General features: G+C 56.4%; 99 protein-coding genes (2 of these 99 cut by a window edge). 68 read left to right on the top strand and 31 right to left on the bottom strand.

Going from position 1 to position 115,343, the window contains the following annotated elements; all coding sequences use genetic code 11:
• The 3 genes from JW885_09610 to JW885_09600 all read right to left on the bottom strand — a co-directional run.
• Positions 1–81, bottom strand: the 5' portion of a protein-coding gene (locus tag JW885_09610) for a 4Fe-4S binding protein (protein MBN1882418.1). Its footprint begins 975 nt before the window's first position; only the first 81 of its 1,056 coding nucleotides appear in the window; the start codon lies at positions 79–81; its stop codon lies beyond the left edge, outside the window.
• Positions 82–121: 40 nt separating this feature from the next.
• Positions 122–781 carry a TetR/AcrR family transcriptional regulator gene (locus tag JW885_09605; GenBank protein MBN1882417.1) on the bottom strand — a complete coding sequence of 220 codons (660 nt, stop codon included), beginning with the start codon at positions 779–781 and terminating at the stop codon, positions 122–124.
• Between the two features lie 96 nt (positions 782–877).
• Positions 878–1,621 (bottom strand): DUF169 domain-containing protein, encoded by a 744-nt coding sequence (locus JW885_09600; GenBank protein MBN1882416.1) that lies wholly within the window; start codon positions 1,619–1,621, stop codon positions 878–880.
• Positions 1,622–2,080: 459 nt separating this feature from the next.
• Between JW885_09600 and JW885_09595 the strand changes: the two genes are divergently transcribed.
• Entirely contained in the window at positions 2,081–3,487 is a 1,407-nt protein-coding gene (locus tag JW885_09595) for a hypothetical protein (protein MBN1882415.1), read from the top strand.
• Between the two features lie 118 nt (positions 3,488–3,605).
• Here JW885_09595 and JW885_09590 read toward each other — a convergent pair whose 3' ends face one another.
• Positions 3,606–5,405, bottom strand: coding sequence for a FecR domain-containing protein (locus tag JW885_09590; GenBank protein MBN1882414.1), 1,800 nt, complete (start codon positions 5,403–5,405; stop codon positions 3,606–3,608).
• A 576-nt stretch (positions 5,406–5,981) separates the two neighbouring features.
• On the opposite strand from JW885_09590, the gene JW885_09585 reads away from it, so the two are divergent.
• The 4 genes from JW885_09585 to JW885_09570 all read left to right on the top strand — a co-directional run bounded on the left by JW885_09585 (position 5,982) and on the right by JW885_09570 (position 9,603).
• Positions 5,982–7,166 carry an ornithine--oxo-acid transaminase gene (locus JW885_09585; GenBank protein MBN1882413.1) on the top strand — a complete coding sequence of 395 codons (1,185 nt, stop codon included), beginning with the start codon at positions 5,982–5,984 and terminating at the stop codon, positions 7,164–7,166.
• A 209-nt stretch (positions 7,167–7,375) separates the two neighbouring features.
• On the top strand, positions 7,376–8,074 hold the full coding sequence (locus tag JW885_09580; protein ID MBN1882412.1) for a DUF2202 domain-containing protein: 699 nt from the start codon (positions 7,376–7,378) through the stop codon (positions 8,072–8,074).
• A gap of 85 nt (positions 8,075–8,159) precedes the next feature.
• Positions 8,160–9,356 (top strand): 4Fe-4S binding protein, encoded by a 1,197-nt coding sequence (locus JW885_09575; GenBank protein MBN1882411.1) that lies wholly within the window; start codon positions 8,160–8,162, stop codon positions 9,354–9,356.
• A 61-nt stretch (positions 9,357–9,417) separates the two neighbouring features.
• Positions 9,418–9,603 (top strand): hypothetical protein, encoded by a 186-nt coding sequence (locus tag JW885_09570; GenBank protein ID MBN1882410.1) that lies wholly within the window; start codon positions 9,418–9,420, stop codon positions 9,601–9,603.
• 108 nt (positions 9,604–9,711) lie between these two features.
• On the opposite strand, the gene JW885_09565 is transcribed toward JW885_09570, so the two are convergent.
• Complete coding sequence (locus JW885_09565) at positions 9,712–10,887, bottom strand: iron-containing alcohol dehydrogenase (protein ID MBN1882409.1); 1,176 nt, start codon at positions 10,885–10,887, stop codon at positions 9,712–9,714.
• A 20-nt stretch (positions 10,888–10,907) separates the two neighbouring features.
• Entirely contained in the window at positions 10,908–11,453 is a 546-nt protein-coding gene (locus JW885_09560; protein ID MBN1882408.1) for a hypothetical protein, read from the bottom strand.
• A gap of 400 nt (positions 11,454–11,853) precedes the next feature.
• Here JW885_09560 and JW885_09555 point away from each other — a divergent pair, with 400 nt between their 5' ends.
• The 19 genes from JW885_09555 to JW885_09465 all read left to right on the top strand — a co-directional run bounded on the left by JW885_09555 (position 11,854) and on the right by JW885_09465 (position 37,239).
• On the top strand, positions 11,854–13,620 hold the full coding sequence (locus JW885_09555) for an amidohydrolase family protein (protein MBN1882407.1): 1,767 nt from the start codon (positions 11,854–11,856) through the stop codon (positions 13,618–13,620).
• Positions 13,621–13,780: 160 nt separating this feature from the next.
• Positions 13,781–14,266, top strand: coding sequence for a hypothetical protein (locus JW885_09550; GenBank protein ID MBN1882406.1), 486 nt, complete (start codon positions 13,781–13,783; stop codon positions 14,264–14,266).
• A 1,516-nt stretch (positions 14,267–15,782) separates the two neighbouring features.
• Positions 15,783–16,454, top strand: a complete 672-nt coding sequence (locus tag JW885_09545) for a corrinoid protein (GenBank protein ID MBN1882405.1) — start codon at positions 15,783–15,785, stop codon at positions 16,452–16,454.
• 327 nt (positions 16,455–16,781) lie between these two features.
• The gene (locus JW885_09540) at positions 16,782–16,958 is read left to right on the top strand and encodes a hypothetical protein (GenBank protein ID MBN1882404.1); all 177 of its coding nucleotides are present in this window, start codon (positions 16,782–16,784) and stop codon (positions 16,956–16,958) included.
• A 515-nt stretch (positions 16,959–17,473) separates the two neighbouring features.
• Positions 17,474–18,283 (top strand): FHA domain-containing protein, encoded by an 810-nt coding sequence (locus JW885_09535; GenBank protein MBN1882403.1) that lies wholly within the window; start codon positions 17,474–17,476, stop codon positions 18,281–18,283.
• 163 nt (positions 18,284–18,446) lie between these two features.
• The gene (locus JW885_09530; protein MBN1882402.1) at positions 18,447–19,016 is read left to right on the top strand and encodes a nuclear transport factor 2 family protein; all 570 of its coding nucleotides are present in this window, start codon (positions 18,447–18,449) and stop codon (positions 19,014–19,016) included.
• A complete protein-coding gene (locus tag JW885_09525; protein ID MBN1882401.1) occupies positions 19,016–19,669 on the top strand; it encodes a L,D-transpeptidase in 654 nt (217 codons plus the stop codon). Before JW885_09530 ends, JW885_09525 begins: the two co-directional genes overlap by 1 nt.
• A 63-nt stretch (positions 19,670–19,732) precedes the next feature.
• Positions 19,733–20,866: a hypothetical protein gene (locus JW885_09520; GenBank protein ID MBN1882400.1), complete on the top strand. Its 1,134-nt coding sequence runs from the start codon at positions 19,733–19,735 to the stop codon at positions 20,864–20,866.
• Positions 20,867–21,036: 170 nt separating this feature from the next.
• A complete protein-coding gene (locus tag JW885_09515) occupies positions 21,037–21,735 on the top strand; it encodes an FHA domain-containing protein (GenBank protein MBN1882399.1) in 699 nt (232 codons plus the stop codon).
• A 13-nt stretch (positions 21,736–21,748) separates the two neighbouring features.
• Positions 21,749–24,430 (top strand): PQQ-binding-like beta-propeller repeat protein, encoded by a 2,682-nt coding sequence (locus tag JW885_09510; GenBank protein MBN1882398.1) that lies wholly within the window; start codon positions 21,749–21,751, stop codon positions 24,428–24,430.
• A 92-nt stretch (positions 24,431–24,522) separates the two neighbouring features.
• Positions 24,523–25,689, top strand: a complete 1,167-nt coding sequence (locus JW885_09505) for a VWA domain-containing protein (protein MBN1882397.1) — start codon at positions 24,523–24,525, stop codon at positions 25,687–25,689.
• Between the two features lie 98 nt (positions 25,690–25,787).
• A complete protein-coding gene (locus JW885_09500) occupies positions 25,788–27,341 on the top strand; it encodes a protein kinase (protein MBN1882396.1) in 1,554 nt (517 codons plus the stop codon).
• Between the two features lie 59 nt (positions 27,342–27,400).
• Entirely contained in the window at positions 27,401–28,594 is a 1,194-nt protein-coding gene (locus JW885_09495) for a L,D-transpeptidase family protein (GenBank protein ID MBN1882395.1), read from the top strand.
• A gap of 89 nt (positions 28,595–28,683) precedes the next feature.
• Positions 28,684–30,750: a serine/threonine protein kinase gene (locus tag JW885_09490; GenBank protein MBN1882394.1), complete on the top strand. Its 2,067-nt coding sequence runs from the start codon at positions 28,684–28,686 to the stop codon at positions 30,748–30,750.
• Positions 30,751–30,832: 82 nt separating this feature from the next.
• Entirely contained in the window at positions 30,833–32,122 is a 1,290-nt protein-coding gene (locus JW885_09485) for a serine/threonine-protein phosphatase (GenBank protein ID MBN1882393.1), read from the top strand.
• Between the two features lie 233 nt (positions 32,123–32,355).
• Positions 32,356–33,948 carry an amidohydrolase gene (locus JW885_09480; GenBank protein MBN1882392.1) on the top strand — a complete coding sequence of 531 codons (1,593 nt, stop codon included), beginning with the start codon at positions 32,356–32,358 and terminating at the stop codon, positions 33,946–33,948.
• Between the two features lie 63 nt (positions 33,949–34,011).
• Positions 34,012–34,638: a 4-vinyl reductase gene (locus JW885_09475; protein MBN1882391.1), complete on the top strand. Its 627-nt coding sequence runs from the start codon at positions 34,012–34,014 to the stop codon at positions 34,636–34,638.
• A gap of 35 nt (positions 34,639–34,673) precedes the next feature.
• On the top strand, positions 34,674–36,359 hold the full coding sequence (locus JW885_09470) for an amidohydrolase family protein (protein ID MBN1882390.1): 1,686 nt from the start codon (positions 34,674–34,676) through the stop codon (positions 36,357–36,359).
• Positions 36,360–36,819: 460 nt separating this feature from the next.
• Positions 36,820–37,239: a hypothetical protein gene (locus JW885_09465; protein ID MBN1882389.1), complete on the top strand. Its 420-nt coding sequence runs from the start codon at positions 36,820–36,822 to the stop codon at positions 37,237–37,239.
• 203 nt (positions 37,240–37,442) lie between these two features.
• Here JW885_09465 and JW885_09460 read toward each other — a convergent pair whose 3' ends face one another.
• A complete protein-coding gene (locus JW885_09460) occupies positions 37,443–38,096 on the bottom strand; it encodes an epoxyqueuosine reductase (GenBank protein MBN1882388.1) in 654 nt (217 codons plus the stop codon).
• Between the two features lie 266 nt (positions 38,097–38,362).
• Here JW885_09460 and JW885_09455 point away from each other — a divergent pair, with 266 nt between their 5' ends.
• Positions 38,363–39,286 carry a M23 family metallopeptidase gene (locus JW885_09455; GenBank protein ID MBN1882387.1) on the top strand — a complete coding sequence of 308 codons (924 nt, stop codon included), beginning with the start codon at positions 38,363–38,365 and terminating at the stop codon, positions 39,284–39,286.
• A gap of 152 nt (positions 39,287–39,438) precedes the next feature.
• Positions 39,439–40,344, top strand: coding sequence for a M23 family metallopeptidase (locus JW885_09450; GenBank protein MBN1882386.1), 906 nt, complete (start codon positions 39,439–39,441; stop codon positions 40,342–40,344).
• A gap of 155 nt (positions 40,345–40,499) precedes the next feature.
• On the opposite strand, the gene JW885_09445 is transcribed toward JW885_09450, so the two are convergent.
• The gene (locus JW885_09445; protein MBN1882385.1) at positions 40,500–40,847 is read right to left on the bottom strand and encodes a hypothetical protein; all 348 of its coding nucleotides are present in this window, start codon (positions 40,845–40,847) and stop codon (positions 40,500–40,502) included.
• A gap of 267 nt (positions 40,848–41,114) precedes the next feature.
• Between JW885_09445 and JW885_09440 the strand changes: the two genes are divergently transcribed.
• The 13 genes from JW885_09440 to JW885_09380 all read left to right on the top strand — a co-directional run bounded on the left by JW885_09440 (position 41,115) and on the right by JW885_09380 (position 58,115).
• Entirely contained in the window at positions 41,115–41,693 is a 579-nt protein-coding gene (locus tag JW885_09440) for a tetratricopeptide repeat protein (protein ID MBN1882384.1), read from the top strand.
• 173 nt (positions 41,694–41,866) lie between these two features.
• Complete coding sequence (locus tag JW885_09435) at positions 41,867–42,631, top strand: hemolysin III family protein (GenBank protein MBN1882383.1); 765 nt, start codon at positions 41,867–41,869, stop codon at positions 42,629–42,631.
• 102 nt (positions 42,632–42,733) lie between these two features.
• Positions 42,734–43,693, top strand: a complete 960-nt coding sequence (locus tag JW885_09430) for a 2-hydroxyacid dehydrogenase (GenBank protein ID MBN1882382.1) — start codon at positions 42,734–42,736, stop codon at positions 43,691–43,693.
• A 606-nt stretch (positions 43,694–44,299) separates the two neighbouring features.
• A complete protein-coding gene (locus JW885_09425; protein ID MBN1882381.1) occupies positions 44,300–45,661 on the top strand; it encodes an MFS transporter in 1,362 nt (453 codons plus the stop codon).
• An 81-nt stretch (positions 45,662–45,742) separates the two neighbouring features.
• Positions 45,743–47,275 carry an NAD(P)/FAD-dependent oxidoreductase gene (locus JW885_09420; protein ID MBN1882380.1) on the top strand — a complete coding sequence of 511 codons (1,533 nt, stop codon included), beginning with the start codon at positions 45,743–45,745 and terminating at the stop codon, positions 47,273–47,275.
• A gap of 43 nt (positions 47,276–47,318) precedes the next feature.
• Positions 47,319–47,990, top strand: a complete 672-nt coding sequence (locus tag JW885_09415; GenBank protein ID MBN1882379.1) for a hypothetical protein — start codon at positions 47,319–47,321, stop codon at positions 47,988–47,990.
• Between the two features lie 120 nt (positions 47,991–48,110).
• The gene (locus JW885_09410; protein ID MBN1882378.1) at positions 48,111–48,803 is read left to right on the top strand and encodes a hypothetical protein; all 693 of its coding nucleotides are present in this window, start codon (positions 48,111–48,113) and stop codon (positions 48,801–48,803) included.
• Positions 48,804–49,003: 200 nt separating this feature from the next.
• Complete coding sequence (locus JW885_09405) at positions 49,004–49,861, top strand: nitroreductase family protein (protein MBN1882377.1); 858 nt, start codon at positions 49,004–49,006, stop codon at positions 49,859–49,861.
• A 215-nt stretch (positions 49,862–50,076) separates the two neighbouring features.
• Entirely contained in the window at positions 50,077–51,111 is a 1,035-nt protein-coding gene (gene gap / locus JW885_09400) for a type I glyceraldehyde-3-phosphate dehydrogenase (protein MBN1882376.1), read from the top strand.
• A 137-nt stretch (positions 51,112–51,248) separates the two neighbouring features.
• On the top strand, positions 51,249–53,975 hold the full coding sequence (locus JW885_09395) for a cation-transporting P-type ATPase (protein MBN1882375.1): 2,727 nt from the start codon (positions 51,249–51,251) through the stop codon (positions 53,973–53,975).
• Between the two features lie 68 nt (positions 53,976–54,043).
• Positions 54,044–54,511: a tRNA (N6-threonylcarbamoyladenosine(37)-N6)-methyltransferase TrmO gene (tsaA, locus tag JW885_09390; protein ID MBN1882374.1), complete on the top strand. Its 468-nt coding sequence runs from the start codon at positions 54,044–54,046 to the stop codon at positions 54,509–54,511.
• Positions 54,512–54,861: 350 nt separating this feature from the next.
• On the top strand, positions 54,862–56,904 hold the full coding sequence (locus tag JW885_09385) for a response regulator (protein ID MBN1882373.1): 2,043 nt from the start codon (positions 54,862–54,864) through the stop codon (positions 56,902–56,904).
• A gap of 191 nt (positions 56,905–57,095) precedes the next feature.
• Positions 57,096–58,115 (top strand): WG repeat-containing protein, encoded by a 1,020-nt coding sequence (locus tag JW885_09380; GenBank protein MBN1882372.1) that lies wholly within the window; start codon positions 57,096–57,098, stop codon positions 58,113–58,115.
• Between the two features lie 114 nt (positions 58,116–58,229).
• Here JW885_09380 and JW885_09375 read toward each other — a convergent pair whose 3' ends face one another.
• Both JW885_09375 and JW885_09370 read right to left on the bottom strand, forming a co-directional pair.
• Positions 58,230–58,565, bottom strand: coding sequence for a hypothetical protein (locus JW885_09375; GenBank protein ID MBN1882371.1), 336 nt, complete (start codon positions 58,563–58,565; stop codon positions 58,230–58,232).
• A 507-nt stretch (positions 58,566–59,072) separates the two neighbouring features.
• Positions 59,073–59,522 carry a helix-turn-helix domain-containing protein gene (locus tag JW885_09370; protein ID MBN1882370.1) on the bottom strand — a complete coding sequence of 150 codons (450 nt, stop codon included), beginning with the start codon at positions 59,520–59,522 and terminating at the stop codon, positions 59,073–59,075.
• Positions 59,523–59,724: 202 nt separating this feature from the next.
• Between JW885_09370 and JW885_09365 the strand changes: the two genes are divergently transcribed.
• From JW885_09365 to JW885_09350, 4 genes are all read left to right on the top strand, one after another.
• Complete coding sequence (locus JW885_09365) at positions 59,725–59,979, top strand: hypothetical protein (protein MBN1882369.1); 255 nt, start codon at positions 59,725–59,727, stop codon at positions 59,977–59,979.
• A gap of 65 nt (positions 59,980–60,044) precedes the next feature.
• Positions 60,045–61,277 (top strand): LCP family protein, encoded by a 1,233-nt coding sequence (locus JW885_09360; protein MBN1882368.1) that lies wholly within the window; start codon positions 60,045–60,047, stop codon positions 61,275–61,277.
• Positions 61,255–62,373, top strand: coding sequence for a hypothetical protein (locus JW885_09355; protein ID MBN1882367.1), 1,119 nt, complete (start codon positions 61,255–61,257; stop codon positions 62,371–62,373). The genes JW885_09360 and JW885_09355 overlap by 23 nt, the downstream gene beginning before the upstream one ends.
• 12 nt (positions 62,374–62,385) lie before the next feature.
• Positions 62,386–62,913 (top strand): hypothetical protein, encoded by a 528-nt coding sequence (locus JW885_09350; protein MBN1882366.1) that lies wholly within the window; start codon positions 62,386–62,388, stop codon positions 62,911–62,913.
• A gap of 54 nt (positions 62,914–62,967) precedes the next feature.
• Here the strand turns inward: JW885_09350 and JW885_09345 are convergent, their stop codons facing one another.
• Both JW885_09345 and JW885_09340 read right to left on the bottom strand, forming a co-directional pair.
• Positions 62,968–63,513 (bottom strand): GNAT family N-acetyltransferase, encoded by a 546-nt coding sequence (locus tag JW885_09345; protein MBN1882365.1) that lies wholly within the window; start codon positions 63,511–63,513, stop codon positions 62,968–62,970.
• Positions 63,514–63,541: 28 nt separating this feature from the next.
• Complete coding sequence (locus JW885_09340; GenBank protein MBN1882364.1) at positions 63,542–64,762, bottom strand: SpoIID/LytB domain-containing protein; 1,221 nt, start codon at positions 64,760–64,762, stop codon at positions 63,542–63,544.
• 154 nt (positions 64,763–64,916) lie between these two features.
• Here JW885_09340 and JW885_09335 point away from each other — a divergent pair, with 154 nt between their 5' ends.
• From JW885_09335 to JW885_09315, 5 genes are all read left to right on the top strand, one after another.
• A complete protein-coding gene (locus tag JW885_09335) occupies positions 64,917–65,363 on the top strand; it encodes a universal stress protein (protein ID MBN1882363.1) in 447 nt (148 codons plus the stop codon).
• Positions 65,364–65,367: 4 nt separating this feature from the next.
• The gene (locus tag JW885_09330) at positions 65,368–67,869 is read left to right on the top strand and encodes a hypothetical protein (protein MBN1882362.1); all 2,502 of its coding nucleotides are present in this window, start codon (positions 65,368–65,370) and stop codon (positions 67,867–67,869) included.
• Positions 67,870–68,180: 311 nt separating this feature from the next.
• The gene (locus JW885_09325) at positions 68,181–69,557 is read left to right on the top strand and encodes a CoA-binding protein (protein MBN1882361.1); all 1,377 of its coding nucleotides are present in this window, start codon (positions 68,181–68,183) and stop codon (positions 69,555–69,557) included.
• A gap of 1 nt (position 69,558) precedes the next feature.
• Positions 69,559–70,800, top strand: a complete 1,242-nt coding sequence (locus tag JW885_09320; protein MBN1882360.1) for a DUF401 family protein — start codon at positions 69,559–69,561, stop codon at positions 70,798–70,800.
• Positions 70,801–70,974: 174 nt separating this feature from the next.
• Entirely contained in the window at positions 70,975–71,256 is a 282-nt protein-coding gene (locus JW885_09315) for a DUF427 domain-containing protein (GenBank protein MBN1882359.1), read from the top strand.
• Between the two features lie 58 nt (positions 71,257–71,314).
• Here the strand turns inward: JW885_09315 and gltX are convergent, their stop codons facing one another.
• A complete protein-coding gene (gene gltX, locus JW885_09310; GenBank protein MBN1882358.1) occupies positions 71,315–72,727 on the bottom strand; it encodes a glutamate--tRNA ligase in 1,413 nt (470 codons plus the stop codon).
• Positions 72,728–72,936: 209 nt separating this feature from the next.
• Between gltX and JW885_09305 the strand changes: the two genes are divergently transcribed.
• From JW885_09305 to JW885_09285, 5 genes are read left to right on the top strand one after another with little or no spacing between them, the layout of a single operon-like run.
• Positions 72,937–73,167: a hypothetical protein gene (locus tag JW885_09305; GenBank protein ID MBN1882357.1), complete on the top strand. Its 231-nt coding sequence runs from the start codon at positions 72,937–72,939 to the stop codon at positions 73,165–73,167.
• Positions 73,148–73,450 carry a hypothetical protein gene (locus tag JW885_09300; GenBank protein ID MBN1882356.1) on the top strand — a complete coding sequence of 101 codons (303 nt, stop codon included), beginning with the start codon at positions 73,148–73,150 and terminating at the stop codon, positions 73,448–73,450. Before JW885_09305 ends, JW885_09300 begins: the two co-directional genes overlap by 20 nt.
• Positions 73,419–74,639: a terminase family protein gene (locus tag JW885_09295; GenBank protein ID MBN1882355.1), complete on the top strand. Its 1,221-nt coding sequence runs from the start codon at positions 73,419–73,421 to the stop codon at positions 74,637–74,639. The genes JW885_09300 and JW885_09295 overlap by 32 nt, the downstream gene beginning before the upstream one ends.
• 28 nt (positions 74,640–74,667) lie before the next feature.
• Entirely contained in the window at positions 74,668–74,871 is a 204-nt protein-coding gene (locus tag JW885_09290; protein MBN1882354.1) for a hypothetical protein, read from the top strand.
• Positions 74,872–74,903: 32 nt separating this feature from the next.
• Positions 74,904–76,196, top strand: coding sequence for a phage portal protein (locus JW885_09285; protein ID MBN1882353.1), 1,293 nt, complete (start codon positions 74,904–74,906; stop codon positions 76,194–76,196).
• Positions 76,197–76,416: 220 nt separating this feature from the next.
• Here JW885_09285 and JW885_09280 read toward each other — a convergent pair whose 3' ends face one another.
• The 6 genes from JW885_09280 to JW885_09255 form a co-directional block, all read right to left on the bottom strand.
• Entirely contained in the window at positions 76,417–77,181 is a 765-nt protein-coding gene (locus tag JW885_09280; GenBank protein ID MBN1882352.1) for a pirin family protein, read from the bottom strand.
• Positions 77,182–77,319: 138 nt separating this feature from the next.
• Positions 77,320–78,741: an MFS transporter gene (locus tag JW885_09275; GenBank protein MBN1882351.1), complete on the bottom strand. Its 1,422-nt coding sequence runs from the start codon at positions 78,739–78,741 to the stop codon at positions 77,320–77,322.
• A gap of 40 nt (positions 78,742–78,781) precedes the next feature.
• The gene (locus JW885_09270; GenBank protein MBN1882350.1) at positions 78,782–80,335 is read right to left on the bottom strand and encodes an FGGY-family carbohydrate kinase; all 1,554 of its coding nucleotides are present in this window, start codon (positions 80,333–80,335) and stop codon (positions 78,782–78,784) included.
• 21 nt (positions 80,336–80,356) lie between these two features.
• Positions 80,357–81,997 carry a glycerol-3-phosphate dehydrogenase/oxidase gene (locus JW885_09265; protein ID MBN1882349.1) on the bottom strand — a complete coding sequence of 547 codons (1,641 nt, stop codon included), beginning with the start codon at positions 81,995–81,997 and terminating at the stop codon, positions 80,357–80,359.
• On the bottom strand, positions 81,994–83,103 hold the full coding sequence (locus JW885_09260) for a (Fe-S)-binding protein (protein ID MBN1882348.1): 1,110 nt from the start codon (positions 83,101–83,103) through the stop codon (positions 81,994–81,996). The genes JW885_09265 and JW885_09260 overlap by 4 nt, the downstream gene beginning before the upstream one ends.
• A gap of 55 nt (positions 83,104–83,158) precedes the next feature.
• Entirely contained in the window at positions 83,159–84,616 is a 1,458-nt protein-coding gene (locus JW885_09255) for an FAD-binding oxidoreductase (GenBank protein MBN1882347.1), read from the bottom strand.
• Positions 84,617–84,927: 311 nt separating this feature from the next.
• On the opposite strand from JW885_09255, the gene JW885_09250 reads away from it, so the two are divergent.
• On the top strand, positions 84,928–85,422 hold the full coding sequence (locus JW885_09250; protein MBN1882346.1) for a hypothetical protein: 495 nt from the start codon (positions 84,928–84,930) through the stop codon (positions 85,420–85,422).
• Between the two features lie 69 nt (positions 85,423–85,491).
• Here JW885_09250 and JW885_09245 read toward each other — a convergent pair whose 3' ends face one another.
• The 3 genes from JW885_09245 to JW885_09235 all read right to left on the bottom strand — a co-directional run bounded on the left by JW885_09245 (position 85,492) and on the right by JW885_09235 (position 89,038).
• Positions 85,492–86,433, bottom strand: a complete 942-nt coding sequence (locus tag JW885_09245) for a 3-hydroxyacyl-CoA dehydrogenase family protein (protein ID MBN1882345.1) — start codon at positions 86,431–86,433, stop codon at positions 85,492–85,494.
• 245 nt (positions 86,434–86,678) lie between these two features.
• The gene (locus JW885_09240) at positions 86,679–87,554 is read right to left on the bottom strand and encodes an SGNH/GDSL hydrolase family protein (GenBank protein ID MBN1882344.1); all 876 of its coding nucleotides are present in this window, start codon (positions 87,552–87,554) and stop codon (positions 86,679–86,681) included.
• Between the two features lie 188 nt (positions 87,555–87,742).
• Positions 87,743–89,038 carry an MFS transporter gene (locus JW885_09235; protein ID MBN1882343.1) on the bottom strand — a complete coding sequence of 432 codons (1,296 nt, stop codon included), beginning with the start codon at positions 89,036–89,038 and terminating at the stop codon, positions 87,743–87,745.
• A gap of 358 nt (positions 89,039–89,396) precedes the next feature.
• On the opposite strand from JW885_09235, the gene JW885_09230 reads away from it, so the two are divergent.
• The 3 genes from JW885_09230 (at position 89,397) to JW885_09220 (ending at position 91,973) form a co-directional block, all read left to right on the top strand.
• Entirely contained in the window at positions 89,397–90,575 is a 1,179-nt protein-coding gene (locus JW885_09230; GenBank protein ID MBN1882342.1) for a thiolase family protein, read from the top strand.
• Positions 90,576–90,715: 140 nt separating this feature from the next.
• On the top strand, positions 90,716–91,510 hold the full coding sequence (locus JW885_09225) for a methyltransferase domain-containing protein (protein ID MBN1882341.1): 795 nt from the start codon (positions 90,716–90,718) through the stop codon (positions 91,508–91,510).
• Complete coding sequence (locus JW885_09220) at positions 91,497–91,973, top strand: tetratricopeptide repeat protein (protein MBN1882340.1); 477 nt, start codon at positions 91,497–91,499, stop codon at positions 91,971–91,973. Before JW885_09225 ends, JW885_09220 begins: the two co-directional genes overlap by 14 nt.
• Positions 91,974–91,992: 19 nt before the next feature.
• On the opposite strand, the gene JW885_09215 is transcribed toward JW885_09220, so the two are convergent.
• Together JW885_09215 and JW885_09210 are read right to left on the bottom strand one after the other, a co-directional pair.
• On the bottom strand, positions 91,993–92,889 hold the full coding sequence (locus JW885_09215; GenBank protein ID MBN1882339.1) for a CPBP family intramembrane metalloprotease: 897 nt from the start codon (positions 92,887–92,889) through the stop codon (positions 91,993–91,995).
• A 32-nt stretch (positions 92,890–92,921) separates the two neighbouring features.
• Positions 92,922–95,645, bottom strand: a complete 2,724-nt coding sequence (locus tag JW885_09210; protein ID MBN1882338.1) for a bifunctional acetate--CoA ligase family protein/GNAT family N-acetyltransferase — start codon at positions 95,643–95,645, stop codon at positions 92,922–92,924.
• Between the two features lie 240 nt (positions 95,646–95,885).
• Here JW885_09210 and JW885_09205 point away from each other — a divergent pair, with 240 nt between their 5' ends.
• The 7 genes from JW885_09205 to JW885_09175 all read left to right on the top strand — a co-directional run bounded on the left by JW885_09205 (position 95,886) and on the right by JW885_09175 (position 101,139).
• Positions 95,886–96,071, top strand: a complete 186-nt coding sequence (locus JW885_09205) for a hypothetical protein (protein ID MBN1882337.1) — start codon at positions 95,886–95,888, stop codon at positions 96,069–96,071.
• A gap of 89 nt (positions 96,072–96,160) precedes the next feature.
• Positions 96,161–97,396 carry a hypothetical protein gene (locus tag JW885_09200; GenBank protein MBN1882336.1) on the top strand — a complete coding sequence of 412 codons (1,236 nt, stop codon included), beginning with the start codon at positions 96,161–96,163 and terminating at the stop codon, positions 97,394–97,396.
• Positions 97,397–97,539: 143 nt separating this feature from the next.
• On the top strand, positions 97,540–98,043 hold the full coding sequence (locus tag JW885_09195) for a GNAT family N-acetyltransferase (protein MBN1882335.1): 504 nt from the start codon (positions 97,540–97,542) through the stop codon (positions 98,041–98,043).
• 435 nt (positions 98,044–98,478) lie between these two features.
• Positions 98,479–99,291 carry a hypothetical protein gene (locus JW885_09190; protein ID MBN1882334.1) on the top strand — a complete coding sequence of 271 codons (813 nt, stop codon included), beginning with the start codon at positions 98,479–98,481 and terminating at the stop codon, positions 99,289–99,291.
• Between the two features lie 282 nt (positions 99,292–99,573).
• Positions 99,574–100,035 carry a hypothetical protein gene (locus tag JW885_09185; protein MBN1882333.1) on the top strand — a complete coding sequence of 154 codons (462 nt, stop codon included), beginning with the start codon at positions 99,574–99,576 and terminating at the stop codon, positions 100,033–100,035.
• A 164-nt stretch (positions 100,036–100,199) separates the two neighbouring features.
• Entirely contained in the window at positions 100,200–100,334 is a 135-nt protein-coding gene (locus tag JW885_09180; protein ID MBN1882332.1) for a GNAT family N-acetyltransferase, read from the top strand.
• 196 nt (positions 100,335–100,530) lie between these two features.
• The gene (locus tag JW885_09175; protein MBN1882331.1) at positions 100,531–101,139 is read left to right on the top strand and encodes a hypothetical protein; all 609 of its coding nucleotides are present in this window, start codon (positions 100,531–100,533) and stop codon (positions 101,137–101,139) included.
• A gap of 153 nt (positions 101,140–101,292) precedes the next feature.
• Here the strand turns inward: JW885_09175 and JW885_09170 are convergent, their stop codons facing one another.
• The gene (locus tag JW885_09170) at positions 101,293–103,293 is read right to left on the bottom strand and encodes an FAD-dependent oxidoreductase (GenBank protein MBN1882330.1); all 2,001 of its coding nucleotides are present in this window, start codon (positions 103,291–103,293) and stop codon (positions 101,293–101,295) included.
• 450 nt (positions 103,294–103,743) lie between these two features.
• On the opposite strand from JW885_09170, the gene JW885_09165 reads away from it, so the two are divergent.
• Together JW885_09165 and JW885_09160 are read left to right on the top strand one after the other, a co-directional pair.
• On the top strand, positions 103,744–104,781 hold the full coding sequence (locus tag JW885_09165) for a nitronate monooxygenase (protein ID MBN1882329.1): 1,038 nt from the start codon (positions 103,744–103,746) through the stop codon (positions 104,779–104,781).
• A gap of 176 nt (positions 104,782–104,957) precedes the next feature.
• Complete coding sequence (locus JW885_09160) at positions 104,958–105,995, top strand: nitronate monooxygenase (GenBank protein MBN1882328.1); 1,038 nt, start codon at positions 104,958–104,960, stop codon at positions 105,993–105,995.
• Between the two features lie 116 nt (positions 105,996–106,111).
• On the opposite strand, the gene JW885_09155 is transcribed toward JW885_09160, so the two are convergent.
• The 5 genes from JW885_09155 to JW885_09135 all read right to left on the bottom strand — a co-directional run bounded on the left by JW885_09155 (position 106,112) and on the right by JW885_09135 (position 111,506).
• Positions 106,112–106,834, bottom strand: a complete 723-nt coding sequence (locus tag JW885_09155; GenBank protein MBN1882327.1) for an enoyl-CoA hydratase/isomerase family protein — start codon at positions 106,832–106,834, stop codon at positions 106,112–106,114.
• 79 nt (positions 106,835–106,913) lie between these two features.
• Positions 106,914–109,439 carry a DUF4968 domain-containing protein gene (locus tag JW885_09150; GenBank protein MBN1882326.1) on the bottom strand — a complete coding sequence of 842 codons (2,526 nt, stop codon included), beginning with the start codon at positions 109,437–109,439 and terminating at the stop codon, positions 106,914–106,916.
• A 126-nt stretch (positions 109,440–109,565) separates the two neighbouring features.
• Positions 109,566–110,060, bottom strand: coding sequence for a GNAT family N-acetyltransferase (locus tag JW885_09145; protein ID MBN1882325.1), 495 nt, complete (start codon positions 110,058–110,060; stop codon positions 109,566–109,568).
• 74 nt (positions 110,061–110,134) lie between these two features.
• Entirely contained in the window at positions 110,135–110,629 is a 495-nt protein-coding gene (locus JW885_09140) for a GNAT family N-acetyltransferase (GenBank protein MBN1882324.1), read from the bottom strand.
• A 142-nt stretch (positions 110,630–110,771) separates the two neighbouring features.
• Positions 110,772–111,506, bottom strand: coding sequence for a hypothetical protein (locus tag JW885_09135; protein ID MBN1882323.1), 735 nt, complete (start codon positions 111,504–111,506; stop codon positions 110,772–110,774).
• A 102-nt stretch (positions 111,507–111,608) separates the two neighbouring features.
• Between JW885_09135 and JW885_09130 the strand changes: the two genes are divergently transcribed.
• Entirely contained in the window at positions 111,609–113,315 is a 1,707-nt protein-coding gene (locus tag JW885_09130; protein ID MBN1882322.1) for an ABC-ATPase domain-containing protein, read from the top strand.
• Between the two features lie 18 nt (positions 113,316–113,333).
• The gene (locus JW885_09125) at positions 113,334–114,206 is read left to right on the top strand and encodes a diguanylate cyclase (protein ID MBN1882321.1); all 873 of its coding nucleotides are present in this window, start codon (positions 113,334–113,336) and stop codon (positions 114,204–114,206) included.
• 238 nt (positions 114,207–114,444) lie between these two features.
• Here the strand turns inward: JW885_09125 and JW885_09120 are convergent, their stop codons facing one another.
• On the bottom strand, positions 114,445–115,343 hold the 3' portion of the coding sequence (locus tag JW885_09120) for a hypothetical protein (protein MBN1882320.1). It continues 118 nt past the right edge of the window; only the last 899 of its 1,017 coding nucleotides appear in the window; its start codon lies off the right edge, out of view; the stop codon is at positions 114,445–114,447.

The raw sequence follows: 115,343 nt of genomic DNA, 5'->3' as shown, positions 1-115,343 counted from the left end.
AATGAGCTTGTTGGACATGGGGGCGCCGACGGGGGCCGTGTTGATGTACTCGGCCAGCTTCACGTACACATTGGTGGACATATCAATTCCTCCAGGAAAAAATCGTATGAGATCGGACGTCTCATGTGGTGTCCTTCGGTTTCAGGACAAAGAGGGCGGATCGAATGCTGTCCGTCATGGGAGTGATATTCTTGTTGACACGGGCAAGCATCAATCCCCCCTCGATGACGCTGACGATGAAGTGAGCGAACTCCCTTGGCGTGGCTTCGGTGGAAATCTCTCCCCGGGATTGGCCCGCGGCGATCGCCTCTTCCAGACGGGACGCCATGTCTGTGAAGATATCGGACAGGTGCCGCCTCAGATCGTCGTTGTAGTCCGAAATCTCCAGGGCCATGTTCCCCAACAGGCAGCCGCCCCGGCAGTCGGAGTCGTCCATGAAGGCGGTCAGGTTATCGAGCATCCGCAGGATGCTCTCATAGGCGTTCGCCTCCCCCCGGACCGCCGGGCTCAGCATGGTATCCATCATCTTTCGAGTGCCGGAGTGGAATCGATCGATAACGGCGTGTCCCAACACCTCCTTGTTGTCGAAATGGAAGTAGAAACTCCCCTTCTTGATCTCCGCCGCGGTCAGGATGTCCTCCAATGAGGTGTTCTTGTACCCGTTGGCGTGTATCAGCCGTGTGGCGGTGTCGATGATCTTCTTCTTCGTGGCCTGGCCTCGGGAGGTGCTCGGCTCATCAGTCCGGGACGGTCCGGTTTTCGTGCTGTCGGGCGTGCTCATTGTTCGATCCCTGTTCGTGTACGTGACAATGATATTTTTACATACAAGATATCATATGTCATATCGTACTGCAAAGGGCGTTCGGTCCCGCATCGATCAGGTCGGAAAGGGCAGGGTGTAGTTGAGCAGACCCGGAATCGGATACCGCACACCCCGTTTATGCTGGACGTTCATCCCCTCGATGATATCCAAAAGGAGCTGTGCGGGAATCGCGCAGACCAACTCGGAATCCTGGACACCGGCGAACACCCTGTCCCCGTTTCCGGGAAGGGCGATTCGGAGTTTGCCGGTTGTGTATGCTCCCAGAAGTCCCTCGGCACAGGAGCCGGCCCGACCGCTGAAGGTGCCCGGAATGGATTCCCCCGCGGAATATCCAAAGCCGTGGGCCAGGCGCATGAGCTGGGCCGGCATGCCGAAAACCAGTATGACATCCGGCTCTATTTTCGCCCGAGACAGGGGAAAGAACACAAGTCCTGCCGCCTCCTCCGGGAGTGTGGGGAAATTAGACATAATGGCGTCGGCCGCAGACTCATCCTTTGCATACCCAATACCGGTCAGAAAGGCCCGTATCATATCATTCTTGGGTTGTTCCCCCATTCGGTAGGCTATTTTGGCGATGGGGCAGGAGAAATCATCCGCCCCGAGGCCGATGGTCCAGCCGTATCGCCGGGCGAGTGTCATCCCCTGGCAGGGGGCGATGGCCTGGCCCAGGTGTTCTTTTGGACGCCTGGTTTTGGCGGGGAAGTCTTGGTTCTTCTTTAAAAACGTCACCCCGAGTGGAAACGTCTGAAGCCTGAGCAGTGTTTCCAGTTCCTGTGCCGCCGTTTTCCATTGTTCCATCAGTTCACCTCCTGTAGTGAGTGTGGAAATAATTCATCAGGATCTTTCCTGTGACTGTGTGTGCCTCGTCCGGCACGATAATAAACCAACCGGTTGGTTCATTTAATACCCCGATTCCGCTCCTGTGTCAAGTCTTTTTTGTATGTTTATATATTATAGTATGTCACTTTATTCACTGTGACTGTACGTGTTCGACCGCATGTGTGTGCGATCGACGTTTAACGCCCCTGACCGCACGTGTTTCCCCGCGTAGGTGTGTGAAGATTTACGCACAGCATCCGTGGTAGCATCGACTCACCCGTGTCGGTGTTACGATTGACATTTCACGCGCGACCATGTATGAATGGGATAAAGAGGTGGAGGGGAAGACGGGGGGCGGGTGTTGAACCGGGCGTTTGATGCCTTTGGAGGAGATGGTGAAAATCGAGATGTGGAATTGACTGTACGGAGGGAATACGTATGAAGAAATTTTTTCTTACTGTGGCGGTGATAATTATAGTCCTCGGCGTGGCGCTGGCGGTGTGGGTGGTCGGCATCGGCGATCTCTCCGACGTGGCGTTTCGGGACGTGCCGGACGTCGTCAGGGACGACGCCACGGGGATGGTATACGTGGGTTCCGAGGAGTCCCCGGAGATGTTCTGCGTCGTGGAGGACATCGACGGCAAGGCGCGTATTTTGCGGGTCCAGGCGGATGACCGGTACCTGCTCGGATATCTGAAGGCGAGGGCGATCGGCGATGAGATGATCGCCTACATGGAGACGGTGGATGGTGAGGTGACCGATTATGCCGGGGGCCTTATGATGATGCGGGTGAAAAAGAAGAGCCGCTACTACTGGGAGGCGATAGAGGGGCCGTACCGGGACGAGATCCTCGGCATCACCCACGGCCTCAGGGACGAGGGATACGACGTAAAGGCGGCGGATGTCCTGTTTGCCTTTACCTGGAGGGAGCTGGTCTACGTCACCCTGGCGGTGAAAATCGGCCCGATCTATTACAAGCTGTTTTATAGCAAGAAACACCCGGTGGAGGAGAATCCCGGCGGCTGTTCCGCCTTCGGGATGCTCAATCCCGACGGGTCGGTGATCATCGCACAGACGATTGACAGCCCACCCCAGTCCAAGGGATTCGGCAACTACTATTTCGAGGAACAGACGATCACCGGCGAGGAAAACACCACCACCATGACCTCGTACGCCGGGCTCTTCGGCTGGGCCATGGGATGGAACGACAACGGCGTCTGCGTCGTCATCAACAACATGTTCACCTCGGAGTATGGAAAAGAGCCGAGGCTGCCGTACACGTTTCGGGGGAGGGAGGCCCTCAGGGTGTCCTCCGATGCGTATGAATATATTGACTTCTGGGTGGCCGAGGGGAGCCCGAACGCCCAGAATTTCATCGTCACCGATCTTGACGGGAACCTTCTGCGCCTGGAGCGTTCCCGGGAAGAGTTCCACATCACCGATGTGGCGGCGGACGGGCTTTCGGGCACCTACTGGGAGGATATCGGTATGCTCACCTCTACCAATACGTTCGTGACGGATACGATGAAGCACCTGATTCTCTTCCCGGACGTGTGTACCGGGCGGCAGCCCACCGCGGACAGGGTGGCAGGGGAGCACGCCGCCGACGGCTTCGTGACGCTAGATGACATGATGGACATCCTCGCCTATCAGCCCGAAGGACTCGTCACCGACGAGAACGCGATCTGCTACCGGACCGAGGAGTTGATAGCCAAGAAAAACACGTCGGTGACCGTCTATCAGCTCATCTTTGAGATCAAGAACGGGAAGCGGTCGATCTATATGAAGGAAAATTTCGATTGCGGCGACAGAGAGTACGTGTCTCCCCCGGACCCGAGATCGTGAGAGAGGTGTTTTTTATTTGAGTCACAGGGAACCGTCGGGAGAGAATACGGTGTCGATAAAAGGGCCAGATGCGATTATTCGCATCCGGCCCCGTACGTATAAGATGTGATACCCGTGATCAGGGAAAGGTGACGATATTCAGCTCCTCCAGATCGTACCCGTAATCGTGAAACTGCAGGGAGAAGCCGCCGCCGCCCACCATATAGTATATCAGGTACGGATCGGGACAGGAACTGCCGGTGCAGGTTGGGCTCTCGTCGACGGAGAACTCCCCGCCGAACCCCCCGGAGCGACCGTATTTTGCCTCGTACCAGGCGCGGGTGACCGGCAGGCTTCGGAATCCGCAGTCGGTATCGAAGATGACGGTGACCTCATCCACGTCCATCGGGACACGGGGCGCCACCAGGATAATCCTCAGAAGATGCTCGCAAAAGAGGGGCGAGCCGACGTAATACACCGTCTCCGCGGTGAGCTTCGTCTCCGTCTCCATGGGGAGGTTGCTTCCGAACAACCAGCCGCCTTCGGAATGTATCATGCGGTATTCGTCGTTTTTGGAAAGCCATATTTTTGCGGTGCCGCTCTCCGTGTTCCCGCCGAAGGAGTTGACGACCGACGCGGTGATGATAATGGCATCATTGGCGGCGTTTACCCGAATGATGCTCCAGTCGATGGAGACGACCTCCCGGTATTCCACCAGGTGCAGATACGCCTGATCGATCAACTCGTCCTTGGAAAAGTTCCCCGCCATATTGCCGTCGAACTCGTCGGATATCAGCTCATCCAGGGTGGTGATATCGGCGTTCTCGATGGCGCCGAAGAGGCTTTGCAGATACTCCCCGGCGATGTCGTAGTAACCGGCGTCCCGGTACGACAGGCGCCAGGTGCCGACATCTGTGGGATCGGAAACGACCCCGGCGGCGTTGGTAGCCCGTACCATCACCTCATATTCACAGCCATCCTGAGGGACGAACCGGAATCGCCACAGCTCATCACCCTCGGCCCGATTCCATTCAAATCCCCCGTCGATGCTCCATTCAACACCGGTGACCGGGAACGTGTCGTCCGACGCCGAGCCGCTGATGAGGATGCCGCCCTCGGCATCCAGGTCGTCTCGGGAAAGCCGAAGGGTGTCGTCTATATCCTCAAGATTGATGACGGTGTTGAGAAACGCGGTAACGATATACGGCGGCGCTGCGCTCCCGGCGTCGGGAAGGATTATTCTTCCTTCGACGATCCCGGTATGAAACGCCATCTCGGTGAGAATCTCATTGAGTTTCTCGACATCGACGGCGGTGACGGCGGTCGGTCCCGTTGCGGTAAACACGGTCACTTCCGTTCCGGAACAGACCGACAGGGGATCGATATCCGGAAAGAAGGCGGCGACAACCTCGACGCACTCGTCGATGCTGATGACATTGGTGGCACCCAGATCCGGATCGAAGAGGGTTACGAAGTCCGTGCCCCGCACTCCGATCGTCGCGTTTTCGGTCTTAATGAAGAAATTCGCCTCACCTCCATGAGCGGGAGTTACCAGGGCCCTCACCTTTCCCATGATCAGCTCGATTGTGGTCAGGCGTATCCCGGTCGTTTCAATCGTGCCCATCTCTTTGATATTCACGAGGCTGTCGGGACCGATTTTTATCGCGGACCCGTCGGGGAGGACAAGCTCCACCGTTCCCTCGGGCCCGGTCTGGATCGTATCGCCGACGATCAGCTGATCCCCCGCGGAAAGGGCGAGCAACATGTCGGTGTCTGCATGTTTTATGTCCACAAATCCGTCGAGATAGGATACCAGCGCCGCCGGCGCGTCTTCTCCCCGGGCGGCTTTCATGCCGCCGGCGATGAAAAGCGCGGCGAGAAGGATCGGCGCCGCAATACACATCGTTTTCAGGACAATCGTCCGCAGTGTTCCATGCATTTTCCGCTCCGGGGAGGGAAGAAAAATAATATAATATATTATACAATTTGTTGCATTATAACGTATCATCATATAAAGCAAAGGAAAAAAAGGGAACGGAGCGCTTCAAAACCGGGGGCCGGGATGTTTGAGAATTCATCTGTTTTTACCGCACGTTTTCATGGGAAGATAGTGTGCGCCTCACCTGTTGATTGACGGGATTGCGACGGAATAGTGTGCTTTCTTTTCAGCGTGGAGAATACCTCCTTTAGTCTGATTTTCCAAAAGATGACCGCAATGGTATCGTGAGCCGCCGCCGTTTTTCAATCACACCCAATTATCGTACCGTGTCCCGTCAGTATGCACCCACACTCCTTCGGGGGCGGCACCTCAGAAAAAACCTTGACATTTCTCCAAGAAACGATTACAAGGAGCAATTAACCGGATATACGCGACGAAATTTCGTACATCTCATGTAACATTTTCAGCGAGACCCTTCATCTCGTCTGATCGGTCTCTTTGCAACTGCATCACCGGGAGGAACTCGTGAGCGACGTGTTATCTTATTCACAACCCGTCGTCGACGGGCGATACTATATCGACCTTGAAGACACCTACGGCGCGCGGAACTACAAGCCCCTGGACGTCGTCCTGACCCGGGGCGAGGGCGTCTGGGTGTGGGATACAGAGGGAAATAAATACATGGACTGCCTCTCCGCCTATTCGGCGGTCAACCAGGGGCACTGTCATCCGAAGATCATGGCGTCTCTCGTAGAGCAGGCGCAAAGGCTGACCCTCACCTCGCGGGCGTTTCGAAACGACCAGATGGGGCCGTTTTACGAGGAGCTGTGTACGCTCACCAACTCTACGAAGGTGCTGTTGATGAACAGCGGCGCCGAGGCGGTGGAGACGGTCATCAAGGCCGTACGCAAGTGGGGCTACAAAGTCAGGGGTATACCGGAAGACAAAGCCGAGGTGATCGTGTGTGAAAACAACTTCCACGGCAGGACCATTACCATCGTCGGTTTTTCCACCGAGCCCCAGTACCGTGACGGCTTCGGCCCCTTCACCCCCGGCTTTAAAGTCATCCCCTTCAATGACGCCGAAGCCCTCAGGAACGCCGTTACGCCCAATACCGTAGCGTTTCTGGTGGAGCCGATCCAGGGCGAGGCAGGGGTGATCATCCCCGAGCGGGGGTACCTGGCCGAAGTCAGGAAGATCTGCCGGGAGAAAAACATCGTGATGATTACCGATGAAATCCAGACCGGGCTTGGGCGCACCGGGAAAATTCTGGCCGAGGAGCACGATAATGTGGAGGCCGATGTCACCCTCATCGGCAAGGCCCTCTCCGGCGGATTCTACCCGGTTAGCGCCGTTCTCTCCAACGCCGAGGTCATGGGCGTGTTTATGCCGGGGGATCACGGCAGCACTTTCGGTGGAAATCCCCTGGCGTGCGCCGTGGCGCGGACCGCCCTGAAGGTGCTCGTGGAGGAGGGAATGATCGAAAACGCACAGGCGATGGGTGAATATTTCCTCAAGCGTCTGACGGAGATACAAAGCCGACACATCAAGGAGATCCGGGGGCTGGGGCTCTTTATCGGCATAGAGCTTTTCGGTGAGGCGGGCGGCGCCCGGCGTTTTTGTGAGGCGCTGATGAAGGAGGGTTTGTTGTGTAAAGAGACGCACGAAAATGTGATCCGCTTCGCCCCGCCCCTTGTCATTACCAAAAGCGAGATCGATTGGGCCGTAGAACACATCGAGCCGGTGCTGGCGGGACCGTGAACAGGCGTATATCGACAAAAAACGGGCCGGATGTTTCACATCTCGGCCCGTTTTTTTGGTATAATGAACAGCAAACGCAAATTGATCGTACAATAGAGACACATCACAACCGGTCATCCGGTGCGAACGCCGCGTATGAAGGATTTCGGTGTGACGGTGATTTATAGCTGTATCATACACACGCACAACAGCTATTGGAGGGTGATTCGATGAAACAGATATATCTCGTGGTGCTTTTGTTCTTTGTCGCTTTCGGTCTTGTGACCATCGTTGTTTCGGGTGCGCATCCGGCCCTGGCCGCCGATGACCCGGAGCTCGGTCCCTGTCTGGAGGCGATTTTCTCCGAGATCGCGCCGGGGGAGCTTTCCGCCGAGGAGGAAGCGGGGATTCTTTACATGCGGGAGGAGGAGAAGCTGGCCCGGGATGTGTACAACCGGCTGGGAGAGCTGTGGGGCATACCGATCTTCTCCAACATCGCCCGAAGCGAAGAGACCCACATGGACGCGATGCTGGTTTTGATCGACCGCTACGGTCTTTCCGATCCCGTGGATGACGATACCCCGGGGGTGTTTGAGGACCCCGCCCTCCAGTCGCTGTATGACGAGCTGACGGCGTCCGGCTCTGTCTCCCTGACGTACGCCTTTCGGGTGGGGGCGCTCATCGAGGAGCTTGATATCGCCGACCTCAAGGATCACCTGGAGATGACCGACAACGACGATGTCCGCATCGTCTATCAGAACCTGATGAGGGGATCGCGGAATCACCTGCGCTCGTTTTATCGCCAGCTGAATCGATCCGGCGTCGATTACAAGCCGACATACCTGTCCATGGATGAGTTCTCCCGCATCATCACCTCACCCCGGGAGACCGGCGGGGCGATCGATGATCCGAACTACCGGTTTGAATGAGTTCCGACGGGTCGTACGGCGGACGGGGGGTGGTGTGGTGATGGGGTTGGTTTTTCTTATATAACGGGCATCGAAGGGAGGATGAATGGTGGGAGTATATTTTCAGAAGCTCTCCGGCAGGCAGCGAATGATCGGCATCGTGGGGCTTCTTATTATACTGGCCGTCGTGGTGATCGGAATCGTCCTCCAGCACGACGCCGAGGAGGCCGCCCCCCCGGCGGTCGTCCTTGAGATGACCCTCTCTGAGGCCGCCCACGCCCTGGGTATCAAGGGGGGCGATATGGCGGTGGAGCTGGGACTGCCCCGGGAGACGGCGAAGGACGTTCCCATGAGCGACCTGGGGGTTGATGATGAGTCGTTGTCACACGCCGTCACCCATCTCCTCGGGCATACCGAGGAAACCCTCAAGTATTTCCTCTTCGCTGCCCTGTCTCTGTGGGGGTTTATCTTCCTGGTGATGATCGGCCGCCCGGACAAAGCCTCGATGAAGGAGAAGAAGACCTGGTATCCCCGACTGGGGTATATCATCCCTCTGGCCCTGGCGGTGATCTTCTGCGGCTTTCTGCTGGGGAAATCCCCCAATCCGATGGAGGGGGTGGTCAAGCTCCTCAAGAGCATCTTCGGGGTTCGGGACACACTCCTAATGGATACGGCGGCCTTTCTTTTTTTCGTGGGTCTCGCGGTGATCGGAAACAAGCTGGTGTGCGGTTGGGCGTGTCCCTTCGGAGCGCTCCAGGAGCTGATCTACAGCATCCCGGTGCTGAAAAAGATCAAGAAGAAAAAGCCGCCGTTCTGGGTCACCAATACCGTTCGCGGCGTCCTGTTCGTCGTCGCCGTGCTGGTGATGGCGGGCCTTGTGGGGGGGGCGCCGGGGCTGTCGATCTATCACCTGGTAAACCCCTTCAACCTGTTCGGCCTCTCATTTGAGACCTGGACGATCCTCGCCGTCGTGATCGGTGCCCTGGTGGTGGGCCTGTTCTTCTATCGCCCATTCTGCCAGTTCATCTGTCCCTTCGGGTTCGTCTCGTGGCTGGCAGAACGGGTGAGCCTGTTTCGGGTTCGGGTGGATCATGACGCCTGCACCGAATGCGGCGCCTGCATCAGGGCTTGTCCCCTTACCGCGGCGAAAGCCCGGGTGGAGAAGACCCCCTTCGGCGCCGATTGTTTCAGCTGCGGGCGCTGCTTGAATGTGTGCCCCACCGATGCAATTCGGTACGGGTGGGTGTTCTCAAAAAAGGGGGAGGAGTCGGGAAAGGTCACAGGTAAGAAACAAGCGGTGTGATTATCTTGAAAGAATATGGTACAATGTCGACGTTTTATCCATTCTTTTCGAGGAGGTTTGTATGAAACTCAGCGCGCCGAAAAAGGTAACCTGGTGGGTGGCGGTGATCCTGCTTGTGGTGGGCGCCGTTTCCTTCATCCTTCCCTACATCGGCAGCAGCGGCTTTCTTCCCAACGCCCTTGAGTGTTGGTTTATGCTGGCGGCTGGTGTGATTCTTATGCTGGCGACGCTTCTGAAGGGTTTGTAGCGGGCACTATTTTTGGTTGTGAGGGAAAAAACGGGGCGCCCGATATGTCGGGAGCCCCGTTTTTGTGTACGGCTCTGAGAAAAGAGGACGATACGCCGCTTTTCGGTCCTATTCGAAGGCCTTTTTCGCGATGTCCAGGGCAACCTCGTAGGTAATGTCCTCGGGATTGATGGTGCACGATCCGTCGTTGATGCACGCCTTGGCGATGTCTTCCAACTGGTCCTTGGTGACACCCGCCTCCTTGAGGGTGGTGGGAAGCCCCGATGCCTCCTTGAGCTGTTGGGCAAGCTTCCGTACGGCGGCCACCACCACTTCCGCGTCTTTTTTCACATCACCGGTCGATGTCTCTCCCACGAAAGGCACCAGCTCGGCGATGATGTGTCCGGCTTTTTTGAAATTGTTTTCCAAGCCGAAGGGGAGATAAATAGAGTTGGCGACGCCGTGGGGCACCCGGGCCACGCCGCCGGTGGCATGGGCGATGCCGTGCACTACCCCCACCAGGGAGTTGGAGAAGGCGATTCCCGCCAGCATCGAGGCGTTGAGCATCGCCAGCCTCGCTTCCAGATCATTCCCCTTTTTCGTCGATGTGAGCAGGTACTTGAAGATAAGCCTGATGGCCGCTATGGCGTAGGCGTCCGATACAGGATTTTTCGCCAGGCAGTAATAGGCCTCCATGGCGTGGGTCAGGGCGTCCATGCCGGTGGCGGCGGTGATCTTCGGCGGCAGGGACTCGGTCATCTTCGGATCGAGAATAGCCACATCGGGGAAGAGGTGGTTGGAGGTAAAGGCCAGCTTGGTGTGAGTGGCTTCGTCGTAGATGACCGCCGCCGAGGTAACCTCGGAACCGGTTCCGGCGGTGGTGGGGATGACGATAAAGGGCTTCAGGGATTGGGTAAGGCGGTCGACGCCCTGGAACTGCATCAGGTCGGGGGTCCCGGTCACGATAACCATATTGGCGCATTTTGCGGTATCGATGGAGCTCCCCCCGCCCACGGCGATGAAACAGTCGCACTTATTGTCGAGAAAGAGCTTGGCGACCTCATTGACGACCGTGCTGCCGGAATCCGGCGGTGTTTTGTCGAAGATCACGCCGGCCTCGCAATCGGATTCCCCGAAGGCCTCGACGACCTTCTTGATAAGTCCCGCACCGGCGACTCCCGGATCGGAGACGATCAAGGCGCGTTTCACTCCCAGGTTTTCCATCTCGAAGGGAAGATTGGCCAGGGCCTTTTTCCCGCTCAGCACTTTTACCGGACAGATAAATTCATAGTATTCGGGTATCATATATATTCTCCTTTATTTTTCTATTTTGCGGCGTTCAGGGCTATGTCCAGCCCCATGGTCAGGTACACGTTGAGTTTCAGCATAAGCTGGCGAAACGTGTATTTGGGGGGGCGTTTGAAGGTTTTGTTGAGAACAATCTTGGGCAGCAGGAACTTCTGCACGATACCCATGGCGCGGTTCGCCTTGATGCCGTCGACCACGTTTCCGTGAAGCAACGCCCGATGCTGTACGAATGCGGTGTGGGATCCCATCTGGCCGGTGAACGGCAGAAAGGCGCTGTCGACGTTCTTGAAGAGAATCTTCAGCTCCGGGTCTTCTTTGTAACCCTTGCCGAGGTACTTGATACGGCCGTTGACATGTTTTAGGGTAATGGCCGGGCCCTTCGGCAGAACTCCAAGGGAAAAGACGAGGTTGTCCCTCCAGTCTTCCAACTCTTCCTGAAGCTCTCTGTCCTTTTTGGAGACCTTTACGAAGGTGACACCGAGGGCCAGCAGGGCGATACTTACCACCGTCTTTTTTAGTTTATATGAAAACGGCAGTTTTTTTGGTACGGTCTGTGTCCCCATTTTTGAATACCTCCTTGTAACATACTCCTGATGATATTTTTGCTTCGACACTATACCGTTTTTCCATTCTAATATCAACAATGAAAATGATATACTTTTATTCCGGTAGTAAGCACGGATATAATGGGATAGTGTGCGTTCGGCCGGTGCAAAGACAAAGACGGGCGGGGAAATGTCTTTACAGCACCCGAATACCGGGGTAATATATGAGCAATATTCTTAACAATAACCGCCGGTCGGGAGAGAGGAGCACTGTTTCGTCGGTCTGATTCTTTCGAGGGTGTGTTGTGTGAGGGTTTCCGTCGGCGACCATCTTATCCCGGATATCACAGATACATATAATATTGTGTTACATTGAGACATAACCCAGCGGCAGTAACCAGGAAAAAGGAGTGATGATATGGGAAGAGATCGCGAAACTCTGTTTGGAACGCATGTACATCGGAGGGGCTTTCTGGGATGGTGCGCCCGGGGACTGGCGACCCTGGCCTCCATACCGCTCTTTTCGGCCGTTTCCGATAAAGCCCGGGCCGCGGGTACGGTCACACCGTCCGGACCCGGCCCCTATACGCTCTTGAAAAACGGGCTTGTCGTGGACGGAACCGGCGCCCCCGGGTTTACCGGGAGCGTACTTCTGGCCGGAGACCGCATCGAGGCGGTCACGACCGAGGAGATGGATGCGCCGGGGGATGTGATCGATTGCACCGACCGGGTCATCGCCCCCGGTTTTATCGACATGCATTCTCACATGGATTGGTTCCTGCCGGTGGAGGGCCGCCCGGAGCTGAAGGCGCCTTTCATCAACCAGGGCATCACCACCTTTGTGGCCGGCAACTGCGGCTACGGCGTCGCCGGATTTATGAAGGACAGCCCCCACATGGACCTGATCACCGACCGGACCCGGGGTCTCTACGAGCTGAACTGGCGGACGATGGATGAGTACTTCGATCGCATCGAGGCGATCGGCCTGAGTCACAACCTCGCCAACCTTGCGGGACACGGGACCACCAGGGCGTCCATCCGCGGATTCGACGCCTCGCCCCTCTCCACAGGCGAGATGGACCTGATGCTGGGACTCTTGGAGGAGGCGATGGACATGGGCGCCTGCGGCGTTTCCCTAGGGCTCCAGTACGAACCGGGCGTATTCGCCACCCTGGACGAACTGCGGGAGGTGGCGCGTCTGATCAAGAACAAAGATAAAATTTTAACCGTACACATGAAGGCCTACTCCACCCTGTCGGGCACCTACCCCCTCAAGCTCTTCGGCACGCCCCACAATCTTCTGGCCATCGAGGACATGCTTCAGGTGGCGAGGGATACCGGTGTGAGGCTCCAGTTATCACACCTGATTTTCGTGGGGAGCCTGACCTGGAAGAACTACGAGGAGGCGCTCGCGATGATCGATCAGGCCATCACCGAGGGCCTCGATGTGAAATTCGATACCTACGCCTACCACTGCGGCACATCTCACATCAACGTGTTCATGCCCGAGTGGTTCCTGGCCGATGCCCCCGAGGTGTACGAGGATAGAAAGGCCCTGGGGAAGCTCAAGCGGCAGATTACCCTGATGGAGTCGCTGTTGGGTTTCGGGTATGAACAGATTCAGATCACCGATGCCAAACATGAGGAGCTCAACCAGTACAACGGTATGTTTCTTGCGGATATCGCCCGAGAGCGGGGCATGAAGGACTTTGAAAACTACATAGACTTCGCCCGGAAGAGCAACGGCCTGGCCCGGGTGCTCAACCACCGCTACAGCAATCCGGAGATCGTCGACGCTCTTATGGCCCACCCAGCGTCGCTCTTCATGACCGATGCCTCGCCGGTCATCGAGGGGGTACAGAACCCGGGAACCTTCGGGTGCTTCCCGAAATTTCTCATGGACGCACGCAACCGAAACATCATCCCACTGGAAGAGGTGATCTACAAGATGACCGGAGGCACCGCCGAACGGTTCGGCGTCGCACACCGGGGGCTGATCAAGGAGGGGATGGCGGCGGACATCGTGGTGTTCGATCCTTACCGAATCGCCGACAACAATACCCTCACCGAGACCGACCGCACCCCCACCGGCATCGATGCCGTATTCATCAACGGCGTGCGTGTTGCGACGGACGGAGTCGCCGACGGTGATTCAGGCGCCGGCATGGTGGATCGCTTGATCTGAGAAAAAGAACAACCTATTAATTATTACAGGGCGGGAAACCGCCCTGTTTTTATATGGAGTATTATCAAAAAGTGTTGAGTCGCCAAAACTTTTTTTAATGAAGTGGCAGGACTGATATGTTACTATAAAATATATAAACTATTTCTCAGTGGACGGTGCCATGAGCGACCAAGACAATACCACGGGCGGGGGAGGGCCGCATTTCGATGACGAGGTTCGCACCCGGATCGTTCGCAACGCTCTGACGCTGATAGAGGCATGGTGTAGCGATTTCGAAGACTACGAGGAGCTGGCCCCCCTGGTCAGGACGATCCGCTACTTCATCGATAACCAGGTGGATGAAGAGACAGGACTCCCGATCCTTTCGGGAGAAGCCATCGGTTCCCCCGCGTCTGAAATCAGCGACGAGGACATTACCAGCGCCTTGTCTGAAATCGAAAAGGAGGAAGACATGGAGGGCGACAACGCCCCGGATGCTCATGAGATGGAATTCCCCGAGCGACAAAAGCCGAGGACCGAGGTATATGAAGAGGATGAAGACGGCATCATCCAGCTGTTCAGAAAGTCGAAACCCAAAACCAGCAAGGGAAACGATGAAGACATTGAGGTGTACGTGGAGGTGGAACAGGACACGGAAGAGGAGTAAGAGGATGCCTTCGCGTTTTGATGCGCCTCCTTTTTCTTCGGGCGTTACTTCGGCCGTCCGATGGAGAATCCGTCGGAATCAAGCGCATCCGTCTCCGTCGTCGTTGCCATGAGAGTATCATGATCGTCGAAACCGCACCGCGAACCGCCCCGTTCCCCGCAATATCCCCAAAAACGGGAGGCATATATACCCATACCAGCACAGTTCTCCTACCGATTCTCCCCATATGGATGCCAGTGCTTCACCATATACAGGAGATAGTATCATGACCTCCCCCACCCACAGACAGCGAATTCTTGACGCTATGCGTGGAAAAATGGTCGATGTCATTCCCTTCGTCCCCCGGCTGGACCTCTGGTGGATCGCCAATTCTATGGCGGGCACCCTGCCCCCCGGATACGAGAACAAGAAGCCGGACGATATCGCCCGGGCGGAAGGATGGGCCTGTTATCACATGGTCCCCGATTTCACCAATATGATCAAGGGACCGGAAGACATGCTGCACCAGTCCATTGGTCTGTTCAACTTCATCCAGTCGGTATACGGCTGGCGGTTTTCACCGGATATGGAGGTGTCCGTCTCGGAGAAGGACGGCCAGCAGATCATTGAATATAAAACACCGGTGGGAATGGTGCGCACCGTGGGCGGGTTGACCGAGGAGATGAAGAGAAGGGGGGCATCCCTCGGATGGACCCAGGAGCGTATCATCAAAACAGACGCCGATTATGACGTGGTGGGGTGGATATTCGAGCACATCGAGGTGTTCCCCCAGTACGACAGCGCGACGGAATACCGGGACGAGGTGGGAGACGACGGTGTGGTGGCGGCGGGTGGGGCGTCCCTGGCGGCGTCGCCCATGCATCATATCCAGAAGGAGTTTATCGACTCCACGCGGTTCTATTATGAATATAAGGACAATTATCCCCTGATGCAGAAGCTGGCGGAGCGGGTGGGGGTCTATTACGACAAGGTGATGAAGATCGTCGGCGACTCCCCCTATGAAGTGGTGCTCTGGGGGGCGAATTACGACGAGATGCTGACTTATCCGCCGTACTTCGAAAAGGAGATCTCCCCGTGGATCAGGAAGGTCGCCGACTATCTGGGGGCCCGGGGGAAGATCGTCTCGACCCATACCGATGGCGAAAACCAGGGCCTCATGGATCAGATCCGTGATTGCGGCGCCCACGTGGCCGAATCGGTGACCCCGTACCCGATGACCAAGGTGACCATCGAGGAATACTACCGACGCTGGCGCGACTCCCTGACCATCATGGGGGGGATACCGGAATCGGTCCTCTCCCCCGCCACCGCCACCGACGAGGAGTTCGAGGGATTCATGGACAACCTCTTCAGTTCGGTGGCGCCGGGAGATCGGTTGATCCTGGGGACGGCGGACTCGACCCCTCCGGGGGCGTCCTTCGATCGCCTCCGGAGGATAGGTGAGCGGACGCTCGTAGAGGGGCGTCTCCCCCTCACCGCCGGGGGCGCCCGGTCGGTTTCCGAATCGGAGCTATCGATGGCCGCCGCCCGGGTATCCCCGGAGAAAAAGATCGATCAACGCCTGTTGCCGGTGAAAGAGGCGATCATGGACGGCGACGAGGAGGCCCTTAAGGAGGTAATCACCGGGCTCCTGGATGAGGGATATGCCGCCCGGGATATCCTCAACGACGGGATGATAGGGGCCATGGAGGTGATCGGGGAGTGTTTTCGGACCGGGGAGCTGTTCATCCCGGACGTGCTGCTGGCGGCCCGGGCCATGAACGAGGGGCTTTTTATCCTGGAGCCGTACCTGGCCGAGGGGAAGAGCGCTGCGGAGGAGATCAGGGTGCTCATCGGGACGGTGCAGGGGGATATGCACGATATCGGCAAGAACATGGTGGCGATCATGCTCAAGGGGGTTGGGTGCGAGGTGAAGGACATCGGCATCAACGTCACCATCGATGAATTCATCCGCCAGGTGGAACAATACAATCCCCATATCCTGGGGATGTCGGCCCTGTTGACCACCACCATGGACCAGATGAAGCTGGTGATCGACTCATTGTCCGAGCGGGGGATTCGGGATAGAGTGAAGGTGATCGTGGGTGGGGCGCCGGTCAATAAAAAATTCGCCGATGATATCGGCGCAGACGGGTACGCCGCCGACGCCGGCGAAGCGGTGTCCCTGGTGCAGAGACTTGCCGGCTGAACCTGAATACGTACTCATTACGGGCGCGCCCATGACACGACGGATCATGGAGACATATCTCGCGGCATCTTCATCGTACGTTCTCCATGATCACTGATTCACTGATTGTATATACTCTTACTGTGCTCTCTTATGGGTTCCGGATACGGAAAAAACGGTATATGTGTGAAGCCTCCTCTGTTGGGATCATCGCCTCATCTCCGAGGAAAAGGATCGGTTTCGTCTGAACCCGACCGCGATATACATAACAAGGAGCGTTACATTACCGGGTATCGGCAAAGATGCACGGACGAACGCGAAGGAATATTTTTTGAAAGGAAAGTATCCATGATGTGGCACATTCTCACGGTTGTCAGCGGCATCCTCTGTGTACTTGCCGCGATATTTCCGGACTCCTACAGCCACCTCTTCGCCGGTGACTGGAGAAGTCTGATTTTGTTCTTCGCTGCGGCGGTCGTTCTCTTTTCTTCCCTGGCGCTGGGAACATTTCGTGAATGGTTTTAAGGACGTGCCGGGACCGGAGTATATTTTTTCGCGATACAATTGGACCGAATGCCGCTCGTCATCGGTGACGGGAACCGTCATCGTGCATACACGCGCATGGAGAACATCTGAGTGGTGTGAGGTGCGCGCCGAACTTGACTTATTTATATAACTAAAAAAACGATGAGCCTCCTCGATACTCTTCTGATGTAAGGAGAGGGAGGTGTATCGTCGAATACACAAGGACAGTGAGATATACACCGGTTGTGAATGAATACGGGGAAAACCCGTGCAGAAAAGGTTTGGACAAAACCAAGGTTATTTATTATAGTAATACATGCTGTCGGCGATATATACCGGTGGTTTTCGAACTAACCCGATTGCCGATGATCGAGGTTTATTGACATACATGAGAATTCAATAAAACCAAGGAGGACAAAGCGATGATGCGCTTGTCAACGACAAAAATTTTATTTTGTGCTGCGGCCCTCGTACTTATTCTTTCTCTGGGAGCTATCGCCGCGGAAAAGGCATTTGTGAGTGATATTCTGATCAATCCTTCACGATACATCAACAAGACCGTCAGACTCGAGGGAAGGGTGGAAAGCTCCAACCCGGCGGGTCCCACCACACCGGGCTCCTACGTGTTGGTGGATGACAGCTTCGAACGTATCGTTATCTACACCTTCGATCCCCCCGCACCCGGAGACAAGATCGTTGTTGAGGGGCTGGTTCAAGTGGACCCGAATACCCAGATGCCCTACGTCAGGGAGATGGATACCGGATCCGCCGGGGGTAATTTCGTGATGTACGCCATTATCGCGGGTGTGATAGTGCTGCTTCTCATCATCGTCCTGGTCATCATCCTGACCCGTCCCCAGAAGGCTCCGGCGGCGAAGCCGGTGACCGCGGGGCCGATTCCCTCCACCGTCGCCACCGACGCCACCCGAGCCGCCACCGCCAGGACCCGTCCCCGCACCGAAAAGATCAGCGACACAGAGGCCTCCGCCATCGCCGGAAAGGGGCGTGCGAAAACCGAAAAGGTTCCGTCGAAACCGGCCCAGTTGGAGGTCCTCACCGGCACGAAAAAGGGAGAGCAGATCCTCCTGGCGGCCGAAAACACCATCGGTCGGGACAAGGGGAACATCCTCTTTTCCGATGACCGGGGTGTTTCCGGGGAACATGGCCGTATTACCTACGATCGGGGCACCTACTTTCTCTCAAACGTCAGTCTCACAAATCCGGTCAAGGTCAACGGTAACGCCATCGAAGAAGAGCATGAGCTGGCCGAAGGGGACGAAATCCTCCTGGGCACCGTCAAAGTGAAATTCAGTTTCATGGGATAGGTGATGCAGCCGTTCCCGATACCATAAAAAAATACGAAGGGGGCGCCCGACCGAAGATCGGAGCGTCCCTTTTTTTCCTACGGTGGACATCGATGCGCCGGAGGTGGGAGTGTGTTCCCGAGAGCGTGGAAGAGAAAAAACGTCATTTTCAGGAGCGATTGATATGAACAGAGAACATACAATGATGTGTGTCCGAATCGTCGGAACGGTGATACTGGGATCGGTTCTGCTGCTTTCCGGCGTGGGATTTGCCGCAGATACAACTCCGGCTGCGGAGAGTGATTCCCTCTTCATCGACAATGGATGGGATGTGGCGATCACATTCGGCGGCAGAGCGCCCTCGCCGTCCGAGAGGAGTGAGATCGAGCGGACCCTCCTGGCGGTATACGACGGATGGCGCACGCTCGATTTCGACCTGTATATGAGCGCCTGGTCGGTCGACGCCCTTCAGATCTTCATGGACGGGACGAGGAGAAACTATACCGCCATTTCCAACAAGCGCAAGAAGGATTTCGCCACGTACAGGCGGGTCGATGTCTATTGGGAAATGCTCAGTAATGAGATCAAGTACGAAAACCGGGCGTACGTCGCCACCCGATACACCATGACGTTTTATAAAAAGGACGGCACGAGCTTTTCCGAGGCCGCCGAGGAGCTGTACATTATGGAGCTCCAGAGCAACGGGCGCTGGCTGATCATTGAAAATTACGACTATATCGACATCCTGGAGTGATGGAACATATCAAGAGAGCGGCTCTCAGCCTGGCGGCGCTGTGTATCTGTTTTATGGCGGGTGTATCCTTCGGGGGCGATGATGTTCGGGCTTTCGATGACCGTGTCGTGTTCGTCATCGACGCGGAAAAGGCGTTCCTGGTGTACGAAGGCGCCGAATTAATCGCCTCGTTCCCCTGCGAGACCGGTTACGGCGGCATGGGAAAGACCCGGGAGGGGGACGGAAAAACCCCGGTGGGGGAATATCACATCGCGTGGATGGCGTCGGTGGAGGTGAACCGGGGACACACCGACAAGGGAAGCCCCGTCATCGAGGGGATGACCTGGTGCGACGAGACGGGACTCGTCTACGGCCCCGAGGGACGGAATGAGGAACGGCTCTGGACAGATGCCTACGGCGGGGAGGACGCCACGATCATGGGGCTTGATTATCCGAATGAAGAGGATGTCGCCCGGGGATACACCGGCGACTGCATCGAGATCCACGGGACCACCAGGCTCGTCGACGGAAAGCCGACCAGGTCTGCGGGGTGTATCAAGCTCACGGCAAAAGACGCAATCCTGCTCTACCACATGGTGGATGTGGGGACGCCGGTTATTATCTCGGTTAGCAGGGATACGCTCTCAGGGGCGTATCCCTTTTTTGATGAATGAACTTACTGACGATGGGTGCAGAAAGAGAGATGATATGATGAAACGTGACGGCGGAGGGTCTGTATGTCATCCATGAAGTATATCAGTCGGCGGCGTTTCCTGACAGGGTCCGGGGCGGCGCTTCTCGCCCTGGGGTCGGGATCGGTGGGGCTGTTTCACGGTGCGGTTGCCCGGGGGGCGGAGGGCCGCGGTTTTGAGACCGGGGTGAGTTATTTCGGAAGCCGGGACCCCGAACACGTAAAAAGGGATATGGAGGATATCATCCGGCATCACTGCACGTATGTTGTGCACACCTTCTCCGAGGCGGATTATCACTTCTATTCCGAGGCCATGCGGGAGGTGGTGCGCATCTCCAAAGACGCAGGGCTCACCGTCTATATCGATCCCTGGGGTGTGGGGGGCGTGTTCGGGGGCGAGGCGTTTTCACGATTTGTCATGGAGCACCCGGGGGAAACCCAGCGGCTGGCCGACGGCACGCCGCTTCCCGCTGCATGTATCAATCGGCCGACCTTTCGGGAATTCATGGACGGCTGGATCGACACAGCTGTGGAGACCGGCGCCGACGTGCTTTTCTGGGACGAGCCGCATTTTTACATCCCCAGGGCCGTGTGGCGGGGAGAACAGGGAGAAAATGAATGGGCCTGCAGATGCGACCGGTGCCGGGAGCTGTTTCGAATTCAATACGGGGAGGAGATGCCTGAGCTGATGACGGATGAGGTTGTCGCCTTTCGGGATCGATCCATCGTGGACTTTTTTACCAATGCATCGGCCCGGGGGGGCGCGGCGGGTTTGAAGAACGCCGTGGTGATGCTTCCCCAGGAAAGCCACCTCACCGGCGTATCGTCATGGGATCTCATCGCCGCCATCGACACGGTGGATATCTTCGGCAGCGATCCCTACTGGTACGCCTTCAGACAACCCGTGAGAGAGTTCGTCGCCTCCACCACCGAGAAGGTGATCGGTGTGTCCGCCGAGTACGGAAAGACACCCCAGATATGGGTGCAGGCCTACCGGGTGCCGGCGGGTAGGGAACAGGAGATTTCCGACGCGATATCGATCGTTGCGGACCTGGGGATAAAAAACATCGCCGCGTGGAGTTTTCGGGGAGGCGCGCCCATGAACCTGCAAAGCGACAATCCCGATCTGGTCTGGGAGGTGCTGGGAACGGCGTACGGGAGACTCCATGAAGATCTATAGGGGGCACCGTACTCGTTTCTCGCCGTCCGGACGACTTGTCGGTTGCCTGCGGCCTGATCGTATGCTATCATCAGGGGCATCATAGATTCTCCACCGGTTTCTCGATACGTTGCATCTCTTTTTTGTCCGGCGTTCATCGCTTCTATACATACTGGATATGGAATGGAATCATGAAACAGGTATTTCTTATTATCGGTCTTGACGGCGGCACGAAACGATTTGAAACTTCACGTCCCCTCATCACCGTCGGAAGGCGGAAAAGAAGCGATATCGTCCTGAAGGGGGCGAGGATATCTCGGGATCACGGATTTTTCAAGGTCAACGGCGCGCATCTTGATTATCATGACACCAGCTCCAATGGAACATTCATTAACGGGGAGCTGGTAAAAAACGACTCCCGGAACATTGTCGGCGGAGATATTGTGGAGTTCTGGGGGGAGAGCATCACGGTGCTCAGCAAGGTGATCGCCGATATCAGGACGCCGCCGGGAGGGATCCCGTCTCGAGCCGAGAGATCGAGGGCACAGGGCAAAGGGGCCGGCGGGTCCCGACCGGTCATGCCTGAGCCCGCGACATCCATCTACCGAAACATCTACAGGAGTTACAAGCTCCGGGGTCTTGCCATCTTCGTTCTCTACGCCGTTCTGCCTCTGTGGATCATCGGCCTGATCGTTCATATTATAAGCTCCATTCAGGCGTCGCTGCTTTCGCGTAAAAGGCGGGCGGTCGTGGTCGGCCGCAGGCTTCTTTCCGTCCTGTGGATCTGGGCGCCGATATCGCTTGTTCTGGGGCTGTTTCTTCTCACCCGGAACTTCCCGGAATGTGTCGTGTCCCGATACATTATGGGGTGTGTAGCGGATTTTTTCTGAACGGGGAAAATTCATGGCACTCTGCTCCCGCTGTGGGTATGATAATCCTGAATCGGCACGCTTTTGCCTCGAATGCGGCGAGCGCCTTGGTCACGGGGGTGACCTTTTTATCGGAACCCTGATCGTCGATCGTTTTCGGGTCGATGAGCGTCTGGGGGAAGGGGGGATGGGTTCGGTCTATCTGGGCGTAGACCTCGCAACAGATGAGGCGGTGGCTATCAAGATACTTCACCCCACCCTGGCCCGGGATGAAAAATTCCTGACCCGCTTTGAAAACGAGGCGAGGCTGGCCGGCTCGCTTGACCACCCGAATATCGTCCAGGTGCGGGATACCGGCATGGTCCGGGATACCTGCTACATCGTCATGGACTATCTCCCCGGCGGGGATCTGTCCGACCTCATCAGGAAGCGACGAACGCTGTCGGTGGTTGAATCCTTCCGCATTGCGGCCCAGGTGGCCGACGCCCTTGACTACGCCCATGGACAGGGCATCATTCATCGAGACATCAAGCCGGGCAACATCATGTTCACCGATACCGACATGAACGGCTCGGTCGTCATCACCGATTTCGGAATCGCCAAGGCGATGGGCGTCAAGGGGCAGACCACCCCCGGCACCACCATGGGCACTCCCGAATACATGAGCCTTGAACAGGTGAGGGGCAGGGAACTGGACGGGCGCACCGATATCTACTCTCTGGGGGTGGTGATGTATCAAATGCTCACCGGCATCTCACCCTTTCGGAGGGAGGAGGGTGGAGAATCCCAGGGGGCGGTCTCCACCATTGCGGCCATACTGGACGGTGAGGCGGAGCCGATAGAAAGGCTGCGCCCCGATATAGACAGGCGGGCGGAGTTGGTGGTCAAAAAGGGCATGGCGAAAAACCGCACCGACCGGTACCAGAGCGCCGAAGAGCTCCACAAGGCGATGTATAAGGCGGTGGGGAGGCGGGCGCTGTCGAGTGATCAGGTGGGAGACGGGGGTTTTTTCAGGCGTCTCTTTTCACGGACGCCCCGGGTTCCCTCCGTGGATGTCCTCCCGGCCCGGGTCGAGACGATACCGTCCCCGCCCGCTGTAACCATGTACGGCGGCATGGGGCTGGGGCGGGCGCTCATGGTGGCGGTTCTGCTCGTCCTTATCATTACGGGGATAGTGGCGACGGTGCTCCTTGCCACTCAGACCCTGGTGCTCCCGGGATACTTCGATATCGAGCGTATCGCCCGGCATATCGACCTGGGAGGGTTCTCCCGCACCGGTGGTGGGGGGGGCGGAGGGAGCGGCGGCGGTGGTGTCGTATCTCCGCCGGAAGACGGGGGGGTGACCGAAGATGTGGCGGATCCGGGTGCGGAGACACCGGTCTCTCCGAAGGTGGAGGATGTGCCGTTGAAGGCCGATATCGGGCCGGTGAGTGTTTTTTCCTTCGATGGGGAGGAGAGGGGGGACCACGGGGTACTGTGGGCAAGAAACATGGCGGCCCCCCTGAGGACCTCCCCGGCGGTTGGTGACGGGGGTGCGTCGCCCGTGGTGTTCATCGGCTCCGGCGACGGCCGGCTCTATGCCCTGGACGTCCTGACGGGCGAAGTTCTGTGGCGTGCCGATTCCGGAGGGGAGATCCTCTCCTCTCCCCTGTATTATAAAGACATGGTCCTCGCCGGTGAATACAACGGCCTCCTTTTTTCCTGGAGCGCGATCGGCGGAGATAGAATATGGAGATACAGGACCCCGGGCGGGATTTTCTCGGCGCCTGCGGCCGCGGACGACACCGTGATTATCGGCGGAGACGAGGGGGTGATCTCTGCTGTGGACGCCCTGACCGGAGAGGAGTTGTGGATTTCCGATGTGGGTGGGGATATCTATGCACAGGCGGCGATTTGGGGGGACACATTGTTTGTCGTGAGCCTGGATCATTTCCTCTATGCGGTGGACGCCACCTACGGCACGAATATCTGGCGGTTCGAGGCGGGAAGCGCCCTGTACGCCGCCCCCAGCACGTACGGGGGATGGGTGTTTCTGGGCGATGCCGGCGGTATGCTCTACGCCCTGGACGCCGAAACCGGCGCCCTGGTCTGGCGCAGGAAGACAAATGGATCGATTTTCTCCCCGCCCGCTATCAGCGGCGAAACACTCTACGTCGGCAGCGCCGATGGATATATATACTCCCTCGATGCGCGAACCGGGGCGGCCTACTGGAGGGTGAAGACCGGCGCAGCGGTGGGGTCGACCCCGTTTGTGCTGACCGACGGGGTGGAAATAGGCGAAGAATCCGACTCCCCGAATTCGCCGGCGGGGGAGGCGATGTTGTTTTCCGCGGGCGAGGTCGCCCCCCTGGGGCACATCGAGTGGACCGGCATGGATGATACCTACGACGGAAAGGCGCCGGTTGAGGGGGTCGTCTACGTGGGAAGCCGGGATCATTCCCTCTACGCCCTCGACGCCGCCACGGGCGGGCTGTTGTTTCGCTTCGATACCGGGGGGGAGGTGGATTCATCCCCCGTCGTCGTCAGACTGGATATCACGGTGGAATCGGGGAATGCCCCGGATGAGGACATCGATGAGGCCGAAGCACCCGCCGATACCGTATCCCCGGAGGAGGGGGGGGAAGACGGCGTGTCCGCCGGGGGAGAGGTCGTGACGGTATCGAAGCCGGTGATCTTTTTCGGCAGTGACGACGGGTATCTTTACGCGATCTGGTAGGATAAAAAAACGCCGCGCCCAGATCCGAACGATCGGATGAGGGGCGCGGGCGTGGAATTATATCGTATAGTATCAATGAGTGTGAGGAATCCATGATTTTAAAAAAAATACATCGTATCGGCATAGGTATCGTCTGTGTGGTGGTTTTTACGGTCGGTGCCTGGGTTCAGGCCCAGGATACCCCGGAAGAGACGCCACCGACGGGTGATGAGACAACCACCACGACCGACGATATGTCCTGGCTGTTCGGAAAAGATGCCGGCGTCATCACCTTTTCCGACTTCGATCTTTCCGAATATCCCACCATCTCGCTCTACCTTTCCATCACCGATCAGGAGGGGCGTCCCGTCGACATTTTGAACATTGAAGACCTTACGGTTCTCGAAGAGGACACTCCCGCGGAAAACCTGGAGCTTGTGCCCACCGATCCGGTGCGGGACCCGCTGACGGTTGTGCTTGCCATCGATATCTCCGGCAGCATGGCGGGCACCCCGCTGGCCAGGGCGAAGGAGGCGGCGGAAGTCTTTGTAGAGCTTCTTGAGCCGCAGGATACGGTGGGATTGGTGACCTTCGATCACAACGTCTATGTGAATGTGCCGCTGACCGATGATCACGACGAAGTCATCGATGTCATCCGGAGTCTGGAATACAAGGGGGATACGGCCCTCTACCAGGCCGTTATCGACTCCTCGAAGCTTCTTTTAGACGTTACGGAAGGGCGCCGGGTCGTGGTGGTCCTGACCGACGGCAGAAACGATAAGGCGAACAGCACCGCCACGGAGATGGACGCCGTGACGGCCGCCAACGAAGCCCGAGCGATGGTCATTACCGTGGGGCTGGGCAACCAGATCAACACGACGGTCCTGGACGGCATCGCCTCGGAGACCGGCGGACGGTTCTTTTACGCCCCCACGCCGGGAGATCTGAATGACGTATACGAGCTGATATCCGAACAACTCCATTCGCTCTTCCGCCTCTCTTTTACCTCTCCATTCCCGGAGCGGCCGGATCGGGTGGTCCTTATCCATACACTGGCGGTTTCCCTAACGTATCGGGGGGAGGAGATCAGCGGATCCAGAGATTTCCTCGCATCCACCAATCCCCCGCCGGCCACGGGCCTGATTATGGAGTACCAGGAGAAAAAACGGATCGAGGAGGGATGGAAAAATGCGTTCATCGCGCTCCTGGCGGTGGGGGCTGTGCTGATTGTGGTGATTCTCCTCGTGCTCATCACCAGGACTGTGAGAAAGAGAAGGTAAAAACACGGACGGAGACGATCCCGTGTTTTAAAACCGGAGTATGGTGAAAGCATCGGCGATGCGGCTGTACGGAAGGTTTCATCGGGAGGAGGTGTGTTGTGGGAAAGACAGTAATCGGCAATTATCATCTCGTCGAGGAAATCGGCGAGGGGGGAATGGGGATCGTCTATCGGGCTAAACAGGCGGGTCTGGACAGGATCGTCGCCCTCAAGGTGCTTCTTCCCCATCTGTCCGCCCGCGAACGCTTTGTGGAGCGGTTTTTGAGGGAGGCAAAAAACGCCGCGACCCTGGATCACCCGAATATCGTGACGATCTACGAGGTAGGGGAGGATGAGGGGACCTACTTTTTTTCCATGAAATACATGGAGGGGGGAGACCTGGAGGATGAGCTCTCCCGGGGACCGATACCGATAGAACAGGCCGTAGACATCATCCGGCAGGTGGCACAGGGGCTGGCCCACGCCCATGAAAAAGGCGTCATCCACCGGGATATCAAGCCCGCGAATATCATAGTGGACGAGACCGGACGGGCGGTGATCACCGATTTCGGCATCGCCAGGGCCGCGTGGGAGGAGCGCCTGACGGACGCCGGCATATCAATGGGGACGGTGGAGTATATGAGCCCGGAGCAGTTTCGCGGAGAGGAGCCGGGACCGGAGAGCGATGTATACGCCCTGGGAGCAACCCTGTATCATGTGCTCACCGGCAGTTCCCCGTTTCCGGGAAAGACCACCCAGGAGGTGATGTATCAGAAATTTGAGGGTGCGCTCGTACCGCCGACACAAGTGAACACTGCACTCCCCGAATGGACGGACCATGTCGTGGGCGCCGCAATGCGGGAGGATCGGACGGAGAGGATACAATCGGCCCGGGAGTTTATCGAAGCCCTCGAGCATCGGGAGGTGACGTCCCCGCAGGCTGTGGGTGCGCTCGTGGCGGAAGCGGTGCCGCATGCGGATGACGGGGCGGGCGAACTCCCTCCGGCCGCACCCGCTCAGGATGTGAATAAATCTCTGAGGGTTTTCAAAAAAGTGATCGTCGGTGTCCTGGCGGCGTGCATCGCTCTGGGTCTGGCCGTCACGGCTCTGTTCGCCGTCAAGGCGCTTACGGGGAGAACGCAACCCACCCCCGGGATGATCCCGGAAGGGGGGACGACGGCGCCGGCGATGGCACCACCGACGATGGAGTCTCCGTCACCGGCGCACACCCCATCGGCACCGGCTCCCGCCCCCGCCCCGGCGCCGACTCCCGAGCCGTCGGTGCGCTACGGCGTTATCACCGGGGATAACGTGAACATCAGGTCCGGCCCGGGGGTTGGCTACGATAAAATCACCCAGCTTGATTCGGGGGATTCCGTGACCGTTCTGGATGAGAGTCTCGCCGGGAATACATCGGAGGGAAAACTCTGGTCGGACACCACGATATCCCTGGAGCACGGCGGCGGCATGACGTTGAGCGGGGGGTATGCCGTGACGGTCGTCGGGGAGGACGGCCGGAACTATCGAATTCGGTTCGACGTGGACGGCACGGGGTATTATGGGTATGTCCCCAAGGCCGACGTGAAACTGTTTATCGACGATTACTGGTACCAGGTGGAGACACCGTCGGGTCTGATCGGATGGGTGATCGATGATTACGTCGGAATCTACTGATGGTGTCGGGGAAACGCGGCACCGCGGCGGCGATTAACACTATTCAGGGAGAACAACACATGAGGGATATATCGGTACGGAACGTATCGTTACTTATTAAGAGAGCGACTCTCTTTTTCGTTTGTCTTGCGGTGCTGTGTATCGTGTCGGGAACGGTGATGGCCCAGGGCCAGCAGCCGCCCCGGGCGGGGAGCGGGAGCGATTCAACCCTCCTTGAGCCGGCGGTCGGACCGGGGGGCGATGTGGTCATTAAGAACGCCTGCGGCGCGTATACGGAAAAGCTGGGGATAGACCTATTGGCCGCGGGAAGACGGGCCGTGACCGACGCGGGATTCGCCGTCAAGAGCGAGCTTTTTCTACCGATCTATCGATTCGAGACGTTTATCCACTATTACCCCGGCGACGAGGCCGCTGCGGAAAGCCTTCGCCGGGCCGTGGGAACGGGCACGCTTATAGAGGACGATACCCTGACCCCCGGGCTTTTGAAGGTTATTCTGGGGGCAGACGCCGTGGCCCGCCTGATCTCGACGACGCCCCGGGAGCCCGTGGTCTATATCCTGGACGCCACCGGCGCGGAAAACGAGGTATCACCTGCGGTGGTGCTTTCATCGGTCCTGGCCGCTGCGGATGACGGGGAGGGCGTCTATACGCCGGTTTCCGTCAATAAGGGGATGGAAGAGACGACGATCGTCTATTATCCGATGGGCGGCGGCGGGCGGGCCGGTGAGCTTGTGACGATCGTGGGGATGGGTTCCGTGCGGATGGTGGCGGGGCTTTCGGATTATTTCGTGGTGCTGGCCCCGGATTACGCGGGGGAGGACTGGAAGAAGTTGCCGTCGTGGGAGCCGACCGAGGGGGAGGAGTATTCGATCGTTATTGATAAGAGTAAATACATCCTGGAGGTCAGAAACAGCGCAAATGAGACGGTCTGTGAGTTTCCAGTCTCCATCGGGTCGAATCCGGACCTCCAGGATAAGGAACGGGTGGGGGACTGCCGCACACCGGAGGGGGAATTCACCGTCGAGAATATTCATGATGCGTCGGGCTGGCGGTATGAAGACGAACTGGCCTACGGTCCCTGGTTCATCCGGCTTGTGACCCCCCCCTGGACCGGCATCGGCATCCACGGCACCAACGAGGAATACCTGATCGGCGCTCCCGCCACCCACGGCTGTATTCGGCTCAATCCCATAAATATCGACAAGGTCAGGCGGGCGGTGGATATCGGAACAAAGGTGACCATTGTTCCATAATCGGGGAACGTCGAGGGGAAAAGAGGTGAGGACGAGAGTTTTTACCAAGTGATGCATACAGATACTTCATCGTGAAGTGTGGAGAGAGTATGATGTCGATAATGATTCTTGTTTTTTTTCTACTATTGATCATCCTTCTGGGCGCCGCCATCGTGTTTGTTCTCGTCACACAAAGACGGTCCGGGGATGGTTCCCCGTCTCCCTCGGGAGAGCGACCGGTTTTCAGAGCGGAATTGTCGGAAGCCTCACACACGGCCGTCAGCCTGAAGCCCAAAAGCGGCGGCACATCCCGGGATGAAACGGTTGCATCCGGATCCATCGGTAATTATGAGTTGATCAGCGAGCTGGGCGAGGGGGGCATGGGGATCGTCTACAAGGCCAGGCAGGCCACCCTGGATCGGATTGTGGCGCTGAAGGTGTTGCTCCCCAACCTTTCCCGGAAGGATCGATTCGTTCAGCGCTTCATGCGGGAGGCGAAGAACGCCGCCACCCTGGATCACCCAAACATCGTTACCATTTACGAGGTGGGTGAGGATAACGGCTCCTACTATTTTTCCATGAAATATGTGGAGGGCGAGGACCTGGACCAGCTCGTGGAGCGGGGGCCGCTCTCCGTTGATGACGCTTCGGCCATCGTCCTCCAGATCGCCGGGGGGCTTGCCCATGCCCATGAGCGGGGCGTGATTCATCGGGATATCAAGCCCGCGAACATTATTCTGGATACCACCGGCAGGGCGGTCATTACGGACTTTGGCATCGCTCGGGCGGTATGGGAGGAGCGAATGACCTCCACCGGTATGTCGATGGGGACCGTGGAGTACATGAGCCCGGAGCAGTTCAAGGGGGGCGATGTGGACGAAAAAAGCGATATCTACGCCCTGGCCGCCACGTTTTATACCCTCATCACGGGCAGCTCCCCGTTTCCCGGCGCTACCACCCAGGAGGTGATGTACAAGAAGTTCAAGGAGGTGCCCATCCCGCCCACGGAGATCAATCGATCCCTCCCGCCCTGGGTGGACCTCGTCATCGCCCGGGCAATGGCCGAGGATCCGGCCGGGCGCTACCCGACGGCGAGCGATCTCGCCCGGGATATCCGGGCGGGGCTGGAGGGAACGCTGGGGGCGGCTTCCGTGGAACCGGAGGGTGAGAGGGAGAAAAAAGGGAGAGAGGCCGGGGCGGCGCCCACACAAGAGGAACCGGAGGCTCCTCTGGAGGCAACCGTTCCCGATGAGGCCGGCGTCCCGTCTGGGGCGGACGGGAAGGAGGCCTTTACCCCCGCCGAAGAAGGGGATATCGCACCGGATGCGGCGCTTTCAGGTCATGTGCCCTTCCCCGTCGAACAAACGGATCAAAGAAGAAAAATACTCTTCATTTTCGTGGGCGTGCTTGCGGCTGTGTTTGTGTTTCTCCTCGGTTCCATCGGTTTCTGGGTGATGAAGCATACAATCATCCCGAAGGTCACCGGCGGCGGTGCTCCCGGGGGAGGTTCCCCGATGTCCGGCGGAAGATTGTTCGGCTCCGGCTGTGATGATTATCTCGACGAATCGATCATCAGATCGGTGTTCGCCTCCACAGCGAATGAAGAGGGGGCGAGTTACGACCTGATGAATGTCTATTACTTTGAGGGCTCGTTCACCGCCCCGAACAGGCGAGAGGCGATCGTGTCCTTTGAGGATTACAACCAATCCAACGTCAGTGAGGTCTCCGAGGTGTGGCTCATCACCTGTGACGGTGGATGGCACAAAGAACTCCTTGTCATTGAAGGCGACTACTGCGAGATAAATACAGTCGACGTCAACAATGATGGAGTGGATGAGCTGGAGGCATATGTCAGCAATTACTCCTCGGGCTTCGGCGGTGTTGCCTACTACCTGTTCGCCCTGAAAGGGGGGTATGTCAATACCGTGTATACCGTCTTTGGGGAGGACCAACTGGGCGCCCCCAGCGACTGGGCGTATAATGCGGATCACTATATATATTTCGAAGATCGAGACGGAAACGGAATTCTGGAACTGATCGATGAGCTGACCTACACTTATTATTCCTATGATTACCACTACAACGAGTGGGAATATCAGAGCGACGAGTATTATATCTATGTCTACACGTTTGGACTGGATGGATCCGGGGATCTATATTTGGGCTCCTATGAATAGATAATACCATCGCTCTCCACCTCCGGCAAAGAGATGAGAAGGTGCAAACTGGACCATATCAGAAACGTAACAGGGATCAATTATGGGACCTGGAGATGAATTGAAAATCACCCTGGGCGGCAAGACCGATGTCGGTCGGGTGCGTGAGAAGAATGAAGACAGCTTCGTGGCCATGACCATCAATGAAGAAGATCGCGGTAGCCTCGGAGTCCGGGCGGTCCTGGTGGTTGCCGACGGTATGGGGGGGCATGTGGGGGGAGATGTGGCCAGCAGGACGGCTGTCAGGACCGTCATGGACGCAATGCGTCCGTCCGGGTACTCCCGCCTGGAGACGCTGGGAGAGACCGTACCGGAAGCCGTGGCCGGGGTCGTCCGGGCGGCGGACGAGCGGGTCCGAGAGGCGGGGGGCGGTGGCGATAAGCCTCCGGGAACCACGTTCACCGGGGTGTTTGTCGTCGGGAATCGGGCGTACATCGGGCATGTGGGAGACAGCCGGGCCTATCACCTCAGAAACGACGAGATCGTACCGGTTACCGAGGACCATTCCTTTGTGGGAAAACTCGTCCGGGAGGGGAAGCTCACGCCCGAGGAGGCGAAGGACTTCCCCCAGAAAAATATCATTTTGCGCTCTCTCGGTGCGGGGGAGCCGGTGACGGTGGATGAGCCGGTCGAGCTGTTTCTCCAGGACGGTGACGTGCTGTTTCTCTGCTCCGACGGGCTATGGGACCTGGTCGGCGAGGAGGAGATCCTGGGGGCGTTTCACGGAGAGCGAAGCGTCCAGAAGGCGTGCGAACGGCTGGTGGATCTGGCGAATTTCCGGGAGGGGCACGATAATATCACCGCCGTCGCCGTCCAGTTCGGCAGGTTTAAAAGAAACAGGACCCTCGCCCTTGCCCTGCCCCGGACCGGTCCGATTACGGAAAAAATCATCACCACCGAAGAAAAGGATGGGGAACATGTGCGGCGGGGGCCTGAAAATATCAATATTCGCACCATCCTTATGACGGCGGTGGGTGTATTGAGCCTTGTATTTATCTTTCTGGTATCATATGTGGTGGCGCACCTCGCCGGGGGAAGCGGAAACGAAGACCGATCGAAGAACGACGGGCCGATCGCCCCGTCGGAGTTGATGATCGAAACGTCTCCGGGCACGCTGCCGGCGCCGGCAGTCGGGCCGGGTTTCCCCAATATACCCAGCGGGGCCCCCGATTCCGAGACGCCGCCCGGGGGGGAAGACTCGGATACGGATGCCGGCGGTGCGGTCTCATCGACCACGGACGATCCCCCACGAATGGAAAGCGGCGATACACCTTCCGCCGATTCGGTCATCCCGGAACCGACAAAAACAATCCCGGGAGAAGGGCAATATTAATCCGATAATCTGATGAAGCCCAAAGAAGCTATCTCATTCTGGTATCACGCATTGAAACATGTCGTCATCACCGGGGATCATAATATATAGAAAATCGGGAAAGCGAAAAGGGCGAAGCAACGGTATATGATATTTTACCCGTCTCGGCGATCCGGACACGGCCGGACCTGTGATACGACGGGCGGGGCGCCGTTTTAACACCATCGGGACGCATCACGGAAAAGGAAAAGATAATGGCACGATATCTCTTCACAAACGGAACCATTATTACTATGGAACATGAAGATGATCAACATACTGCCTGTGCGGTCATCGACGACGTTATCGCGGGAACGGGCACGATTTCTGAGATGAAAAAGCTTCTGGTCTCGGACTTCGTTGAGGTAGACATGCACGGTGGTGTGCTGCTGCCCGGTTTTACCGACTGTCACCTTCATATGGTGCTGTCCTCCTTTTTTACCATGAACCTGGATCTGGCGAAGGTTGCGTCGGTCAAAGAATTGCTGACGATCGTTCGTGATCGGACAGGAGAAGTTGAGCCGGGGAAGTGGCTTTTGGGCATGCGGTTTCGGGAGGATGATTACAAAGAAGGCAGGATGCCGACGCTTTTGGAACTGGACGAGGCGGCTCCTAAAAACCCACTGGTGCTGCTCAGGTACGATGGGCACAGCGCCCTGGTCAACACCCTGGCCCTGAACGCCGCCGGAATCACGATTGACACCCCCGATCCCGAGGGCGGGGTCATCGGGAAGAAGGACGGGAAGCTCATTGGTGTATTGAAGGAGCTGGCCATCCAGCCGGTCATATCAGCCATGCCGATACCCGAGATGGAGGAGTTCCGGCGGGGAAGTATGGAATTCGTTCAGCGACTCCTTTCCTACGGCATCGTGTGTGTGCATAATATCCTGCAGACAGGAGAGGACGGACCCTCAGGCGGACTGGGGCCTTTTGAGGTGCCGATCTTCAAACTGTTCGAGTCGGAGATCCCGATCAGCTCATATCCGCTGATCGCGGCCCCGGACGCCGCCGAGGCGGTGAAGGTGATCATCGAGCAGTTCGGGGGGGAGAAGAAGGACGGCCGCGTATGCGGCGGGGCGTTGAAGATGTTTGCCGACGGCACCTTCGGCAGCCGAACCGCCTATTTCACCGAGGATTATCACGACCAACCCGGCGAGCGGGGGATGCTGGTCAAGAACCTGGAGTTTCTGAAACAGCTCATCTTTTCCGCTCATGACGAGGGGGTCCAGGTGGCGGTGCACGCCATCGGGGATCGGGGAGTGGCGGAGATGGTGGATATATTCTTAGAAGCGCAGAAATCTCTCGGAAAGAAGGGGCTCAGGCATCGCATCGAACATGCGGGCATGATCGCCCCGGAGCTGTTTTCGAAGATCAGGGAGGCGGAGCTGATCCTTTCCTTTCAGCCTTCCTTTATCGTATCGGAGGGCTCCTGGATGAAGACCCGGGTGGGGGAGCGCCTCTCTCGGGTCTATCCGATACGGTCTGCCATCGACGGGGGAATTCCGGTGTGCGGCGGGTCCGATTCCCCCATTGAGGACCCGAACGTGATGGCGGGGGTCTGGGGGACGGTGATTCGGGACGGATTTACCGCGGATCAGGCACTGAGCGTGTTCGAGGCCCTCTCCCTGTATACCCGCTGGGCGGCGTTTGCCTCCTTTCAAGAGGGGCTCCGGGGGACCATTACGCCGGGATTGCCGGCGGACCTTGTGGTGCTGGATAAAAATCCTCTGACGGTTCCGCCCGAGTCCCTCAGGGATATTCTGGTTATGAGGACCGTCATCGGCGGCGAGACGGTGTGGGAACGCTGATCTTTTTAGACTTCATGTAAAAACATGGGAACTTACGTGATCAATGAAACGAGGTAATTCGACATGGGACACATGAAGGAAAAATTTCCAAACCAGCTGTATTACATGATTCTGGCAACAGCCGAGGAGATCCTGGGCAAATCGGGCCTGAACGCGATTCTCAATTACAGCGGTATGACCAAGTTCAGGGACAACTTTCCTCCGAATAATATGGAGGAAGAGCATCCCTCCGGAGATTTTTCGGCTCTGATGCGGGGATTTATTGATGTGATGGGAGAGCAGGGGGTGCGCCCGATCATGTTTCGGGGCGGCATTAAAGGATTCGAGATAATGAACGAGCAGTTCCCCGAGCTCTTCAACATCGACGGCATCACCCCAAAAGAGCGGAATGTCGAAGAGGCGTTCCAGGAGTTTCGAAGAATTTACGGTATCATGGTGGAGGCGTCACGGGTGATCCAAGGTGACATCTTTACCTATTATGACGTGGATGAGGGTGTGGTGCTGGAAATAGCGCCGTGTCACTGGTGTATTGGTGTGAAGGCCGAAAAGCCGATTTGTCATGCCCAGCTTGGATTCCAGTTCGGCATCGCCCGGTGGGTGACCGGTCGGGGAATCAAGGTGGAGGAAACCCACTGCATTGCCACCGGCGATGCGATGTGTCGGTTTGTGATGCATCGGCCCGAAGAATAGTCGATTGCTGTCGGTGAAGTTTGAGGAGTTGCCAGATGAGCGTGGAGCGTGACACAAAAGCGAGGTTGAGCAGACGACAATTTCTAAAGGGGAGCGGTGCGGCCGCAGGCCTTTTTGTTGGGGGGGGGTACGGTTTTTTAACCTCCTGTGCACAGGGACCCTGGAACGCCGATTTTGATATGGTAATCCGGGGCGGTACGGTGTGTGACGGCGTATCGGCGTTGATGTATCCGGCGGATGTGGGGATTGTGGGGGAACGCATCATCGCCGTCGGAGAGCTTTCCGGTATGGCCGGGAAGGTCATTAATGCCGAGGGGCTGATCGTCGCTCCGGGATTCATCGACGTGCACAATCACAGCGATTTGACGTTCGAGCGGGCCGGATGGAAGAAAAACCTGGCATACATTATTCCCTCCTTCAAGGGTAACTATAACTACGTGAGTCAGGGTGTGACGACGGTGGTGACCGGCAACTGCGGATACGGGTATGTTGATCTTGAATACTGGTTAGACATGGTGAACCGGATCGGTTTCGGGACCAATGTACTGCACCTGATTCCCCATGGGATCGTCCGAGAGGAGCTCTTTGGGGAAGACCAGCCGACGACACTCACAAAAAAACAGAAAGACAGACTTATCGGCAGGATCAGGGAAATAATGGATATGGGTGCGGTGGGGATATCAACGGGGCTGGAGTACTATCCCGGTTTTCTGACCGATACCGACGAGCTGGTGGAGGTTTCCCGGGAGGTGGCGAAGCGGGGGGGGCTGTACGCCACACACATGCGGGATGAATCCGGCGCTCTGGATGAAAACGGTGTGTTTGGTGTGGTTGCCTCCATCAGGGAGGCGGCCCACATCTGCCGCGAGGCGGAGATCCCGGTTCAAATTTCGCACCTGAAGGCCTCGGCTCCCCACAACAATGTAGCCGCCCGGGACATTCTGGAGGCGATCGAATCGGCTCGGAGCGAAGGACTGGACATAACCGCCGACCAGTATCCCTATGACGCCGGGAGCACCCAGCTGACGATACTGCTGCCTGTCGAGATGGTGTATCAGCAGGGCATCCGGGATGAATACCGAACGAAGGAGAAAAGGGGGGAGGTGACGCGGGCCATCGGTGATGTCTTCGAGTATCTCCCACCGGAGAAGATCCTCATTAGCGTGATGTATGAGGGAGAGAAATCCTGGGAGGGTAAAACGCTTCAAGAGATCGCCGTTGATGTGGGGAGGGACCCGGCACAAATTTACACGGAGATGGTGTGCGACATGCCCGCGCCGCTTGGGATTTTTTTCATAATGGAGATGGAAACCGTCCGGGAATTGATGACGGCGGATTACGTCATGACATCATCGGACGGTATGGTCATCCCGAAGGGATTTTTCAAGCCCCATCCCCGGTTGTATGGCGCGTTTCCGAAAAAGATCCGCCGGTTTGCCCTGGATGAAAAAATCATAGGTCTCACCGAGTGCATCCGATCCATGACGTCGCTGCCGGCCGAAAAATTCAATATCTCGAACCGGGGCGTCATACGGCAAGGCGCCTATGCGGACGTAACGATTTTCAATCCCGACACCATCATGGATACGGCGACGTACCAGGATCCCCACCAGTACGCGGACGGCATCGAGTACGTATTGGTAAACGGGGTGGTGGCCGTCGACGGGGGGGAGTTGACCGGAGATCGGGGGGGACGGGGGGTGAGGCGGGGCGACACATAAACCGCCGTGATACATGTATAAACTATGGGCACGAACAGAAAGGCGACGGATAACGGGACGATCTGCTCGTGTGCGACATACCTGATACGATGAGACCGATCCCGGCGGATTCCTTCCCGCGTTCGAGTCACCAGAAACCCTGGGTGCCTTAAAAATATGATCATGGAGAAACGTGTTTTTTTCTTTGTGTCGCATCTTTTTTTTGCTACAATGTTCATGTGTGCCGCAGGAGGGAGTCTTCTCCGTTATACCGTTGGTATATGTGGTGATCGTTCACATCATTTTCGTCATGAATGGATCTTGACACATCGTATCTCGCTTTCCCTGTTGATATTTTTCTCATCGCTCTCACCCGGCAGCCTCGCACATCAAACGTGTTATACATCTCAGATGTTTCTCTTGTAGCGCATCAGGGCGATTGTATTGATTGCTCCGTGTCGAAAAACCTGAGGAGGAGTGTATGGGTGCAAACAGAAAGGGATCTCTGGAGCCGATTCCTTTGATTGCTGTCTGTGTCTTCTTGACACTGGTCTTCGGCGGCGTTGTGGAGGCGTCCGAATCCTCCGCCCTCTCTTCGGACTGGTCTGTAATTATAGAGATAACAAAACTTTTGCTCTGGTCGTTTTTGATATCTGTGGTTCTCCTGATGGTCGTACTGATCGGTTCCGCCCAGGCATTTATCCCCCTGGATGCGGGAGAGACGGCGGATACGGTCCTGTTCGATGTGATCGAGGATATCGGATCGATGTTCGATACCCTTGATCGGAAACTCCTTGCCGGACATATGAGTCGGGACGCTCACATCAAGGCGCGGACATTCCTGGAGGGAAGGGCGCGTTTCGACCGCGGGGGACAGATCATCCGGCGAAAGGCTGCGTAGACGGTTTCGTGAAACTGTCTGGGGTGTACACGATGTTCATCCGGTGCCGATGGATGAACCGTTGCGATACCTATGGCAGGGCGTTTTGTGCCGGGTAATTGATACCTCAATAGAGATAAGTAATGTACACGGGGTGCGGAAACAGACCGCGCCCCGTGTGTGTCTTTATGCGGGCCGCCGTGTGCGGCCCCTTTCGTGTATCATCATCGTCCTTGAGGGCAGACCAGGAGACACCGACCGCATTCGCTCTTTCGACCCAGGAGGGGCCAAAAACCCTCCCTGAAGTTGTTGCACCTATGGGCGTCAAGCAGGTTTTCCCGGGGTGTCCCCGGTCTCCATGGGAGGCCTGTGATGAATCTTCCGGGACAGGCTTCGACGCATGCGGCGCACGTGCCGCAGAGGCTCTTTGTTATGGGCGTGCCGGGGGGAAGCCTGCGGCCGATGAGGATGGTGGCGAGGCTGACCCTAGGGCCGAATTCCGGAGTGACAAAAAGGCAGTTTTTCCCGATCCATCCCAGGCCGGCGAGGACCGCCGCCGATTTGTGGGAGAAACAGGCCTTAAGGGTTTTTTGATCCTGGCCGCCCTGGGGGACGACGGCGTGGGAAATATCCCGCCGGTCGAGAAACCGTGATACATAGGCCGTGATTTGCGACATCCTCGATCGGACATCCTCAAGAATATGAAAAAACGTCTCCTCGTCGTCCGGGCGGGAGGGGGGCTCATAGGCCAGCATGATCGACAGGGCCGAGGGATATTCCCCGCAGAGGGGGGAGAGCCTTCGAGTATCGGCGATGCCCCATGCGGATACAGAGAGCGCAGACAAGGTTCGTACAAGGGTGGCGTACGCCTCGTTCATGAGAAAAAGTCCTTTTTATTGTTACGACACACAATGCCTGATATTTTTATGTTTATATCGACACCATCTCTCCGCCGGTGTTCCCAACATATTGTGTCCTCATCATTTACATATCCCGTATGTGTACATCCTCGGATGCACACGGCCCCATTATGTGCGTGCTTTCGTTAAAATTAAATATTTCTAATTTGTTTGACGCGCCCCCAATTATCCGATATTATTGGAAAAAATATTACAATTAATCAAAATAAACTATCATACTCATTATGTTTAAGAAAAACTATTATACCATTATTATCGCCCGGTCTCCCCAGGATCCCACATCCACCGTCAGACGAATCAGGATATCGAGCGTAACCCTTGGGATTACGTGTATCATGTTTGTGGGGATATCCTGTTTGATAGGGGTTATGCTCGCCCAATTTGTTCAGATGCGCCAAACGATTCAGGACCTCATACGCCTGACCGAAGAAAACCATCGGCATGAAGAGTGCCTTGCGGAATTCGAGGAGCTGTACTCGGATATAACCGGGCGCCTCGAGGGGCTGGCCGCCGCCAATTCCCGATTCTTCGAGATCGCCGGTATTGAGGACGGAATCAAGGGAGAGGAAATATTCGGTATCGGCGGTGGAGGCGATGGTGGAGGTCCGATCGATCTGAGCAATGAAGAGCAGTACCGGATAACGGTTGCCAGGCTGAACAGCGAGATAGAAGAGCTTACAGAGCGAACGGAACTCCAGGAAAGAAGTTTTACAGAGCTTATCAGTTTTCTCGAAGGTCAGGAAAACTTCCTTTCATCTACACCATCCGTCAAGCCGACAAAGGGATTCATCTGTTCAGGTTTCGGCTATCGTCGGGATCCCTACACCAAGAAGCTGCGAATGCATGAAGGAATCGATATCGCAAACAAGCACGGTACGCCGATTTACACAGGCGCCGACGGCATAGTATCCTTTACGGGCGTCAGGTCCGGATACGGGTTTTGTGTCGTCGTTGATCATGGATACGGCATGGAGAGCCTTTACGCCCACATGAGTTCCATCCTGGTCGACGAGGGGGACACGGTAAAGCGGGGGGTTGACAAACTCGGTTTAATGGGATGCACCGGAAAGTGTGTCGGCTCTCATCTCCACTATGAGGTGCATATCAACGGTGTTCCGGTGGATCCAATGAATTATATCCTCAATTAAGAGATAATTAAATTTTACTAATTTTCTTGACAGCTTGTGCGTATTTTGCTAAAGATATATATTGAGTGATTGTTTGTTCTCATTTTTTTCCTATACTATATGGGCTGTTTGGGTGTGGCGGTTGTATTTATGTTTGATGTGAATGCTCATATATGATGTTTGAAAAGATGTTTCGCAAGCAGTACTATACGATCGTCATTTCCCCCGACCAAGGATTCCGGTTGAAAAAAGTGCGGATTTCCAATCATGCACTTTTTTGCGTCGGACTTGCCACCCTATTTCTCCTGACCGTCGCCGTCAGCATGATCGCAACCTATTTTGATGTTCAAATAAAGGCCCTCGAGGTCTACGCCCTGATGGATGAAAACCTCCAATATACAGAGGAACTGGAGGGTTTTCAGGAGGAATATGCGGCGCTCAGTGCGAACGTATTGTCGCTGACCGAGATTGAAACGGAGCTTATGAGTATCGCATGCAGCGACGACGATTTCACCGGAGAGGACCTCTTCGGCATCGGCGGTCCCATGGGTGATGATTCAATGATCGGAAGGGAAAAACCGGATCAGGATGAGATTATCAGCGAACTGAAATCGGAAATTGAACTCCTGGAAGAAAAGGCCAGGATACGGGAAGAAAGTCTCCAGGAGTTGTTCAGCTTCTTGGAGGAACAGGAAAATCTCCTGGCCTGCACCCCCTCCGTGTGGCCCACACGGGGATTCGTCACCTCGGGTTTTGGATATCGCTGGGGCCGCATGCATGAAGGGATTGATATCGCCAACAGGCCCGGTACGCCGATTTACGCCCCGGCCGACGGGATTGTCACATTTTCCGGCATCAAGGGCGGGTATGGAAAATTCGTGGTAGTTTCCCACGGATTTGGATACCATACCGCGTACGGACATCTCTACAGTATCGATGTCAAGGAAGGGGACTTTCTCAAGCGGGGAGATTATATCGGTACCCTCGGCAATACCGGCCGTACGACCGGCCCTCACCTCCACTACGAGGTGCATGTCAACGGGGTTCCCGTCAATCCTGTATTGTTTATTCTCAACTGAAAACGGACGAGATAGGGCCGGTCATTACGGGCTTATCCGTATTATTTTGTAACCGTTTACTTTGTTAACAAAAAAGACGTATGGAAGGGAAACGGACGGAAGCATCTGATCTTACCGCCCGTTTTTATGCGTGGTTATGTAAGAGTGTATGCAGTCTATTCAGGGGGTTTTTCTTCAGCGGTTGATTTCGGCTTTTCTTCCGTGGCAGAAGAGTCGGTGTTTATTTTCGCTGATGCGTTTTTGAATGCATCCTTGAGGGCGCCGAATGCCTTTTCGAATCCAATCTTCAGCTCTGCCCAGGCTTCACCGCTGGTTCCCTTGAGTTCGGTGAATTTGACGTTTGCCGAAGACATGTTCTTTTTGAGTTCTTCAACCTGTTCGTTGTATTTCACGCGCAATTCGCCACCGGTTTTCCCAACCTTTTCAGCGAGCTTGTCTATATTGGTAGCCAGTTGTTTCAGTTGCTCTTCCAGTCTTACTTCATAACTCTTTTTCTCTTCCATATTGACTCCTTTACATGCGATAAAAGTAACTATATAATATCGGTATGATAGATGTATAATAATAAGATCATGCCATTTCAATTTGTATGATATTGTATCATATATGTTTGAATGATTCAAATTACTGTATATGTGAGCGACCGTCTCTCTATGTGTCTGTTTGACAATTGTCTTGTGGGCGACACGTTCCTGTGATGATGGTTCGTGTCGTGGCCGCTTTATCGTATACTTACCATCACATATCTCGGCAGGTGACACATGGCATCCATGAAAGAGAAGAATCGGACCTATTCGATCATTGTCGTATCTTTTTGCCTTATTGTTATGCTGACAATGGTGTATGTGAATCTTCCCCTGTTGTGGATCAAGAAGGCAAATAAATCGATAGAAAACGGCGATCTGAATACCGCATTGACGATGTTCAGCCGGGTGATCAAATACAGTACTGTGAATATATTTGGGCATGAGGACGATCAGGCTAAAGGATACTATGGTCGGGGAAGGGTCTATGAAAGGATGAAGGAATACGGCAAGGCCATTGATGATTATGATCAATACCTGGCGCTTCGCTCATCACCCGCAGAGGTATTCTATCATCGCGGGTACTGCTACCTGATGATTGAAGACTATTCGACGGCGGTGTCTGATTTTTCCCGTTGTATAGAGGAGGATGGTACCAATTCCGCCGCCTACTATTACCAAGGGTTTGCCCACGAGAAGATGGAAAGCGTCGAGATGGCGCTTGAAAGCTATTTGAAAGCCTGCGAGAGGGGCTCGCCGGAGGGGTGTAACGATTATAATAGGTTGTTGAAAGAGGTGAAGAGGGGCGGGGGATCCTCGGGATAGGCACCAGAGATATGTGTATAACGCCGATATGAAAAACGACCGACTTGGGTGTCGGTCGTTTTTCATGTTTTCCGTCCGGTATTATACGCTTGAATATTGTTCCTATTACTGCTATGTAGTATAGTCTCCGTATATGAGATGCTGTGTTTTTGAGGAAGGAAGGGAATATATTTATGAGGCGGTCGAAACATGGGAGGGATACCAGAGGCGCATCGCAGGGTATCGTGAGTGTATCCGAAAAAAGCGATAGCACATGCACCGCGGCGAAAAACCCCGCCCACGAGGCGGTTACGGCCCGTCTGAAGGAGCAAACCACAGGAGAGGAAATCGCAAATGCCGTCACCCACGGGATCGGTGTCGCGCTGAGCATTGCCGGGCTGGTGCTGTTGGTGGTGTTTGCGACGATGCGGGGCGACGCCTGGCGGGTGGTGAGTTTTTCCATATACGGCGCAACCCTCATCATCCTGTACATTGCCTCAACCCTGTATCACTCCCTCACCAATATCAGACTGAAGCGCTTTTTCAGGAAGATGGATCATATTTCCATCTTCCTGTTGATTGCCGGGACATACACCCCGATAACCCTCGTCTGCATGCGGGGTCCATGGGGATGGACCATCTTCGGGCTGATTTGGGGGCTGGCCGTCGCCGGAGTGGTGTTGAAGGCCTTTTTCATGGGCCGCTTCGAAAAGACGGCCATCGTTCTATATGTGGCCATGGGGTGGCTGATCATTATCGCGGTAAAACCGATGATCCAAATGGTTCCCCCGGGTACCGTGATGTGGCTGGTGATCGGAGGAGTCAGCTACACCGCGGGAGTGATATTCTACGCCCTGAAAAAAATGCCGTATCACCATGCCGTGTGGCACCTGTTCGTGCTGGGGGGGAGTGTGTGTCAGTATATGGGGATTGTCCTTCACCTGACCCACGTTGCCTGATGTTCCGGAGCCGCTTTCGTCCATTCGATCCGCACGCCGATCGGGATACGGGAGGGGACGCCCTGTTTTTGAGGGAAGACCTGCATCGAGCGGAGAAATGTAATGAATATACTTTTTACCGCCCCGGAAACCGCCTGGGCAGGCTTTTTGGATAGGATCAAAAAAGAAGTTCCCGAGCACCGGTTTGATCACACCGGCTTCTTCGGTGCCGAGACCCTTGCCGGATATGACGTCCTGATCCCCACGATGACACAGATTCCCCGGGAACTGGTCGAAACCGCCGATCGTATGAGGCTCATCCAACAGTGCGGGGTGGGCCTGGAGAATATTGACATTGAGGCCGCCACCGAGGGTGGGATTTATGTGGCGAACGTGCCCGGAGATGTCTCCGGAAACGCCGATTCCGTCGCGGAGCTGGGAATATTCTTAATGGTGGGCCTCGCCCGCAATTTTTCGGAATGGCCGGAAAGCTTCCAGAACGGAAGTATGGGAAGGCCCCAGGGTCGATCCCTTGTCGGCGCCACCGTAGGGCTGGTGGGGCTGGGGGCCATCGCAAAAAGCCTCGCCCTGCGGCTGGCACCCTTTGGCGTCGAGCTCATCGGCATCAAGAGGACAGGGCAGGAGCGGGCGAAGAAGGAACTGGGTCTCTCCTGGGTGGGCGGGCCGGATGACCTGCCGGAGCTTCTCGAGCGCTCCGATTACGTGGTATTGTGTCTCCCGGCGACGGACGATACCCGACGAATGATCAACGAAAACACCCTGGCGATGATGAAGCCATCCGCCTTTCTCATCAACCTCTCCCGGGGCGCCCTTGTGGATCGGGATGCTCTGGAGGAGGCCCTGGAAGAGGGAGTCATCGCCGGAGCAGGGTTGGACGTGTTCTGGAAGGAGCCGCCGGATTTCGACGACCCGATTTTCACCCTCAACGTGCTCGCCACTCCGCACATCGCCGGATCGACAGACAGTACCATGCGGGGGATCGTCTCAGAAGTGGCGGAGAATATCCGCCGCATTGATCGGGGCGAACGACCCCTCTATGTGAAAAATCCCAACCTGCCGTAACGATATCTGGATATCGAGATGTCAGATGAACGGGGAAGCGTAACGCGCTTCCCTTTTTCTGTGCCGGTATTGTGGAGGATTGTATAGACACGGGATTGATTTAAAGGTTTGATTTTCAATTCCGGTTGGATTACAATTTTACTCTGTATCGTCCGGTTTTAGGGCAGGATTTCCATAACAGAGCACCGATCATACGACGGATATGGGAAAGGCGTCTTGATGTGCAACAGACGGGCTGTCGGAACATGGTTTGTTCGACGTACGGCTTGATGCGTGCGGGAACGACTCCGTTCGGATGCTGGGGGATTGTTCTGTGACTGCGACACCGTCGATTCACCCCCCGAGCCTGCCGCATGTGATACTGTTGGGGTGGATGTTTACCCGAACGGGTCTTTCGGGGCCCTCCCGCCATCGGTGGAGGTCGACATATATGCGGCGGCCTTTATAAATTGTTCCGATTCATATAACCGCAAGCGTCCACACCCATCAGATATTCGCCGGGATGAGAATAGAGGGCGGATCGCCGAAATTTGCCGAAACACCGCTTCTCCGGCGGGCGACGGCCCCGATGGCGATGACACACCGATTGAATAAGGAGGTTTGAGCATGGCGACCCAGCGATCGATTCCTGAAAAACTCTCCGTCGGCACGAAAATCGGATACGGCGCCGGTGAGCTGGGGAGCACCCTGTTCTGGTCCACCCTGGCGGCGCTGCTGTTGGCGTTTCTCACCGATGACCTGAAACTCGTCCCGTACCTGGCGGGGATCGTCCTTATGTCGGGAAAGATCTGGGACGCGGTGACCGATCCCACCGTGGGATACCTCTCTGACCGGACAAGAACCCGGTGGGGAAAACGGCGGCCCTGGTTCCTGTTCGGCGCCGTGCCGCTGGGACTCGCCTTCTTCTGGATGTTCAGAAATCCAAACATCACCGGAGAGACCCCCCTCTTCATCTGGGCGCTTTTCTCCTACATGGTGCTCTTCACCGCGTACACGGTGGTCAATATCCCCTACATCGCGATGATCCCGGACCTCTCCAAGGATTTCGACGAGCGCACCAACATCAACGCCTATCGATCCATTTTCAGCGTTACAGGGGTGCTGGTTGGGGCGGGGGCGTCCCTTCCCATCGTCCTCGCTTTCGAAAACCGTTCCCTGGGATTCATGATAATGGCGGCGATTTTCGGCGGGATCATGGCGCTTTCGGCGGTGATACCCTTTTTCGCGGTAAAGGAACCGCCCCTGGATGACGGACCCAAGCCTCGGGAAAATATCTTTTCTCTCTACCTGACCGCCGTGAAGAACCGTCCCTACATGCTGGTCGCCATCCCCTGGTCACTGAATACCGCCGGGGTGACTGTGGTGATGTCGAGCCTCTTTTTCTACTTTAAATACATTTTCGGTAACGAGGCCCTCATGCCCGTGGCCATGATAGTCCTCCTGGTAACGGCGATGGTCTTTCTGCCGCTGACGGTGAAGCTCGCGAAGGTCCTGGACAAGCGAAACACCTATCTCTTCGGGATGCTCCTGGTGGCTGCGGTGCTTATCGTGATGTTCTTTCTGGGTCACCGGCTGGGGGTCTACTTCGTGTATGGATGTATGTTTGTCGCCGGCATCGGGGTGTCGACCCATTTCGTCATGCCCTGGTCGATGGTGCCGGACACGGTTGAGCATGACTATGTGGAGAGCGGCCAGCGGCGGGAAGGGATATACTTCGGATTCTGGACGTTTCTCTCGAAGATCGGCGCCGCAGTTGCGGGCCTGGTGAGCGGCCTCCTTCTCGACGCCACAGGATTCATCCCGGACGTCGTACAGACAGAAACGGCAGAGCTGGGCATCCGGTTGCTTGCCGGTCCCACCGGGGCGATCTTCTTCATCATAGCGGGGATCATTCTGGTCCGATACCCGATCGACAAGAAGAGATACGATGAGATCATGGAGAAGGTACGGATCATGGAGGCGGATTAATCGGGTGATCCTGCTTTCTGACATCGAACGGAACAGAACATGACGGAACATGCACACACAGACTGAGATGGAGGGGATGACATGAAAGCGGTTGTTATCGGATCGGGAATATCCGGTCTCGTGGTCGGATTGAGTCTGGTCCGAGACGGATATGAGGTAGAGCTCTTCGAACAGTACAAGACCTTGGGCGGCGTGACCGATACCCTTGAGGAAGGGGGATACAAGTGGGACATCGGGCCGATGCTGGTGGAGGCGATGGAGCCGGACGAGCGTGCGGGCCGGGTTCTGGCGGACCTGGGCGTTCTGGATAAAATCGAGATCATCCGGGATCAGCGGGGATATATCTTCCCCGACTACGATATCGTCAAGCCCGAAAAATATTCAGGCGCCTTCTGGAGAAAAGAGCATATGATGAAGCTCTTCCCCGAGGAGAAGAAAGGGCTTGAGCGCTACTACCGGGATTACATCAGGTTCTGCGAAATCGTGACCCTCTTCTTCGACTCTGAGCGAAGGCGGGGGCTTTCGGCCCTGATCGCCAAGGCCCGGATGCTCCTGAAGCTGCTTCCCATCTGGGGATACCAGAAGATGAGCGCCCAGGATCTGATGGATCGGCACTTCACCTCGGAAAAGCTCAAGGCGATATTCATGACGATCCTCGCGGATTTCGTGGTTCGCCCCAGCGAGTTTCCGGCCCTGGGGGTCTTCGCCGTCAACCCGGAGCCGGCCTGGGACCGTGAGCTGTCACTCGAGGTATCCCGCGTGGGACGTCAGGCCAGCTATACCTACATCAAGGGAGGCATCGGCACGCTCGTGGACGCCATGGTGGACGCCATCCGGGAAGCCGGCGGAAAGATCCATGCGGGGGTCGCCGTGGAGGAGATTCTGGTGGAAGAGGGACGCGCCAAGGGGGTGCTGACCGAGGACGGCCGGAATGTGCCGGCGGACGTCGTGGTGGCCAGCGGCGGCGCCCACGAGACCTTCAAGAAGCTTGTGGGGGAGGAGAACCTCCCGGAGAAGTTCAAGGAGGATCTCGACGGTCTTGAGTTGATGGAATCGGTCTTTATGGTGCACCTGGGCGTTGAACTCGACCCGAGGGAGTACCAGCAAGAGGCCACCGTCTATTACTATCAGACCTATGACATCGAGGGCGCCATCAAGGAGGCTCAGGAGGGTCACTACCACGAGGGAAAGGACGGCTTTGTGGTCTATATCCCTTCCATGCACTCGCCGGAGATGGCCCCGCCGGGACACCACGCCATGACCATCTACACCATCGCTCCGGACGTCATCACCAATGGGGATTGGACGAAGGATCGGGAACGGTTCTACAACAGCCTGTTGGAAGAGGCGGAGCGGGTTTTCCCGGACTTAAGAAAAAAGGTGAAGGTAAAGGTCATCATGACGCCGGAGGATTTCAGAAAGATCACCCACCTCGATCATCACGCCTTCGGCGGTCTGAAGCCGGTGCTGGGGAAAACGGGGCAGTCCTTCAAGACTCCCGTGAAGGGTCTCTGGTTCGTGGGGCAGCAGAGCGAGAGCGGCGGGGGTATCTCGAACGTCGTGTACGGAGCGAAAAAGACGGCGGATGCCATCGCAAAAGGGGGGAAAAGGTAACCTAACCGGGAGGGCGGTTACGCCCCAAAAGGAGGTTTTCGACATGTACTATCATTTAATACTGGTTCCGTTCATCCTGATCGGTACGATCATCACCTGGCGGGCGAGAAATCGGGAGGATTACAAAAAGGTCGCTCTCTTCCAGCCGATAACCACCGTGCTGACCATCGCCGTAGCGGCGCTGAGCTTTCTGACGCCAAACGTCGTTCCCGGTTTTACCGTGTGGATGCTGGTGGGGTTGGGGCTTTCCCTTGCGGGGGATATCTTCAACATTAACATGACCAATGATAAAATCCTCTTTGCCGCCATAATCGTCTTTCTTTTTGCCTATCTGGTCTACCCGATTGGAATGACCATCTATAACGGATTCCACTGGCAGGATATTATTGTCGGAGCGGTTTTGCTGGTGAGTCTGGTGTGTCTCCTTTCCTATGTGTGGAAGCACCTGGAGAACCAGTGGAAGATCCCGGGGACACTGTATAAGCTCGTGATGATATTCATGGTCAGCCGGGGCGTTTCCACCTTTTTTGGGGATACCTTCAGCCTCACCCAGGCGATCATGCTCTCTGTGGGAACGGCGATCCTGTATATCGCCGATTCGGAGTATGCCGTGCACCGGTTCGTCAAGCCCCTCAAGACCATCTACGGACCCCTGATGTATCCGACGGGACAGCTCCTTATCGCCCTTTCCTGTTCCTACTTCCCCGCGGGATAGGTCAGGGCGGGTGATGTGTGAACGATACGGACGGATGTCGGGTGAGGCCCCCGTCCTTTTCATGGTGACGTGGAATACTGTGTGTGTCGTAGTCCGAAGTGACGAGGAGAATCAGGTCGTATGTATTATCATCTTATTCCCGTTCCTCTGGCGTTAATTGGAATCGCCGTCTACTTCTGGGCGCGAAAGAAAAACAACCTGAATGTGGTGGCGGTCGTCCAGCCCCTCAATACCGCGGTGGTGATGGTCATTGCCGCTCTGGGGCTGTTGACTCCCGCCGGGAATATTGGGTTCACCGTGCTCATATTGGCGGGCCTCCTGTTCGCCCTTGTCGGGGATATCAATAACGTGGACATGACCGACGAAAAAACGGTTATGGTCGGTCTTTTATTGTTCGTCGTCGCCTATGCCATCTATCCGGTGGCATTCACCGTCTACGGCGGTTTTTTCATTCCCCAGGATTTCATCGTCATCGGGATATCCGTTGTGCTCTACGTGGTGGTTATCGCCTATTGCTGGAGGGGACTTACGGGGACGCGCATCGCCGGGATGGTGTATGGATTTGTGCTCTTTTTCCTGTTGAGTCGGGCAATTTCCACCTGTTTCAGCGATGCGTTTTCTCACGCTCAGGCGATCCTTTTGACAGCGGGCGCCGCCATGATTTTTCTGGGAGACATTCAGTTCGCCCTGGAGACGTTCAGGAAGCCGCCGCCGCCGAGGTTCGTCATACACCTGAAAGTAATCGGCCCGATTCTCTACGCCGGCGGTCAGCTGCTTATCGGCCTCTCCACCGCCTATTTCCCGAACACCTAAGCTGTATTCATCGTGTTCTTCGACAAAGAAGACTTCAAAAGGCGTCAACCGGCGAGAGCGTTTCTCCCGAATCATGTCATATAGGTCGTTTTCGATGAAAATCGTCCGCCGGGATGCAGAACGGTGTTGTATTTCGGGATATGTTCTGATAACATAAAAATTTATGTCGACATAATTATTTCGTTTTTTCGAGGCATACTATGGGAGAAACGAGGGGAACCGTCACCATTGGAGTCGATCCCGCCACCTGTACCCGGTGCGGCGCGTGTCAGGATGTCTGCCCGTCTCATATCTTTTCGGTTACTGATATGGGGGTGACGACGCAATACGAGGAACACTGCATTTCATGCGGTCACTGCATAGCGGTGTGTCCCACCGATTCGGTGCAACACAATGGGTTGGATGTCGATGGATTCATCCCCATCGATGAAGACAAGGCGATCTCTGCAGATTCGGTTTATCAATTTCTCCGGGGCCGTAGGAGCTGTCGGACCTACTCGAAAAAAGTTCCGCCCCGGGAGGTGCTGGAGAAGCTGGTGGACGCCGCCCGCTTCGCCCCCACGGGTCACAATTATCAGAATGTCTCCCTGACGGTCATTACCGACGCCGGGACGATACGGAGCCTTTCCGGGCTGGTGGCGGAGTTCTTTGGAGGGCTGGCCGCAATGATGGAGGAAAATCCGGGGGCGTTTGACGAGAAACTCCTCGGTTTTCAGCACGGGTTCAAGATGGCCCATAAATTTTACACGGAGGGGAAGGACCGTATTTTTCGCGGCGCCCCGGTGGTCATCCTGACTTCCGCTGAGAAGAGCGAAAATACGGGAGCCCACAACTGCCACAATGCACTCTTTCACATCGTACTGATGGCGGCGGCGTTGGGATTGGGAACCTGCATCAACGGGTATTTCCCCGGGGCCGCACCCCACGTGCCGGAAATCGGTGAGATACTCGCCCTGCCCGAGGGACATGAGCTGTTCGGATGTGTGATGGTGGGTTACCCGGCCCGGAAGTACAGAAAACTCCCCGCTCGAAACGAGGCGGACGTTACCTGGAGATAGGGTGCTTCTATCGTACAACGGTTTTAATATGTGAATTATCGCTACGGAGTGAATAACATCAAGGGCCGACGCAATCGGATTTCTTTTACATAAGAAAATGTATTCGTGGTATTTTAAGACGATAGCATCCGTCAATGACGCATAAAACATCTTTTATACCTGTTACCCGCTGTTTCGCCCAGTGACAGCATTGTACTAACAAGGAGGGAAAGGAAATGATGAATGTAGCCATCAATGGGCTGGGGCGTATCGGCAGGCTGGTGCTGCGCCACAGCATGAGCAGGACCGGCAGCAGCATCCCGGAAAATCCAGCGGGCCGAGTGAACGTAATCGCTGCGAACGATCTGACCACCACCGAGGAACTGGCGTATCTGACCAAGTATGACTCGGTGCACGGACGGGCCGATTTTGATGTATCATACGGAGACGACTACCTGCAGTTGAATTCCAAAAAGATACAGAAATTCAGCGAACAGAATCCCGCCGCGCTCCCCTGGGGTGAGATGGGTGTTGATATTGTTCTTGAATGTACGGGTCGTTTTTCCGACCGAAACGCCGCCGCGGCACACCTTGAGGCGGGAGCGAAAAAGGTTATCATTTCCGCCCCCTCGCCCAATGCGGATTTGACGGTGGTGATGGGTGTCAACGAAGACGAGTATGACGGCGGCAAGCACCATGTCATCTCGAACGCCTCCTGCACCACCAACTCTCTGGCGCCTCCGGCAAAGGTCCTCAACGATGCTTTCGGTATCGAATATCTTTTTGCCACCACCATCCACGCCTACACCACCAGCCAGGGGATTCTGGACATCGCCAAGGGACCGGGAAAGAAGCGTCGTGGAAGGGCGGCGGCGCTGTCTTTAATACCCTCCACCACCGGCGCCGCGAAGGCCACAGCAAAGGTTTTACCGGAGTTGAAGGGAAAGATGGACGCCATTGCGGTCCGGGTGCCGGTGCCGGACGGCGCCATTACCGATGTGGTCGCGCATCTCAAGAAAAAAGTGACCGTCGAAGAAGTGAACGAGGCGTTCAAGAAAGCGTCAGAGGGCGCGATGCGGGGTATCCTGGCCTTCACGGAGGACGAGCTGGTTTCCGCAGACATCCTCAGCGATCCACACTCCTGTACCATAGACGCTTCCTCCACTATGGTCCTGATGGATAATGTGGTGAAGGTGCTGATCTGGTATGACAACGAGTACGGATATGCCGGGAGGCTCCTTGATTTGGCCGGTTTCATCACGGACAGATAAGCGATAGTGATGCACCATGCATCAACACACCTGTGAATAGAGCGGGGGGGTGGGAGTCGTCTGTGGACGATATGACCGACTCCCCGTTTTTTTTATGTTTTATCTTTTACCGGAAAGACGAGAAATCCGAAAAGTCTATGGAAACAAGAGAGAGACCGAACGTCGTCAAACCGTGGATGCGCACCTGTGAAGAGATTGCGCGCCTGCTGGATGTGGATATTGAAAAAGGACTGACCGAAGATGAAGTCGAGCGACGGCTGGAGCGATTTGGGCACAATCGGCTGACGGAGATGAAAAAGCGGGGCGTCCTCTCGATATTCTTCGCCCAGTTTAAAAGCCTCATCGTCCTGCTCCTTTTGGGCGCCCTGGTTTTGTCCGTGGTGTTGGGGGACACAATTGAGGCGGTGGCCATACTGGTGGTGATTCTCATCAACGCCGCCATCGGTTTTTTTACGGAGCTCCAGGCGGTTCGCTCCATGGAGGCCCTCAAGGAGATGGGGAGTGTCAGCGCCCGGGTGCTCCGCGGCGGTGGGATATACGAGGTGCCGGCGGAACACCTGGTCCCCGGGGATATCGTGGTGATGGAAGGCGGAGATGTGGTGAACGCCGATATCAGGCTCACAAAGGCCTCCAAGCTCATGGTTCAAGAGGCCGCCCTGACCGGGGAATCCGTGCCGGTGGACAAGGGTGTCGGACAGATTTCTGATCCGGACGGCGGCGGTGATATGCCGCTGGCGGAGCGTTCGAGCATGCTCTTCAAGGGGACGTCGATCACCCGGGGATCGGCCCGGGGCATTGTGGTGTTTACCGGCATGGATACCGAGCTGGGGAGGATATCATCCCTGGTGGAGGAGGCCGAGGATGAGATCACACCCCTGGAGGATCGCTTGGATAGATTGGGCCATAAGCTCATCTGGGTGACCCTGGGCGTTGCGGCGACAGTCATCATCAGCGGTATTGTGACCGGCAAGGAGCTGTTTCTCATGGTGGAGACCGGCATTGCCCTGGCCGTGGCCGCCATCCCCGAGGGCCTTCCCATCGTGGCCACCATCGCCCTGGCCCGGGGGATGTTTCGCATGGCAAAAAGAAACGCCATAATCAACCGGCTCTCCGCTGTGGAAACCCTGGGGGCCACGGGTGTCATCTGTACCGACAAAACCGGCACCCTGACCGAAAACCTGATGACGGTGACCCACTATTCCCTGCCCACGGGAGATATCACGGTGACCGGCGGAGAGGTGATTCAGGACGGGAGATTTATGCGAAACGGTGAAACGATTTCCCCATCGAGCGACGCAGTGCTGCGCCAGGCCCTGGAAACCGGGGTGCTGTGCAACAATGCATCATTGGTTTTTGATGACAAGGAATCGGACGAGGAGATGACGTCGGTGGGAGATCCCCTGGAGGCGGCGCTCCTGGTGGCCGCGGCAAAGGGGAATATTCACAGAGAGGATCTCCTGAAGCTGGGACCGGAGGTCCGGGAGGAGGCGTTTGATTCCGACGTGAAAATGATGGCCGTCTACCACCGGCGAAACGGCGGGTGCTTGGTGTCCGTCAAGGGGGCGCCGGAGCCGGTGCTCTCGGTCAGCAGCCGGATCATCTTGGAAAACGGAATCGTCCCGTTTGGGGAGGACTCCCGGGACGAATGGGAGGAGCGCTGCCGGAAAATGGCGGAAGACGGATTTCGGGTCCTGGCCCTGGCGCTCAAGGAAATCCCCGACGAAAGAGAGGAGCCGTACAGTGACCTGATGTTCGTGGGGCTGGTGGGGTTGTTAGATCCTCCCCGGGACGACGTGGCGCATGCCATCTCCCGCTGCCGCGATGCCGGCATCAAGGTGGTGATGGTCACCGGGGACCAGCCGGTGACGGCCCGGAACATCGGCCTGGAAGTGGGACTGGTGGACGATGACGACGCCGAGGTCATCCACGGCGGCGACCTGAAGCATGTCTCCGAGATGAGCGACGCGGAGCGCCGGCGGCTTTTGGACGTGTCCATCTTTGCTCGGGTGACGCCCAAACAGAAGCTGGACCTTATCGATCTTCATCAGAAGAACGACCGGATCGTTGCGATGACCGGGGACGGCGTCAACGACGCCCCGGCCCTGAAAGAGGCGGACATCGGTATCGCTATGGGACAGCGGGGCACGCAGGTCGCCCGGGAGGCAGCGGACATGGTGCTCAAGGACGACGCCTTCTCGACCATCGTATCCGCCGTGGAACAGGGCAGGGTGATTTTCAACAACATCAGAAAGTTCGTCGTGTATATCCTGACCTGTAATATCAGCGAGATCATGGTGATCTTCTTCGCATCGCTGGTCAAGGCGCCGTTGCCGCTCTTGCCGCTGCAGATTCTCTTTATCAACCTGGTGACCGATGTCTTTCCCGCCCTGGCGCTGGGGGTGGGGGAGGGGGATCCGTCTGTGATGAAGTATCCCCCCCGGGATTCGAAGGAACAGATAATTGCAGGAAGACATTGGCGGTCCGTATTCGGTTACGGCTTTATTATGACGATCTCGGTGCTCGGTGCCTTCGCCCTGGCCCTGACCCGGCTTGATATGAGCGAATCACAGGCGGTCACGGTGTCGTTTCTAACCTTGGGCATTTCCCAGCTCTGGTATATATTCAACATGAGTTCCCACGGGACGATTTTCTCCAAAAACGATATCACGATGAATCCGTATGTCTGGGGCGCCCTGGTGCTGTCGGCGGGACTGATGTTCATTGCGGTATACCTGCCGGTGTTGTCGCTTGTGCTCCAAACGACACCGCCGGGCACGATTGGGTGGCTGGTTATCATCGGCGCAAGCCTCATTCCCATGCTGGTGGGGCAGCTCATCAAGATATTTTCCGGCATCAGGAAATAGTACATGTACTTCGGGGTGGAGTGAACGATTCGCCCCGTTTCTTTTTGCACACAAAAGGGCGTATCGACATGACCTCATCCATTTCCTACCGGCCCATCGGCGTTATCCATTCTCCCCTGACCGCCCCGGGAGGGGGGCCGCCTCAGGGAGTCTTCGCCCCGGATATTGAGGGCAATGTTGAGGTGTTTCCGGAGTTTTCGAAGGGATTGACCGACATCGGGGGATTTTCACACCTCTATCTCCTGTACCATTTTCATCTCGCCGGAAAGGCCGAGCTTTTGAAGAAGCCCTTTCTGGACGATACGCCTCGAGGTATTTTCGCCATTCGATATTTCAACCGCCCCAATCCGATCGGGCTCTCCGTGGTGCGGCTTATGGAAATATCCGGTCCATCGGAGAATATCCTGCGGGTGAGTGAGCTTGACATCCTGGACGGTACCCCGCTCCTCGATATCAAGCCGGTGGTCCCGGCATTTGATTATCGGAAGGACGTCCGAATCGGCTGGTTGGAGGGGAAACTTTTCGAAGACCGGTGAGTTGACTCCATTATAGTGTCGAAAGCATTGCTTCCCCCCATTTTTTTCTTTGCAGCTTCGGGCGATATCAACACTCCCATCGAGTTTCTCCTGAAACAGTTTTAATACCGATACAACCGTAAATAAATAGTCTATAAAGATTTTTTTATTTTCTTTGAGATGTATACAAACTATGATATATGAATTAAAATACCGGATAGAATATCTCATACTGTGTATACGAAATTCATCTGTTTCCGGCGGCGAGGCGCAACTATGGAATGGGAGGTGTGTCGTCTCAACCTTCACTCTACTGGAGGGGGGTATTATACCTGTTACCTGTCGGCGTAATGCATTAAGAACTTTGTCGTATGGATTCCACTCATGTCCTCATTATCGAAGATGACTCTTGGCATGTTCGATATCTCACGGACCTTCTTATAAATTCCGGTTTCAATACATATTCGGTGAACAGCTCCAGGAAGCTGTCGTCCGGTCTGTCGCGATTGGATCGCGGCGGTGTTGACGTGGTGCTCCTGGATCTGAACCTGCCGGACAGCGAGGGGCTGGACACACTCTACAAGGTTCTGGCATCCAATGATGAGGTCCCGGTGGTCATTTACACGGCGGTGGATGACAACCGCGTGGCTCTGGAGGCGATCAAGGAGGGTGCCGAGGACTATCTTACCAAGGGTCACGTGGATGGGGCGCTCCTTTCCCGGTCGATCCAAAGCGCCATCGAAAGAAAAAAATCCCAGCGGCGGCTTGTGGAAATACAGGATGATTTAAAGCTCCAGATGGAAGAGCAGACGATGAGACTGCAACAGGTTAACGAGGAGCTGAGAATTGAAATTGCGGAGCGAAAACTCGCCGAGGATAAAATGCGGTTTCAGAGCGAGCGCGCCCGAATGTTTCTCGATATTACCCATGTAATCATCGTACAAGTCAATGAACGTGCGGAAATCGTACTCGTCAACAAGAAGGGATGCGACGTTTTGGGATACTCCGAAGAGGAGCTGCTGGGGAAAAAAATCGTCGATCTGTTGTTTCCGGCCGAGGAGAGAGAATTGGCCCTGAACTGGTTTGATCGGATTATGTCCGGGGAAATTGAGGGCGTTCAATCACTGGAATCAATTTTCACCACACCTTCCGGACAGCAGTGCATCATCAGATGGACGTATTCTCCCATAAAAAACGATCGGGGTTTTATTTCTGGGGTTTTGGGTTCGGGGGAGGATGTCACCGAACAAAAGAGGCTGGAACGATGGCTAATTGCGTCATCCCAAATAGAAGCCGTCAATAGGCTGACCAGCGGCATCGCAAATGATTTCAACAACATCATCGCCACCATAATCGGTTACGCGTCCCATCTAAAGTCTCGGGTTAGAGGAGATCATTATACTTGTGAGGAGATGCAATCCATCGAGGACGCAGCCATTAGGGCATCGGAGCTGACCGCTCAGCTTATCTCATTTTCAACCCCTGAGGGGATAACGAACAGGCCGGTTGATATCAATTGGATTATCAGGGCGGTGCATGAAAGCATCAACGGCGCCGTTGAAAAAAGCCATACCGTGACCCTGGATCTCCAACAGGACATGAAGAGCGTCGAGGGTGACGCCCGGCAACTTCGCCGGATGATCCTGCATCTGCTTTTCAATGCCCGGGACGCCATGCCCGATGGAGGAACCATTACCATCAAAACCGCTCAGAGAATAGTGGAAACGGAAATTGACGGTTCACACATGACAATCCCCCCCGGAGAATACTGCTCCATTATTATCACCGACGAGGGAGAGGGGATGGACTCTGAATCGATTAAGAAGCTCTTTGAGAGATCTGATACCGCATTCCCGGGCAGGGACGGCACCAGGTTGGAGATGAGCACCGTATATGATATCGTCATGGAACATAACGGTTTTATACATGTTTCAAGTAAGCCCGGTATGGGAACAACTATCTCAATCTACCTTCACGCCATCCACCGGGATGAAGAAGATTCTTCCGTGGAGGAGGAGAAAGAGATCGGCGGTACCGAAACGATCCTTGTCATCGATAACGAACCGGAGTTTTCATGGATGCTCAAGGGTATCTTGGGGGATTACGGATATACCATGTTGATTGCCAGATCGGCCGGGGAGGGTCTCGAAATATATCGAGAAAAACGGGATCGTATTGATGTGGTGATGTTGGATATCATCATGCCCGATATCGGAGGGGAGGCCGTTTTGCAGGATATTCTGAAAGATAATCCCGATGCCAGTATTCTTACAATGAGTGGGCATACGGACGAATTGTGGCACCGAGAGTTGATCAAAATGGGAGCGGCGGATTTTATCAAAAAACCCTTCGACGTGACAACGCTTTTGAGGAAGATCAGGATACTGGCATCCAGAGAAAGAGCCGATAAATGAATCGATCATGTTCAGTGAATCGGTTTTTTTATATTAACGTTCCCGGAGATAAAAAGGAATACTCCACGTAATAGTATTAAAATACGCACATGGCATGAAAAAAAGCTTTTCGTTTTTTTAATTTCGAGTGATAATAGCGCGGTGAAAGTGTGTGCCGTTTCCTATGACATTGATTCAAGGAGAGTAATTATATGAAGTGGACGCATATACTGTCCGTTTTCCTGGCGCTTTTCCTGGTCCTGTCTATTATCGGGTGCGCCCGGAACGAGCAACCCGCCGCCGGTGGTGGGGATGAGTCCGGAGGCTCGGTTGACGGGACGTCCCTGGATAAGGTCGTAGCGGTTATATACGCCATCGAGCCTCAGTTCGAGGATGCCGGCCCATTTTCCGAGGGTCTCGCCCCGATATTCAGCACGGAGGCGGGGGAATTATGGGGTTATATTGACACCACGGGAACCGTAGTAATCGAGCCGAAATTCGACGCTGAGGGTCTGTTTGGCGAGGGTCTGGCGCCTGTGAGGGTTGATCGTCAATGGGGATATATCAACGCAGCCGGTGAAATGGTTATCGAACCGATGTACGCCACCGCATGGACCTTTGCCGACGGATTGGCGCCGGTGGGGGGCGGTGTGATGTGGGGGTATATCGATACCGAGGGCGATGTCGCCATCTCTCCGACATACACCGACGCGTTTCGATTTTCGGAAGGTATGGCGGCGGTGAGAATGGCCGAGGGGATTACCAAGAAATGGGTGTTTATCAACACCGACGGAAGCGTGGCGATCGACGGCGATTTTACCTTTATCGATAGCTTTTCAGATGGGTTGGCGGCCGTGTACGTTGAAGATCGATGGGGATACATCAATCAAACCGGCGATTTCGTTATCAAGCCGACGTTTGAGGACGCATACAGTTTTACCGAGGGACTGGCCCAGGTCTATCAAGACGGCGGGTATGTTTTTATCGACAATAAAGCCAACGTGGTTATCAAGTCCGAGGATGTCCCATTCGATAACGCGGGCCTTTTTCGCGAGGGACTCTCACCCATCCAGGTGGGAGAACTCTGGGGATACATGAACACTTCGGGTGATGTCATCATCGAGCCGCAGTTTGAGGAGGCATATTCCTTCAGCGACGGCCTGGGTCTGATAAAACTTGAAGGACGCTACGGATACATCCAGAATCCCCTGAAGTCTTCCGGTGGTGATTAAAAGAGATCCCTCTTATTGTGAAGAGTGAAACCCGCTGAATCGGCGGGTTTTTTTGTGGGAGGGACAGAGCCTCCGGAACGAGGAAGGGTCTGGAATGTACGTGATATCACGGGATCAGGCGGAGATGGTGCTCTTTTTCCGGTGCCGCCTCACAAACAGGTAGATTCCGCACGCGCCGCCGCCCAGAAGCCCCACCCACCGGGAAAGAAGATTCATCGCCGAAAAAGCTGTCTCGGTCAGTTTAAAAACGAATTGCCCGTTTTCAAAAAAAGTAATAATATGCCAGGGCACTGATCCCGTGAGAAGGCCGATGAATTTTCCCAGGAGCTGAAGGAGGGCCGAGATCACGACGAACGCCATGGCCACCGCCACCATCCCGATGATTGCCGATATAATCGCTCCCACGACGATCACGGGAAAGAAAGAGAGCGTTTCCAGCGGTTTCTTCATGCCGATTGTCCTCCTCCTGACTCATGAATACCGGGGGTCTGTTTGTCACCCAGGCCGTACTATCTCACGAGGCGTCCTCAACCGGCGACACATCCAATACGCTCACGGTTTGGAATCCACCGAGTGCTGGGGCTTCCTATCGACTCGTTCTGCGAAGGCTGTGTGTGGGCCTTTGGTTGGAATGATTGCAGTGACAGCCGTCGAAAAATCCGTAACTCAAGCAGATGTGTGATTTCGTGGAACGGTGACCGTCGGAAAGATCGTGGCGGTGAACATGCTTGTGAAAAACGAAAAACGCTCCGAGCCTTTTTGGTGGGCCGCCTTTGCTGGTGATGAAATATCGGTGGTCCGAGATAAAACACCATTTTTTAGACGGCATTCTCTATTCGAACGAGACGGTTCCCTCGTGTACGCCCGGGGACTCGAAATTGAAGGGTTTCATGGAACGTCCGCTGTCATGGGGCTTTTGCCTCAAAATTATCAACTGGGACATGTTTTTCGGCGATTTCATGTTTTATGAGAACGCTTTTCGATGATTCGTTGTGCGAGCTTGAGGATATCCTTGATATCTTCCAGGTCGTCCTTCGTAAGTTTGTTTAGATCCTTGAAACCCTCAAACACCTGGACCAGCTCGGGATCATCAATATCCGGTAAAATGATTCGTATGCCGTCGGAAGAGAAATCTCCGGTCTCCTCTTGTATCACATCATATACATCCTCCTCGTCGGATGGTATGTGTGAATCAACGGGCCGATAGTTTTCATTTTGCTCCAGAAAAACACCCAAGGGGAAATTCAGTATCTGCGAGATATTTCGAATATTTTCCAAAGTAATCCTGCGTTCGCCGCTTTCCCACCGACTGATGGCAGATTTTTTCACCCCCAAAAGCTCGCCCAGTTCTTCCTGGGTGAGGCCCTTTTTCTGGCGCATCAGGCGGATGAATTCCCCGTCATTCATAGGGATATCGTACAGGGAAGTTGCCCCATTGTCAACTGTTTAAAAAAACGTGAAATAAACGGAAGAAACGCAGAAAATATTACCGTTTTCGGGAACTATTAAAAGCCGAGTGTTCCCATTTGGACAACATTGTGGGAAATTGGTGTTGACATTATGGAAACTTTAGTGTAGCGTTGATAAAAAACTAAAAAGGAGACTCATCATGTTCAATCCTGAATGCTATCTGCCCACGAACAGATATTTCCACATGTACGAGAAAGCCCTTGAAGAGTTGCCTGATGTTGATTTATGGATATGGCTGATGTATCGCCGCGGCATGAACCAGACGTGGATTGCCGACAGATTGGGCTTGACACAGTCGGCAATCAGTCACCGCATAAAAAAAATTGATGTGTACTTCAAAAAACGAATCAGTGGCGTACCTACAGGTAGGACTATGCGTATTAAAAGTGTTTAATAATTTTGTTTGACAACATTTCAGAGTTTAAGATACAATAACATACTACAGTAAAACAGTGTGAAATGAAAAAAATCACGCCACATATCCACAGGGCGATGTTACTTATCATCGCCCTGTCCATCATTCTGGTCACACCACTCGAGGCCCGGGCGGGGAGTTGGTTCGAGGACTGGAAGGATACGATTATCTACTATCACGACCTGTTGGAAAAACTTATCTTTCTCCCCGAGCTTCCCCCGGTCCGGGAAAAAGTTGATATCCTTGTGCTGGGCCTTGACGGCCGCAGGGGCCAAACCCACAGGCGGGCCGACGCCATCCATTGCTTTACGCTGTATCCCTATGAAGGGCGTATCGTCATCACCTCGATACCCCGGGGTACCATGAGCGAAAAGATCGCCGAGGGAAAGGAGATAATCGCCGAAACCTATTCCGTGGGCGGAAGGGAATTGACCATAGAATCCGTTGAGGAATATCTGGATCTCGTGGTCGATTATTACGTCATCGTCGGTTTTTCCGAGGCGGAGGCCCTGTTTGAAAAGCTCGGATATGACGGCGAAAAGACACTGCAGGTGCTTCGTTCCCGGAAGGCATACGGCATCGGCGATCCCCAACGGTCACACAACCAGGCATTGTTCATGGCCAACGAGATTATGCGCAACTATCCCCACTTCAAGGAATATCCCACCTTGGGTCGGGCGCTCTTGTTCGTCGCCAGTGAAATCGTCGAGACGGACATGCCGTTCGAGGTGATGGTACAGATATCGGATCTCTATCTGGAAAACGGCATTACCGAAATGAAGTTGAAGATGAAGCCCGCCGACTACGAGAGCCTTGTCACGGACGTCGTCATTACACCGGACACGATCGATACTGTGCTCAAGGAACAGAAAAAGCGGCTTGAGGAGTGCGAGGAGGCCATGAAGGATATCGAGGAGAGTGAGGAGAGCGATGAGCCGCCCATGTCCCAGTATCTGGCGGGTATTATCGGGTATTACACGCGATATCTGGGGAAAGACGATCGGACGATTATCTCAAAAAACCTCACAAAATATGAGCAACACCTGTGGTATCAGGTGAATAGCGATCAGCTCTCGGAACGACTCCACTTCGAGTTCATGGAGCTGTTATATCAGGCATATTTTAACCTGGGAGAATATGACAACGCCCGGGCCATTGCCCAGTCTTTTATGAACGAACGGTCGCTGGACCTCATAAACACCGAATACAAGGAACGTGTGGGCGAGATGATCACCGCCTGTGAGGAGAAACTGTATGCTGGTTCGACGACACCATAGTATCACATCATCTATCGCCGCTCATCCGCCGACGTGCTTTCGTCGTATCGTGGATTCGGTTCTCATTCTGATCGCGCTCCTGTTTTTGCTTTCCGGGTGTGTTTCGCTGGATGGTATCGGGAGGGTGGACAATTCACTGGTGGAGGATGAACTCCTTCGCTACGGCCTGAATGTGGGAGAGGCGGCGAATCCCTACGTCGGGGCCGATATCATAAATCATGCAAGCCTTCCCTTCGATACGATGGGGATCGATTTTCCCTTCTACCGCACGTCATTCTGGGATGAGTTTGAGCCCCGGGATTTTGAGATACTGGACACCGACGACGAGAAGCCGAATTGCCTGGGGGGGCTTCAACTCAACTATTATAAGTGGATCTATCACCTGTCGGGGGAATTCGGGTATGCAAATCCGATGGAAATGCTCTATTATGGGAAGGTCTTCACCGCGGTGAAAAGGGGTGATGTGACCATGAAGCGGGCGGGGAGCCTCTCCGTTGCCATGAAGCAGACCCTCAAACGGGATTTCTACTCCTTCTTCGACTACATGAGCCTCAACTACGCGGAGTTTTCATGGATCGCCTTCGAGCGCATGTATGATAAGCGCTGGGTGGTGGCCATGAAGTACGACGAGGAGACGGGGCTTGACGGCTTCAATTTCTGGGTCGAGAACAAGGATGAGCTTCCCATTCGCGTTCGGCTGCCGATGGTGGGGAGCTTCGGCTACATCCCTCGGGAGGGGGACATCGTGGTCGGGTTGTATAACCAGACCAATTATCCCCGGCACTACATCAGCCATATCCTCTTCTGTGTTCAAGGAGGGGACGATCCGCTTTTCGCCGAGCAGTTCGAGCGCCACGCCTATTTTAAACCCTTTTCCCTTTTGATGGACGAGGAGTTCGATTACGGGTTCGAGGCGATCCTACGCCCATTCTATCCGGTGGACCCTGAGAAATTTGATGAATTCGTCTCCACGGATCTATCGGCCTATAACGAGCCGATACCCGACGGCTCCATCTTTCTCGCTCCCAAGAAGTTGGTGCAGTCATATCTGAGTGATGCCATGAAACAGACCGATGTGTACGAAGCGGAGGAGTAAGCGGAAATCGGCGTGAATGAATGTTTCACATCCCGCAACGCAGTGAAAATAACAAAAAAGACATTTCTGCCGTTCATAATACTGTTGTTCGCTCTTTTTTGTCCTGTGTCGAATCTCTTCGGCGGCGATTGCATCATCGAAACCGCCGACGGTGTTCTTATCATCGGCGGGGATTGTTACTGGGAGGGGAACTGGCTCTATTTCAAGATAAAAGGCGACGATACCTTTACCCTCTATTCCTACCCCGGCGAATTCATATCAGAGGTGCAATTTTCCGATCCCGGCTCCCACTACCGGGGTCTCGATGTTCCCCTGGATGATGAATTCGATTACGAACATATCGGCCTGAGAGGCGACGAAGTTGACCAGATCTGGGAAATATCCCGGGCTATGGCGGAGTTCTATTACGATCAAGGCATCGATCCGACGGTCACCGAGCTTGCTGGATACGTCCAGGAATATTTTCTTGCCTACCACGGTATCTACTACTCCCATACCCAGATTCGCTGGGTGATCGAGATCGAATCGAAGCGGGAATGAAAGACAACTGAGCCCGTCCCGACACCTCACGATGATGCGGATTTGAAAGAGTAATCAGAATTCTAAGGAGTCGTTTTCGATGATCGAGGAGTCCAGGTTTCGTGTCAGAAACGTGACACGGAAGGGGAGGTGCATGAATCGGGCGTGTGATGAGACGACGAATCCCCGCCGCCGATACCAGGCCTCCAGACGTGTGTCGTCGGCGATGATGCCGACCTGAGCCGTTTTCGCCCCTCGCTGTTTCGCCTCATCCAGGGCTTGTTGGATGAGTGCGCTCCCCCCGCCGCGATGCTGCGCGTTCGGCATGACCGCAAGCCGGGTCAGGTAGCAGATGCCCGCCTCCTTTCCCCGTTTTACACCCACGCAGCCTGTGGGGATTTCGTCCCGAACAAGCATTAAATAGCTGTCCCCGTCGGCCATGTCTTCTTCTATCCAGCGGTCTGTGCAGAAGGACGGGTGTGTGGGGCAGGTTCGGCGGGTGATCTCGAATCGTATCGCCACCGGGGCGAATGACCGGCGGATGATATTCGTGAGCACCCCAACATCCCGTTCATCCGCAGGGCGTATGGAAAATTTGGATCCATCCGTGATGTCGTTCATTACGATTCCTTCTCTGGAACGATTCGGTTCATCGGTTTGACCCCGGCGCCGGATCGGGGAAGTCGGAGAGCGGGATGATCTCCGTGTTCGGAAAGTAGAAGAGCACGATCTCCTCTGCGGTAAAGCCGGATCGTGCAAGCTCCATCGCCCCCCACTGGCTCAATCCCACACCGTGCCCTAATCCCTTGCCGGAAAAGACATACTCGCCACCGTTGATCGTAAGGTCGAAAAGGGTGCTTTTAAGGCAACCCCATCCATATTCCCTTCCCACTGCGATGCGAAGCTCCTCTCCGGATACGGTGCGGTTCTCATCCCCCGATAGAAGTATCCTCATCGCCCGGTTTGATGGATCCCGCTCGGAAATGGAGACGGAGCGATATGCACCCCCGAATGATGCAGACAGCATGTCGAGCAGCTCATCTTGGTCCACTCGCCATTCCCATGATCGATGGGGGCTTCCCGCCGAAAGATCGCGACCCCGGTAGACTTCCGAAACGGGTACAAGATACGGAATATCCGGGCCGCCCCAGACGTATTTCGGGGAGGTGGTCATACCACCGGCACAGGCGTGGTAGAATACCGTCGCCGGCTCCCCTCCGTATGTTACGATCAGCCCTTCGGTCTTCTTTATCGCGCGGACCGCGGCGGGGGTTTCCTCATCCGCCCCGCTGTAGCTCTGGCAGTGGGTCAGGTCGCACAGGTCGGCGGTTTCGTGACTCTTCATGTGGGTCAAAACCCAGGTTCGGGAGATAATGGCTTGGGCCATCAACGCCTCCTCGTCAATTCCCCCCATCTCGCCTGCGACAACCGAAGCCAGATAGTCGGAAAGAGATACCCTGTTGATGATGATCGGTCCCGCTTCGTTACAGGTAACGGTGATATCCCCCCGGTAGGAGCGGGTGAGGGAAGACTCCTTGATGAATACGGTGATGGGCATTTCGGGGGCGAGGGGAGTGAATATAGCCCGCCCGCTCGGAATGATGGTCGTTCTATCATCCATTGTCAAGATAAGTCCCTCCGAGGTTGAAGAGATGGTGACGGAACCGGATGATGGTGTGACGGTTGAGCCGGTGGTTATGTTCAGACCTTCAGCGGAAGAGAGGGTGAATCGATCACACACATGTTTTTCGAGGATGTGGACGGTGAGTAGTATCTCATCGGCCCGGACGCGGGGAACCGGAAGGAAAAGGAGGACACAAACGACGGTCGCGAGCATCCGAAAACGACGGCAGTGAGCTCTGCTGATCATATAACAATTCTCATAGTCATGCCTCTATTTGTACCCGAAAAGGTTTCTTTTCGCAAGATATACCTGATATATCCCGTGACGTCTTGATATTTGACTTGACGTTTTGCTCATCTTGTATATCATGAGCATGAAAACCACTCATCGGGGAGGTGTCATGATCGATTACAAGAAGATTCTGGTAGCGGTGGATGGATCGAGCTGTTCCAGTCGGGCGGCGACTACCGCGGTGGGAATCGCCAAGCGATTCGACGCAGAGCTGCATACGCTGTTCGTGGTGTCCGAGCTGGTGGTGGACGCTCTGCGTAGCACCGGAAAGGGCGATGTGAAGGAATTCCAGGAGAGCATCAAGCGGGACGGCAGAAAGTATTTCTATGACATCAAAGACCAGGCGAAAGAGGCCGGCGTCAGCATGGTTGAGGTTATTAAGGATGGATTCCCCTCGGATGAAATCGTCACGTATGCGAAGAAGAAAAAGATCGATCTAATCGTCATGGGGACCCACGGCAGGCCAAAGGACGGCGGCAGGACCAGGGGCCTGATCGGCAGTGTGGCAAACAGGGTCATTCACCTGGCCGAGTGCCCCGTGTTGGTGGTCCAGTGATCGTATGAGCCCTTCCCGGGTCGTCAATCTTTTTCTGAAGCGGTTTGTGGCCTCATCCCTGGAGCCGTTTTTCCGGCGTATCGAGGCGACGCCAGGTTATTCGGCCCATAGCGCCGTGCTTTCCCCCTTTGACGAAGCCGCAGCCAAGCGTACTCGTTGTATGCTGGACGCGGCGTATCGCGAGGCGCTGGAAGACCTGCCGGACACGGTATTCCCTCGTCCGACGAGCCACAGATCAGGTACGGGTGGGTTCTCCGCCCGGGATATCCTGGCCGATACCGCCTGTCGGTACGACAAGGGGTTTCACCGTCGCTGTCGCATCGCCGGTGCGTTCATTTCCCGCCATATCTTCACCCACCGTGACATCAAAATCCCCTTCTCCGAACGCACCGAGCGGGAGGCGTCCCGCATCGATAGAATCGCCGGTTTCGACGGCCCGGTCCTCTATCTCCCCAACTATCATTCCCACCTGGACAGTCTCGCCATCGCCGTCTACCTTGACGTCATGGGTCTTTCGCTTCCCTGTTCGGCGATCGGCAACCTGTTGATGCCCACGCCGGGGGTTGAGGACGCCCTCAAGCGGCTGATGTGTATAAAAATTACAAAAGATCTGTTGTGGAGCGCACACAGGGAGGAATATGAGGAGATACTGGCCCGATACGCCGCTGCGATCATGAACCAGGGGGCGTCCCTGGTAGTCCATGCCGAGGCGTCCCGGTATACCACCAGGAGCATAGACGGCACCCTCCGGGCGACCATACCGGAGTGGATTCTCACAGCCCTCATGTCATGCGGGCGGGATGTTCTGGTGGTGCCCCTTTCGGCGTCCTATTTTCGGGTACCCGAAGATCGATCGCTGGTATACCGCTCACCGCTGATGGGGATTTTGACTCCCCGGGACCGCGGGGTGGCTGTTCCCGTGCGTGAGTATCTCCGGTTCGGCCGAGACTATGGCGATCGACTTTTTCAGGCCCTCCTGGAATCGGTGACCGGCGTTTTCGGCAGGGCATATGTGGTCCCGGGGGAGCCGTTTTTGGCCGGGGAGCTCCAAACGCCTGCGGGCGATCGCCCGGCGTTCGAGCGGAAAATCGTCCGCCGGGTAATGGAGGATATCGCCGTCAACAAACGGATATTCCCGGTTCACGTGGCGGTGGGGGAGCTGCTTCGAGGCGGACCCCGGACGATGAAGGAGCTTGCCTCCGAGGTCGGGCGGAAACAGGTCCGCATCGATGAGTTCTGTCAAAGGTACTATCATCAATCTCCCAGCTTCGACAACGCCTTTCAGGGGGACATGGCCCGGAACCTCACGATGGAGTTGGAACCTCTCGTGAAGAGGAAAATCGTCGGGAAAAGCCCCTGGCCACCCAGAAGATATTGGGTGCGGGATATTCGGCTTGGCCGTTTTTACGCCAACCAGGCGGACGTCCGTGTGTATGCGGCGAAGGCCCGCTACAATATTACGATGGTCAACGCCGGGGCCTTCGGCTACACCCTCACGGCACACCTGGGAAGAAAATTTGAAGAACATCCTCAATTTGTTGATTACGGGCTGATCCTCTATGATGCCAGGGAAAGGTTGATGGAGGCCATCAGCGAGACCAGGAGTCACCCGGACTTTTTCGAGGGAAGCATTCTCCCCCGAGTTGTGCACGTGGAGACGGACCTGGCGGCGGCTGTGCGGGACGCCGACGTGGTGATCATCGCCACGCCCAGTCATCATTTTCGAGCGGCGGTTCGCGGCGTACTCCGGGAGCACGAGGGGGCCCTTATCCTGTTGATCGCCACCAAAGGCTTCGAGGCTGAAACGGCGCTTTTGCCTGTGGAGATGGCGTGGGAGGAGACGGAGCGGCTGGGCAGACGAAACGTCCGGCTGGCGGTGCTCTCCGGGGCGAACCTCGCCAGCGAGATAATGGAGGGAAAGCTCACCGTCACCCAGATCGCCGCGGAGGATATCGATGTCCTCGATACCCTGGTGGGGCTTTTTGAGACGCCGCTGTTTTTGGTGGATACCAGCAACGACGTGACCGGCGTGCAGCTCGCCGCGGCCATGAAAAACGTATACGCCATCGCCTACGGCATATGCGACGGAGCCAAGGACTCATCGGTGAATTTCACCGCCGCCCTGGTGACACGGATATCCAGGGAGGTGGGGCGATTGGGCCGGGCGATGGGGGCGAGGGATGAGACCTTCGGATCCACCGGACAGGCGTGGATGGCGGATTTTTTGGCCACCGCCCGGGGGGGCCGAAACAGTCAGTTCGGCAGATCCCTCACGAAGACCGGCGTTGCCGGGGCGCTGGCCCAGTTTCGCCGGGCGAAGAAGAACGTGGAAGGGTACCAGGCGGTGCGGGCCGCATTGGTCCTATCCGAGCGCTACAAGGTGGATCTTCCCATCGTGAGGATTCTGGCCGATATACTCTTCGATGGGGGAATGGTCGATCCCCTGCGATTTCTCGAAAGAGAACCGGGGAGCGCTCAATCGTATACGGGCGACGATAAAACCTAACAGGTCGTCGAATACCCGCTTTTTGTTCGGCGGGTTGACGGAGATATCCTCTGTCGGTCGGCCCCAGAGATGGATTTTTTCGGGTGCGTTTTCGGCGTATGTGCCTCTTAAGTCACGGCTTCGGCCTGACTCACCCGACCGTTCATTCCCCCATTCGGGAACGGCTTCTTTCGATTTTAGAAAGCGTCTGAGTGACCCGGAAGGCGGCGTAGCAAAAAAATAGGAGTCATATATAGGACAGTACTTTAATTTTCTCTCAGCATGTAGTATAATAAAGTCTTTTTTGGTCTCATGCGGCAGGTTATCTTCTCATGCAGAGTTTCTTTCGACCCGAGAGCGTGGCGGTGGTTGGTGCGACGGCGAATTCGGTTAAGGGCGGCTATCACATTTTCAATAACCTGAAAACCTACTACGGCGGCCGGGTCTATCCGGTCAATCCGAACTATGATGAAATAGGCGGGCATACCTGCTACCGGTCGGTATCGGACCTTCCGGAGGCGGTGGAGCTGGTGATACTCTTCATCCCGGCGGGTCTCGTTCCGTCGACGGTGACGGAATGCGCTGAACTGGGCATACGGAGAATACAGATTCAGGCCGCCGGCTTCGCGGAAGTAGGGGCGGACGGCGAAGCGCTGGCCCAAAAAGTCCTCGCAATCGCGAAGAAACACGACATCCGGGTGTGGGGCCCCAATTGCACCGGTTCCGTCAGCGCCCGGGATTTCTTTTTCGCCCCCTTCATGCCGGCACCGGATCTCAACGAAAAGCTCATCCCCGGCCCTGTGAGCGTCATCGCTCAGAGCGGCATGCTGGCAGGCGGATTCCTCGTCCAGATGCTTGACGGAGAGTACTTCGGCATCGACAAGGTGGCGGCCATCGGGAACAAGATGGATATCGACGAGGTCGATATCCTGAAGTTCCTGGCCGAAGAGGACGACACGAGGGTGATTCTCATGTACCTGGAATCAATCTCCCGGGGAAGGGAGTTCATGGAGATCGCCAGAAAGCTCTCCGGGAAGAAGCATCTGGTGCTCCTCAAGGCGGGCCGCACCGAACAATCTCGGGCGGCGGCGCTTTCCCATACCGGGTCACTGGCGGGGAATGAGCCGCTGGTAGCCGGCGCCCTCGCCCAATCGGGGGTGATTCGTGTGTGTGATTTCATGGAGATGATACACGTGGGTCAGGCCCTGGCCACCCTTCCGGTTCCCGCCGGCGGGCGGCGGGTGGCGGTGATCACCGTGACCGGCGGCGGCGGAATCGTATCGACCGACCTTTTGAGCGACTGGGACCTTGAAGTGCCGGATCTGGCTCCGGAAACTATATCGGCCCTCCAGGAGATATTTCCCCCCTGGATGCCTCCGAAGAACCCGGTGGATCTGTGGCCCACAATGGAGATTCGGGGCATCAATGAGGCCTTCGAGCTGGTGGTCCCGGTGGTGATGCGGGACCCGAACATCGATGCGGTACTCCTGCTTCCCTTCGCATCTCCCTTCGTTCAAACCCAGAAAGTGGATATCTTCACCCGGGCCATGAAGGAGACAAAAAAGCCGATCGTCTCCTGGGTGTTCGGCTTCCCGTCCCTGTTTGAAACATTCGAGGGGACCATGCGGGCCGCGGGTATCCCGGTCTTTCGGCAGCTTTCCCAGGCGGCGAAGGTGTTGGCGTCCCTTCGCACACCGGGTGTTACGTGATATGGGCATCCTGAAATTTTCACTCATCGCCCTGGTGTTGATTCTTCTCATCAGGCGAAAATTCGACCTGGGTCTGTCGCTTGCCTTTTCGGCGCTTTTACTTTCCGTGCTCTACTGGACGAATCCGGTAGATATCGCCCTCATCTTCGGAAGGACCGTGATCAGTCCCATGGCGGTTCTGATCCTGATCGCCGTGATGATGATCATCAATCTGAGCGAGTTGATGAAGCGGGCGGGCAGAATCAAGACGATGGTGTCGTCACTTCGCACCATGCTGGGGGATCCCAGGGGCGTGGTAACGCTGGTGCCGGCCATGATCGGCCTGTTGCCGATTATCGGCGGTGCGATGATCTCCGCGCCGATGGTAGAGGAGGCATCGGACGAGCTTAAATTAAACGCGTCCAGGAAGACATTTCTCAATTACTGGTTCCGACACCTCTGGGAGTATATTTTCCCCACGTATCCCGGCGTCATCTTTTCCGCCGCCATCCTTGGCATCACTTTCACCGATGTGGCGGTGGCGAACATGCCGCTCTCATTCGCGGCCATCGCCGGAGGACTCTATTTCGGTCTGAAAGGGATAAAATATAAAAAAACCGACGGCGACGGAAAAGTCACCCGGAAGCTTGCGACAGACTTCATTGCGAGCGCCATGCCGCTGATTGTCGTCATATCGGCGGTATTGATCTTCAAAACGGAGTCGATCATCCCGTCCCTCCTGATACTGGTGACGAGCCTTTTGATCGTCTTCTTCTTTTCGGCCCTGCTCTATCGAATCGGCATCGCCGAAGTCTGGGAGATCATTAAGACCAATTTCTCGTGGAAATTTGTAACCCTCGTGATGGGGATATTGATTTTCAAGGAGGTCCTGGAGGTCACCGACGCCGTTACGGAAATCGCGATGGACATGAATCGGCTGGGGATTCCGACATTGCTGGTGTTGATGGTTCTCCCCTTCGTCATCGGCATTTCCACGGGCATGACCATGGCGTATGTCGGCATTACCTTTCCCATCCTCATGCCGTTTTTCGATGCGGCAGAGTTCCCGATGGTGGCATTCATGTTGGCGTATGCGGGAGGATATGCGGGTGTGCTGCTGTCCCCGGTGCACCTCTGCCTGGTGCTGACGACGGAATACTTCCATGCCGATCTCGGCGCCGTCTACCGCGAGATCATCAAGCCGGTGGCGGCGATGCTGCTTGTGGCGGTGGCTGCATATCTTGTGCTCAACGTTTTTTTCTAAGACATGCCCGCGGTTTTCTTCCGCAAACCTGGGGGGACCGCTCTTTCTTCGGTCTGTGCGGGCTTGCATTCCCGCACAGTCGTGATTATCCTATTTCATATGGTACGCAAGAAAACCATCGAGTGAGAGCGTACGGGGGACGATGTTTCCCGTGCGCCGGGAAGGACGCATGCCGTGAAAGCGATATGGAACGATACACTGCTCGCAGAGAGCGATAAAACGATAGTGGTAGAGGGCATTCACTATTTCCCTCCCGATTCCATCAACCGGCAATACCTTAAAGAGAGCGACAGGCGCACGACCTGTCTCTGGAAGGGAGAAGCGTACTATTACACCATAGAGGCGGGCGGCGGAATGCATGAGGACGGGGCCTGGTACTATCCCGATCCGAAACAGGAGGCGAGGCCTATTAAAGATTACGTTGCCTTCTCTGGGGATGTGGGGATTGTCAAGTAGAATACCCCTGAATGAGGGGCGGTAAAAACGGGCGGCGGATGCCGCCCGTTTTTACGTGTTACGCTTCGCCCTTCGATGAGATATATTCAAGCGCCCGATCGATCCGTTCGGTCACCCGTTTCCTTCCCAGGACATCGATGATCTCGTATATCCCGGGGCTGACGGTGGTGCCGGTGAGGGCCACCCTGAGCGGTTGGGCGATCTTTCCCAGCTTCAGATCAAAGCGCTCCAGCACACGATTGAACGCCGATTCAATATTCGCGGCGCTCCAGTCTGAAAGGGCCGAAAGCTCGCCCTTGATCTCCTGCAGAGGTGCGGTGACAGACGCCTTCAGGAATTTGTCCGCGCCCTTTTCGTCGTAGGTGACCCCGTCCGTAAAGTAAAAATCCCCCATGTCCGCCATCTCGACCAGGGTTTTCGCCCGCTCCTGGAGGGTTTCGACGGCCCGGGCGAGCCACGCGGCATCGAGCCCCTCGTATCCCCGGTCGGAGAGGATCGGGACGATATCACGGGCGATACGGGTCGGATCCGCCTGGCGGATGTAATGGCCGTTGAGCCACTCCAGCTTTTCCGGGTTGAAGACGCCCGCTGATTTTCCCACGTCCTCCACGGTGAATGCCTCTTTCAACTCCTCGATGCTGAAAATCTCCTGATCGCCGTGGCTCCAACCCAGCCGAACCAGGTAATTCACCAGGGCCTCCGGGAGGTAGCCCATCTGTCGATATTCCGTGGTGGAAAGTGCGCCGTGACGCTTAGAGAGTTTTTTGTGATCAGAGCCGAAGATCATCGGTACATGGGCGAAGGCGGGAACGGTGTATCCCAGGGCCTGGAATATGAGTATCTGTCGGGGGGTATTGTTGATGTGGTCGTCTCCCCGAATGACATGGGTGATGTTCATGTCGGTGTCGTCCACCACGACGGTGAAGTTATAGGTGGGAGAGCCGTCGGATCTCCTGATGATGAGGTCGTCAAGCTCGCGGTTTTCGAAGATGATCTTCCCCTTAATCAGGTCCGTGAACTCGGTGACGCCGCTTTCCGGCGAGTGAAACCGCACCACGTAGGGCTCCTCCCGATGGGGGAGGTCCTTCCCCCGGCAGGTGCCGTCGTATTTCGGCTTTTCTCCCCGCTTCATCGCCGCATCCCTTTTTTCCTCCAGCTCCTCGGGGGTGCAGTAGCATCGATACGCCTTTTTTTCGGAAAGCAGCCTGCCTATCGCCTCTTGGTAGCAATCGTCCCTCTGACTTTGGTAAAAAGGTCCTTCATCCCAGTCCATCCCGAGCCAGGTGAGGCTGTCCAGAATCGCCTCGGTATATTCATCCCGGGAGCGCTCTCTGTCCGTATCCTCAATGCGCAAGATGAACGTCCCCCCCATACGGCGGGCGTAGAGCCAGTTGAAAAGAGATGTGCGGGCGCCGCCTATATGCAGGTGTCCCGTCGGGCTGGGGGCGAATCTGACACGTACTGTTTCCATGAATACCTCTGTTGCCGAGTGTCGTGTTGTATGTGAAATACCTGGTGAACGAAGCCTTCTTCTTTTTCCCTCAGGGGTATTAACACAGCACGGGCCTTTTGTCAACCGGAGAGGTTCGAAATAAAGATGTTCAAATATATTTATATAATTCATAATCAATATCCGATGCAAGTACAATTGAGATCTTACGGAACCACACGGGAGGAGACATGCACTCAGACGGTTTGTCCGCGACTACCCTGAATTTCGCCATCGATTACGAGCGCGCCCTTATGCAGCTGGATGATACGGATCTGTGGGTTTGGTTGATGTACCGTAGGGGATACACCCAGGAGTGGATCGGAGAACGCTTGGGGGTGAGCCAGTCGGATATCGCCTATCACCTGAGCCAGATCGTGTCAGAACTCGGCAGGAGGCTTCATGACGATCCGGTCCACTGATAAAAAGAATACGCACACCGGCGGGGAACATGATCTCCCCTCCAAATCGAAACATACAGGGAAACAGACATCCCCGACACACAAAAAGGGTGGTACTGATTGGACCCGGGATGTGCTCGATGCCATCATTCGGGAGGCGAAGGGAGGGAGCGTGAAGCACCAGGAGTTGTTTTTGAAATACAGACAGCATTTCAATGCCTCCGATGGAGATGAAGATTTGACAGAGATTGTGTACGAGGCACGATTCGTCGATGATACAACGAAGGATCCTGAAGATATATAAGCCCCATCCGGGCCAGCAGGTGCTTCATGCGTCCCGGGCGCGGTTTCGGGTGGCGGCCTGCGGCAGACGCTGGGGCAAAACCGTCGCCTCCACCGCGGAGATTGTTAAACACGCCTGGGAGGAGCCGGGGTCACTTTCCTTCTGGGTGGCGCCGGTGTATCGGCAGAGTTCCATCGCGTTCGACTTGGTGAGGAACGGTCTCTCCGGTGACGTTGTGAAGACAATCAGTAGGGAAAATCGCCGGATCGTCCTGGCGAACGGCTCGATTATCGAGTTCAGGAGCGCACATCTCGCCGACACATTGAGGGGTTTCGGCGTAGATTTCCTGGTCGTGGATGAGACCGCCTTTCTTCCCCGAGGGCTCTGGGAGGAGGTGCTGCGTCCCACTTTGGCCGATCGGCACGGAAGGGCGCTGTTGGTGGGAACTCCCAAGGGCAAAAACTGGTTTTACGGCCTTTTCGCCCGGGGGCGGGACAACAAAGAAGAAAACTGGGCGTCGTTTTGTTTTCCCACCGAGAGCAACCCGAACATCTCGAAAGACGAGATCGAAGAAGCCCAGAGGACGCTTCCCGACCGGGTGTTTCGCCAGGAATACCAGGCTCGGTTTGTGGAAGACGGCGCCGGGGTGTTTTCACACGTGCATGACGCCGTGCGGGCCAATCTCGCCGATCCATCACCCGGGAGAAGATACATCGGCGGTCTGGATGTGGCCCGCCTGCAGGATTACACGGTGCTGGTGATATTGGACGATGAGGGAGCCCTCGTCTATTTTGATCGCTTCAGGAGGACGAGCTGGGGCGTGATGAAGAGCCGGGTGGCGGGGGCGGTGAAAAAATATCACAACGCGATCGTGTGGATGGACTCCACCGGCGTCGGCGACCCGATCTTCGAGGATCTGAGGAGAATGGACCTGACCGTGAGGGGGGTTACCTTTTCGGCCAGGAACAAGGAGGCGATCATCGAGCACCTGGCGCTGGGTCTGGAGGGGGGACACATCACGCTCGCGCCGATCCCGGAATTGATCGATGAGCTCATGCTTTTTGAGGGAAGCATTACCACAGGCGGGGGTGTGCGCTATGGGGCGCCCCCCGGCGGCCATGATGACTGCGTGATCGCCCTGGGACTCGCGTGGTGGGGGATGCGGGGCGGGCGGATTTCCGGGGCGGATTTTGAACATATCGGATTCTGAGAACGAATTAGACGAAGGGAGATCGAGTATGCTGGCAAAGGCAAAGTTCACCGACGGAGAGATGCGGACCTATTCCATGGTGAAGAGAGTCGCCTGCCGCGGGGAGTATGTGATCATCAAGAGGAAGGGCGGACGGCGGGTGGTCCTTCCGGGGCGGGAGCTCCGCTGGCTGCAGCTGGGTAAGGAGCATCGGGTCTATCAGAAGGACTTTGGCAAGGATGTGTCGTTGTAATCGAAACTTTTTTCATGTGGATGGGGGGGCAGATGAATCGGGATGACATAAAAAGATATCTTGACTTCTATAACGGGAACAAGGAGGGAATCTTCGGCCATTTTACGGCCCGGCGGGTGTCGAGCGATATCCCCAGGGACGATCGGTTTTCCATCATCGATTTTTACTTTCAAAACGACATCCGGGTCATCCAGGATGTCCGTATCAACTTCACGCCGTCCCGGTTTGACGTGTCGGCGGCGCGTTCGGATACCGGTGAAATCCACACAGGCTTAACCGGTGAGGTGCGTCGGTGGCTTCGCTCCCGGAATTTCGGCGGCGGCCGCAGTTTCTGGGAGGCACTGCCCGGCTATCTCAGGACCCACGAAAACTACGGCACGCTCTTTCTGAAGCTCTTCGTCAGGAATGGGCGAATATCGGTCCAGAAGATGGAGACCCGGGACGTGGAGGTGGTGACCGACGAGCGGAATTACCTGGATGTGAAGCGATATGTGTTTTCCTGGGAGGAGACCCACGACCTGGAGGAAGGCGGCGAAAGGACGGTCGCGATGCGGGAGGAGATCGACGGCTTGGGGTATCGGCGGTATGCCGACGGGAAGCTCATCAGTGATGACGCCCACAATTTCGGTTTCATCCCGGTGGTGAAGATCATCCGGGAGGAGGTGGAGGGTTCCCCGTACGGGAAGTCCGGCATCGCCGATCTCATCGAGGCCCAGCAGAACGTCAACATGGCCCTGACGAAGAGGGCCTGGGCCACCAAGTACAATTCGTTTCGGGTCTGGGCGCCGAAGGAGGCGGGTTTTATAGAGCAGGGCACGACCATCCGGGTCTCCCCAGGGTCCCTCTCCCCCATCCCCATCGAGGCGGTGGGCGGAGACGTGGACCTGACCTCGGTGGAGCGGGAGGTGGACGACGCCCTGGACCACCTCTATCGGCTGGGGTCGGTGCCCCGCCGCCTGAAAGACGACATGGCCAGGGCCGCCACCTCGGCCAAGGCCCTCAACGCCATGCTGGAGAGCCTCAAGCGTTATACCGAGACGAAGCTGGTGTATCTCGGTCGGGGATTCGAAGAGCTGATGGAAAAATATCTCCTCATCAAATACGGCACAGACGCCTTCGAGGTGACGGTGGAATTTCCCTCTCTGGACCGGGAGGACCCGGATTATGTGCTGAGCCGGGCCCGGTTCCTGGCGGAGAGCGGGCACCTGCCGGCGGCGCTTTTGGAATTGGGGTGTGAGACCGAGGCGAAAAAGGCGAAAGATAAGGGGGGTGAGGGGGATGTGGGCCCGTCCGTGAGGGATTGTGAAATAATCGATGGGGATTGATGTCTGTTTGTACCGATTCAACCGGCCGCATTGTTCTGTGCGTTTCGGATCATATGACGCGCGTACAGGCGAACGAGGAGGGGAGAACATTCAGAGGATAAAATGATACGGACGTGTATCCGGGGAGGGGTGCGTCCCCCGGCAGTGGGATGAGGGGAGGCATAACAGAAAAAAGAAAAATGGAGATGCGGGGGAGTCCGGGATTCCCCCGCTTTTTATGTTACGCGATCTCTTTTCTCCCCGGTCCCCACAGTATCTCCTGGGGATAGCCGATGGCCCGGCTGGAGGGGACATCGATGAGGATGAACGCTGTATCACCGCCGTTTCGGGAGACAAGCTCCAGCGGCCCGTCCGGATCGATGCGGGCCTGGTCTCCCGGAACCAGGCGTTTGCCGTTGATATCAAGCATGCCGCCGGAGAGGTAGACGAACACCCGCCGATCCTCCCCGCAGTCGTGCGTCAGCGCCGTCTCCGGGTCGAGACGAGACATATAGATCGTCGCGTCCACGTGCAACTCCACCGCCGGGTCGTCCCCCCGGCCGGAGGCCACCACACACAGCCTGTTCGTGTGGTCTTCAACCGTGAAGGAGCGCTGGTCGTAGCCCGGCTCGAGCCGCGGCTCGTCCGGGTAGAACCATATCTGGTACAGGTGAGCCGGATCTTCGGTGAGATTGCATTCCGAATGGGAAACGCCGTTGCCTGCGGACATGCACTGGACATCTCCCGGGGCGATGACGGTCCGATTGCCCAGGCTGTCCTCGTGGGTGATCTCCCCCTCAAGGGGAATGGTGACGATCTCCATTTCCCGGTGGGAGTGGGTGTCGAATCCGCTGTTGGGGTCGATCACATCGTCGTTGAATACCCTGAGCGGTCCGAATCGGATGTTGTGCGGATCGTAGTAGAAGGAGAATGAAAAAAGCCAGTAGGTTTTCAGCCATCCGAAATCCACGAAATGCCGCTGGCGGGCACGTATGATTTGAAACATCTCCGCCGCCGGAAAACAGGCCGTGTAAAATCGGTGACAGTATACCCGTTTGAATAACGGCTGTCAATCATGGGTTTAAACGCCGCGTACCCGTGACAGGAATGCGAAAGTCACCGTATGGGTGCGGTTCTTGTTTTTTTACTTTTGTCTTCTCCGCTCCAGCTCCGCCAGGGTTTCCAGATGGGTCTTCCTGGTGATGGGGAACCAGATGAGAAACGGGAAGCTCAAAAACATCACCAGCGCGGGCACGGGACCGAAAAAGAGCCGTATCCCCAGAAGCGCATGGGGGGTCTGCTCGACCCCGGCCACGAATCCGAACAGCTCCAGCACCCAGCCGCCCACGAAGAGGGCGAAGGCGCTGGCTATCTTGTCGATCAACCCCTTGACGCCGTAGTAGAGCCCCTCCCGCCGCTCCCCGGTCATCAGCTCGTCGTGCTCCAGCACGTCCGGGAAGATGGACCAGGGGCACACCCACTGGGCGGAAAAGCCGAATCCGGCGATGAAAATGATCGGGTAGATCATCCAACTCCCCCCTTGGGGGAGGAAGAAGGTGGACGCCGTGGCGCTGAAGGCGATGAACAGCCCCAGGGCGTAGACCGGCCCCTTCTTTCCCCACCTGTCCATCAGCCACTTCCAGAAGACCAAAAACACCCCGATGGTCACCAGGAGCAGGATCATCAGGATGGGGATCTGTGATTCCATGTCCATCACGTAGGTGAGGAAAAAGGCCATGTAGCTCATCACCAGCATGAAGCAGACACCTGAGGCTACCTGCATGACCATCAGGTAGTCGAAGGGCTTGTTCTTGAAACAGGTGAGCATGGATGTAAACGCGGGAAGCTCGGACGGCGGCCCCTCCAGCTCCGGGCGCTGTTTGACCCCCAGCACGGTGATGTAGAGACAGATGATGGTAACCGCGGCGAAAACCAGGCCCATGCTGAACCACCCGATATCCTGGCTTTTCAACATCCCCGCGATGACCGGCGGCAGGGCCGCGCCCGCCATATAGCCGATGGTCCCCCCCACCATACGAAAGGTGATGAGGCTTGTCCGCTCGTCGTAGTCCCGGGTCAGCTCCGGCGTCATGGCGTAGTAGGAGACCGACGTGATCGTAAAGAGCGTGAAATAGAGGAAGAATATTCCCACGATCCAGGCGATGAGCCCGGGACTCATTAGGACGATCCGGCCCCCTGTTACGGGATCAAGCACAAACGGGGCGAGCTTTTGGGGCAGAAACCACAACAGGGAAAATGCGATGCCGAAGGGGATCGAGAAATAAATAAGGTAGACCTTTCTCCTCCCAAACCGCGAGCGGGTCCGGTCGGAGAGCCACCCGAAGGCCGGATCGGTCACGGCGTCCCAGATCTTGGCCAGAAGCAGCACCGTTCCCACGAGGCCGGGGCTGACGCCCGCGACGTCTGCATAAAAGAAGAGGATGAAAAAACTGAATCCTGCTATACACATAGAAATGCCGATGTCACCGAAGAGGTAGTATATTTTGGTGAATACAGGCAGGCGGTCGCGAACCGGCGCGTCCGCGGGACCGGAATGATGGCTCATGGCGCTCCCCCGTAATAAAAAAAATGAATGAACCGTATCGTTATGTGTCGTTCGTCTCCAAAAGGGAGGCCGTCTCCCTGTAGTGATCGGCCATTTTCGGATAGAGATCGACGTACTTCTTGTATAAAAATCGGTAGATATCCCGGTTTTCCCGGTTCGGGGTAAAAACCGTTTTCGGGTGGGTCATGGCGCCGACGGCGTCGGAGAGCTCCGTGAAAAGACCCGATCCCACGGCGGCGCTCACCGCCGATCCCAGAGCCGCCGCCTCCTGGACCTCCATGCGAACGGTGGGAACCTGGAACACGTCCGCCAGGATCTGAAGCACCTGATCGCTTTGGGAGGGGCCGCCGGACACACGGATCTCTTCGATCTCGATGCCGGTCTTTTTCTGTATGGCTTCGTAGCCTGTCAGGGTTTCCAGGGCAAGCCCCTCCAGAATCGCCCGGTAGATATGGGGGCGATCGTGGGACATGGTCAGCCCGATGATGGATCCCCGTGCCTCGTCCCGGTGAAAGGGGGGCGTCCAGTATGGATGGACCATCAGACCCAGGGAGCCGGGGGGGATATCGGCGATCGCCTCATCCAGGATGTCCTCGGTGGTCTTTCCGCTGTTTTCGGCCAGTTGCGCCTCGTGGGTGGCGATCTCGTTTTTGAACCAGGTCACGGTCAGAAAACCGCTGCCCACTCCCCCCTCCAGGACATACTGATCCGGCACCGCCGCGGGCCACGCAAGGTAGCGAAGCTCTTTGTCTGAAATATGTTTATGGTAGGGGATATCGAAATCGATGGTGGTCCCCAGGGAGAGGGCGGCCTTGGTATCATCGGTTACCCCCATCCCCAACACCGCCGATTGGACATCGCCACCCCCCACCACCACCGGGAGTCCTTTGGGGATGCCGGTATCGGCGGATGCTTCGCTTGTGATGTATCCGGTGATGCTGCCGGGGCGAACCAGCGGGGGGAGCTTGGCGGGGGTCACGCCGAAGATATCGTGTATGCCGCTGAAGGGGTACCAATCCAGCTTCTTGTAATCCAATGGAAACATCCCCACCATCATGCCGATGGATTCGTTGATTTCTCCGGTGAGGCGAAAGTTGAGATACGAGGCGACCTGGGTGAATACGGCGGTTTTTTCGTATACCTCCGGCTGGTATTGCTTGATCCAGATAAAGCGGGAATGGGTGCGGACATACTCGATGGCGCTTTTCATCCCGATGATCGTGAAGAAAAGGCCCCAGAGGTTTCTGAGGGGGCCCAGGTTTTCGGTGAAGCGGTTGTCCTGATAGACGATGGCGTTTCGGGTGGGGACGCCGTCTTTGTCCAGGGGGATGGCCGTGCCCCGCTGGGAGGAAAGGCCCACCGCCCGTAGCCGGGAGACGTCCGCTCCCAGGGCGTCTATTACCTCCCGCACCGCGTCCCTCGATTTCTGGTAATAGTCTTCGGGATCGTGTTCCATCCATCTCGGCTGGGGGATGATATCCGGGCCGTGGGCCCGGCGGGCCAGGGCCACCTCACGCCCCTCGGGATCGAACACCGCCGCCTTGACGTTCTGTGTACCGCAGTCTATGGCAAGAATCAGATCTCTGTCCGTCATGTTGTCCCCCTTCGGATGGATCTACCTGTCAAGAAAAAAGCTGTTCTTATGAGCGATGTCGACGTATTCAGCCACCTCCTGCTCTATGCGGGCGGTATGCCATCCCAGGTACGCTCCCATGCGCCGGGCCGTCTCCCGGCCTAGGGTCTCGTGATCGTCCCGCTGGTGGAGCGACAGATTGGTGCGCCTCATAAGAAAATCCCGTACCCGGGTGATCATCTCATGCTCGAGGCAATAATCCAACTCCGCCTGGATGTTCAGCTGATTGTTCGTGATGGGATGTGCCACGGATGAGTCCTTTTTAACCGCATCGATAATGGAAAGACCCCCAACGCCGTAATTCTGATACAGGTGAGAGAGGGTCTTCTCGTCGAGTTTTCCGGATGTATTCGATGCGGCCCACTCCTCGGGGGTCAGCCCTAGGATGAACCGTTCTTTTGAGCGGTTCGTATCCGATTTGTTAATGCTCACCGCGCCTTTTTTCGCCATGAGTTCGATGAGCTTTTCGGCCATGCTGCGAAAGATCGTGAGTTTCCCTCCCGTGATGACGAAATATCCGGAATAGACCTCGTCGATGAGCTCCCGCCGGGACGTCTTCGTCTCCGTGGTCTCGGTGGGATCCAAGACCAGCGGCCGCACCCCGGCGTAGGTGCCCAGGATATCCGCTTCCTCGAATCGGGCGTCGGGAAAGCAGTTGTCCACCACCACCTTCATGTATTCGTATTCCTCCCGCTCGGTATAGCAGTGATCCAGGTCTCCCGGATAGTCGGTGTCGGTGGTGCCCAGGTAGGTGAAGTCGCCGTGGGCCAGGACGAAGATGCTCCGGTTGTCGGCGGGACTCTTGACATACAGCCCGCCCACGTTGCCGATGTTTTCCCGCTTCACGACGATGTGGATCCCCTTTGAGGGACGGATGATCCTCGAGGCTTCTTCGGGCATGAGGTCGTCCGTCCACGGGCCGCAGGCATTGACGACGTTTTTAGCCCTGATGACGAGGGTATTCCCGGTCAATCGATCCACCGCCTCAACGCCTGTTGCCCTCCCTTTTCCGGTGATGACCCGTTTCGCCTCCAGGTAATTGACGGCGGTGCCGCCGGTCATTACGCCCTCCTTGACGATCTCCAGGGTCAGACGGGCGTCGTTGATAATGCACTCATATATCCGTGATGCGGAGTGGGTGCCCGGGATATTCACCAGGGGTTCGGCATTCTTGAGGTCGGGAAGCGGGAGGTGTACATATTTTTTGTAGTTGTTCCAGCCGGACAAAAGGTCGTAAAATCGGAGGTACGCCCCAAAGAAAAACGAGGTGGCGAGGTTGTGATTTATCATGACGATGGGCACGGGCCTGACCAGGTTGGGGAGCGCCCCCCGCAGCCAGTCCCGCTCATGGCAGGCCTCGCTGACGAGACTGAATTCCCCGTTGATGATGTACCTGACGCCGCCGTGGGCGAGGCGGGTGCTCTTCGACGAGGTGCCGAATCCGAAATCGTCCTTTTCGATGAGGGCGGCGGATATTCCCCTCAGGCCCAGGGCCCGAAGAATTCCGGCGCCGGTGATTCCCCCGCCGACGATCAAAACGTCAAAGGTCTTTTCGGAGAGTTCCGAAAGATAACGATCTCTGTCTTTTGCACTCCAGGTCTTCAAGGATTGTTTCGCATTCATGGTAGATATCCATCAAGAAAGAGTGAAAGGTCATGGGTTTCAATGGCCGTATCCGCATCTTTACCGAAGGCCGCCGCCATTTCCAGGCATACCGGATCGCCGGAGATGAGCACCTCGGCATTGGTGGACGCGGCGTGGAGAAACAGACGCCCGAGCATCGCCCGGCTGATTTCCGGGTGCGTGAGCTCCAATCCCGCGCCGTAGCCGCAGTCCGGGGCGGTGTCCCGGGAAAGTCCCATCTCCACAAGCGTCACGCCCGGAACCATGCCGATGATTTTCCGGGGCGCTTCGAAGAGCCGAAGCTCCCTGCCCAGCCCGCCGGGATCGTGATAGGTGACGGTAATGGGATCTTTTTTTGCAAATGAGGGTTTTTTCGCCTCCAGGAGCCCCAGCAGGTATTCGGGGAGCGTGAGGGCCTTCCAGCCCGGGGTCGGCATTCCGATCGACTCGTACTCCTTTGCGATCATCCGGGCGTCTTCCGCCTGGAGGAACACGACCGTTGATGCGCCGGTTTTTTCGACCGCGGCCAGAAAATGCTTCGCGAGTGTCCTTGTGGCGTCACGAAAGCCCAGGAAATGGGCGATATGCCCCGTGTCCGGCTCGTCCTTGAGGACGAAGGGGGAATCGCCGAGTTTCTCCGCCACGGAGAGGAGGGCTTTGATGGCTGCGCCCTCACCCGCCCGAATGCGGCTCCCCAGGATAATGAGCGTCTCCCCGGTATCCGCGGTGCTCTTCGAGATAACCTTTTTGATCTTCTTCGAGTCGCCGCCGAAGGGCTTTCCGGCCGTGATGTCGTCGGCCTTTTCGGAAAGCTCCGGCGGCAAAAGGCTCGGCGGGATGTCGCTTCGGGATGCGAGCATGATCTCCGATACGTCCATGCCGGTCTCGCACGCCTCCCGGCACGCCTTGCACATGGCGCATCGATAGAAATAAGACACGGTCTCGGGTGTCAATCCCTCCCGCCCCTGCATTATCTGATAGGCGAAGTAGGCGCGGTTGTGGGGTGAATCCGCCTCCCGCCGGGTGGCCCCGGCCACGGGGCATACGTCCCGACACATCTTGAAACAGACGGAACAGAGTCTCGTTTTTTCTGTAAGGTCCGGCATGATTACTCCTTCCTGTGCGGCACCCGTCATACGGGCGCCGAATGTGTCCAGACGATTATAGGCCCAGCTTGCCGGGATTCATGATATGGTTCGGGTCCATGGCCCGCTTGATCTTCCTGAAGTTCTCGAATCCGGCGTCTCCCAGTTCCCAGCGCATGAACCTGCCCAGATTCACTCCGATGCCGTGGTGGTGGTTGATGGTGCCGCCCAGCTTCTGGGTGATCTCGATGCCCCGGCGCCAGACCTCGTTATATTTTGTGCTGGCCTCGGGGCCGATCTTGAATTCCCCCACGAAGGTGGGGTAGATCATCCCGCCGGTGGGATACCAGTGGGAAAAATGGGCGCCCAGGAACATGCCCATCCCCTCCACCATCTCCTTGAGGCCGCGCTGGACCTGTACCAGGTAATCGAACGTTCCGGCGGAGTCGATGCAGCCGGATATCCTGATGGTGCCGGGGGTGGGGATGCCGAAGAGCGGATGGTCCGATGAGGGAAAGGCGATGGAAAAGCGCTTTTGTTCCCACCAGGTCTTACACGGCCCCTCGCCCAGGTCTTCGGCGCCCAGGGAGGTGATGATCTTCTTCGTCTCGGAAAGCTCCAACTCACACAATTCCTCGAAGCCGTCGAACATGACGATCAACAAAGAGCCGTTCATCTTGTGGTAAAAGGTGGTTTCCATCTCGTCGGAGACGCGCATGGCGGCGGGCCTCAGACCCCGGCGCATGATCAGCCGGGCGCCGTTCATGGCGGCGGGGAGATCCTCGAAGAGGACCCCCAGGAACTTCCTGCTTTCGGGCAGCTTCCGGATGATGAGCGTCGCCTCGGTGATGACCCCCAGCGTCCCCTCGGAGCCCATGAACAGATAGTTGAAGTTCGGCCCGGCGGCGGAGTTCGGCACGGCCTTGGTCCGCATGACCTCGCCCGTGGGGAGCACCACCTCCATGCCCAGGACCATCTCGGAGATTTTGCCGTATTTCGTGGAGAGAACCCCGGCGCTCCGGGCGGCCAGGAACCCGCCGATGCCGCTGACGTGCAGCGACTGGGGGTAGTGGCAGGTCGTGTATCCGTGGGGGTTGAGAAACGACTCCAGCTCCGCGCCGATGAGGCCGGTCTGGGTCGTGACGGTGTGGTTGTCGGTGTCGATATCGATCACCCGGGAGAGTCCCTTGACGTCCAGCACGATGCCGCCGAAAAGCGGGAGGGTGCTGCCGCTGCCCTGGGCGCCGCCGCATTCCGGCGTCACCGGGACCCTGTGGGTGTTGGCGATCTTCAGGATTTCGCTGACCTCTTCCGTCGTTTCGGGAATGACCACGAAATCGGCGATCGGCGGGGCGATGTCCCCCTCTTCCGGCGGAAAGGGGTTGTTGTATGCCACGATCAGGTCCCGGGAATAGGACCGGCGGTCTATGGGAGAGCTGATGAGCCGGTCCGGTCCCAGCACCTCCCGGAGGTCTCTTTCGACGATGGTTTTGTGGTATGGATACACGCGGCGGAAACGGTCATCGGCTATCACGATGTCACCTCTTGGAAGGATGGATGTGAGGAGAACGCCCCGGTGACGATGCGTGTCGCCGGTGACGCACGCTGGGAACAAGAATAGAAAAAAGGCGCGGCGGTGTCAAGACTTATTTGCTCAGGGACACATGAGCACGGTCGGCGGCTGTAAAGCGGTTTTCAGGGGGAGGGGGATTTAATCCCATGGTGCCGAGGGATGATTTTCGGGCGTCTTGTCCTCCGGTGGATTGACAACCGGATGAATGCGTCGTATGATGAAAACATAATTTCATTTGCTCTCGCGCGAGCGACTTAAGAAGGACGAGAACGATGCGTATATCAAAAGCCGCGGTTTGTATCAGTCTTGTGCTGGCGGTCGTCATATCGGGTGCGGCACTCGCCCAGTATGATGATCGCACCGATTTCATCTATGAGGGGCTCTATCGATTCGGCAAAACCGAGGCTGAGTTCATCTTTGCCCTGGGGGATCCCCTGGAGGTCGTCGAGACCGAGCGGCCCAACACCCACAGGCCGAAAAAGACGGACACGATACGTGAATACATCTATGAAGACGTAAGCTTCTCCATCTACGAGGTGTTCGACGGCAAGAAGATCATGATGAAGGCGGCCTACACATCGGACGCGTACGAGTTTGACGGACTCTCCGTGGGGGATTCGGCGTTTACCGTTACCCGCCGCCTGGGCCAGCCGGACGTCATCGATGATGGCATGTATCTCTATTTCGGAGAGATTTACGAAGAGGTGCGCTTTCTATTGGAAAACGGCGCAGTGGTGGAGATTGACTTCATCGAGTGGCCCGATTGATGAAGAAAAGCCGGGCGTGCTTCGCATCCCCGGCCTCTTGTTTTTTATTATTTTATTCCCCGCCGTCTTTTATACCGGCTTGAAGGCGCCGATCTTCTCCATGTAATCGAGCATCTTGAGATACAGCCGGTCCCGGTCTTTCAGAATCTGCTCTTCGCTTCTGCCCTGATAATCGTACAGCCCCCGGGAGGTCTTCGCCCCCATGGCGCCCGCTGTCACCTTCTCTTCGATGATGGGAAACGTCATCCCGTAGCTCTTCGCACTGTCCCGAACCAGATCCAGCCCCGTGAAGTCCAGGCTCTGAGCCACCCCCACGATGGGAAGCCGTATGCCCAGGCTGTGCTTCACCGCGGCGTCGATGTCCTCCACCGAGGCGAGCTCGTTGGTCAGGATATCCATCACCGCCAGGAAGATGTTGTTCTGGATCTTGTTGACGATAAAGGAGCGGGCGAATTTCTTCATGAATACCGGCTTTTTGCCGAGCCGCTCCATAAGCTCCATGGTCAGGGTCACCGCATCCGGGGCGGTTTTTTCCCCGGGCACCACCTCCACCAGGGGGATGATGTGGGGCGGGGCGAACCAGTGGGCCACCACCAGGCGGGAGGGGTCCTTGATATCGATGATCTCAAACACGTCGAGCCCCGATGTGTTGCTGGCCAGCACCGTATCCTTCGGACAGGCCGCCTCCAGGCGGGAAAACACCTCCCGCTTGACCGTGTCCACCTCCACCACCGCCTCAAGGACGTAATCGACGTCTTTCGCAGCCGCCTCCAGGTCCGTGGTGGGGTGGATGCGCTTCAGCACATCGGGGATGTCTTTTTTGCCCAACCTTTTTGCTTCCGATAACGTTTCAAGGTTGTTTTCGACCAGATCCATTGCCCGCTTCAATGCGTCTTCGTTCAGGTCCACAAGGCGGGTCTCGATGCCCGCCGTGGCGAACACCTGGGCGATGGAATGACCCATCACACCGGCGCCCACCACCAGCGCCGTTTTAACATCGCGTGCCTTCATGTGATTTCCCCTTTCAATGATGTGTTCCACTGCGCTCAGTCTACGCCGGGAATTGGTCCCGGTCAAGAAATATCGACGGGACATCCCGCGTCCGCCCGGCGGGTTGATATCGATGCCGGGTGATATAAAAAAAACGGCCGACGGTATGCTCGTCTGCCGTTTCGATATACGCCCCGGTCGGTGTGGTGGGCCGGGGCGTGTAGATTTCTAAAAAATTACCGGAAGCGTATTCCCCCGGGCGTTGACTACTCGTCGGATTCGGGAAGGTGCTCCCGGACGAATTCCTCTATCAGGTCCGCCACGATATTCGCCCCGGTCTCGCTCAGGTGCAGGGTGTCGGTTATCAGAAGGCACCCGTTGGCGTCGGCGATCTCCTCGAAGCTTTTCTTCAAAACGAAGTGCTTGGCGATGCCGATGTACATCGCCTTGGTCTGGTCCTCATAGCCGATGGCGGGATTTCCCCCGGCCCCCCGGAGAGAGGCGTCCATGGTCTCGTTGAGGGGGAGGTAAGCGAGGTCCAATTCATCGGCCACCTCCTCGATGACAAGGCTGTACTCCATCGCCCGGGCGTAGGCCTCGTGGTCGATGTCCTCGTTGATGGGGGGCAGCGAGAGCAGCGCGATCTCGGCGTCGGTATAGGCGATCAGCTTCTCGCACAGGGCGATCAGGTTTTCTTTGTACCATTCTTTCGTGGGCGTCTGGGGAAGGCCCATTTCCTTGATCTGCGCCCGGCCCTTTTCTTCCGACATGGAGCCGTTGGCGTCGTTGGTGCCGATGAGGATGGTGACGTATTCCGGGTCACAGGCGATGATCTCGTCGCTTCGCGCCAACAGATTCCAGGCAAGCTCGCCGTTGATGCCGGCGTTGATCACGTCCACCTCGCCATTCAGGCGCTCGGCCAGGAGGTCCACATAGTTGTGGCTGACTCTTCCGTGGGTGATGCTGTCTCCCGCACAGACGAGGGTGGGAAGGTCACTTTCGGGCATGACCTCGGAGATGTAGACGGCGGGCCTGTTGTCCGGCGGCTTCTGGGCCGCGCGGGAGAGCGCCGTGTAAAAGATCACCACAAAAACCACCAGGACCACCACAACGATACCGGCAATCATCAGCGCCTTCTTCATCGCGTTCTCCTTTTCGTTCTCTTTCTTAATTCATTTTTCTGACAGGATACCGGAAGGGGAGGGGAGGGTCAAGTATAAAAAATAAGTTAAAAGTGATTACTTAATGTCATAAGGGGAAAATTCCCCCCGAACGACCACCGGCCGTCCGGGGGATTTTTGCAATAAACTAAGCAGTGCTTATCCAGAGATTATTTCTCTGCCTCCAGCACGGAATGCTTCACCTTCTCCACATCGCTCGGGTAGTTGCGGGAGCCGATGAAAAACAACAGCGACGCCAGGAACCCGGCGCAGCCCGCGATGATGATGGCGGTGCGCAAGGCATCCGCATCGGCACCCAGGCCGTCGGAGATTGCCCCCACCGCCATCGGCGCCCATGCCCCGCCAAGCAGGTAGATCGCCAGCACCGTCATCCCCCAGGAGACACCCTTCAGCCCCGGCGTTACCACGTCCTGGGTGATGGTGTGGATGGAGGGAAGCCCCATCATTAAAAATATCCCGAAGGCGAACATCAGATACAGCCCCGCCCCTTCAACGTCCAAAAGCAGCCCCGGGATCAAAAGCGCCGCGCTGAGGACATCCCCCACCACGGGCACCAGCATCCGGCCCCTCGGATTCTTCTTCTGCCAACGGTCCGCCAGGATGCCCCCCAGGGGCGAGCCGATGATGGCCATCAGGCTGATGACACCCACGGTCATGCCCGCCTTGGCTTCCGTTACGTCGTGGGCCCGGATGAGAAACGTCGGGAGCCACACCAGCACCGCCACGGCCATGATGTTGTGCATGGCGTGCCCGATGTAGAGCCACCTCAGCGTCGGGACCTTCAGGACCGCCTTGGCGGATTCAATAAAACCGGGCCGCTCGCCGCCGGTCTCCTCCACCGCCTCCACAGTCTTGTAGTCCTTCAGAAAGAGCGCCAAAATCCCCAGGATGATCCCCGGCACCGCGAAGACGTAAAAGGGCGTCCGCCAGCCGCCGTAGTGTGTGGAGAGATACCCGCCCATGATGTAGCCCAGGGCGGCGCCCAGGGGCACGAAGATGTTGAAGACGCCCATCGCCGTGCCCCGCTTCTCCGCGGGGTAGGCCGCGGTGATCATGGCGGTCCCCCCGGCGGAGTAGCCGGCCTCCCCCACGCCCACCATTGTTCGGGGGATGAAGACCGTCAGAAAATTTCTTCCCAGGCCGGTGACGAAGGTGAACGCGCTCCAGAACACCGCCATGATGGCCACCGCCTTCCTGCGGCTCCACCGGTCGATGAGGTAAGCCACCGGCAGCGAAAAGAGAGACGCGCTCAAGAGAAACACGGTATGCAGCCATCCCCCCTGGGTGTCGGTCAGATTGAGCTCCGTCATCATCGGCTCCAGCACCGCCGACATGACCTGACGGTCCATCCAGTTGATCATCCACAACAGCGAAAGCACGACCAGAAGAAATCGCGCCGACCCACCTCCCGTCTGGTAGGCCTTCCCCTGTGATTGTACGGACATGTGTATTCCTCCTTGAATGATGAGAATAATAAATTATATATACACGGATGTATCGTCACGCCGCCTGCGCGGCGTTCTGTTGTTCATTCAATGGGCGAGTGTCGGGGATGTGCGGGTACGGATGTATTCGCCAAGGCTATATACAAACTATATATAAAAAATTTTTGTGGACACGTCAATGCTTTTTTTTCGCGCCTGTGGGCGGTTTTTCCATCGAAAAAAAATTTAAAAAAATGAATTGCCATTCAGTTTAAAATGTGGCATGATAGAAAACTTATCTCACACGATTATCGACATGAATATGATCGGTATGGCACATCGACCCGAGTGGTAATAAAACAAAGGAGGATACAACCCCATGAAGGAATGTGTGATTATCGACGGTGTGCGTACGGCGAACGCCCGGGCGCACCTGGAAAAGGGATGGTTCAAGAACCACACCCCGGACGTGCTCCTGACCACGGTGTACGACGCGCTGTTTAAAAGAAATCCCAAGGTGAAACCGGAAGATATCGAAGCGGTCTACTGCGGCACCGCCAACCAGGCCGGCAAGCAGAACGACATCGCCCGGGCCGCATGGCTGGCCGGGGGCTTCCCGGAATCGGTGGCCACAAACGGTATCGGCCAGCAGTGTCCCTCGGGCATGGCGGCCCTGGAGCACGCTGCCCGGGCCATCATGGTGGGCGAGGGTGACACCTACATCGCCTCGGGCGTGGAAGACATGGCCCAGGTTCCCATGATGTTCGCCCTGGAGATGCCCCCCAGGATCGGCGAGCGGTATGATTTCAACGAGCTGCCCATGGGCGCCACCGCCGAGAAGGTGGCCGAACAATATAAGGTCGGCCGGGAGGACATGGACAACATGGCCCTCTGGAGCCACAAAAAGGCGTGGGAGGCCACCCAGGCCGGCAAGTTCAAGAATGAGATCATCCCCCTGGAGGGAGCGGAAGAGGACGGCACCAAGATCACCGTCGATCGGGATCAGTGGATCAGGGAATCCATCTCGATTGAGAAGATGGCCTCCATGCAGTCTCCCTTCAAGGAGAACGGCGTAGTGACCGCGGCCACCTCGTCCCCCCTCACCGCCGGCGCCGCCGCCCTGCTGTTGATGGATCGGGAAAAGGCGGATAAATTGGGCCTGGACTACACCCTCAAGTACGTCGCCGGCGCCATGGCCGGGTGCGATCCCACCGTCATGGGTATCGGCCCCATCTTCGCCGTCAGAAAGCTTTTGGAGCGAACGGGCCTTACCGTCAAGGACATCGGCGTATGGGAGCTCAACGAGGCCTTCGCCAGCCAGTCCCTGGCGGTCATCCGGGAGCTGGGCATCGCCAAGAACGCCCCCTTTGACAACGTCAATATCTGGGGCGGCGCCATCGCCCTGGGCCACCCCCTGGGTGAGTCCGGCGCGCGCATCGTCGTGACCCTCAACAACATCATGAAGACCGACATGAAAGACAAGAAGTACGGCGTGGCCACCCTCTGCGGCGGATTCGGAAACGCCAACTCCTCCCTGTGGGAGAACGTCAAGGCGTAACCAATCGCCTTGCTTTTCATAGACGGGCCGGGTGGATGTTTCTCCCCGGCCCTTTTTTTATCCATCTCCCGGCGTTGACAGCCGGGCATGGGTGGTATAAGGTGGGCCCATTATCATTTCTCACTTCTCGGGGGGCGTCCATGAACGATCAAGACACACCCAAACATAAAGAGACAAACGACGACCTCTACGCCGGCATCGCCTCCCGGTACGATATCCTCTTCGAGGAGGAGGACCACACGGCCCGGATGTCTTTTTATGAAGAGGTACTCAAGAAATATCAGGCCAATCGGGTGCTGGACTGCTCCTGCGGCACCGGGAAGTACCTGACAATGCTGGCTCCCCTGGGGCTGTCGCTCTTCGGCTCGGACGTCTCTCCGTCCATGCTCGCCGTGGCACAAGAGAACATAAAGAGGCTGGGACTTCAGATCCCCCTGACCAGGGCGGACTTCCGCTCCCTCCCGGAACATTTTTCCGAGCCCTTCGACGCGATCCTGTGCCTCTCCACGTCCCTTCCCCACGTGGGGAGTGAGGACGAGATGATTCGGGCGCTTTCGAGCATGTACGCATCCCTCACGGACCGGGGCGTGCTGATTATCACCCATGGAACTTCTGAACGGATGATGATGGAGCAGCCGAGGTTCCTGCCGGTCGTCAACAATCGGGATCTCTCCCGGGTCTTCGTCATCGATTATCACGGCCGGGGCATTACGTTTCACGTGCTCGATTTCATCCACACCGACTCCACCACCGAGTTCCTCACCTGGAGCGCGACATATCCCTTCATGCCCCTGGAGAAGGACTACCGGCGGATGCTCGAGGCCGCAGGCTTCAAAGACGTGGAAGCCTACGGCGGCTATGATTTCTCTCCTTATACTGAAACCAGCGAGTTCCTGATCGTGGTGGCGGGAAGGAATCGTCATGAAGAATCATAAACGGTCAAGGGGAGGTGTCGAGTCGCTGGCGAAGATAAATCGGACGTTGTTCTGGGCGTTGTGTGTTCTCGTGGTCCTTGCGGTCGGCGTTTTGTTGTGGAGCTTTCTGCCGAAAACGGCACGGGAATGGAATGACCGGGGTGAATCGCTGGCAAACAACGGGAAATATGAAAAGGCACTGGAATGTTTCAACCGGGCGGTGGAACTGGACCCCGGCGAGTCGGAGTATCTGAGCAACCGGGGCAATGTTCGTCTCTATCTCGGTGATTTTGAGGGGGCGGTGAGGGACTTCTCCCTGGTTATCAAAATCGACCCCCGTACAGGCGCCGCGTACTACAACCGGGGCATCGCATACACTCACCTGGGGCTGTCCTCCGAGGCCGCCCAGGACCTGGATCGCGCATGCGAGCTGGGGATAGTGAAGGGATGCGACGCCGTCAAGGAGCTCAAGCTGTGGCCCTGACGCGTCCTTTCTTGAAACGTCACTTTTCAAACAGCGGTTGTTTGGAGAGGAAGCGGTCATAGAAAAACAGGAGGATGACACAGCCTCCCATCACCAGGCATCCCCCGGTGCCGAACAGGCCGATGGAGAGGTCGTTGTCCCAGTCGAGGTACATCAGCGACACCCCGTACAGGCCGTTGGTTGAGCCGTGCATCAGGGCCGCAGGGATGACCGATTTCGCCCGGAGACGGATATAGCTGATGAGTATACCGAGAAGCATGGTCGCCGCGATCATCTGAAAGATCCCCGCCGCCGGGTGATCGGGGAAGTTGTGCCCCATCACAATTAGGGGCGCATGCCACACGCCCCATACCAGCCCGATCAGTGCCGAGCCGGTAAACACGCCGAGATGCTCCCACTCCCGCTGCAAGAGTCCCCGCCATCCCAGCTCTTCTCCGAAGGCGAGAAGGGCATTGATCGTGGCCCCGGCAATGAGCCCCTGGACAAGGGACATCAGGGCGGGATTGATTCGCATGTTTGCGTAGCTTTCCCGCATGGCTTCGATCTGCTGTGGGGAGAGGGTGGCGGCCATGCGGCGGAATAGCCCCTCGTGCTCCGGCGAAAAGGACACCCCCGGAAGCAGCATGGCCACGGGGATGGCACAGAACACCAGCAGCGCCGGCAGAAGCCAGGCTGTTAAAAACCAGACGTTTATGCGAAAGGAAATACCCAGGGGCTCGACGACCGCCTGACGATAGAGTACCTTCTGGACGAACAGCGCCGACAGCATGGGAACGAGCATGAAGACGGCCCCGACGACCACGGAGAGCGGCGTGTTCCATCGCCCGTCCGCCAGGTAATATACAAGGGCGATCAGCCAGGATACACCGAAGGTGATGAGGAGAAAAAACGTTGCCTTTTGTTTCGGGGCGGGCATGTCTCTATTCCCACATACCGTGAAAGGCGTTCTTACGGAAAATCAAAGCCGTCATACTCCCCCTCCACGGTCAAGGTGCCGCGAATGATATCCCCGTCCTCCTCCAGAACGAATCCCCGCTTCTCGAGCGTCCTGATGGCCACCTCGTTGTCCGGCAGCATCTTGGTGCCTATCGTGCGGATGCCCCGGTACCGGGCGATTTTAATGCAGTAGTCGATCAGAAGCGACCCTGCGCCCCGGCCGTGCCAGGGATCGCCCACCGCGGCGACGAACTGGGCGGTGTTGTGTCCCGTGTCGATGATCAGGCGCCCGACGCCGATGAGCTTCTCCGTGCCGTTCTCGGTCATTTCAAGAACGATCCCGATCTCACGGTCATAGTCGATGAAACAGTAACGGGTGATCATGTCCCGGGTGATGTCCTTGATGGGATGGGTGAATCGAAAGCGTATGGTTTCCTCGGAATAGGTTTCGAAAAGCTCCCGCCACAGAGGATCGTCCTCCGGTTTAATGGGGCGGAGCAGCACGGGGGTGCCGTCCTTGAGCTTCGCGGGGCGGACGTATTCCTCCGGATAGGGGCGAACCGTAAGGTGGGAATAGGGGACGACTTCGTCCGGCATAATACGTGAATCCGTCACCACCCGGCCGTCCACGGCCATAACCTCCGATTCTGTGACCATCAGCGGGTTGATGTCCAGCTCCGCGATTTCCGGGAAATCCGCCACCAGGTATGAAAAGCGTATCATTATCTCGATAAATCGGTCGATGTTCGCCCCGGGCTTTCCCCGGTATCCTTCCAAGAGCGGCCAGGATTTCAGCGATTCCAGCATCCTGCGGGCCAGGCTCTCGTTGAGGGGCGGCAGGCCCAGCGCCCGATCCCGAAACACCTCCGCCGCCACGCCGCCCATACCCACCATGATTACCGAGCCGAAGGTGACGTCTTTCTTCGCCCCCATGATCATCTCGAAGCGGTCGTGTGCCGTGAACATCCGCTGTATGGTCACCCCGTCTATCCGGGCGTCCGGCGCCGCTTTTGAGACGGTCTCGATCATGCTCCGGTGGGCGCTTATCACCTCTTTTTCGGATGTGAGATTCAACACCACGCCGCCCACGTCGGTTTTATGGGTGATGTCCGGGGAGTGTATCTTCATCACCACGGGATAGCCGATCGTTTCGGCATGTTGTACGGCCGTCTCCTGTGACTCGGCGAGTATCGGCATGGTTACCGGGATGCCGTAAGCCTCGAGCAGTCTCTTGGTCTCGATTTCCGAGAAAATATAGTCCCGGCCGTCGCCACCCCCTTTTTTGAACAGCGGCTCGAGCTGTTCCCTGATCTTGAAGCGATCGATGGTGAACTCGACGTGAACTTCCTTGGGGGTTTCATAGAGCGTTTCGAGGTTTCTCTGGTAGTTGACCAGGTGCATGAACGCCTGGACGGCCTGATCGGGCGTGGTGTAGGTGGGGGTCCCGGCCTTATTGAGTATTTTGATTCCGTCTCGGACGGCGTACCCGCCCATCCATGCGGCGAGGATCGGCTTTTCCGTGCCTTTCGCGATACGGCCGATCTCCCTGGCGGTGCCGGTGGGATCGGTCATGGCCTGGGGTGTCAGCACCACCAGCACCGCATCCACGTTCGGATCGTCAATGGTAATCCTCGTCGCCTCGGCCAGCCGTTCCGGCGGTGCGTCTCCCAGGACGTCCACCGGGTTTCCGTGGGACCAGAAGACGGGGAGGAATCCGTCCAGTTTCGATACGGTCTCATCCGTCAGCTCGGCGAGCAGGCCGTTGCGGGCGATGAGGGAGTCGGTGGCCATTACTCCCGGCCCCCCGGCGTTGGTGACAATAGCGAGCCTCGGTCCCCCGGGGAGCTTTGATCCCGCAAGGAGGGCGGCGCACTCGAAGATATCGTCGATCTCGATGACCCGCTCCACGCCCGCCCGCATGAAGGCGGCGTCGTAGACGTCGTCGGCGCCGGCCATCGCCCCGGTGTGGGAGGCGGCCGCCTGGGCGGATTCGGCGAACCGGCCCGATTTGTACGCTACGATCGGCTTCGTCCGGGAAAACCCCCTGGTGGCGCTCATGAATTCCCGGGCGTTGGTGATGGACTCCACGTAGAGGATGATGGAGTCGGTATTCGGATCCTGTCCGAAATAGTCGATGAGATCATCGAAGGATATATCCAGCATGTTCCCGATGGAAACAAAGAAGGAAAACCCGATTCCCTTTTCGATGGCCCAGTCCAGAATAGAGGTACACAGCGCCCCCGATTGGGATATGACCGCCACCCGCCCCGGACCGGGCATGGCGTCGGCAAAACTGACGTTCATGGAGAGGGGCGGAACGATGATGCCCAGACAATTTGGTCCCAGGATGCGCATCCCCTCGTATTTGTGTTGTATGGCCTCGATCTCGGTCTCAAGCCGTTTCCCCTCTTCGCCGATTTCCCGAAAACCCGCGGAGATAATAATGACGCCCATCGTTCCCATGGCGCCGCAGTCCTCAACGATGCCCGGCACGGTTCCCGCCGGGGTGCAGATGACCGCCAGGTCCGCAGGGCTGGGCAGGTTCTTGACGTCCGGGTAGGCGTGTATGCCCTGAACGGATTCGCGCTTCGGATTGACCGGGTAGATGACTCCCGGGAAGCCGGAACCGACCAGTTTTTTCAGGATGGTGTAGCCAACGCTGGAGGGTGAATCGCTTGCGCCGACGATAGCGATGCGCTTCGGGGCGAAGATGGAATCCAGATTGACGGTGCTCATGAATGTTCTCCCCTTGTGTCGAAGGTCGGTAATGATAATGCTAAAATAACTGTTCTATTGAGTATATAATAATTCATATCGAAGAAATATGGAAAAAATATCAATAAAACAAATATTATATCAGAACTCCGTATACTTTCAAGAGAAAATAGGAACGGGGAATGGGATGTGTTCAATTGACGTATGTGCGTTTTTCTGGTAGTCTTCTTTGAAATTAATATATACGGAAGGGAGAATGTGATGTCGAAACAGGATAGTTTCAACGACGCCAGGGCCCAGATCGTTCGGGACATCGTGCTTCGCTATTACCAAGATCGAGACCCGAAACTGGGCTCTTTCAACGTGACGGCGATAAAGGACCTCTGTTTTAACGCCGTTACCCTTTTTGAGCACATCATGGAGGAGCTGGATAAAAAGTCATCGTAACCAAATCGTTTCGTCGCGAGTTGGATGAGCGGTGCGGTCGATTACCCATATCGAATTTCTATCTTATATGATTCATTTGGAGAGATGGCATGAGCCTCACGGATCGTCCGTATCTCCGGTCGGTCGGAGAAGTCGGTCGGGCGTCGTTTTTTTGTGCGATGATCGTATTGTTGTTGTGTGTCTGCCAGGCATGCTGCAGCACGCCCCGCCCCCTGTCTTTGAAGACCCTCAACAAGGGGCTTGAAGACACATCCGGTCCCTTCGTGTACGACGGGCCGGGGGACATCGTCCTGCACATGGAATCCGACCCCGCCATGCCCCGGGGGGAGAACGTCACAACGGGGGAGGCTTTCATGAGCGATATCCTGGGTCAATCCCGGCCCCTGGCGGTCTATACTCCCCCCGGATACGATCCGGAGAGGGAGGAGCCGTATCCGGTGATATACGCCCTGCACGGCTTCGGCGGGCGCTATACCATGTGGCTGCCCCTGATTCCGCCCGTGGTGGAGGCGTTCGAGGCGGGGGTTATCCCCGATGCGGTCATCGTGATGGTCGATTTCTCCCTGTCGGGGACCGGACTCGACGACCCGGATACCTACTATGACGACCGGGGCGGCAGCTTTTACATCAACACAAACCAGGGACGATTCGAGGATCATTTCTTCTGTGAGCTGGTCCCCTTCGTGACGGAGCATTATCACGTCCGAACCGACGCCGAGGGCGTAGTGCTGATCGGGGCGTCGATGGGGGGCTACGGTGTACTCTGGTACGGCATCGGTCATCCCGATTTTTCCCACATCCTGATACCGATCTTCCCCCCGGCGGACCTCAGATACAGCATCGAGGGGGATCGCCTCGCCGATTACGATCCGGAGCGCTACACACCTGTGACCACAGACGACCCGAACCGTATCGTCAACGCGAGCGTATTGTGGGGCTGCTTCGGGGTGACGGAGGAATTCATCTATTACGCCGTGTTCGACAGCGACCGGACTCCGGGGGAGGTCTGGATCGAGGACCTGCCGGTGTGGCAAAGGTTCAAGGAGTTCAACCCGGTGGAGGTGCTGGCGGACGAGCATCCCGATCTCTCCGGTCAGCGCTATTTCATCATCGCAGGCGGCGAGGACGACTTCAACCTGGACGCCCACATCCCCATCATCGCGCCGCTTCTTTCGGCGGCGGGGGCGCGGGTTTCTCCCCCGGAGGGTGAACGCATCACTCCCGGCGGTCGGCACAACGCCGCGTTCGTCGAGGCCAGAAAGGACGAGATTTTTCGGTGGCTCGGAGACGAGCTCAAGGAGGGATTGGGGCCGAAAGAAAAATAATATATGCGCAACGAGCATCTCCGGTGATTTCACATGAGAGAGTCTCTGAACTATAAAAAACAGTGACGAGTCATCCCCGGCGCTTTCATACGCCGGGGGGCGAGGGCACCCATATATATCATAACGTTCATAACAGGAAAACCATGAGAGTACCGAAGAACCTGAATGGAATTCGCGCGGGCGTTCATATACGCCCCGCCGAAGCGGACGATCTTGACGCCGTCGTGTACCTGTGGCAGGAGATGATGGCGTTTCACGTCGAGCAAAACACGGTTTTCACCCTCCGGGAGGACGCCGCGGATGTGTATGGGCCGTACGCCGCGGACTGCATCGCAAACGGGGCGAAGCTGACGCTGGTGGCCGAAGAGGACTGCGAGATTGTGGGATACATTTTCGGGGAGATCATCTCCCCCCCGCCGGTATATCCGGGCCGGAAATGGGGCGTCGTCAATGAAATCTGCGTGTCGGAGATGCACCAGAACATGGGCCTGGGAACGGAGCTGCTATATGAGGCGGAGCGGTGGTTCTTCAAGAACGACGCCGAGCGGATTGAATGCCGGGTGGCCGTCACCAACCCGGTGTCACAGCGCTTCTGGAAAAAGCACGGGTATGCCGGATACATCAAAGTGTGTATAAAGGAGCTGTGAGTTCTCTCGCTTCCGTCAACCCTGTTTGGTTTCTCTGATGTCGTTTCCTAAAATGAGGGATTGATATATCTTTTTCAAACCACTAAAAACCCTACCACACCCCCCGTATCATTGAGCACCGTACGGATTTCAGAAAAAAAGAATACGCGTCGTATTTGAAGTAAGAAGAAATAGGACGAAAAATCGGTTGACATGTATAATTTACGTTTGGTAATATGCAGGCAAGCACGAGCTGATTGGTAGCGCGGCACGTCCACACGGTCTCATCTGTTTTTCATATTGAGTTTCACACCTCCCGTCTCGACAGGGAACCCCCTCGTTCCCATCTTGTGAAGTCCCGGCCCGAGAAGATCAATTAACGTGGTTCGTAACGTGCAAAGAACGTGGACGGCTGGGGATATATGTATCGCTTAAAAAAATGAAAGGGAGGCTCCCATGTTGGATAAGCCGGCGATTAAATTTTTGAATGACTTGGGATATAATCCGGTTTCGTATCCGTATAGAGAATTTGAGCCGATGGACGTGCTCTATAGGGCGAAAAAGAAGCTCGCGCGCCTGGGCTCCGTCTCGTATATTATTGCCGATACCTCAGAAAAGAAGCCGAAGATTGAAAGAGACCGGGAGACGCCGAAAATTTCAGGGCATTTGACCGCAAAATTCAATTTTTCATTAGGGGTTTCGGCGCTTGATAATCTTCTATCCGCGATCGGCGTTCCCGGTGTGGGTGTGAAGGGATTATTCAAAAACGCAAAATCGTTTACCTTCGAATACAAGAATGTTCTTCTGGATTCTTCGGAGCCTCTAGCGATAGCGAAGTATCTTGGTAATTCCGTACCGGATATGAAAAATAAGCTAATCGGACATTTTGATGAGAAGAAAGAGGCGTACATTGTACTTGAGGTCCTCAAGTCCAATTCATTCTCAATTACGTCAAAGGATAAAAACGAATGCAACCTTGATATCGATGTGGCGAATCTTCAAGATATTATCTCGGTTCAACCGGGTATCACCGTCAAAAAAACCGAGGATTATACCGTGTCGTTTAAAGGCAAAAAATATTTCAATTTCGCGATAATGGTAATGATGATGTGGGTATCGCCGGAGAGTCAATCGTTTGAGATGATGATACCCGGGAAGCCGCCGGGAGTGGGTACGAAAGCAATGTTTTCAATGGAAGAAAAAGACGCACAGAATATTTTTTCGCCTCCTCTTATACAACCGGGAGAATTGCTGGATATTTCGGATTAGACATCCGGTATGATAGGAACCGGATCTTTTATGGAATTGCTCGAAAAGGGTGCCCTCGCGCTCAGACACGTGGCTGTGGAAAAGATGTATATGGTGTAAAAAACAGACACCTTTCGTTTGCATACAGTATATCTTCTCTCTCGAAGCCGCCGTTTATGGCGGCTTCTTTTTTTTCAGGGAAGATACTGAAAAATGCGCCTTGCATGTGAGAGATTAATAAATAGAACTTGACGGGTATTTAACGGCATGATAATCTCTCTCAAAAAATATAGGAGAATTGACATGCGGAGAAGAATTGCTTTGGTCATGTGCCTGTTCGTTATCGGATTGTTTTGCGGCGCGCCGACGTACTATGACCTGTGTCCCGACTCGATCTCGGATTCGCCCGACGAGTATGCTACTATTACTACAGACAACAGCACTCACGCGTACATAAAGGAGATCAATGGAGAAAGGGTCGGTTCCGGCATACGGAATGTTGAAGTCTATGTGCCGCCTGGAGTCGTCATTATCACGGGATTGTATAATGATGGAGAAAATTACACGTCCGCCACGTGTCCGGGTGAATTCACCGTTGAGGGGGGGCATACGTACTTGTTTACAGGTGAGATTGGGAAAAAAACCACATATGGAGGCGGCGGCAACGAGTTGTATTTTTATCTGAACGATCTGGACACGGGAGAAGTCATGAAAGAGACGCCGGTGACATCGTACGAAGAAGAAATAACCGATGAAGTCGAATAAATAGATAATTATCAAAATCGGGCACTTGTCGTACAATGTGCTCTCTCAAAGCCGCCGGTTCTGGCGGCTTTGTTCTTTTCTGGGATGGGTTTTTGTGTTTGTTTCCGTTTCTTGTTTTTTTCTCCCCGGATTGACAATTTCTGTCGGTCGTCTCCCCACCGCCGGTGCACTCGGGAAAGAGGCGGGGCGTCGTCGAGGGAATCCGCGTGACGGGGAGGCACCGGAACATGGGTCTGGGGACGGAGCCTTTACACGAGGCTGAGCGGTGGTTTTTCAAAAAGCGACGCCGATCGGATTGAATGCCGGGTGGCCGTCACCAATCCGGTATCATAGCGCTTCTGGAAAAAGCATGGGTATATGGGATATGTGGAAGAGTGTATGAAGGAGCTGTTATTTGTAATTAGTAGGAATGATCTTTATCCAATAGTATGTTCGTATGTTATATGTTATATTTGATTGTGGTAATATGTTGTCAATTTAAATGGATAAAATCACATGATACCATTCTTGAAAGAGATTGGCATACTCAACTTGATTAACATTGCACTTGCTTTTCTAACCCTCCTCGCAGTTATATTTGCGGGTGTAAGTCTTTATTTTGCGGCGTCTAGCTCTAGGCAAGCGGAAAATGCATATAAACTAACAATGGAAACCCTAGAAATATTTAAAAGAGATTACAAAATGAGGTTTAAACCACTGAAATATAAAATTTCGATTAATGAAGAAATACAGGGATTAGATGAATATATTGTAGTATCAATATCTTTCATTAATGATGCGATGCTAATGAACAGAGTTAGTAGAATAGAAGTTGTTGATTTCCTTTTTGAAGATCCTGCGTTTCCAGCAACTCGATTATATTTTACTCCCAAAGATAAATATGAGGATTCTTCGATACCACCAGGTCAGGCAAAGCTGATAAAATATAGATTCCCAAAACCTGTTTGGGATCATTCGGAAATAGATAAGAATGGTTGTTTAGTGCGGTTTTCAGATATCTTTGGTTATGAATATTCTATTGAGATGTCATTTGCAAACATGGGAGCTGTGTTTGAAGGTAGTGCTATTTGTGATCTCGTGGATTTGAAATTGGATCCTGATTAAACTTTATAGTTTTCTGAAACTTGGATGCTTCTTTGGTGGATTTTCTCTATCCATTCACCTTTAAGGGGTAAAGAATACAAGAAAGCGCCGTCATGCTTCCATGACGGCGCTTTCGGTTCAGGGGGTTTTTTATAATTTCTGTTATCGTTCTATTTACACCGCCCGGGCCGCCTCGAAGCCCTCGTGGATGGCGTCCATGGCCTTGGCCACCTGCCGGGCGTCTCCCACCACGTGATACGCGATTTTCTTTTTCTTTAAAAGCTCTTCCAGGGGATTGTAGGACTTCGCCCCCACGGCCATTACCACCGTGTCGGCGGGGATTTCCGTTTCGCCGTCCGGCCCCTCCAGCACCACCGAGTTCTCGGTGATTTTTTTCGCCGTGGTGGCTTTCATCGTCGTCACGTTGTAATGATCCAGGTCCTGGAGCATGCCCCACCGGGTGGTCCGGCCGATGTCCGGCCCGATGCGGTCCTGCATTTCCACCAGGGTTACTTCCTTTGATCCCTGCGTCGCCAGGTCGTAGAGGTCCTCGACGGGCTCGGCCTTGTTGACGAGGAGGAACTTGACCATGTCGCCAGTGAGGGTTCCCTTCTCGGCCAGGTGAAGCGCCGTCTCCACTCCCACGGCGCCGCCGCCGATGACCACTACATGCTTCCCGGTGTTGACCGTATCCCGAAGCACGTCCCAGGCCCCCACCACGTGGGGCTGGTCCGCGCCGGGTATGGGCGGATTCAGCTCGACGGCCCCGGTGGCAAGAATCACCACGTCCGGCTTCTCGGTATCGATCACCTTCTCGTCCACCGCCGTCCCCAGCATCACCTTCTTGACGCCGCTGGGGCCGAGCTGGGCCTCCAGATCGAACGCCAGCTCGATGAACTCGTCCCGTCCCGGAGGCGCTCCCGCCAGGTGAAGCTGCCCGCCCAGACAGTCGTCCTTTTCGTAAAGACACACGTCGTGCCCGCGCCCGGCCGCCGTGGCGGCGGCGCTCATGCCGGCGGCTCCGCCGCCCACCACCAGGATTTTCTTCGGCTCTTTCGTTTTTTCAACCACCCGGTCGATCTCGTGTCCGGCCCGGGGGTTGCAGAGGCACTCCACCGGCTGCATCACGAACAGGTGATCGAAGCAGCCCTGGCCGCAGGCCACGCAGTGGATGATTTCCTTCTCCCTGTTCTCGATGATTTTTTTGGGGAGGTCGGGATCGGCGATGAGCGCCCGGCCCATGCCAACCATGTCGCACATGCCGTCGATGAGAAGCTCACGGGCGGTGACAACGTCGTTGATGCGGTGGCTGCCGATGATCGGCACGTCCACCAGATCCTTGATGCCCCGGAAGAGATACGCGAACGCGCCCCGGGGGACGGACGTGACGATCTGGGGGACCCGGGCCTCGTGCCATCCCACGTTGACAGAAATGGCGTCGGCGCCGTTTTCCACCAGCTTCACGGCGTACTCCCGCATCCGGACCCTTCCGATGCCTTCCGGCATGAAGTCGTTTCCGTTGATACGCCAGATAACCGGATAATCATCCCCCACGGCCTTTCTGACCGCCCGTGCGATATCCAAGCCGAAGCGCATCCGGTTTTCCCAGGACCCGCCGTATTCATCCTCCCTTTTGTTGGTCAACTCCGAGAGGAACTGGCTGATCAGGTAGCCGGTGCCGGAGAGGATTTCCACGAAGTCGAAGCCCGCCTCTTTCGTCCGGGCGGCGGTATCCGCAAAATCCTGGATGGTCTGCTTGACCTCGTCGTATTCCAGCGCCCGGGGTGTTTCTTTAGTGAACCGGGAGGTGACGGCCGAGGGTGCAACCGAGGGCTTTCCCCCCAGGAGGATGGAGAAGTTATAACGCCCCGAGTGATTCAGCTGCAACCCCGCCCGTCCACCTCCCAGTTTCATGGCTTGTGCCAGGCGACTGAGTCCGGGAACGAACTCGTCCTTGTGCGCTCCGATGATGATGGCGCTCCCGGCGTATTCATTGACCATGCCGTAGCCGGCCACGAAGGCGCCTGCGCCCCCCCGTGCCCGCTCGGCGTAGAACTCCACCAGTTGATCGGTGACAAAGGAATTATCCACCATGGAAAGATGCATGGCCGGCATAAGAATGCGGTTCTGTATTTCCATTCCGTTTATGGTAATCGGCTCCAGCAGCGGGTCCATGTGCCCCGTGGCGTGTGTGGGTGTCATGTATCCCCCCAAACGATGTTCTTTTTGTGGGAAAGCGAAGGCTTACGAAAGGAAGTAATCACGAGATGTTGTATCTAAAAAAAGCCTTCTTCCTGTTGACAACGACCATGATAAAGTATAAAGTAATGCTTTAAACTATAACAAGATACTCCGGAATCGAAAAAAATGCAAGGAAAAATATCAGAAAAAAAACGGTGCGTTCCCATTTTTTCCGCGCATGAATACGAAGGCGGCGTTCCCACAGCGTTTATTCGGGGAAATCCGGGATGTCGCGCCCCGGCTCCTTCGATACGAATGAAACGGACCAATACCGTTGACAACTCCCCGCATCTCGGGTAGTATTTTGGAGATTTTCCCGTGTCATCTTCCGTTTATTCCGAAACGATGATACTCACTCGAAACGCACAATAAAGGAGAGTTCCAATGAAGACGCGCATCACCGAGTCCTTTGGCATCAAGTACCCGATACTCCTCTCGGGAATGAGCTGGATCAGCGTTCCAAAGATGGTGGCCGCCGTATCCAACGCCGGAGGGTTGGGGATTCTGGCAACGGGGCCGCTGAACCCGGATGAAACCCGCGCGGCCGTCAAGGAAATCCGCTCCATGACCGACAAGCCCTTCGGAGCGAACGCATCACTGTTGTTTCCCGGTGCGGCGTACAACGCCCAGGTGCTCCTGGAGGAACAGGTGCCGGTCATCAACTTCGCCCTCGGAAAGGGAGACTGGATTGTTGAAGCCGCCCACAAATACGGTGGAAAGGTGGTGGCGACGGTGGTTACCCACCGCCACGCCAAGCGGGCAGAGGACTACGGCTGCGACGGCCTGATCGTGACCGGAAACGAAGCCGCGGCCCACGGCGGAGACGCCACCACGCTTGTTTTGATCCCGAACATGGCCGACGCCGTGAAAATACCGATCATCGCCGCGGGAGGCATCGGCGACGGCCGGGGTCTGGCGGCGGCGCTGGCCCTGGGGGCCGACGCCGTGGCCATGGGAACCCGGTTCATGACCAGCCAGGAGAGCGAGCTGCACGAGCGCTTCAAGGAGCTCTCCATCGAAAAGACGGTGTACGACACCCTCTATTCAGACAAGTTCGACGGCCTGTGGTGCCGGGTGATGGACACCCCTCCCGCCCGCAGGGCGCTCAAGCGGGGCCTCAACTACACCGGCGCACTGTTCAACTCCAAGATCATCTCCGATCAATTGGGACTGCCCTGGTTCAAGCTCTTTGTCGGCGTGATGCTGTCCGGCTGGAAGAACGCCAAGCAGCTTGCATACCTGGCGAACGCCTTCAAGGCCATCAAGCTTGCCACCGAGGACGGCGACCTGGAAGAGGGCGTCCTGACGGTGGGGCAGGTCCAGGGATTGGTGCGGGATATTCCCACCGTGGAGGAGCTGATCACGAGGATGGTCAAGGAGGCCACGGAGATCCGGAAAAAAATGGACACCATGTTGCCATAACCCGAGTGGACGGATGAGTCTGCCTTGCTCATACGATAATAGAGAGATACAAAAGGGGACGGCTGCGGGCCGTCCCCCATATACCGTTTCATATTCTGCGGTGACGGTTCCCGGCGGCTGTTTCATTCTGTATGTTCCGTTGGGTGTGTTATAGGCTATTTTTCAGGAGATATTGTATGAAGACCCGCATAACCGAACTTTTCGGCATCGAGTATCCGATAATCCTCTCGGGAATGAGCTGGATCAGCCTGCCCAAGATGGTGGCCGCCGTATCCAACGCCGGTGGACTGGGAATCCTGGCCACGGGCCCCCTGAGTCATGATGAATGCAAGGAGGCGATTCGGGAGATTCGCTCCCTGACCGACAAGCCCTTTGGGGCGAACGCATCGCTGATGCTGCCGGGAGCCCAGGACAATGCACGGGTACTTTTGGAAGAGAAGGTGCCGGTCATCAACTTCGCCCTGGGGAAGGGGGACTGGCTGGTGGAAGAGGCCCATAAATACGGCGGGAAGGTGATCGCCACGGTGGTGACTCATCGCCACGCCAAAAGGGCCCAGGAATACGGCTGCGACGCCGTGATCGTAACCGGACACGAGGCGGCGGGACACGGGGGAGACGCCACGAGCCTGGTGCTCATCCCGAGCATTGTAGACAGCCTCGACATCCCGGTAATCGCCGCCGGCGGCTTCGCCGACGGCCGGGGAGTGGCGGCGGCCCTGTCCTTGGGGGCCGACGGCGTAGCCATGGGAACCCGGTTCATGACCACCAAGGAGAGCGGGCTTCACGATAACTTCAAGGAGCTGTCGGTTGAAAAGTCGGTATACGATACCATATACTCCACCCGCATCGACGGCATCCCCTGCAGGGTGATGGACACCCCCCCCGCCCGTCGCCAGGTCAAGCGGGGGCTGAATATGCCCGCAGCGTTCTTCAACTCCCGGATCATCGCCAAGCAATTGGGGCTTCCCTGGCTGAAGCTCTTTGTGGGCGTGATGCTGTCCGGATGGAAAAACGCCAAACAGATGGCGTTTCTGGCAAACACGTATCAAAACGCGCTGCTCGCCACCGAGCTTGGAGATGTCGAGCATGGGATTTTACCGGGGGGACAGGTCGCAGGACTATTGTATGATATCCCCACGGTGGCGGAGCTGATGGAGCGTACCGTCAAAGAGGCACAGGAGATATCGAAAAAACTGGTGTCCCAGGTGAAATAACTCACAGACAATAAAGACGCACGTCGAAAAATAGGGGCGGGTGTCATCCGAACGCGTTGTCTTTCCAACACGCCTTCGGAGAATACCCGCCCTTCGTTTTTCAAAAAAACGGCTCGTCAGTCGGTCACCATCAGGTTCAATGGGTCGATGTACTGGGGATCTTCTTTTTCGAATATTTCCACCATCTCCCGATGGAGACGATATTTCGACTCGCCGAACATACCGCGCTTTTTATTCAGGGTTTTCCCGAAAGCGACGGCCTCGGAGACGGTATCGTCCGCCGTGGGGCATGCCTTGACAATAACGTTGTGCTCGGCGAGTTCCATTGCCGTGTAGCGTTTCCCGGTGAGCATCATCTCGTTGAAGATGTAGTAGGGCATCGCCTTTTTTGCGAAGGCGATCATGCCGGGCAGAAAGGGGATGCCGATGTCGATCTCCGGGAAGAAGAAGAAACCCCGGTCCGATCGCATGAAGCGAAAGTCGCAGGCGCACGCGATGATGGCACCACCGGCGGCGGCGTGACCGTTGATGGCGGCGATGACCGGCATCGGGTAGAGAAGGAGCTTCTTGAATAGGTTGTTGAGGCCGTAGAGAAAATCCTTGATGGCCTGGGTGTCGTTTTCACCCATCCGCTGCATCATCCAATCCAGGTCGATTCCCTGGGACCAGTTCTTCGCATCCGACGACGCAATGACCACCGACGATACCTCGGCATCATTCAGGATGTCATCCAGAAGCGCGATTATGGTCTCGTTGTATGTGGGATTCAAACGGTTTTCACCGTTGGTCATGGTGATAACGGCAACGGTGCCGTCCTTTTTCCATTCAGCGACAGACATAGAAACCTCCAATGTATTATACGGCGCTGATATTCTTCACCCGTCCGGTCGGCCGGTCGGGAGTTCGGTTGATCGTCAATCAGTTCACGTCTATGACGACGTGATCGTATCCCGGGGGGAGCTCCACCTCCACCTTGATGGATTCCCTGCCCTTCGGTTCGTACTGCACCTCCACATCCAGCCGATCCCGATTCATAACCCCCTCGAACCTGATGGAGCCCGCCTCGTCATGGAGAGTACAGGAGAGCTCCGGGTCGTCGTTCGGCGAGGCGTAGAGGGTTAGCTTTTTCGGGAGGGCCTCCCTTCCAAAAGGAATATACTGGGCGACTTCACCCATGGGAAGGAACCTCCCCCCCCTGACATACAGCGGGATCTTACCCGGAGGGGCGGTATCTTCGTACCATCGCCCCCCCTCCCGCAGGTCGCCGGTCCAGAAATCATGCCAGTATCCCGCCGGGAGGTAGAGCCTTCGTGTATCGCTCTCGGTGAGGATCGGGGCCACCAGCAGGGTTTCACCGCACATGAACTGGTCGTCGATGTGAAGGGTGTTCGGGTCGTCCGGAAACTCAAAAAACAGGGTGCGCATCAGAGGGATGCCGACATGGGCGGATGCGATGGATTCCGAAAATATATAGGGGATCAAACGATAGCGAAGCTCCAGTATCTTTCTGACCGTCTCCTGGGTTTGTTGGGAGAAGTTCCAGGGTTCCCGGAAAAGTGGTGGACAGCCGTGGAACCTGATGTGGGATTGAAAAATAGACAGGGTGGCCCAGCGGATGTAAAGGGTGTCGTCCGGCAGGCCTACAAAACCGCCCACATCCTGGCTCCAGTAGGTGAAGCCGCACAACCCCAGGCTGAGGCCGCCCCGAAGGGAGGCGGGCATATTTGCGTAGTTCGAGGAGTTGTCCCCCGACCAGTGTACCGGGTATCGCTGGGAGCCGGCATAGGCGCTGCGGGCCCAGATGACGGCCTCTTTTGTGCCGAAGAAGTCCTGGGAGGCCTCGAACGCCGCCTTGTTGTAGAGAAGGGGGTAGAGGTTGTGCATCTGGCGGCCCGAGTATCTCAAAAACCGCTGGTGCGGCTCGATCTGCTCGCCGAAATCCACCTTGACGGCCCGCGCACCCAGGGAGAAGAGCCTTTTTAACTTTTCCCGGTACCAGCGGATTCCCTCCTCCCGGGAGAAGTCGATGACCCGGGCGAGGCCGAGGAAGACAAAAATAAACGGGCCTCTGTTTTTGGCGAAGGCCCGGCGCTCCTTTCCCTCCCTGCTGATGTCAAGGGTGTTCATCACGTACGGGATCTGCCAGAGGCAGAGCTTGAAACCCATTTTGTCCAGCTCCTGAAACATCAGGGCCGGGTCGGGAAAGCGTTTTCCATCGAAGGACCAATCGCAGGCCCACTCGACGGTGGACCAGTTTGTGTCGAGGTTCAGGACGTCCGTCGGTATTTTTTCGTGCCTGAGGCGACGGGCCACCTCCAGCACCTCCTCCTGGCTGCCGTAGCTAAGGCGGGACATCCACGTCCCCAGGGTCCAGCGGGGCGCTACCTGTGCCCTCCCGGTGAGGGCGGTATAGGACCCCAGGACCTTTTTCGGCTCCGGTCCGTAGAAGAAGTAATAATCCACCAGGTCGTTTTCCACGGCGACCTGGATTTTACTGACCTCCCGGCTTCCCACCCAGAACGTCATGGGGGCGTAATCGTTGAAGAAGACGCCGTACCCCCGTGAGCTCATGAAAAACGGGATGCTCTTGTACGAACGGGGGGAGGAATTTCCGGTGGCGTCCAGGTGCCACAGGGAGACGGTCTGTCCCACCCGATTGAGGGGGCCGAAGTATTCCCCCAGGCCGAATATCGCTTCACCCGGGAAGAGGTCGAAGTTTTCGACCGCCAGGCGTTTTTTGGGAAGGCGATTTTCAACAAAACCCAGGGGAAACGCATCGTTGGCGTTCGGAAATTCATTGTGACTGCGGCTGCCGGTCCGGGCGACGAGGTCTCCGACGGCGTCGAAAACTTCAACGCGAAAGGATTCCTTATAGACATGAAGTGTCAGCGATTCGGTGGAGATGACGTAGCGGTCGTCCTCGTCGGCATAGATCGCCTCGAAATCACTCTTCCTCCTGTTTTTCAGGCCCGTGCCGATGTCTTCATCGTATCCGTTGTCCAGGGAGTCTCCGGATATCATGGGGGTGTTGTGCGCGGGTACCTGTCGGCCCTGGGCCAGGCGCAGGCGATACGAATCTGGAGTCAAGAGGTCGATGCGCAGGGCGCATTCGGTATATTTTTCATCCGGCCCCGTGTTGTATTCAACGTGCCAGACGCCCAGCTTTCGGTTGAAGATATTATACGCCCTGGCCCGGAAGAGAAACGAATTTTTCTCCTTGTCCAAGAGGTATACATTCAAGACTGATCGGGGGGTGCGGGAAAAGAGCTTTCGGGGCAGTGAGAAGATGTCGTTTACCGGCGCTCCGTTCCTATCCATGGGGTGATCGGTCAGGCCGTAGATCACGTTCGGCTCAGAGAAGTACATCGATCTGCTTTTGAACAGGGGATAGAGCAGGCGATATTTCAGGAACCACCACGCGAGCTTGAAATAGTTGAGTTCCATAGCATCTCCGGATAGAGGCGATTCCCCCGCCGATCGATCGGCCGCGGCGGATGAGCTGGAAAAACCGCCACTTATTATATCGGATTTATTGGGGTTCCACAAGCAGAATGGAGGTGCGTTCCCCGGTTACTTACTGTCGGGACCGGCCTTTTCTGCAAGGGCTTTCACATCCTCGGGGTTCATGCGGTAGGGGAGCCATTCGGAGAGGTGATATCCTCCCAGGGACTCGTAGAACCTGATGGCCGGCGTATTCCAGTCCAGGACGTTCCACTCAAACCGGGCGCATCCCTCCCGCACGGCGATTTCCGCCAGTCGGATCATTATCGCCTTGCCGATGCCGTGTCGTCGATACTCGGGACGAATGAAAATGTCCTCCAGAAATAGCCCCGGTTTCCCCTCCCATGTGGAGTAGGTATAAAAATAGAGAGCGAATCCCGCCGGGACGTCGTTCCACAGGCACATCAGGCAGTGAAATACAGGCTTCTCTCCGAAGCCGTATCGGATGATATCTTCCGTGGAAGTCCTGACTGCGTCTGGTTCCTTCTCGTATTCGGCGAGCCCCCTGATCAGCTCGATGATGGTTTCAGCGTCGTCCGGACGCGCCGGTCGGATGGTCAGCATGGTGTTACTCCCGTTATGGAATAGGTATGACGGATGTATCGAATTCCCGCAAACATAATGGAGCCGTTGCTCGACTACTTTTTATCGGATTCGCTCCTTTTTACGAGAGCCGTTATATCCCCGGAATCCATGCGGTAGGGCACCATTCCGGGGAGGTGATATCCCCCTAGGGACCGGTAAAAATCAATGGCCGGCGTGTTCCAGTCCGGGACGATCCACTCGAAACAGACGCATCCGTCCCGTAGTGCGGTTTCGGCCATCCGGGTCATCAGTGCCCTACCGATGCCCTGTCGGCGGTACTCGGGACAGATGTAGAAACACTCCAGAAATATCACCGGTTTTCCCTTTAACGGGGAGAAGGTGTAGAAGTAGAGTGCGAATCCCGTCGGAACGTCGTTTTTTAGGCATATCAGGCAATGAAAAATCGGATTATCTTCGAAGCCGTATCGGATGATATCTTCAGTCGTGATATCGATTGTGTCCGTATCCTTTACATATTCGGCGAGTTCCCTGATTAGTTCGATGATGGTTTCGGCGTCGTCCGGACGCGCCGGTCGGATGGTCAGCATTAAACATCTCCTATCGTGGAATCGGCGTCGGCGTCCCGAACGCGGCGGCCCTCGCCGGGGTGCCCGTCTCTTCCTTTCTTGAGTATCGGTGGTATTGAGACGTCGCCGGTCGGCGCGTCCCTCAAAAGTCCTGTCGGTTTCTTTATCCGGGAACGGCGGCCTCCACCTTTTTCGCGTACCGAATGAAGGACCTGGTCCCCCCCCCGTCGGCTATGGCCTGCCTGGAGGCGGATGCGTCCCGGAAAACGACCCCGAAAAGTCGGGTGACGGGGGTGTATCGGAACGCCTCGGGCGCGAGAATGGTGGACGGCCCCAGGATCACCGTTTCTCTGGCGCGGCGGATTTGTTTTAGAATGTCATCGATGGTGTTGTTGATGATCGCCGTGGCGGTGACAATGACCAGATCGGCATCGTGGAGTTTTGTCGGGAGCTCGTCCATGTCTCCGAGTCCCCGGCTCCGATCGTATACCGAGAGGGCGGCCCCCCGCTCCCGGAGTGCCTCCTCAATCGGGAATCCCCCCACCATCACCACCCGGTCCCCGTCGGAGACCGCCAGCCGATCGAGCACGTCGCCCTCGGGGAGGGGGCCGATGTCCGCTGCCGCCAAAGCCGCCGCCGCGGCGCACCCCAGGGCGGACGCGAGGGGTTTTGCATCCCCCAGGCGAAAGAGCATATCGGTCAGGTCTCCTACCCCATTTTCGGCATCGGGTTGCGGGGACGCCCGGTGCGTGCCGTGGGCGCCCTCGAGATGGGCGACGCCGAAGCCGCCCGATTTCAGCGTCACCGCCGCATATATCCTCCCGATGGTGATATCTGTGATCTCATCGTTCACAGCCCGGGAAGAGAGCGCCTTTATAATACGTTCCGCCGTATTCATGTTTTTTCGTTTGGAATAAAGGGTTGTCATCACCGGATTTAAAATGGTATCATATCGTAAAATTAGGGTATTTTGCAACAGGGGACCGGAGAAAAAAATCTGGTGAAACAAAAGGACGACCTGTCTCGAACGCTGAAGCGCATCGACCGAAAGGGCTACAAGGCGTACAAGGACATTTTCGGCGTATACGATTTTGGGGGATATGTCCTGGCCGTCGACCATGTCCAGGGCGATCCCTTCGCCGCGCCCTCCCGCGTGTGCGTGATTACAAAGCGACAGGCCACCCGGTTTTCACAGGATCTGTTTTCGAACCGGATTCGTGTGACGGCCGCGGCCGATTTTTTGACCAGATGCTTCTCCGACGCCGCAAAGCGGATCGTCCGGGGCGGCAGGGGAATGGGAAAGAGCGGTCTGGTGGGCATCGATCGGCCAGGGCAGGAGGTGCTGCCGAGAAACTCCTGTGTCATAGATGAAGACTCCGTCCAGGTGCGTTTCGTGGTGGGCCTTCCCGCCGCGGGAAGGACGATCCTGGGAAACGAGGCGCTGTCGATATTTTTCGAGGAGATCCCCCGGGTGGTGGAGGCGTCCTTGCGGGTGGGCCCCGTCGATGAGCGGGCGTTTCGGGAACACGTCGACGCCGTTGAGGACCAGGAAGTCCTCAGAGAGCGCCTCGGGGAGATGGGGTTGGTCGCCTTCGTGGGGAACGGCTCCATCCTCCCCCGGCGAAGCGGCGTGGACGACCGCCCCCTGACGAGCGGCGCGATCCCCTTTCAATCCCCCGAGTCCCTCAGGGTCTCGGTGGACCTCCCCCACCGGGGGAGTGTCATCGGTATGGGCATCCCCCGGGGGGTGACGCTGATTGTGGGGGGGGGATTTCACGGCAAGTCAACCCTCCTTGTGGCGCTGGAGCGGGGGGTGTATCCCCATGTTCCCGGAGACGGCAGGGAGCTTGTGGTGACGGATCCCGGGGCGGTCAAGATTCGGGCCGAGGACGGGCGGTACATCGAGCGAGTGAACATCAGCCCGTTCATCACCAATCTTCCCTACGGGAGGGATACGAGCGCATTCTCCACCGACAACGCCAGCGGCTCCACGTCCCAGGCCGCCAATATCATCGAATCATTGGAAATGGGGGCGAGGGTGCTTCTGATTGACGAGGACACCTCTGCCACAAACTTCATGATCCGGGACGAGCGGATGCAGGAGCTCATCAGCAAGGAGAAGGAGCCCATCACGCCGTTTGTCGATAAAGTCAAAAAGCTCCACAGCGACTTTGGTGTCTCCACGGTCCTGGTAATGGGAGGGAGCGGGGACTACTTCGATGTGGCCGATACGGTCATCGCCATGGAGAACTATCTGCCCGAAGATGTCACCGACCGGGCGGCGGAGGTGGCTGCAAGACACAGGGCCGCCCGGACCGATGAGGGGGGTGAGGCCTTCGGTGAGATCACACAGCGCACCCCGGTGCCCGACGGCTTCGATCCGAGCCGGGGCAAGCGGGATGTGAAGATAGACGCAAAGGGATTGTATAAAATTCTCTACGGGCGGGAGGACATCGACCTATCGGGGTTGTCCCAGCTTGTGGACGAGAGCCAGACCCGGGCCATCGGAAACATCATTCATCGCTACGCCACCCGCTACGCCACCCGCGGCTTGAAGCTGTCCGAAGGAGTCCGGGAGGTATACCGGGACATGGAAGAGAGAGGGTTGGACGACCTGACGCCCTATCGAACGGGGAATCTGGCACAACCCAGGATATTCGAAGTGGCCGGCGCCATCAACAGGATGAGAACCCTCTCTGTGAAATAATTGCGGGAGTTGCGCCTCATGAAACGGGACGATAAAAACATGGACAGGACCTTTTTCTCGACGCTGGTCGACGATCTCAGGGAAAGTGTGCGCTTTCTCGATTGCGATAAAAGAATCCTGTATATCAATCCCTTCGGCGAGCGGTTGACCGGATGTGTCTCCGAAGACATTCTAGGCCGTTTTTGCGGTGACTTTACGGAGGAACATACCGACAAGTCCGGGAAGCGTCTCTGTGATACCGCATGTCCGCTGGATCATGTCCTCACCACTGGGGAGATATATAACGAACATCTCTACTTCCGAGGGAAGAACGGCGATGTCATCCCGGTCATGGTGCGGGTGCTGCCGGCGAAAGATGCAGAGGGAAGGATGATCGGACTTGTGGAGGTGATGAGTGACGATCGACCGAGACTGGAAAGCGAAGAGCTCAAGCGGGATATTCAGCGCATCATTCCGGTGGATATCCTGACCGGCCTCTACACCCGGGAAAAAATCCTGGAGTTCTTCGAGGTAAAGCTGGAAAATTCGAGGCGCTACGATGCACCCCTGGGCGTGGTGATGGTTGTCCTTCAAAACAGCGACAAGATCAGAAAGAGATTCGGGGACAAGAAGCTGCAAGAGGTCATCCAGAGAATCGGATATCTTATTCGAATGAACACCCGCAGGGGCGACGTATCCGGGCGGCTGGGGCCTGTGGAGTTTCTGATGCTGCTGCCCAATGCGAATGAGGGCGACACCACAATGGTCGCCGAAAAACTCGAACGGATTATCAGAGATGATTCCGGACTGGTGTTGCCCGAGCGATTCACGGTCATCACCGGATCCAGCCAGTACGCCACGGGGGACGACATTGACAGTCTCATCGAGCGGGCCAGGGAAAATCCGATGTAGATCGAGAGAGAGGTCGCGTAAAAAAACGGCCGATCCCCGTAGTGGGGGTCGGCCGTTCGTATGAAGCTATCAACGTCCCGTGAGTGCCGAAATCTCCTCGATCGTCAAAAAGCCAAACAGGAGTTTCAAGAGAAATACCGGGGCGAACCGGGCGAATCCAACAGGGGCGGTAAGGACCGTACCCGCCGGCATCCAGAGATACACCGGTGCGGCGTATCCCCCCGAGACGCCTTTTATATCAGGAGAAAAAGCCCTTCACCTCGGCGGCGGCGTCTTCGGGCGTGATGATGGTCAGCACCTCGTCGTGCAGCAGCTCCAGGTAGTTGATATCGCTGGCGCCCATGGGCGGCAGTGTTGTGCGGGGCACCACCCGGGCATGGGTGGGGTAGGGTGAATCCTGATTGATCGCCGAATAGAGGGCCAGGTTGAACGAGGCGAAGTTGCGGGAGCCGAGATAGGCGAGGATACGGGTCACCCCCCGGCAGAAGGCCACCATGGCATTGGAGTCGAGGGATATCAGGGGCTCTTTTGATTCGAACACCGCCAGGAATTCGGCGATGCCCTTGGGCGCGAAGGATGACAGCCACGTGACGCCGTCTCCCGCGTCGATGAAGCGCACCCCCGCCTCCTTCTCCAGTCTGACCAGATCGTCGAAGAAGAAGGCGCCCTCCTCCTCCCGGTACTTCCGCGCGGCCAGGGTGAACTCCCGCTGGTAGGTGGTGGGGATATCTCCGGCGATCACCTGGATGTGGGGGTGGATGATGCTCCCTCCGGCGGTGGGCATGTAATTCATACTGATGGAGTGATAGACGGCCGAATCTTCGTATTCGGCGACATGTCTGATATAGTCGACGGACGCAGCAAAGGCATTGGTCAGGGTTTCGGGCCGGAAGGCGTCTATGGGGGTATAATGATCGTCCCCCACCACCGCCACGGCGCTGTGGGCGTCATAGGGGAAGGCGTTGGGGAAGAGGAGTGAATCCCCCCGCTCGATGCGGCCCTCGGGTACGATCTCTTCGGGAAACCGGGGCGTCTTTTCATAGACACCCGGCTTGCAGAAGGGGCAAAAGGGTTGAGTGGCTTCGGCCAAGGGCGTGGGATCGGGCGGCGGCGGCAGAGTCACCGGGAAATAGATAA

The sequence above is a fragment of the Candidatus Zymogenaceae bacterium genome (assembly GCA_016931225.1).
Lineage (GTDB): Bacteria > Desulfobacterota > Zymogenia > Zymogenales > Zymogenaceae > JAFGFE01.
Note: the sequence above shows the minus strand (reverse complement) of the source record. Positions and strands in the feature narration are given on the sequence as shown.

Bases quoted from the DNA above. Each gene is read 5' to 3' on its own strand.
- JW885_09295 (MBN1882355.1), top strand. From the start codon at position 73,419: ATGATACAACGAAGGATCCTGAAGATATATAAGCCCCATCCGGGCCAG.
- JW885_09215 (MBN1882339.1), bottom strand. From the start codon at position 92,889: ATGCCCGCCCCGAAACAAAAGGCAACGTTTTTTCTCCTCATCACCTTC.
- JW885_09420 (MBN1882380.1), top strand. From the start codon at position 45,743: ATGAAAGCGGTTGTTATCGGATCGGGAATATCCGGTCTCGTGGTCGGA.
- JW885_09530 (MBN1882402.1), top strand. From the start codon at position 18,447: ATGAACAGAGAACATACAATGATGTGTGTCCGAATCGTCGGAACGGTG.
- JW885_09575 (MBN1882411.1), top strand. From the start codon at position 8,160: ATGGTGGGAGTATATTTTCAGAAGCTCTCCGGCAGGCAGCGAATGATC.
- JW885_09205 (MBN1882337.1), top strand. From the start codon at position 95,886: ATGTCGAAACAGGATAGTTTCAACGACGCCAGGGCCCAGATCGTTCGG.
- JW885_09305 (MBN1882357.1), top strand. From the start codon at position 72,937: ATGCACTCAGACGGTTTGTCCGCGACTACCCTGAATTTCGCCATCGAT.
- JW885_09190 (MBN1882334.1), top strand. From the start codon at position 98,479: ATGTTGGATAAGCCGGCGATTAAATTTTTGAATGACTTGGGATATAAT.
- JW885_09275 (MBN1882351.1), bottom strand. From the start codon at position 78,741: ATGAGCCATCATTCCGGTCCCGCGGACGCGCCGGTTCGCGACCGCCTG.
- JW885_09285 (MBN1882353.1), top strand. From the start codon at position 74,904: ATGAATCGGGATGACATAAAAAGATATCTTGACTTCTATAACGGGAAC.
- JW885_09330 (MBN1882362.1), top strand. From the start codon at position 65,368: ATGAGCCCTTCCCGGGTCGTCAATCTTTTTCTGAAGCGGTTTGTGGCC.
- JW885_09470 (MBN1882390.1), top strand. From the start codon at position 34,674: ATGAGCGTGGAGCGTGACACAAAAGCGAGGTTGAGCAGACGACAATTT.
- JW885_09320 (MBN1882360.1), top strand. From the start codon at position 69,559: ATGGGCATCCTGAAATTTTCACTCATCGCCCTGGTGTTGATTCTTCTC.
- JW885_09370 (MBN1882370.1), bottom strand. From the start codon at position 59,522: ATGAATGACGGGGAATTCATCCGCCTGATGCGCCAGAAAAAGGGCCTC.
- JW885_09170 (MBN1882330.1), bottom strand. From the start codon at position 103,293: ATGGACCCGCTGCTGGAGCCGATTACCATAAACGGAATGGAAATACAG.
- gltX (MBN1882358.1), bottom strand. From the start codon at position 72,727: ATGGAAACAGTACGTGTCAGATTCGCCCCCAGCCCGACGGGACACCTG.
- JW885_09555 (MBN1882407.1), top strand. From the start codon at position 11,854: ATGGGAAGAGATCGCGAAACTCTGTTTGGAACGCATGTACATCGGAGG.
- JW885_09245 (MBN1882345.1), bottom strand. From the start codon at position 86,433: ATGAAGGCACGCGATGTTAAAACGGCGCTGGTGGTGGGCGCCGGTGTG.
- JW885_09335 (MBN1882363.1), top strand. From the start codon at position 64,917: ATGATCGATTACAAGAAGATTCTGGTAGCGGTGGATGGATCGAGCTGT.
- JW885_09220 (MBN1882340.1), top strand. From the start codon at position 91,497: ATGAAGAATCATAAACGGTCAAGGGGAGGTGTCGAGTCGCTGGCGAAG.
- JW885_09365 (MBN1882369.1), top strand. From the start codon at position 59,725: ATGTTCAATCCTGAATGCTATCTGCCCACGAACAGATATTTCCACATG.
- JW885_09405 (MBN1882377.1), top strand. From the start codon at position 49,004: ATGGGAGAAACGAGGGGAACCGTCACCATTGGAGTCGATCCCGCCACC.
- JW885_09580 (MBN1882412.1), top strand. From the start codon at position 7,376: ATGAAACAGATATATCTCGTGGTGCTTTTGTTCTTTGTCGCTTTCGGT.
- JW885_09325 (MBN1882361.1), top strand. From the start codon at position 68,181: ATGCAGAGTTTCTTTCGACCCGAGAGCGTGGCGGTGGTTGGTGCGACG.
- JW885_09235 (MBN1882343.1), bottom strand. From the start codon at position 89,038: ATGTCCGTACAATCACAGGGGAAGGCCTACCAGACGGGAGGTGGGTCG.
- JW885_09345 (MBN1882365.1), bottom strand. From the start codon at position 63,513: ATGAACGACATCACGGATGGATCCAAATTTTCCATACGCCCTGCGGAT.
- JW885_09505 (MBN1882397.1), top strand. From the start codon at position 24,523: ATGATTTTAAAAAAAATACATCGTATCGGCATAGGTATCGTCTGTGTG.
- JW885_09140 (MBN1882324.1), bottom strand. From the start codon at position 110,629: ATGCTGACCATCCGACCGGCGCGTCCGGACGACGCCGAAACCATCATC.
- JW885_09225 (MBN1882341.1), top strand. From the start codon at position 90,716: ATGAACGATCAAGACACACCCAAACATAAAGAGACAAACGACGACCTC.
- JW885_09515 (MBN1882399.1), top strand. From the start codon at position 21,037: ATGAAACAGGTATTTCTTATTATCGGTCTTGACGGCGGCACGAAACGA.
- JW885_09155 (MBN1882327.1), bottom strand. From the start codon at position 106,834: ATGTCTGTCGCTGAATGGAAAAAGGACGGCACCGTTGCCGTTATCACC.
- JW885_09430 (MBN1882382.1), top strand. From the start codon at position 42,734: ATGAATATACTTTTTACCGCCCCGGAAACCGCCTGGGCAGGCTTTTTG.
- JW885_09525 (MBN1882401.1), top strand. From the start codon at position 19,016: ATGGAACATATCAAGAGAGCGGCTCTCAGCCTGGCGGCGCTGTGTATC.
- JW885_09125 (MBN1882321.1), top strand. From the start codon at position 113,334: ATGAAACGGGACGATAAAAACATGGACAGGACCTTTTTCTCGACGCTG.
- JW885_09195 (MBN1882335.1), top strand. From the start codon at position 97,540: ATGAGAGTACCGAAGAACCTGAATGGAATTCGCGCGGGCGTTCATATA.
- JW885_09425 (MBN1882381.1), top strand. From the start codon at position 44,300: ATGGCGACCCAGCGATCGATTCCTGAAAAACTCTCCGTCGGCACGAAA.
- JW885_09445 (MBN1882385.1), bottom strand. From the start codon at position 40,847: ATGGAAGAGAAAAAGAGTTATGAAGTAAGACTGGAAGAGCAACTGAAA.
- JW885_09290 (MBN1882354.1), top strand. From the start codon at position 74,668: ATGCTGGCAAAGGCAAAGTTCACCGACGGAGAGATGCGGACCTATTCC.
- JW885_09595 (MBN1882415.1), top strand. From the start codon at position 2,081: ATGAAGAAATTTTTTCTTACTGTGGCGGTGATAATTATAGTCCTCGGC.
- JW885_09375 (MBN1882371.1), bottom strand. From the start codon at position 58,565: ATGAAGAAACCGCTGGAAACGCTCTCTTTCTTTCCCGTGATCGTCGTG.
- JW885_09570 (MBN1882410.1), top strand. From the start codon at position 9,418: ATGAAACTCAGCGCGCCGAAAAAGGTAACCTGGTGGGTGGCGGTGATC.
- JW885_09550 (MBN1882406.1), top strand. From the start codon at position 13,781: ATGAGCGACCAAGACAATACCACGGGCGGGGGAGGGCCGCATTTCGAT.
- JW885_09360 (MBN1882368.1), top strand. From the start codon at position 60,045: ATGAAAAAAATCACGCCACATATCCACAGGGCGATGTTACTTATCATC.
- JW885_09590 (MBN1882414.1), bottom strand. From the start codon at position 5,405: ATGCATGGAACACTGCGGACGATTGTCCTGAAAACGATGTGTATTGCG.
- JW885_09270 (MBN1882350.1), bottom strand. From the start codon at position 80,335: ATGACGGACAGAGATCTGATTCTTGCCATAGACTGCGGTACACAGAAC.
- JW885_09380 (MBN1882372.1), top strand. From the start codon at position 57,096: ATGAAGTGGACGCATATACTGTCCGTTTTCCTGGCGCTTTTCCTGGTC.
- JW885_09520 (MBN1882400.1), top strand. From the start codon at position 19,733: ATGTCATCCATGAAGTATATCAGTCGGCGGCGTTTCCTGACAGGGTCC.
- JW885_09510 (MBN1882398.1), top strand. From the start codon at position 21,749: ATGGCACTCTGCTCCCGCTGTGGGTATGATAATCCTGAATCGGCACGC.
- JW885_09545 (MBN1882405.1), top strand. From the start codon at position 15,783: ATGGCCGCCGCCCGGGTATCCCCGGAGAAAAAGATCGATCAACGCCTG.
- JW885_09265 (MBN1882349.1), bottom strand. From the start codon at position 81,997: ATGAATGCGAAACAATCCTTGAAGACCTGGAGTGCAAAAGACAGAGAT.
- JW885_09495 (MBN1882395.1), top strand. From the start codon at position 27,401: ATGAGGGATATATCGGTACGGAACGTATCGTTACTTATTAAGAGAGCG.
- JW885_09165 (MBN1882329.1), top strand. From the start codon at position 103,744: ATGAAGACGCGCATCACCGAGTCCTTTGGCATCAAGTACCCGATACTC.
- JW885_09240 (MBN1882344.1), bottom strand. From the start codon at position 87,554: ATGAAGAAGGCGCTGATGATTGCCGGTATCGTTGTGGTGGTCCTGGTG.
- JW885_09395 (MBN1882375.1), top strand. From the start codon at position 51,249: ATGGAAACAAGAGAGAGACCGAACGTCGTCAAACCGTGGATGCGCACC.
- JW885_09280 (MBN1882352.1), bottom strand. From the start codon at position 77,181: ATGTTTCAAATCATACGTGCCCGCCAGCGGCATTTCGTGGATTTCGGA.
- JW885_09460 (MBN1882388.1), bottom strand. From the start codon at position 38,096: ATGAACGAGGCGTACGCCACCCTTGTACGAACCTTGTCTGCGCTCTCT.
- JW885_09465 (MBN1882389.1), top strand. From the start codon at position 36,820: ATGGGTGCAAACAGAAAGGGATCTCTGGAGCCGATTCCTTTGATTGCT.
- JW885_09200 (MBN1882336.1), top strand. From the start codon at position 96,161: ATGAGCCTCACGGATCGTCCGTATCTCCGGTCGGTCGGAGAAGTCGGT.
- tsaA (MBN1882374.1), top strand. From the start codon at position 54,044: ATGACCTCATCCATTTCCTACCGGCCCATCGGCGTTATCCATTCTCCC.
- JW885_09340 (MBN1882364.1), bottom strand. From the start codon at position 64,762: ATGATCAGCAGAGCTCACTGCCGTCGTTTTCGGATGCTCGCGACCGTC.
- JW885_09435 (MBN1882383.1), top strand. From the start codon at position 41,867: ATGAGGCGGTCGAAACATGGGAGGGATACCAGAGGCGCATCGCAGGGT.
- JW885_09210 (MBN1882338.1), bottom strand. From the start codon at position 95,645: ATGAGCACCGTCAATCTGGATTCCATCTTCGCCCCGAAGCGCATCGCT.
- JW885_09490 (MBN1882394.1), top strand. From the start codon at position 28,684: ATGATGTCGATAATGATTCTTGTTTTTTTTCTACTATTGATCATCCTT.
- JW885_09450 (MBN1882386.1), top strand. From the start codon at position 39,439: ATGATGTTTGAAAAGATGTTTCGCAAGCAGTACTATACGATCGTCATT.
- JW885_09135 (MBN1882323.1), bottom strand. From the start codon at position 111,506: ATGAATACGGCGGAACGTATTATAAAGGCGCTCTCTTCCCGGGCTGTG.
- JW885_09385 (MBN1882373.1), top strand. From the start codon at position 54,862: ATGGATTCCACTCATGTCCTCATTATCGAAGATGACTCTTGGCATGTT.
- JW885_09540 (MBN1882404.1), top strand. From the start codon at position 16,782: ATGATGTGGCACATTCTCACGGTTGTCAGCGGCATCCTCTGTGTACTT.
- JW885_09485 (MBN1882393.1), top strand. From the start codon at position 30,833: ATGGGACCTGGAGATGAATTGAAAATCACCCTGGGCGGCAAGACCGAT.
- JW885_09160 (MBN1882328.1), top strand. From the start codon at position 104,958: ATGAAGACCCGCATAACCGAACTTTTCGGCATCGAGTATCCGATAATC.
- JW885_09145 (MBN1882325.1), bottom strand. From the start codon at position 110,060: ATGCTGACCATCCGACCGGCGCGTCCGGACGACGCTGAAACCATCATC.
- JW885_09475 (MBN1882391.1), top strand. From the start codon at position 34,012: ATGGGACACATGAAGGAAAAATTTCCAAACCAGCTGTATTACATGATT.
- JW885_09565 (MBN1882409.1), bottom strand. From the start codon at position 10,887: ATGATACCCGAATACTATGAATTTATCTGTCCGGTAAAAGTGCTGAGC.
- JW885_09560 (MBN1882408.1), bottom strand. From the start codon at position 11,453: ATGGGGACACAGACCGTACCAAAAAAACTGCCGTTTTCATATAAACTA.
- JW885_09605 (MBN1882417.1), bottom strand. From the start codon at position 781: ATGAGCACGCCCGACAGCACGAAAACCGGACCGTCCCGGACTGATGAG.
- JW885_09185 (MBN1882333.1), top strand. From the start codon at position 99,574: ATGCGGAGAAGAATTGCTTTGGTCATGTGCCTGTTCGTTATCGGATTG.
- JW885_09230 (MBN1882342.1), top strand. From the start codon at position 89,397: ATGAAGGAATGTGTGATTATCGACGGTGTGCGTACGGCGAACGCCCGG.
- JW885_09415 (MBN1882379.1), top strand. From the start codon at position 47,319: ATGTACTATCATTTAATACTGGTTCCGTTCATCCTGATCGGTACGATC.
- JW885_09175 (MBN1882331.1), top strand. From the start codon at position 100,531: ATGATACCATTCTTGAAAGAGATTGGCATACTCAACTTGATTAACATT.
- JW885_09300 (MBN1882356.1), top strand. From the start codon at position 73,148: ATGACGATCCGGTCCACTGATAAAAAGAATACGCACACCGGCGGGGAA.
- JW885_09455 (MBN1882387.1), top strand. From the start codon at position 38,363: ATGTTTAAGAAAAACTATTATACCATTATTATCGCCCGGTCTCCCCAG.
- JW885_09250 (MBN1882346.1), top strand. From the start codon at position 84,928: ATGCGTATATCAAAAGCCGCGGTTTGTATCAGTCTTGTGCTGGCGGTC.
- JW885_09410 (MBN1882378.1), top strand. From the start codon at position 48,111: ATGTATTATCATCTTATTCCCGTTCCTCTGGCGTTAATTGGAATCGCC.
- gap (MBN1882376.1), top strand. From the start codon at position 50,077: ATGATGAATGTAGCCATCAATGGGCTGGGGCGTATCGGCAGGCTGGTG.
- JW885_09260 (MBN1882348.1), bottom strand. From the start codon at position 83,103: ATGCCGGACCTTACAGAAAAAACGAGACTCTGTTCCGTCTGTTTCAAG.
- JW885_09600 (MBN1882416.1), bottom strand. From the start codon at position 1,621: ATGGAACAATGGAAAACGGCGGCACAGGAACTGGAAACACTGCTCAGG.
- JW885_09440 (MBN1882384.1), top strand. From the start codon at position 41,115: ATGAAAGAGAAGAATCGGACCTATTCGATCATTGTCGTATCTTTTTGC.
- JW885_09355 (MBN1882367.1), top strand. From the start codon at position 61,255: ATGCTGGTTCGACGACACCATAGTATCACATCATCTATCGCCGCTCAT.
- JW885_09150 (MBN1882326.1), bottom strand. From the start codon at position 109,439: ATGGAACTCAACTATTTCAAGCTCGCGTGGTGGTTCCTGAAATATCGC.
- JW885_09480 (MBN1882392.1), top strand. From the start codon at position 32,356: ATGGCACGATATCTCTTCACAAACGGAACCATTATTACTATGGAACAT.